The organism is Cohnella sp. WQ 127256 (assembly GCF_024519285.1).
Taxonomy (GTDB): domain Bacteria; phylum Bacillota; class Bacilli; order Paenibacillales; family Paenibacillaceae; genus Cohnella.
On record NZ_JAMZCY010000001.1, the window covers coordinates 1384113 to 1499455 of the forward strand.

The following is a 115343-nucleotide window of genomic DNA, read 5'->3' on the forward strand; positions in this document are numbered from 1 at the left end:
TCGCTGCTGCCTGCAGGGCAAGCACCGCTCCAGATGACAGTCCCCATACATTTGCCGAACCTCCAGCTTCGTCGATCATGGCCTGAAGGTCTTCAATCTCGCGTTCAATGGCATAGGGTTGCGTGTCTTCACTATCTCCTCGACCTCTGCGGTCGTAATTGTAGACTGTGAAGTGCTCAGACAACAAATTCGCCAATTGCACTTGTCCCGGAAATTTACGGTAGCTGAACGCACCTGCTACGAGTATAAGAGCTGGTCCTACTCCCATTTTATCATAAGCAATCTTCGTTCCGTCTCTAGAAGCTACTGAATTCATCGTGTTTCTCCTTTGAATTTATAACGTCGAAGCTGCTTGGCTCATGAGCGAAGATATCTGGTCGGCATCGAACGTTTGACCTTGTTTCAGCTTGATTGTTTTTCTCTCAGGAGGACCGTCGAACAAGCCTTCTGGGAACTCAAGTCCGGTTGCGTTAAAGATTGTGAAGCTTACGGCTTCCTTCGAAGTACTTATGACTGAGGCGTATTTACCATTTTTAAGAAAATGAGGTTTCTTGTATTGAATACGCTCCGTTATGTTCGGTACTGCTTCGTATACAACCTCGCGAAGTCCGTTACACAGTTCTCTCTGCCAAGGTTCTTTCACAGCAGCAATGAAATCCGTTACTTCCTGGTTCATATATCATTCTCCTCTATTGAACTGAATTCCGACAAAAGTACTGCCGCAATTTCGCATCTCATTAAACGACGAACGGGAAACCTTAAAATCGACAGATTTACAAATAATTATTGTCCATCCTGTTCTGATGTTGAAATTTCACATTCCGCAGCACGCTTGAGCAATAACTCGCGCTCACGCTCATTACGCGTCAGTAATGCAGCACTTTCGAACTCAGCACGTGCTTCTTCCGAACGGCCTAATTTCAATAGAAAATCACCTCGGACGCTCGGCAGTAAATGATACTCCTTCATCGACGAATCTGCAGTCAGCTCATCCACAATTTGGAGGCCGAAATCCGGACCGAAAGCCATCGCAATCGCAACCGCGCGATTCAACTCAACAATAGGAGATGGCGCCGCTCGCGACAGTGCTTCATAGAGAGCAGAAATTCTCACCCAATCGGTGTCCTCTGCTGATCTTGCCTGTGCATGACACGCAGTAATCGCAGCTTGTAGCGCATATGGACCAAGCGGACGACCAAGCTTACGGGCTCGCTCAATTGCGGTCAAACCTCGACGGATAAGCAATTGATCCCATAGCGCTCTATTTTGTTCCATCAATAGGATTGGCTCTCCTGCGGCATTGACTCGAGTTCTGAAGCGGGATGACTGAATTTCCATTAAAGCAACTAGACCATGCACCTCAGGCTCCAAGGGTGCACTCTCGGCAAGAATACGTCCCAATCGAAGAGCCTCCTGGCATAGCAATGGACGTAACCAACTCCCACCTGAGGTAGCCGAATATCCTTCATTAAACATCAGATAAATGACTTCAAGAACCGTAGACAGACGCACCTTTAATTCTTCTCCTGTAGGCACATCAAAAGCAACATGCGCAGAACTGAGAGTCCGCTTCGCCCGAACGATTCGTTGAGCTATGGTAGATTCAGCTACGAGGAACGCGTGCGCGATTTCATCGGTTGTTAATCCACCAAGCAGGCGCAAGGTCAAAGAGACGCGTGCATCCGAGGATAAGACAGGATGACAGGTCATGAAGATCAGCCGAAGGATATCGTCTCCAATCTCACCTTCCATCGCAATGTCCAAGTCATCCTCGGTGTAGGTATCAACGCTACGACCTAGATCATCTAACTTCCGATTGTACAATTGACTTCTTCGTTTTAGATCTATAGCGCGGCGTTTGGCGGTCGTCATCAACCAAGCTCCTGGATTGTCTGGAATGCCAGATAAGGGCCAACGCTCAAGCGCTATGACAAGCGCATCCTGCGCTAAGTCCTCAGCAAGCCCAATGTCACGTACCATTCTAGCAAGTCCGGCAATTAATTTGGTAGATTCAATCCGCCAAATCGCATCAATCGTTCTGTGGGTAGCTGACAAAGCCGTCACGCCTTCTTATTTCCCTCAAGCTGTTCACGCAGCGCATTTTCTTTCGCCTGCATGATCGGGTCCTGAATGATTTCAGGGATTTCGAATACCTGACGGAGCTCAATCTCTCCTTCACCGAAGCCATGGGGATCGGGCATGCGCATCGCCCACCCGATGGCTTCCTCCCGCGATTTGACTTCTATGAGTGTGTATCCGGCAATCATTTCTTTCGCTTCAGTGAAAGGACCATCGATAACCTTCGGCTTGCCTCCCGGCTCGGGATAAGAGATCCGAATCGCACCCTCGCTCGAATGTAAGCCATCCGCTGCAAGCAACACTCCGGCTTTGACGAGTTCCTCGTTGTACCTCATCATCGCTTCGACAAGCTCTGCATTTGGCATAACGCCTGCTTCAGAATCCTTAGTTGCTTTTACAATCATCATGAATCGCATGAATAGCTCTCCTCTTGGGTTCATATTAGCGACAGTTATTGTCCATCCGCTACCGCAATAGCCAACAAACCAGCCTCTATATAAAGACGACGAATACGAATGTTAAGAATCGACATGTTGCTTAATTTTTTTTGCGTTAGCGAAATTATAATATTTTTAGAGACAATAATCCATAAAAAGGTAAACAACCCAGCTAACAAATATCATTCTCTGAAAACACAAATAAAGCCCGCGATTAACGCGGACTTTATGCCGAATAAGCCTTCAACCCATTTCGTCCTGCTCGTACATAGATGCTTCCCGTTCACGGATAATCCCGCGTATTCTGCCCGCTGTCTCGCGGAAAATATCGCCTTTCTCGTACAACTCCTGTAACGCATTCCTTTCAGCTTGAACAGCCACCCAGTGAAGCTCCTTCTTCTGATCGTAGAAGCGACTGTCGGAATGATTCTCTACCTTCGGAGAACGAACCAGTCGGTCGAGCATGTGATTATAATGCGATATGACGTGAATGGTCTCTTGCTCATTTTCTCTGCAGCGTACCTTCTCCAGCTCACTAATCGCGGCCTCGCACGTACGGATTTTAGATTTTCTCAGGAGCTCCATATCTGAAGCCGACAGCTTTGTAAACGTGACTTCCTTTCTCTTCACGGTAATCTGTAGACGACCCCACAACACCTTGAATAGCATTTTCCAAAAGTGAAGCCGATTCGCCAAAATGAGTTCTACCTGATCGAGCATCTTCAAAAACTGACGAGCATTCTCCATGCTAATCTGCCCTTTCTCCAACATATCGAGCATACATTCACGTTCTTCTGCTAGCGCCATACGACGCAATTCGGTTTCTTTCTCATGAGAATGCGGACCGTTCCTCCGTCCCCTTCCATTCCTGCGGATTTCCTGAATCCATTGTTTATAGTCAGCGATTACGGCGGAAACTGCCGCCTCGTTCTCATCACCACTCTCCTGATGAACCGCACGGATAGCTGCCGTCATCACTTGAATCTGGACTTGTCGATCAAGCTGCTCCTGCTCCGCTGTATCAGCCGACTCCTTCTTCTTTGAGAGTAGCGGCAACAGCACGCTTGCGACGATAAGGGAAAGCAAAATGACTGCTGCTGCAAGAAATATCATCAAATCCCGTTGGGGAAACGGACTTCCGTCTTCCAGCACTAGCGGAATGGAAAATGCACCAGCTAGCGTAACCGCACCACGCACGCCGGAGAACGAAGTTAGCACAAGCATTTTGAATCCAGGCATGCTTTGCTCTTTATACTTCCCGAGTAGACGGCTTCCCCTTGTAAAAGTAAATGTCCAAGCAAAACGGAGTACGATAAGCATCGCGAAAATGATCACCGCGTAGCCGATCACCTCGAGATTGTCGAAAGCAGGGTCAGCGAATATGATGTTCGACACATGTGGGATTTGCAAACCCAATATGACAAACACGAGTCCATTCAAGAGAAATAACAGAACAGACCACGTGCTGTTAGAAACGACTTTCAGCTTCGCTATCGACGTTTCCACGCGGTCAACTTCGATGGCATGTACAACACCTCCGGCGACCGCTGCTAGTATACCGGACATCCCCAGCTCTTCCGCGATCATGTATAGAAGGAATGGAGTTAAAATTTGTATCAGCATATGCATCGTTACATCTTCCATCCCTGCCCGACGCAATATAGCCCGAAGCCCAATAATTAAGAAGGCAATGATCGCTCCTGTTAACAGACCGCCAAGGGAAATGATAAGGAAGCTGACTGTAGCCTGAGGCAGCGAGAACACGCCCGTCACCGCAGCAGCAATGGCAAACTTGAAAGCAACGAGTCCTGAAGCATCGTTCATGAGCGCTTCACCTTCGAGAAGTCGCATTAAGGTTTTGGGCATATGAATTCTTCCTGCTAATGCCCCTACTGCCACGGCATCCGTTGGTGATAATATGGCTGCAAGCCCGAATGCAGCTGGCAAAGGAATGGACGGGATCATCCAGTGAATCGCATTGCCGACTACGAAGACGGTAATGAATACGAGTCCTACCGCTAGCAGCAATATCGGGGCGCGCAGCTTCCACAACTCACTGCGGGGCGTATGTTTGCCATCGTTATACAATAACGGGGCAATGAACAGAACGAAGAAAAGCTCCGGTTCCAGTTCAATGTGTATCCCGGCCGGCAAGAGTGCGATGAGGATGCCTAAACCAATCTGAATGAGCGGTATCGGAATAAACGGAACGAAACGGCCGATGACATTAGAGACACCGATGAGCGAAATCATGATGAATACAGCGAGAAATAGTTCCATAGGAAGGTTCCCTTCGATTTGTTTCAATAATTTAGGATACCCAACCCTCTGAAAACATACATCAAATTTCCAGATTTCAACTTCTTACATCTAAGCCTTCTTGGGTTTGCGAATCATTAAGCTGAGCACGATTCCAGCAAGTGCAACTCCGAACGGAATATAGAATGCTTTGTGTCTAAATCCAATCCTTAACAATTTCAATATAATCGCGTTGTGTGAACTCAATGTGAACTAGATAGATATCTAACTGAATTGAGCTAAGTATCGTGACAGCACATTTTTGCATACAAAAAAAGTCGCGATGAATATCGCGACTTCTAATGATGCTACATCATTTATGATACTGGTTGAGAATGCTTGGCACGAGCGATTAGAGTTGCTTCGACCATGTTACGCAAGGATTCGACCGTTTCTTCTAATCCACGAGTTTTGAGTCCGCAGTCCGGATTGATCCAGAAAAGCTGTGGATCCAGCACGCGCAAGGCACGTTCGATCATGTTAGTCATTTCCTCAACTCGTGGGACGCGAGGACTATGAATATCATATACGCCTAAACCGATACCCAGCTTGTATGTGTTCAGCTCAAAGCTGTGAATCAACTCGCCATGGCTACGTGAAGTTTCAATCGAGATTACGTCCGCATCCATCGCTTCGATCGAGTCGATCATATCGTGGAACTCGCAATAACACATATGAGTGTGAATTTGCGTTGTGTCTTGAACCGTGCACGTGGTCATACGGAATGCTTTGACCGCCCATGCCAAGTAGCTCGCTTGCTCTTCTTCTTTAAGAGGCAGCCCTTCGCGAACCGCAGGCTCATCCACTTGAATCATTCCGATTCCAGCCTGCTCAAGCGCTTCTACCTCTTGTCTTAACGCATAAGCAAGCTGGTAAGCGATTTGTTCACGTGTGATGTCCTCGCGAACGAATGACCAGTTCATGATCGTGATCGGACCAGTTAGCATGCCTTTAACAGGATGATTGGTTTTCGATTGAGCATACTTTGTTTCCTCAACAGTCATCGCTTCTTCGAAGGCGACATCACCGAAGATAATTGGTGGTTTCACACAACGGGAGCCGTAAGACTGAACCCAACCGTATTGCGTGAATGCGAAGCCTGCAAGCTTCTCCCCGAAAAATTCGACCATATCCGTACGTTCGAATTCGCCATGCACGAGTACATCTAGCCCGATCTCTTCCTGCAGCTTTACCCAAATATCGATTTGATCACGAATGAAGCTGGCATATTGCTCATTGTTCCATTCGCCCTTGCGCCACAGTTGACGAGCCTTACGAACCTCGGCTGATTGTGGGAAGCTACCAATCGTCGTTGTTGGAAATAGCGGTAATTGCCATTTGTCCTGTTGCACAAGATGACGTTGGGAAAAAGGAAGATGACGTTCTGGCTGTTTCACGCTAATGGCAGCGACGGCTTGTTGAATGTCATTACGATTTCTTTCGCTGGATTGCTTGAGAGCTTGAAGAGCATTCTCGTATTCGTTCAACTCGTTTTCAATAGTAGTCTTGCCGGAATTGACAGCTTTCGTCAGAAGAGCGACCTCGTCCAGCTTCTCGACTGCAAAGGCAAGAGCACCCTTGAGCTCAGGTAAAAGCTTAGACTCGTTCTGCGAAGTGACTGGAACATGAAGCAAGCTGCATGACGATTGCACGATCAAACGGTCTGACGCTACGAATCCAGTTAACTCCTCTAGCAGTGCAAGCTTATCACGTAACGACGCCTTCCAGATGCCGCGGCCATCGATGATCCCAACGCCTAATACCTTGTCCGCTGGGAAACCGAGTTGTTTAATTGCAGCCAAGTTGCTGGATAATCCATGCACGAAATCAAGGCCGATCCCTTTAACCGGTAACGCGATAACTTCGCTATAGTTCTCTACCGATTCAAAATAGGTTTGCAGCATGATGTTCAACTCAGGTACTGCCGCCGAGATCGTCTCATAGATCGTCTTAAGACGCCGAACATCTTCCGCACTTATCTTCGTCACAACAATCGGTTCATCTATTTGTACCCATTGAACGCCTTCGAGAGCTAGCTCCCGGAGAATCTGGATGTAAAGTGGCAACAGACGTTCCAGCCAAACATCTGTCTCCGATGCGGAGTACCCTTTGGAAAGCTTCAAGAAGGTTAACGGTCCAATGATAACCGGCTTCCCTTCAATTCCGAGCTTTTCCTTTGCTTCTCGATAAGCAATAAGAGGTTTATTTTCGGTGATCACCGGTACGGCTCCATCGAGCTCAGGTACGATATAGTGATAATTGGTATTAAACCACTTGGTCATCTCACTTGCTGCTGCATCCTTCGTTCCACGAGCAATCCCATAATACACGGATAAGGGGACAACACCGCCCTCATAAGGAAAACGTTTCGGAATGATGCCGAACATAGCTGCCGTATCTAGAACATGATCATAATAGCTGAAATCATTGACCGGAATGAGGTCTATGCCCTTCTCCTGTTGCTTACGCAAGTGGTTCAACCGGATCTCCTGAAGCTGATCTTGAAACTGCGATTCTTCTAGCTTGCCGGACCAAAACGATTCAAGCGCCTTCTTCCATTCGCGATCAGCGCCAATGCGTGGATATCCCAAAACACTACTTTTTGCCATCTTGTAACACTCCTATACGTATTGTTACAAGAAAGATAACACGTAACCGTTGATATAGCGTAACTGGAATATGCTATATCCAGTTATAGCCAATAGCTATATCCACACAATTACCGGGCAACAGCCTGAGTTAGCGCTTCGATATATGCCGCTCCGAGCTTGGATAACGATGTGTTTTTATGAGAAATCCAACCGACATTGATCGTTTCCCCGACATCCAAGGGAACGGGAATAATTTCGTTACCATTCAGGTCGGCGCTTAGCACCCCTGTCGAGATCGTATAGCCATTCAAGCCAATTAATAAATTGAACAACGTTGCCCGGTCGTTTACACGAATGCTTTTTTTATGCGACATTGTACTGAGAATTTCTTCGGAGAAGTGAAACGAATTATAGTCACCTTGATCGAAAAATAAATAAGGATAATTCTGAAGCTGGTCAATGGTCACGATTTCTTGAACGGCCAACGGGTTTTTACTGCTGATGAATACATGCGGTTGAGCCCTAAACAAGCTGACAAATTGCAAATTCGCCGTTTTGAGTAGCTTATTAATGACTTTTCCATTGAATTCATTTAGATACAAAATCCCGATCTCACTGCGCATGCTTTTGACGTCTTCGATAATTTCATAGGTTTTGGTCTCACGCAAAGTTAATTCGTATTCCTCATGGCCATGCTCCTGAACGAGACTGACGAACGCATTTACCGCAAAAGCGTAATGCTGGGTAGAAACCGAGAAATGCTGCGGGGATGGCTTAGCGTTAAGATACCGGCTTTCCAGCAACTCTGCCTGCTCGACGACCTGTCGCGCATAACCCATAAATTCGACGCCTTCCTTAGAAAGCGAGATCCCTTTGTTGGATCTTTCAAAAATCGCGAACTGCATTTCATCTTCAAGGTCCTTTATCGCATTTGACAGACTGGGCTGAGAAATAAACAACCGCTTAGCGGCTTCGTTAATGGAGCCGCGATTCGCGACTTCAATTGCATACTTTAATTGTTGTAGAGTCAATGAAATACTCCCCTTTTAACTTCACTTAACCTTGACTGTATATAGGAATAAGCGTAACAAACTCTTATCTAAAAAGACATCTATTTCCGATATGAATTCTGAGATTGCAGCAAAAAAGCCAGCCCCTTGCGGAGCTGGCATTTCGATCGATCGTTAACGTCATACGCATGATTACTTCGCTTGAATGTAGCCTTCTGCTTTCAGTAGCTCGGCGATCAGGACGGCACCACCTGCAGCACCACGTAGCGTATTATGTGAGAGTCCTACGAATTTATAATCATATATAGAGTCCTCACGCAATCTCCCCGTCGATACTCCCATTCCGCGCTCGATATCACGATCTAGCTTAGTCTGAGGTCTGTTCTCTTCTTCAAAATACGTAATAAACTGGTTTGGCGCGCTTGGAAGACCAAGCTCCTGAGGACGACCTTTGAATTGACTCCAGCGTTGCAAAATTTCTTCCTTCGAAGGCTTGTTCTCGAACGATACGAACACTGTAGCCATGTGACCATCAAGAACAGGTACGCGAATACACTGTGTCGTAATTAATGGTGCGTTTGTTTTAACGATCTCATCGTTTACAATTGTCCCCCAGATTCGCAATGGCTCCTGCTCGCTCTTTTCTTCTTCACCACCGATATAAGGGATGACATTGTCCAGCATATCCGGCCAATCGGTAAAGTTCTTGCCAGCTCCAGAAATCGCCTGATACGTAGAAGCTACGACCACAGTCGGTTTGAAATCGTGCAGTGCATGGAGAGCAGGCACATAGCTTTGGATGGAGCAGTTAGGCTTAACAGCGATGAATCCAGTTGACGTTCCGAGTCGCTTTCTCTGAGCAGCAATTACATCTAGATGACCCGGATTAATTTCCGGAATAACCATGGGAACATCAGGTGTCCAACGGTGTGCAGAGTTATTGGATACGACTGGCGTGCCTGTTTTGGCGTATGCCTCTTCCAACGCTTTGATTTCATCCTTCTTCATGTCGACTGCACAAAAAATAAAATCAACTGTAGCGGCGACCTCTTCTACTTTAGAAGCATCTTGAACAACGATCTTCTTCACATTCTCAGGAATTGGGCTTGTCAATTTCCATCTACCTTGCACGGAATCTTCGTAAGTTTTTCCTGCGGAGCTTGCGCTCGCAGCGATTACCGTAACCTCAAACCAGGGATGCTCTTCCAGCAGCTGAACAAAACGTTGCCCAACCATTCCTGTTCCTCCAACAATGCCGACTTTCAATTTCTCTGACATATCCTATTCAAATCCCTTCAATATGAATTGATTAATAACATTAACTACTTAAGCCATCTGATCTGATGTATCGTATGAGATTGTGGAACTAAGTTGCCTCGACCACAACAAAAAAACCCCACCCCCAAGACGATTGTCTTAGGGACGAGATTGGAATACTCGCGGTACCACCCCAGCTTCGCTAATAGGTCGCCCTATTGGCCTCTTCAAGTACGACATAACAACAAAGTCATGCTTATACTCTAGCTCTGTAACAGGAGCTCCTGGCATACCATCCCCTTCTTATGAGGTTCCGATGTGCTGCTCAGAGTCTTTTTTCAATAAGGATTGCTTTACTCCATCTCAGCTACCGGAGCTCTCTTTGAAAGTATTCCCTTATTTACTCGTCTCTTCATTGCATTTGATATTGCGATTATATTATCAGAAAACTGCTCCGAGGTAAACCTTTCATTGAAAATAATCAGTCCGTGGCTTCCATCCATTGAAAATGAAAGCTACCCTTCCGATCCAAACGCTCGAACGTATGAGCCCCAAAGTAATCTCTTTGCGCTTGCAGCAAGTTTGCTGGAAGCCTCTCTGTGCGATAGCTGTCATAGTAAGCTAAAGCGGAAGAAAATGCTGGAACCGGAATTCCTCTGGAAACCGCAATCGAGATTACCTTTCTCCAAGCTTCCTGGTAGTTCTTAACGACGCCGCTAAAGTACTCGTCCAGAAGCAGGTTCTTCAGTTCCGGATCGCGGTCATAAGCATCCTTAATATTTTGCAGGAACCTTGCACGGATAATGCAGCCTCCGCGGAAAATCATCGCAATTCCACCATAGTTCAGGTTCCAATTGTATGCCTCGGATGCCGCTCTCATCTGTGCGAAGCCTTGGGCATAAGATGCGATCTTGCTGGCATACAGAGCTTTGCGAACTGCCTCGACGAACTCTTGAGAATCGCCTTCGTAATTCGATGCTTCTGGACCCTCCAGCTTCTTGCTTGCAGCTACGCGTTCTTCTTTCATCGCGGAGATAAAACGAGCAAACACGGATTCTGTAATAATAGACAAGGGTACTCCCAGATCTAATGCGCTCTGACTTGTCCATTTCCCAGTTCCTTTTTGTCCAGCAGAATCAAGAATGACATCTACCATTGGTTTGCCCGTATCCGGATCGATTTTCGAGAAAATATCAGCCGTAATTTCGATCAAGTAGCTATCCAACTCACCGTTGTTCCATTCGGTGAAAATCGTATGCAGCTCGTTCGTATTTAAGTGCAATACATCCTTCAACAAATGATACGCTTCGCCAATGAGCTGCATATCGCCGTATTCGATGCCGTTGTGCACCATTTTAACGTAGTGACCAGCACCGTCTTCTCCAATATAGGTCGAGCAAGCCTCACCGTTCACCTTAGCTGAAATCGCAGTTAAGATTGGCTCAACTAATTCATAAGCGTCCTTCTGCCCGCCCGGCATAATTGCAGGTCCCTTCAAAGCTCCCTCTTCGCCACCCGAAACACCAGCTCCGATAAAACGGAAGCCTTGAGCCTGAAGCTCCTTGTTTCTTCTCTGCGTGTCAGGGAAATACGCGTTGCCACCATCGATCAGTATATCTCCTTGATCGAGATATGGCACAAGCTGATTTATGGTATCATCCGTCGGTTGACCTGCTTTGACCATTATCAATATTTTGCGTGGTGTCTCAAGCGATTGGACGAACTGTTCGATGCTGAAAGCACCAACGAAGTTCTTTCCTTCCGCTTCTGCCAATAATTCATTCGTCTTCTCAGGCGAACGGTTATATACCGCTACGGAGAAACCTTTGCTTTCGATATTCATCGCGAGGTTCTTCCCCATGACGGCTAAGCCGACTACCCCGATTTGCTGTTTACTCATAGTAAGCTCCTCCATATCCTATCCGTCTTATCTCTTTATTGAACTGCTTTTTTCCAATCGGCTGCGAACTTCTCCATCCCTTGATCCGTCAGCGGGTGCTTGGAAATTTGTTCTATAACGGAGAACGGGATTGTCGCAATATGTGCGCCTGCCATCGCTACGCGAGTAACGTGATCCGGATGACGTACGGAAGCGGCAATAATTTGCGCATCAAGATTATGAATACGGAACAATTCAGCGACTTTAACGATCAATTGGACGCCATCTTCAGAAATATCGTCTAAACGGCCAAGAAACGGAGAAACATAAGTCGCACCCGCACGAGCGGCCAACAGTGCTTGGTTAACGGTGAAGATCAATGTTACGTTTGTTTTTACACCTTTTTTCGTCAGGTAACGGCATGCTTCCAAGCCCGCAAGTGTCATCGGAAGCTTGATCGTGATGTTTTTATCGCCATTGTTGATCTTGATCAATTCATTTGCTTGTGCGATCATTTCATCCGCTGTTACCGCATCTGGCGTGACTTCTGCAGATACAGATTCAACCTCGGGAACTTCACGTAAAATTTCCGCGATACGGTCTTCAAATTTGACGCCTTCCTTGGCAACCAATGACGGATTTGTCGTTACACCGGATAAGACTCCGATTTGATACGCTTTTTTGATATCTACCAGGTTAGCTGTGTCGATGAAAAATTTCATTTGAATAACCTCCAGTTAGTTAATGTCATAAATATTAGATTTCTTAATTGTATCTATTTGTTATTTCAGCAATTCCTTCGTCAAGCGAACCACATTGCTTACAGAGAAACCGAAGTATTCCATAACTTCATTCCCTGGTCCTGAAGCGCCAAACGTATCAATTGACAATACTTTACCCTTAGGTCCTGTATAACGTTCCCATCCTAATGAGATACCCGCTTCAATGGAAATCCGCTTCGATACGGAATCAGGAAGAATGCTTTGCTTGTAAGCCTCAGATTGACGATCAAACAGCTCTCTACTTGGCATAGCCACGACGCGAACCGAGACATTGTCCCGCTCAAGCTCCGCTTTAGCATTCACAGCTAGAGATACTTCTGAACCGGTACCGATTAGAATAACGTCTGGCTGATCGTTCGTTTCCGTTAAGATATAAGCTCCTTGGGCAACCTCATTCTTGTTGGCTTTCGTTGCTTCGTATATCGGCAGGTTTTGTCTGCTCAATATTAAGGCAACTGGACCTTCTTTTTGCTCCAAAGCGTAAGCCCAAGCGCTTGCTGTTTCATTAGCATCCGTAGGTCTAATAACAGTTAGCCCTGGAATCGTGCGTAACGCGGCTAATTGCTCTACCGGTTCGTGTGTTGGTCCATCTTCCCCGACTGCAATCGAGTCATGGGTGAACACATAAATAACGGGCAGCTTCTGTAGAGCAGCCAATCGGATCGAAGGGCGCAAGTAATCGCTAAAGACGAAGAAAGTACTGACGAAAGATTTGACGCCTCCGTGAAGCGCCATACCGTTACCGGCTGCTCCCATAGCATGCTCACGAACACCGAAATAGATGTTGCGGCCTGAGTAGGAATCGACAGCGAACATTTGCTCACCTTTCATATCCGTCATCGTCGAATGGGATAAATCTGCACTGCCGCCGAAGATAGATGGAACGGTTTTCAAGTAATGATTGATCGCTTCACCGCTGGCTACGCGGGTGGATATGGTTTTAGCAGCATCAAAAGTAAGTATGTTAGAGGCATCAATCGTAACAGATCCATCAATGACTTCTGATAGCTCCTTGCTTTGCGAAGGATATTTCGCTGAGTACGAAGCGAGAAGCTTATTCCACTCTTCTTCCTTGGCAGCTCCTTTGCTTTTCAACTGCTCGAAATGCGCTTTGACTTGTTCGGGTACGGTGAACTCTTCCTCATAATGCCAGCCATACGCTTCCTTAGTTGCCTTAGCTTCTTCTTTACCGAGCGGATTGCCATGCGCTTTGTTCGTTCCCGCGACTTTGCTACCGAAACCGATAATCGTACGAATTTCGATAAGCGTTGGCTTGGAATCGTCTTTCTTGGCAGCCGCGATAGCTTCGCCAATACTCGTGATGTCGTTGCCATCATCTACTCGCAAATACTGCCAATTCGCAGACTCTGCTCTCTTTTGCATATTTTCGCCGAAGGAAAGATTCAGGTCGCCGTCCAATGAGATGTCGTTGGAATCATACAACACGATCAATTTACCCAGCTTCATATGTCCCGCCATAGACATAGCTTCATAAGAGATTCCTTCCATCAAGCAACCATCACCGACAAGCGCATACGTATGATGATCGACAACAGGGAATCCTTCCTGATTGTATTTCGAAGCGAGATGAGCTTCAGCCATCGCCATTCCGACTGCCATAGCAACCCCTTGGCCCAAAGGTCCTGTCGTTGCATCTACGCCATCCGTATGTCCAAACTCAGGATGTCCAGGTGTAAGGCTGTTCAGCTTCCGAAACTGTTTCAAATCATCGATAGACACTCGATAGCCAGACAGATGGAGAAGGCTATACAGCAAAGCCGAGCCATGGCCTGCAGACAATACGAAGCGATCGCGGTTAAACCACTTAGAATTACCTGGGTTGTGATTCATTTGCCCAGACCATAGAGCATAAGCCATTGGCGCTGCTCCCATAGGAAGTCCCGGGTGACCGGAATTGGCACTGTTAATAGCATCAATAGACAAGGTGCGGATCGTATCAATTGCTAACTGATCAATAGTTTGTGTGGTATTCATAAAGTTCTCCTTCGTTGCTCTCATTATTTTGTTCTTGCTTGACGTCGAACCACCAATGATAGCCGTCCTTCGCGAGCAACGCGTCGGACTCGGCTGGACCATAAGTACCCGCTGCGTAGGGATGAAGAGGAACGAGGTTCTCTTCGAATGCGTTCAGGATAGGCTCCACCCAATTCCAAGATAGTTCCAATTCGTCCCAATGCGCGAAAAACGTAGAATCTCCATGCAGCGCATCGTAAATCAAATTCTCATAAGCCTCTGGAGAATCTTCTTCACTCTTGTGAAGATCAATGTGGACAGGCTTGAACGCTCCGTTATGTCCAATCTCCTTCGAATTTAGCTGAAGCGTAATTCTCTCATTCGGATTAATCTCGAATACGAGCAGATTAGGAGCGATCGGCTCTTCGTTCATGGCGGTGTCATGCTGAATAGGCTCTTTAAATTCGATCACGATTCTCGTCGATTTCTCCTTCAAGCGTTTGCCTGTTCGAATATAAAAGGGAACACCGCGCCAAGAGTTGCTATCAATCTGTAATTTGGCGGCAATAAACGTATCGTTCATGGAAGCTGGTGCGATACCCGGTTCGGAAGTATAACCGATAACCGGCTTTCCTTGAACGTTTCCTTCTGTGTATTGCCCACGGATCACGTGGATGCCGACATCCTCTTTTTGCAAGGGAACAAGGGCTTCCATTACCTTTTTCTTCTTAAATCGAACCTTATCCGAGGTGCTGTTATGTGGAAGATGTATGGCCGTCATCATTAGCAATTGCAGCATGTGATTCTGGAACATATCCCTTACTGCGCCAACGTGATCGTAATACCCCGCTCTCTCTTCAACGCCAACGGATTCGTTCGCCGTAATCTGCACGTTAGCAATGTAACGATTGGACCATAGAGCCTGAATGACCGGATTGCCTTGCTGCAAAGACTCTAGCTTCTGCACCATCGGCTTGCCAAGATAATGATCAATGCGGAAAATTTCTTGTTCTTCAAATGCTTTGCTCAGCTTCTGATTAAGTTCTCGAGCCGTTGTCAAATCATGGCCGAAAGGCTTCTCGATAATGAGTCGCTTCCAGCCGTTCACGGAACCTAATCCGCTATCCTGGATATTAGCAGCGATCGTATCGAAGTATTCAGGTCCAACAGATAAATAAAAGAGACGATTCGATGGGATGTGAAGCTCAGCTTCCCGTTGTTCTATGAGCTGCTTCAGCTTCTGATAATCGTCTTTATGACCGATATCCAGAACGCTGTAGCGGAATGCGCTCAAAAATCTTTTTATAGAGGCTACATCATTCGTTACGCGTCTGGAAAACTGGTATAGAGACTTCTCAACGTTGGCTTGAAACGATTCATCGGTCCATTCTCTTCTTCCAAGGCCGACCAAAGAGAAGGCTTGTGGAAGTTTTCCGTCTATGAATAAATTGTACAGGGCAGGGTATATTTTTCTTTTGGCTAAATCCCCCGTCGCCCCGAACAAAACAAAAGTATGAGGTTCCATATTCCTACTCCTCCCAGATGAGCTTGAATAAGCTCTGGTTTCTTTTACCTAGTTTCACTATAATACGAATAGGAGTCATACATGTAATTAATATATTTAACAGGAGCTATAGACCACATCTATGATCAATAATTATGAACTGTACAAAGTATTTTACTGGGCAGCGAAGACAGGAAGCTTAACTCAGGCTGCCAAGGCACTGTACCTCACTCAGCCGAGCGTCAGCCACGCCATCAAGCAGCTTGAAGAAAGCTTTGGCATCACCTTGTTTTATCGGAATTCTAAAGGTGTTGAGCTCACCCAAGAAGGCGCTATCCTGTATTCCTATATTGAGCAGTCACAAATATTAATCTCCATGGCTGAAGAAAAAATGGCTGCGCTCAAAAATTTGGACAGCGGAGAGCTGCGAATCGGCGGTAGCGATTCCCTGTTCAAGCATTACTTGCTTCCGTATTTGGAAGACTTTCATCAGAAGCATCGCGGCATTAAGCTACACTTGAGCCATGGAACGACACCGGAAGTGATCACTTTCTTGAAAGAAGGCAGAATCGATCTAGGCGTCGTTCGCATGCCGATCGTCGATTCCCAGCTTGAAGTAAAACAGAGCTTCCAGCTCCAGGATTGCTTCGTGGCGGGTGCGGGATATGCCGAGCTTAAGGACATGGTCCTGTCGATGGATATGCTGCTCCAGTATCCTATCATCCTGTTCTCTAGGAACAGCCGGGCCCGAATGACCATTACGGAAATCTTCCAAAGCTACGGCCATACAATCAAGCCGGAAATCGAGGTTGGAAGCGTGGATCTTCTTATCGAGTTTGCTCGGCGAGGTCTCGGGATTTCTTACGTAACTCGGGAATTCGTATCGAAAGAACTGGAGGAAGGCTCCCTTTTCGAAATTCAATTAGATGTGCCTCTGCCGCCCTCTCATGTAGGGATCATGACGATGCGTAACATGCCGCTAAGCGGTGCTGCTCGGAGTTTTATGGATCGGGTCCGTTAGTAATGTTGTACAAGCATGACAACCGCAAACTTCGAATAGCGTGACAAAGAGCGTATCGCCTTGGCGATACGCTCTTCTCTACTTCCAATGGTTATAATCATTAATTAACGTCATTAAGTACCGCAAAAGGTTCTGTACGGCATATTGGATTCTGCAGGCATCGCACAGAAATCAACCTGCTCTGGTGTGAGCTCATAAGGATTCGAAAGGACTTCGAGTAGCCTCTCCATCACACTGAAATCCCCTCGGTTCACCGCAGCTTCTAGCGCTTCCTCTACTCGATGATTACGAGGGATGACCGCGGGATTACTGCTACGCATCAACTCCTGCGATTCGCCTTTTGATTCCTGCTGCCTGCTTAGTCTAGTCTGCCAAAGTTCGTGCCACTGAGCAAATTCCGCGGCATCAAACATGACGGTATCCTCCAACTTATCGATCGTTAAAGCACGGAACGTATTCGTAAAATCCGCATGGTACTCCTTCATCAAGTTTAGGAGACTATCCACAAGTGACTTATCCTGCGGCTCTTCGTTAAATAAGCCCAGCTTTGCCCTCATTCCACTCAGCCAATTCCGCTCATACAGCTCGGTATAACTGGACAAAGCCTCCTCGGCAATTGTCACAGCTAACGTTTCGTCTTCATGCAGCAAAGGCAATAAGGATTCCGCAAATCTTGTCACATTCCATCCGCCAATATAGGGCTGGTTCCCGTAAGCATAACGACCTTGCGTGTCGATGGAGCTGAACACGGTCGCCGGATCGTAGGCATCCATGAAAGCACATGGACCGTAATCGATCGTTTCTCCACTAATAGACACGTTATCCGTGTTCATAACACCGTGAATAAAACCGACGAGCTGCCATTGAGCGATAAGCGCTGCCTGACGTTTAATTACTTCTTGAAGAAGCAGAAGATAACGATTCGTCTCCCCCACAACGTCTAAATCCGGATAGTGTCTTTGCAGCGTGTAATCAGCTAATGCCCGGAGCTCTTCCTCCGTACCCCATTGTGCGATGTATTGGAAGGTACCCACGCGTAGATGACTCGTGGCCACACGGGTGAGAATGGCGCCCGGAAGCTCGATTTCGCGAATGATAGACTCGCCGGTCGTCACCACCGCTAAGCTACGGGTCGTCGGAATGCCAAGTGCATACATCGCTTCACTAATGATATATTCGCGAAGCATTGGACCCAGCGCAGCTCGACCGTCACCTCTACGAGAGTAAGGTGTTGCTCCTGAACCTTTAAGCTGAATATCGAACCGTTCGCCTAAGGGAGTAATTTGTTCGCTAAGTAACAACGCCCGACCATCCCCTAAGCGATTGAAATGCCCGAATTGATGCCCTGCGTAGGCTTGCGCAAGTGGCTGTGCCCCTTCAGGAATCCGGTTTCCAGCAAACACCTCTACGCCTTCAATGGTTCGTAGAGCTTGGGAGTTCAACCCTAGAGACGTAGCCAATGGCTCATTGAGAATGATCAGCTTTGGTGAGTGCACAGGAGTGGGATTGAGCAGAGTGAAAAACGATTCCGGTAGACGAGCGTAACTATTATCGAAGTTCCATGCAGGTTGTTGTGTTGCTTTATTGTCCGTCATAAGCTCTCCCTTCAGTGGCCAGCATTAGCCCTATACAATTGTGTCCCATTAATTTCATTCATCATACAACAAAGGCTGATCATCAACAATGTGAGATCAGCCTTTGTTGTTATTCTCCACAACCTTGCTACGCATTCAGTTACAAACGATCGATTGCGCTCTCCAATCTTTGCAATGTTATCTGCACATCCTCCATGGAATGAGCCGCTGACACATACCACAAACCGCTTGGTCGAAGAAGAACACCTTCCATCAGTGCCGCTTCCGCAAATGCGGAATATTTTACCGCATCTCTAGCCATAAACTGCGAATAGTGCACGACCTCTTTAAGCTCAGTAAACATTAAATGGAATACTGAGCCTATCCGGTTAATCACATGTGGGATTTCCTTAGCTGCCAGCAGCACTCTGAGCCCTTCGACTAATGCTTCAGATACGCGTTCCAAGCGCTTAAACAATTCTCCATTATTGCGATTTATAATATTCAAGGTTGCAACTCCAGCAGACAAAGCTACCTTGTTTCCATTCAATGTCCCTAGATGCGCAACCCGTCCTTCTGAGATCAGATCCATGACCTCGCGACGTCCAGCCACGAGACTCAGAGAGTAACCCCCCGCTATCGCTTTGCCCATGGTTGTCAGGTCAGGCATTATGCCTAGCCATTCCTGTGCTCCACCTGAAGCCACTCTACAACCAGTAATCACTTCGTCCAAAATGAATAGGGATCCGTATTCGCTCGTCAACCGCCGGATACATTCCATATAGCCTTCCACCGGATAAATGCAACCTGCATTACACAGCACAGGTTCCGTAATGATCGCGGCAACTTCATGACCGTGCTCTACCATGACCGCCTCTAATTTCTTCGAATCATTCCAAGGCACGACGAGGATGTCCTTCAGCGCATTCTCGCTTTGACCTTGGGTTCCCGCGTATGCGCTCAAGTCTTCGTCTATTGTATCCGGGAACGAAGTGAATATCCCGTCATACCAGCCATGATAATGACCCTCGAAACGGATGATTTTCTGTTTCCCTGTGAATGCTCTAGCTAAGCGTACAGCAAGCATGACCGCCTCTGTTCCGGAACCGCTAAAGGCAACCTTCTCCGCACACGGGACTTGGTCTACAATCATACGCGACAGCTCAATCTCAGCCCAATGCTGCATGCCGAACTGTTGACCGTCCAACGTCGCCTTCTGCACTTCTTCCAGCAATTCCGGATCCGAATGACCTAGAATTAATGGACCGTAGCCCATGACATAATCCAGGTATTCGTTAAGATCAACGTCCCATACCCGAGAGCCTTTGGCCTTCTCCAAATAGAGCGGGACGGGCTTCATTACATTACGAAGCGTGCTCGACACCCCACCAGCTAACGTCTGTTGCGATAAACGGAATAATTGCTCTGATTTCTCCAAGCTTCTCATAAATTTTCCTCCTATCCTATATTCTCAACAAAACAACCGGCTTCACGGTCATTCAACTTTCCCCGTGAAGCCGGCCCTTCCTCGCAAACCACTTTACCGCTTACCCTAGATTATTTCGTGACATTCACAATAATCGTGTCACTGGAAGTCGTACCGGCAGCATTCACAAGCTCGCCTCGGTACTCGTAGGTTCCGATCGGCTTGCCGCTAATGGCTGTAGCAGCTGACTGCGCTTGGGGTGTTCCCGAGACGAGTGGCTGATCGGCGACGAGCACGCCGTTCTCATACAAGCGATACGTAGTTCCGTTCATGCCCCACCACATGTTCATCTGAATGTTGTAGTTGCCGTCACCATCCCAGTTGTTGCTTGATAAAATCGGCTTGGCCGGTGCTCCCTGCGAGACGGTAACCGTCCACTCCTCGCTTGTCGTCGTACCAAATGCATTGGTCAGTTCAGCATAGTAGCGGTAAGTGCCGTTCGGCTTGTCGTTTATGGAGGTAACGAGCGTTTGCGCTTGCGGCGCCTGATCAGGCACAATCTGAGTGTCGATCAGCACATCGTTCTCATATAGCTTGTAAATCCGGCCGTTATTACCCCACCACTGATTCATCTTAATGTTGTAACTGCCATCAAGCAGCCCCGTATCCTGTCCGTTGTCGTCTGACAAGACCGGTTTCCCTGGCACTCCGGTACTGTTTGCCATGATATTGTTCACGGTTGCCGTCGCCGTGCCAAGGTTGCCTGCGGCATCGACGAATTCAAAGGTGAAGCTGCCATTAAATAAGAAAGTATAGCTGTCCGATCCTCCATTGTTCGTAATCGTGACCTCTTCGTTTGGATCAATCGTCGCGATTACGCTGTCGTGGGTCGGCACCACGTTGCTGTATGCGACCGCAGCGGTAGGTGAGGTTCGGTCGATCGAAATGACCTTCTGCTTAACCTCTTCCGTATTACCCGTAGAGTTTACGCTCCGATATTCCAGCGTATGAACACCATCATTCGAGATTACGAATGGTACGCTATATGACGTCCATTCTCCATTGTTAAGACGATATTCCGTGTAGTCCACTTCTTCTGTCGTCTCCAAGCTAACCGTCACATCAGATGTATACCATCCACCCGAGCCGTTCGGCTCTGCTGGATTCAGGACAATCTCCGTTACTGGCGGCTGGTCGTCGTCTTCATCGAACAGCTTGCTCTTGATGTAGCTGGACCGTTTGTCTTCAACGTCTCGGGAAAGCTGGAACCAGCTCTCGATATGCGCATATAATCCATCAATTTCCGTTGCACTTATACTGTTTAAATTCGGTATTTGACTGCCAAGCGTTTGTCCTTCGACGATTAAGGGCTGTACTTGCGAAGCGAAGAAGCTCGTATCCTCAGCGTCTCCATTCAACCAAGTCGCTTCAAGCTGCACAATCTCTTCATTAAAAGCATCCCAAGCATCCTGGATCACTTTCTTCTGAATAGCAGTGCGCACAGTAGCAGACGGTGCCTGAAAATCAAGCGTATTGAATCGACCGACCTGATGTACCTTGCCTCCCCACGTTGGTGAGGTAGACGGTGACCAGCGGATCATGGAGAACTCCCAGTCCTCGCCGTTCAAAGGTACGAAGTTGTACGCGGTCTTCCACGGGATGAACAGCACAGAGCCCCAGCCAGTGGGCAACTCCTCGTTATCCAACGTAACATTACCCTTCAGGGGCAGATTATCACGATATTCTGTCTGCCATTCGTAATATTGAATATTGCTATCGTTCGTCTCGAAGATCATCTGATGATACGGAAGATCTCCTTGCCCGTACTTCACGAATAACTCAATTGAGCTGTTTTTCCACTTATTAGTGGCATCCTTTTCCTGTTCGTTGGATTGAAAAAAGATATAGAGTCCATCTTCGCGATAGGCCATATAGAAGCCCGTATCCCGAGGGCCTCCTGGGGCAATCGGCGTCTCCACCCAATATTGCACAAAACGGTTTTCTTTAAAGGCAGGATTATTCAAATAACCGCTGTTGTACCAAGCTGACGGTGTGGACAAATCTTCGGTAGCATAGGTGACTTCATACACCAACTTGCTATTGTTTCCCTCCGCGGATGCCTGTTGATAGGATGAGGTAGCGAGGAAAATCGTCAACAGCAGCATCGCGTATCGTTTCGCTTTTCTCAACATGGTCAATTCCTCCTCAATTCCCATTTTCCAAATCAAGCAGCTTCATGATGTGCGAAATCAGTCCTAGGCGAAGTAAATCCGAATTTACGACTCGTTCATTTGTGACTTCCAACCAGTTCAACGCTTTGTTCGCGGTTGCAACACGTAGAGCGTCTCCTGATGCCTGCGCATCTGCCGCGAGCTGTTTCAGCTTCGTCGCATAACGAATATCGTCAATACCCTCACGGAAGCCTTCCCATGCCAGCGTGTCGATGACATCCGTCTGCGTCGGGTACACGAAGCCGAATGCGCGATATGTCGCATCTACATAATCAGACCATGCGCTCACTTGGGGGCTTTCATAATACCAGATGTAATTGTAGACCGCGTCGTAATTGGCCTTATACATCCACATGCCGTGTCTTTGCCTCATTAAATCCGGATTCTCTGGACCGGTATGCGGGTTCGCGTAGTTGGTAATGATCTTGTCGTCACCCAGTGCGTGCCATGCAGCCGATTTCTCTCGTGTCGGATCTCCAACCCAGTTCAGAAAATCTTCTTTGATCTCAAGATTGAAATGGGTTTCGTGACCAGTTGCAAAAACTTTTGCACCGAGTTCTTCCTTAACAAATTTAAACATATCCTGCTGCCAGAGAAGCCGGTTCCATTCCGCCTCGTCCCATGCGTCGAAATACACGTTCGTGTGTCCGAGCGCTTGAGTAACGAGGTTAAAAGCTTGCTGAACGTATGCCTTTGTTGGGACTACTGTTTGCTGATAAGCGGCGTAGCGTTGCTCCATCAAAGCTTGATTGGCTGGAGTAGGATTTGTCTCAAAAGCCGCTTTAGCTTGCAAATAGAGCGTGAATTTCGAATAATCCTCGTTCGATGGGAACAAATGACTGGCGCCGAAGAGCGGATTCAAATCCATACCGGCTTGTTCCATCAATTCCAATTGACGAAGAAAGACTTGAGGCTGATTGAGATTAATGCTGGCATTCGTCGGCAAGTTAACGACGTTGTGTTCCACTAGGTTACGATATTGATTGAGCAGCCTAGTTTCGGCAAGCTGAACATTGTTGTTCGTTCCCGTCAGTGCATTTGCCAGACTGGAGCTGTGATACATCATCGTGTAAAAGTCCTTGTTGAGGTCGTAGTAGGTTTTCGGAGAAGGTAATTCGAAAGGGAGCACGCGGATTTTGAGTGTTATCTGACCCGTAGGTACTCCATCTGCCTTAATGGCAATTGTTCCAGTATAAATACCTTCTGGTGTACCCGTTGGAACTTTGGTTGTGATCCACATTTGCTTCGACTCGCCTTGCTTCAATTCGATCGGTAGCAATGTTGGGCTGTCCTCGAATGAATTTTTGAAAGTAGAGAATTGTGCAGGGGGGCTTCCTGAAACGTCTACATATTGCGGACCTCCAGGCTTATTGACACGAACAGAATTATGCTTAGTTGTGTGATCCGTGCGGACAAGGCTCTCATCATGAAGTAGCAGTTCTGGCGTCAGAACGTCCTTGGAATCATCAAAGAAGTAACTTTGCCAAGCCGTTCCACCTTGATACCACGTCTTCACGACACGAAGATCAATAGCGTCGGCTGGAATGCTACCCGCAGTTCCTTGCAGATCATACACCGCAAAGGTGACTGAGCTTAAATCGACAAGCGGGACCATGACGAACGATGAGGCTTCGTACTCTCCTTGCGCGGATACAACCTTCACCTGATCACTAATCGTACCGTCGGTCGGAAGCGTATTCGGCAATCGCTTCTCTGGACTAAGCGCTGGAGCATTGTATACAACAAATGGAGTTTCCGTCCATAGCCCTGGCGTATGCTCTGCGTCTTTCACCAACTTAAGAGCATATTCCAACGCTTCTTTAGTCCTCAATCCTGTTTCTTGCGATACAGTGGGTGAGGCGATCACCGCTGCGGCATCATCCCGGGCCTCTTCCATAAACGCTTTCAACTTCATCCGGCTCGTCGAGCTAATGGCGGTATCCAGCTTACCCTTGAGATCGATCAATTGCGACAAGGTCCAAGTCCCGGTCACCGACGAACCCACACCCGAGTTCGCTAGCGCGGACGGAGCCAACGACAGAATCAAACAAGCGATAATGATTGTGGACAAATAACGTTTGCGCATAATCTTAATCACTCCCCATCGAAAAATAAATTCACCTCGAATTCCATCGGATAGCAGATACAAAGAAGGAATGTAACCGCATACATGAATGCAAATTCTTTACTTGATTTCACCCCCCTTCTAGTGTTGGTAGCAAAAGGTGTAAACCTAGTAAAATTGCAATTTGTTTTCACATTATAACATATTATTCACATACGTAAATATTAATTTTCATATATGTGAATATAATTTTAAAATTAGCTTAGGAACACTTAAAGACGAAGCAAAAACCCTATCTTCGGAATAACGCCCCACTTGATAGTATTGAATACAGAAATACGCTATGAACGGTTTATAAAGCTAATTTCAGCATCAATCACAGCCTTATCTTTACAACAGAAAGAGACGGCTCTATCGACAAGTCGTCAGGAGTACGGTAATATGATTATATATTTCATGTTTATGAATTTCTTTCTGAGAAAGGTGTTATCTGAATGGGACAACAACCACCAAAGGTCAAATCAGCGGATCGGGTATTGGATATTTTCGAGTTGTTTACCGGGGATAAGGAATCCTACAATCTGACCGAAATTTCCAAAGGCTTAAACATGCCGCCAAGCAGTACTTATGTCATTTTGCAAAACATGCTACACCGAGGATATTTGGAAACGGATCGTTCAGGCAAGCAATTCCGTATCGGCTATAAGCTCTTCACGATTCGCTCCGGTTACATGCGTAGTTCCAGCTTAACTGGAGAGTTTAATTCCATCGCCGAGAAAATTATTGATGATTTGAATGAGACGACCAGCCTTGCTATTAAAGTTGGAAGCGACCTGCTCTATATTGGGGAAAAGGTGAGCACGCACGCCCTTCGCTTTAATCCCAACGTCGGAACGACTCTGCCCTTGCACTCCACGGCTTCCGGCAAAATCTTATTGGCTGATCTATCCATGGAGGAGCTTCGAGTGCTCTATCCAAACGACGAACTGGAGAAAGTAACTGATAAGACCATCTCCACATTCTCAGACCTAATCAAAGAGCTGAACAAAGTGCGCTCACAGGGATTCGGCTATAACATGGGCGAAACCGTCGATGGCGTGCACTGCGTAGGTGGAGCTATCGTGGATGCGGATGGTCGCACTGTTGCCTCAGTCAGCATCTCCATTCCAGTCGTCCGTATTACCGGAGAAGTATGGGGAAGAGTACATGATTGGATCAAGAGATCTTGCGAAGAGTTGAGCACCAAAGTATATGGGCAACAAAACTAGGATATCGGATTTTCATATTCCATCCTGAATGGCCAACCAGAATCGATTTGATCTGGTTGGCTTTTTTTAACCGATCAGAAAGTATAACATTCAGATTATGCTTCCCGATAAGCTCGCGGAGTCACTCCAATCTCGCGCGTGAATACCCGACTGAAATATAGCGGATCATGAAATCCAACCTCAAGCGCGACGACTGATACCGTCTTGTTACTTCCCCTTAACAATTGCATCGCCTTGTCGAGCCTCACCCTCGTTATATATTGTACGGGAGAGCACCCCACATACTTCTTGAACAACACGGAGAAATAGCTTCCTGATAGCGACACTTTGCGAGCAAGTAGCTCCCGTTCTAGAGACTCCTGGTAGTGATTATGAATATAATTCACGCAATCCCTAATCGACCGTTCAGCTGAATCGTCCTTCTGTCGTTCATACAACTGTTCACTAATTCGGAGGATAAGGTTGAAAAACAACAGCTTAACTTGACCGGAGAACCCTTCCTTTCTCTCAGACCAGATGCGATAAAGAAGCTGCATATCCGAGCGAAGCCCCCTATGATCCATGAGAGGTACGACTAAGTCAAAGGGCAAACACTTCTCTGGAGGTTCCTCACATTGCGTTAACTCGCCCTGCCAATTAATCATCTTGAAATCATATTCGATCATAAAATAACGCAGGGGATGCGGAGGCGCATTACGGATCAATAGTTTACGTCTAACGGGAATTTGCGCGATGATCCCTTCCGCAAGGATGTATGGCTTTCCATCAAGCTCCATGACGCCCTGACCCTCGTAAACGTAGAACAAGCAAAGCTTGCTAGTCGACTTCTTGTAGATCTGGGTTCCATGCGTCTCCCAATGCTCCAACTTACCGTGAAGGACATCGAGAATCTGTGGATAGAAACGGTCAAAAAAGGCATACATCGATTATCCCCCTAACCCATTTCACGAATATAAAATCATTTTTTAACTATTTATCCATGACAATCCACTTTTATTCCATATACCAGAACCTCGTTTTTCTGCAAAATTGAAGAAACGGCTATTCATTCTATATAGGCCTTTTATTTAGAACCTTAGGGAGGTTACAGGAATGATCAACAAGTCTCGCCTTTTCGCTTCTCTACTCATGTGTGTGGTACTGCTAACGGTGATCCTTTCCGCATGCGGCAACAACAATGAAGCAGCTCCTTCTTCCAGTGCGCCGGCATCTGAAAGCGCTTCTCCATCCCCCACACCGTCACCGACACCATCGCCGTCAGCCTCCGAAACCCCATCGCCCGAGCCTGAACCCGAGCCTAGCAAGATTGAAGTGAGTGTTTTTGGTTCCATTCCGGAGGAAGCTTTCGAGCCGCAGATTAATAGCTGGGTTAAAGCGAAATATCCGAATATCAATCTCACCTACAACTGCTCCTGCATACTGAATATTCCGGACCTGAAAGCGCAAAAAGGCATTACGCCTGATATTCACTACGGAGCAAGTGAAGCAGATTTGCGAGTATTATTAGCTGACAATCTCCAAACGGATATCACGAGCCTGGTCGATTCTGGAATCATTGACTTGAGCCGATTCGATCCTGCCTCCATTGAATCCGCTAAAAATTACTCCGGTGGAAAGCTCTACGGTTTGCCGGAAAGCTCCAATCCAATGGCATTGTTCTACAACAAAGATATATTCGATAAGTTCAATGTGCCTTACCCGACAGATGGTATGACCTGGGATCAGCTTTATGAGCTAGCTAAGAAAGTGACTGGGACTAAGGATAAGGTCAAGTATCGCGGCATTAGCATGTTCTATCGATTTGCTCTCTTAGGTAATGAGCTTTCCCTTCCGATTATCGATGCACAAAGCGGTAAAGCGACCGTAAATAACGAAGGCTGGAAGCGAATCTTCGATAATCTATCTCGTTTCTACAAGATTAAGGGCAATCTTGAAGGCTACGAGCCAGACTCTGGACTTGAGCTAAGCAAGTTCTACGAACAGAAAAATATCGCCATGGTTCTCTCCCTCTCTACTAGCTACAAACGACCTGGATTCGATCAACTGAATTGGGATATGGTTGCAGCTCCTACTTTCAGCGATAACAATGGAGTTGGCTATCAATCCCTTCCTACCATGATTTATATAACGGATACCGCAGCCAATAAAGAAGCCGCGCTCCAAGCAGTATCCACGCTATTATCCGATGAAGCGCAGCTAGCAGCAGCCAAAGAAGGCAGACCGACACACCTTCTTAATGAAGAAGTCCGTAAAGCATACGGTGCGGATGTCGCCTTGTTAAAGGGTAAAAATGCAACAGCCATCTATTATAATAAATTTGCTCCTTCACCTGCGATTCATCCCACTCTCACTTTGAACTACGCTTCGATTCTAACCGTTGAATTCGAGAAGGTTATCCGTGGTGAGCTTGATTCAGCGAAAGCCCTCCAATCTGCGGAGACGGAGCTGAACAAAGCGGTCGAAATGGAATTAGCCAACAAGAAGTAATCTGGTAAGGAAGGTTATAAACACTCGCTAGTAAACTAGAGTGGAATAAGATGACAATTAGGGGCTGTCTCAGAGGATCATTCCTGAGACAGCCTCTTCGTTCATGTTCCTAAGGATGAACCGGGTATGCCGCTATTCCACCAGTCCCGTGCGCTCTATCCCTTCCGTGAACCATCGTTGTGCAATCAGATAAATAACAAGAGGTGGAAAGATAATGAGGAATGCACCGGCCATCTTGGGACCTTCCGAGATGGGATCCTTACCTACTCCCGCGCTGAAGTCAATTGCTTTGTTACCTAGCAGTTCCATCTGCATGGAGCTTAGTCGTAATGAGAGTGGAGTGAAATCCTTGCTCAAAAATAAAGCAGCCTCGTAGCTCATGTTCCAATACCAGACGAAGGAGAACAAGAACACGACTAGACAAGCTCCAGTGGCCAACGGCATCATGATCCGGAAGAACAAGCGGAACACCGAAGCTCCATCAATTTTCGCCGCCTCCTCCAGCGCCTTCGGCTGAGTGTGGAAAAATTGCCGAAAGATAATGATGAACAGCGCCCCTCGTAAGCCTTGGCCAAATATGGCAGGAATCAGGAAGACAAATGGAGTGTTAATCCATCCAAGCTCGCTGTAGATCATATAGAGCGGAACAATCGTCAACTGCGGTGGGATCAGAAAAGCGATGAGAATAAGGAAGAAAAATAGGTTTTTCCCTGGAAATTTCAACCGTGCCAGAGCATATCCGGTCAGGGCGCAAGTAAATACCTGAAAGATGGATCCGAGTAAGGCTATCGTCATCGTATCCGCGAAGCCATCTAGATAATTAAGCCCCTTCCAAGCATCCTTATAATTGTCTAAATTCAACTCCCTCGGGATTAGACCGACAACGGGATCAATCATATCGGCTACACTTTTCAAGCTAGTGGAGATCATGTACAGTATGGGCTTCACATAGAGAAAGCCAATCACCGTCAACAATGCGATAATAATTAGTTTGGCGATTACCCCATCCTTCACATTTTGCCCGATGATCAGTCTCTTAAGCTTCTGTGTCTTACGATCCGCAAGTGTAGCCCTCACATCATCCCTGACCTGTTTATACACTCCTTCCAGCTTCATCGAACGTCTCCCCTTCCTTTAGTCGCGCGATAGGTCAGCCATAAAGTAATTCCGAGCAACACCATTATGATTGCGAAGTACAACCAAGCCATAGCACTTGCGTAGCCATATCCTGTTGTAGGTGAGAACATATTGTTTCTGACAATCTCCATAACTGGATTTAAGGGGAAAGTAAACAAGTCGACGATCGTATATACCGCATTTAGTCCAATGAACGGCAGCATTCCCGGGAAGGTAATCTTCCAGAAGCTTTCCCAGGGTGAGGCGCCATCCACCTTGACTGCTTCATATACCGTTTTGGGGATCGTTTGGAACCCCGCAATAAAGATTAAGATTTGAACACCGGAATACCAGAGGATGATTACAGCTTTACCGAGGATCCCTAACAGCATGTTGGCAGTGCTTTCATTGAAATATTCACGAAGGATGACATCTAATTTGTAGTCTTGAACGAATGGCAGCTGGCCTGCTCCCTGTCCGAACAGCTCCATGATGACTTGACCCGTAGCGAAAATAACGGGTAAGAAGAAGAGAGCGCGCATCCACGCTCGTCCCGGAAACCGTTCATTTAATAGCAAGGATACGAAGAAGGAGAAAATCAGGATAAGAGGGATAATCAACAGTACTTCCTGCATATACGTGAGTAAGATGATTGGATAAGCGTTGTTCTCTATGAGCATCCGCCGAAAATTGTTCAGTCCAACCCACGTATATTTGAATCCCTCGCTCGTTATGAACACTTGATTGAAGCTATTCCACAACGACCATCCCACTGGAAAAGCAACGAATGCGATAAATCCAATGAGCCACGGCAGCATGAACAGATAGCCGACTCCGTATTCTTTCCAACGAAATAGAAAGAGCTGTTTGCGTCGTGAGGTTTTTCCATTCATCCTGCTTTCCCTCCCTCGACGCTGAATTGCTTCGTTTTGTAGTTCACGGTAACCTTCGTTCCATCCTCATACGAGGTAACATAGATTCCATCTTCAAGCTTTTCATGATTTGAGATTTTCAAATGGTATACTGCTGCTAATTGGTCAAATTTCTTGTAATCTTCAACGATGCGGTCTTTCCAAATGTCGTATTGACTGCTATAGACGTCTTGGAAATCCGTTCTCTTCAGCACTCTACTCTCGGCGTAAGTTAACTTAAAGGAAGGAATAGCGCCATATTCGATCGCCTTCAGCATCTCATCCTCGTAAATATCGCGCATATTTCCGGGAACTGTCGAATAACCGACCGTACCGTGAACAGCGATCGGATAGACGGGGACAGTCTCGTCGATCATAATATCTTGACTGGACGAGTACGGCAGCCCTTCGATATAATCGACATGCTTCAACGCGTATTGTTCCCCTCGCGTGACTCCTGCTAAGGATAATTGCTCGCGAACATAATCTAGCAATGCTTGATAATAAAATACGGTATCGCTTCGCGTAAGCGGGTTTGACGAGCGATAATCACTGAAGGTCAAGCTCCCTGGTCCGTCGACATAATGAATACCGTCAACCCCGATATCCTTCAAAGCCTCAATCACTTGCTTCTGCTCGCGAACGGCTTTCACAGGATTTACAATAAAGCTGTCGCCCTGCCCCGAGAAGACGGTGGAATCGATACTGCGTATGCCATCCGTTTTCTTATAGAAGGAGCTATAATCCGCTACCTTCCATCCCATATAGTCATCAAATAGCACCTTGATCCCCATGTCATGCATGTTGCGCACGAATTGCTTAGCTCCTTGATTACCACCTAATTTGGAGACAACCGGAAAGCGCTCATCCGTATACGTATGGCCGCTGTTCTGCCAGCCTTGATAGATTACATTCATGCTAGCCACCCCAGCATCGCGTAAGCCATTCACGATAAGCTCGGCCTCGTTAAACGTGGTTGCTGGCTCATAGCTGTCACTCCCGTATTGTGGTTTTTTTCCTCCTCCGACAATCGAGAGCATTAACGGGATATGATTTGCCTGCTGCAGTTGTTGACCAAGCTGTCCATTCTCTTCCAAGTAGTCACGGTACGCATGGGCCATCCCCACGTAATCTGCTTCCTCACCGGATAACAACCGGAATTCCACGCGACGGTCCTCCATGCTCCGTTCCTGACGAATCGTATTCACCGTCTCCTTAGTTAATCCACTTACTTTGCGCCCATACTCATCCCGATAATTGAAGCTGACGCTAACCGAATGATATTTCGATTTATTGATTGGCGTTGCCGCTTTAATCTTGGCTGTATAGGGCCCCTCCTTCACAATTGCGGCGAACGCCTGATTACCGCGCTTCAAGCCATAAAGGGGAAAAGCGATTTGTTCACGGAGCACCATAGACTCCTCATTATAATTAAGCTTGGCTGGATCATCTCCATAGATCGGAAACTCGTAGCTGCTGCCGATTGTTGGCCTGATGCGATCATAGTAGATTAAACCGCCAGGTCCATCTGGCACGAACAGATAGCCCGTATCACTCCCAGCTGATACCGCGCCAAAATAAGGTAACAAATGAATCGAATAGATTAAGCTGGTACCTGCTTCCTGGATGCCATCACTCGGTATAATCGCCTCCATCCCATGACTAGTCAGTCTGTACTGGATGACGAATGAGAGCTTCTGTTTCTCAAATGAATACTTTACCTGAATGCCCGTGGTGTCGAGGACCGTATAGTCAATCTTCAATCCCTTGGACTGCGTATTTAACGAAGAGCGCCTTGTTTGGCCCGCAGCGACAATCTCCATAATAAACGGTGATTTCAAGTTTTCCAGCAAAGCGCCCTTAACGGTTTCACTTGCCAGTTGTTCTCGTGACGGATTGCTCCGCCATCTATAGTTACTGTCCTTATCGACAATGGAAATCTGACTCGTCTTAGGCTCAAGCAGCAGAGTATATTTCTTATTGTCCGCCACTTCAGCAAAACCTTCATCATCCTTTACTCCTTCTTTCCAAGCAGCTCCTTCCTTAACAGCGGTGAGTTGTACAATTGGAGCACTAATCCCCATCTTCTGAAGTGAAGGTAGCTTATCCCGTCTGCCGTATAGGATCACCGCTAGGATAAGAATGATAACGATCGAGAGAATCAGCATTAGTCGAGCCGTACGACTTACCGGCCACATTGTTCTATGCACGATAGGTCACCTCCCGATACGTCTGTTCGATGAAATCATAGAAGTTATAAGCCAGACCTGAAATAATCATCACGAACACCCAGATGACACCGATTGTAAAGATTGTAATGGCTGCATTCTTAACCGCTTCCGTGAAATCAAAATTATGAATGACCTGCGTCATGACGAAGAACAGAACGATGATCCAGATCCACATCCCACGAGTGATCAGATCGATAATGATCCATTCCTCCAGCACAACAAAGTTGGTCAATATCGTTGTCGGGATGGTGATGACGATGTAGGGAACGAGTGCAAATGTACTGGCCTGAAGAACTTCCCTAAACTTGCCCTCTCCACCCTTCACAGCGCTTACTAAGTAATTCGCAATGACCCAGGTCACCCAAGGAACCACCTTAAAGGCTAGAGATCGAGGAATATTATAATTTCCGAGCTCGAACGGATAAGAGATAAATCCCGACGCGAAAACGGACCAGATATGAATGCCTATGGCCAACAGCAACAAGAAGCAGATGACACCGTACGAAATATTGCGATCCTTCAACCGATAGAATCCCTGATATGGATGCACCATTACATACAGCGCGTCCCTCAATTCGCTCGAATATCGCTTTAGCCTAGCTGGCCAAATACGTTTACGAATGAACGCTGCCGCTCGACGTGCCAAGAACGATAATCCCCATATTGCGATCACTAGCACGACGACCGCGTACAAGAAATTCTGTTTTAACCATTCATATCGGATATACCAGAAAGCATTAGAATAACCTACGGAATCATTAGACTGTTTAAAGTAATCAAGTGCCGTACGATAATCCCGATCATGCAGCGCTATTTTGCCCAAACCGTTATAGGCAATGTTGAGCATACCGTTCTGACGAATGACTTCTTCCCAATACGAGCGACTTTGTTCATAATCTCCATCGAAGTACAAATGGGCTGCCATCATATACGTATCCCCGAAGCTTGTTCGCTTAAAGATATGAATTAAATTAGAGGCATTATCAACGACCCAAAGCTCATTGTTGCTGTTAATGTCGATACTGATGCCATAATCAGTGATGCCTAACTGACGAGCACTCTTCTCCGTCGATCCGAAATAGAACATGACCTCTCCAGTCGGATCGTAAACAGAAATACTGACGACATTATCCCGATTAAGTCCATACATGAAGCCATTCTGATCAATCGCCGTGTCCACGAGATGCGGCTCCCAGAATGCCTTGTTATGAAATGCGTCGAACCCACCGGCATTTAATTTCTTGATCTGCCCATCGCTAGAAAGTCCGGAGCTAGTCGTCAATAGGAAACCATCCGCTGCGAGTGACACGTTCTGTATCGGGTTCGGTTGCTTAGAAATTTCCTGAGCCATTTGCCGTTCGTTCAACAGGGATCGCTTCAATCGATCAAGCCAGGAGAGCTTCGCCTTGTTCGCACCGAAGAAACCCGTAAATTCACCGTCCGGGCTCATCCTTAGCAAGCCCAGGAATGTATCCTTTACCACGATATACATCACGCCGCGTCGATCTACGACCAGCTTGGTCGGGAGAAAGTGATAGTCGGCCGTGAGTACCTTCGATTCGGGTTTTTTAAACTCTCGATCAAAACGGCCATTTGCTGAATAACGAATGATCGATTGACCCCCAGTATTCGCCGCGTAGATCATTCCATCCGCCGATACGAATACGCCCTCCGGTTGATTTAGCTTGCCTGGCCCTGCTTCCATACCTACGCTGCGCAAGTATTCGCCGCCTTCATCCAACTCCACAATTCGATTGTTGCTCGTATCCGCAATGTACACATGATTATCCCCTGCAATGTATACATCACTTGGCGAGGCTAGCCCACCTTCCACTCGATTGCCATCGATTACTCGATCCGGCACATAGATCGGTTGTGTGGCGATCATTCCGGAATTCAGATCCCTGTACCAGGTATGGTATGGAAGCTGGGCCGATACGAACTCCGGGAAGAGCAAACCGAGCAAACAACAGGTTGCGAACGCTTTAATAAGCAGCCCATGCCTTGTGCGATCGAACATCTGCACCCCCCTCTCTTTCCCCGCGTTCATTTCACACCCGAATGCAGCATCGTCTGGATCATTTTCCGTTGGAACAGCAAGAAAATAATTAAGTTTGGTAGAAACATGAGGAGACCAATGGAAGAAGCAATGCTGATCTGTGCGACTCCTGGGATATTTAACGTCATCGCTTCCACGTAGTAGGCTAGTGTTTTCATTGTTTCTTTGGTCATATACAACGTCGACCCTTCAACGTCCATATACACGGTTTGAAAAGTAATAATGGCTGCTGTAGCGACCGCTGGTGAAGTTAACGGAATGATAATTCGGATGAAAATATACATGTCCGTTGCGCCGTCCAGCTTTGCTGCTTCAATCAGTGGGGTGGGGATTTGGTCGATAAATTGTTTCATAAGGAATACGGCGACTGGCGAGGCTAGAAATGGAAGTATGTGTGCCAAATACGAATTTTTGAGTCCTAGTCCGCTGACGATCAAATAACGAGGAATAGCTACTGTCTCTGGCGTAAACATAAGTGCGATTAAGATCGCCCCCATGATAAATGCCTTGAAGTGAAAACGGTGCTTGGATAAAACATAACCTGCCATCGTACTGACGATAAGAACGGAAAAAGTCGTGATCAATGCAATGAATACGCTATTAAACAAATAACGGGTAAACGGGACTACGCCAGCGGAAGTATGCAGAAACAGTTGCTCGAAATTATACATTGTTGGATGCTGCACGAAAATTCTCGGCGGAAATAGGAACAACTCATTCAAGGGCTTAAAGGCATTGTTAAATAGAAAAATAATTGGCAAAAGCATGAAGATTCCGATACCGGTTAGGAATACAACGAGAGATATTCGCGAGAAGGTAATTTGCTTACGGAAGGAGAGTAGCATTTATTCATCCTCCTTCGTACCGAACACCTTGTAGCATAGCTTCATTATCGTATAGCTTAGCAAGAGCAGCACGACCGATAGCGCCGAGGCATAACCCCATTCGTATCTTAGAAACGCGTAATCGTAAATATGGTTGTTGATGACATGTCCGGCATATTGCGGTGTAATCGTCATCCCGGTAAGCCCACTAGAAATAGAACCCGCCTTGATCGCACCAACGATCGCCATCACCGCGCTGAACAGCATCTGCGGTTTCATACTCGGAATCGTAATATAATACACTTCCTGCAGGTTGTTTTTGATCCCGTCGATTCTTCCCGCTTCGTACAGCTCGGTATTTACGGTTTGCAGTCCGCCGAGCATTGCCAGAAATCCGACACCCATACTGGTCCACATCGTGACAATGATCATAATTGTCATTAAATATTTCGGGTCTTGTAACCACAATTGTGGTGACTCAATGATGCCTAAGCTAAGCAATATTTGATTCAAATAGCCAATGCTGTCCCCGCTGAAGGTTGCGGTCCACACCATCGTCAGCGCCACTCCCGCTACCATTGATGGTGCATACAGAGCGAGTGAGAAATAATCACGAATGCTCTTCGGCAGTTGATGAATCAACCAGGCGAATATAAAGGAAAAGATGTATCCGCCTGGCCCAACAACAATGGCAAACTTCAGCGTATTCGGAATTGTATATTTCATGAACACGACATCCTGCGTGAACATGTAGATAAAGTTGCTAACTCCAATGAAGCGCGGAAAATCAAAGCCGTTGAAAGAGGTCAGACTGAGCAGAATGGCAATGATAACCGGAACGATGATAAAACAGATGAAGCATAGCAAGAAGGGCGCCAGAAACAAATACGACAAGCGATCCGACCAGCATTCGCGTGCAAACTGCCGAAGTCGAACTCCATAGCTTACGATTGGCGCGGACGGCTGACTGACAACAACCTCAGTAGGACTCACAGTTTTCACGGCGTACTCCTCTCATAAGGTTTGTTGTACGGTGTGATGTGGAGATCGTCCTCAGAAGTAATTCCGAACTCCTCCTGCTTACGCATCATCTCCCGCGCTAGAGACATCTCCGAACGCTCCAATGCTTCCCTGGGCGGCACTTTACCGATAACTGCATTATTCCAAGCAAATTCGATCTCTCTGGCCAAATAGTAATAACCGGGCACGTACGGCATATTTTTAACCCATCTATCTTGTTCATTTAGAGACGCCAGATCCTCCTCTGGCCAAGGTATTGTCTGCATAGCTGCCAGATTAGCAGTATTCCAGCGATAGGCGATGCCCGCGAATGACTCGATGTCGTTGCTGTATCGGCTTTGAACGTCCGCGGAAGTCCACCATTGTATGAATTGCCAAGCCTCATCCTTCCGTTCACTCTTGTTTAGCATCATGATGGACGAAGGCTCCTGTAGTCGGGTCATCGATTCATTATGCGACCATCGGGCAACCGTTCCATCGGGCTGCGCTATGCCGGGTATTGGGAGCATCCTCCACTTCCCATCAATCTCGGGCGCACCAACTGTTAATTGAATGTACATATCGAAGTCGGCAATACCAATCGGAATATCGCCATTGCGAAAATGATGGATGAAAACGGGAATATCTTTAGGCAGATTATATTTGCTATACCAATCCGTCCACGTTTTGAAGGCCGCTATTCCCTCTTCAGAGGTGAGATTCGGTAGTAGCCCGTTCGGTTGATAGAACTCTGCGCCACTCTGATAGAACGGAATGTGGAAATACTTCTTTGGTAAATTAAACGTTAGTCCGTTTTCTTGCAAGGTTGGCAATAGGCTGGTTACATCCTCCCACGTGTCCGGTGGTTGGAGTTTCAGTTCCTCGAAAATATCCGTTCGGTAGAACATCATATAGTAGTTTTGGGTTTCAGGCATACCGTAGTTCTTATCCTTGTATTGATAAGATCGCATCAACCCTGGGTTAAATTGGCTGAACACCTTATCGAACCCAGGATAGGTGCTTAAATCTTCCGCCGCACCTCGGATGGCAAAATCGACTGGTGTTTCAAGGGGGACACCTAGTGCTACATCGGGCTGATCTCCGGCCACGTTACCCAACAGCAGCACGTTAGTATTCGGTATCAAATTGATGTTTACCTTAATTCCCGTTTTAGGAGTGAAATCTTGTTCGACCATAAGCTCCAGCAAATCTACATAATCTTTGCCCCGCTGCACCCATACGGTCAGTGCATTCTCATCAGCCGACTCATTTGTATCATAGTTTTGAAAAAATGATCTGAAGAAATTTGTCGTGGAATAGCTAACCTTATTCCAGGTGCTCGGTACCTTCAAGCCGGTATCGGACTCAGGGGTACGAACGACCAGGTAATCCAGCTCGATCGGCTGTGCTTCTATCGTCTGAATCCAAGTATTGAGGCTCGTTCTAATCGTCGCGAACTCCGTCACACGATTAGGTATGTCATTCAAGCGGTTAAGCAGGCGTTGAATTCGATCCGCATTGACGCGAAGTGCCCTGACAGAGTCAGTTTCAGCCTGATTCAGTCCATCCAAATAGCCACAGATCATAAGTAGATCATCGATGATCGATTGTAGCTTCACATCAAGCTCTGGGTCATATTTGCGAAGATCCCAAGTACGAGCTTTATCAACATTCTGATCACCGTCATATCCGTAGTTTCCTGTAATCGAGCGAATGTCCCTTTCGATCATCGTCAGTCGTTCATTAATATTTTGCAGTAACTGACTGACCGGACGGATTCTGGAGGTGTCGACAGCCATCTCAAGTACATGCTTGCCCTCTGTAAGGTAGAACAAATAGGGGCTCCCCTCCCCGTTAGTGAGGGAGTTAATTTCAAACGATTTGTTAGGAGCGAAACGAAAACTTTGCATCTCCTGAAAAGGAACTTTTCCATCGAGTAGCACGGTACGGTAGGCGCTCGATTTGCCGTTAAAGCCCTGATAATATTTGACGTCAATCGCGTAATAACCCGACTTCGGAACTGAAACCTCCCACCCCACCGACTCTCCCGACTTCGTCCAATCCGCGCCTCCGATTGCATTGTATACAATTTTCCCCTTCGGGTCGGGAGAAATGTAAGGCTCGGATTCACTCTGCAGTTGAATGGTAACGGAGGATTTGTGCGCATAACGTTCCGCTTCAATGACTTCATACCAGGGCTGATCCGTATGGCTGCCAGACAATTGTTCATTTACGTATTCTTTGTAGGTAGGAACCCGCTCAGGCGATGTCAAAGTAATCGAATGTATAGACATGGGCTCACGCTTGCCTACAAGACGGATCGTATGCTTTCCAGCCGTTAACACCCAACGAAGCGGCTCGGAGCTAAGCGAATAATTTGAAACACTCTCGGAACGCCAATCCAGCAACTCTTCTTGGACCGGCCGAATCTCGTTGCCTATTCCATTGCGTTCATACGGATATACGCTATCCTTCCACTGCCGATTAAGGCTAACCCGCTCCGCTTCATCGAACGGATACACGCCGTCGATCTGAATTCCACGAACGATAGATGTGAAACCTCCCTTAAGAGGTGCGTAATCCATTTGCAATTCATAGATACCCGCCTGCGGTACTTCGATCTGCCACTCGATCCAGCCTTTGGCGTTATTCCAATCTATTACGTCCGTTTCTCGTGCTTGATCCGATCGACGTTTAACCTGCGCATCGGTAGCAGCTTCAGTAAAATCGACAGCCATTACTGTAATGGCATCACCTGTTGCGAGCTTGTAAGCGCCGTAGCCTTCGCTCCGAATCCAATGTGTATAAGACTGGGAGGCGTTATCCGATGAGCGAATAGCGGACAAGATCCCATCTGCCGTTAACACGGGATAATCTTGTTCTTTGCTAGGTCTCGCTCCGATTAAGAATGCTAATAGGATGGTGAACAAGACAATTCCGCATATCGCGATTATGGAACGGTTTCTCTTCCTCTTCACCATAATCACTCCCCTAAGCTTGTCAACGATAATCCGCTGTCTCGATCGAAGAAATGAGCTTTGTCCAAGCGAAGGGCAAACTTGACCGAATCGCCTGGCTCAATCAGTGTATGAGCTTCTGCTCGTGAAATGAGATTTTCTTCACCTAATTTCGCGTACAAGTACGTATTCGATCCCAGTGGCTCTCTCATATGGACGATGGCGGAAACGCTCCATTCCGGATAATTCTCAAGCGCCCAAGCCTCGCACGATACATATTCTGGACGAATGCCCATTACGACATTACGCAAAGCATTATGGGTTGAATTTATGAGGGGGATGTAGGCTTCTGGTATTCTTAATTCCAGTCGCTTGCTTCTAAAATAGTACTTATCGTCCTCGGATACGATCGTTCCATGAAGAAAGTTCATCTGGGGAGTTCCGATAAATCCGGCTACGAACAAATTCCGAGGCTCATCATACAATTTCTGAGGTGGAGCGACCTGCTGAATGCGGCCATCCTTCATGACGACGATACGCGTACCCATCGTCATTGCTTCCGTCTGATCATGAGTTACGTAGACCATCGTCGTCCGTAGCTCCTTGTGTAGCTTGCTGATTTCCAACCGAGTTTGAGTCCGCAGCTTGGCATCTAAGTTGGATAATGGCTCATCCATTAGAAATACTTGAGGCTCTCTGACTAGCGCGCGTCCTAGAGCCACGCGTTGCTTCTGTCCTCCAGATAATTGATTCGGCTTCTTCGTCAAGAAATGTGCAATTTCAAGCATCTTCGCCGTACGGTTCACGCGTAGTTCGATTTCACTTTTGGCCACCTTATGCAATTGAAGACCAAGCGCCATATTCTCGTATACCGTTAAATTCGGATAAAGCGCATAATTCTGGAACACCATGGCGATATCGCGATTTTTCGGGGAAACGTAGTTCATTAACTTCCCGTCAATATAGATATCTCCTTCAGACACTTCTTCGAGACCAGCCAACATGCGTAAGGTCGAGGACTTCCCGCAGCCTGATGGCCCTACCATAATCAGAAACTCTCCGTCAGCGATATCCAGGTGGAAATCGTTAACCGATGGATCTACTTCTCCTTTGTAATATTTGAATACGTGGTTAAATGCTACGTTCCCCATAACTTTTACCCCCACGAAACTGTTTTTTAAATTTGTTTCACGTATATGAAATCATGATAGCAAATATAATTGAACACGTAAACCCACAAAATAAACTCAATAACTCATGATTATTAAGCAAATTTAATGTTGTTTTGAAAATCCTATTCTTTGTGACTAAGCTCAATCCACACCTATTTCCGCCTAATTTGTTAGTATGTGAATACATTTTCTTGACATGAAATATACTCGTGTTACAATTCAAGTATGATAACCCTTTCAATACATTGCAGCATGAGCCTGTCAGCATAATTAACTATCCTATTCGGGGAGTGTACGCCTATGAATGAAGGAAAGCTAAGGGCTAAGAGTTATTACCTAGTAAGCCTCATTATTATTCTCGCTTTATTGCCTGTTCTAGCATCTTGTTCGAACAACAATGCTGTAAGCTCCGCAACGTCCTCATCCTCAAGTTCAACGAAACCTATCCCATCGGAGTCCTCAAGCGGACTGCCAGAAACCACTCAGGAACCAGTCACCTTAACCGCCCTAACCTGGTTTGTAGGACCCAATCAAGCTCTGTACGATAAGTTCCACGAGATGTATCCCTGGATTACAATAGAAGCAAATACAAAAATCGATAAAGCAATCGTCAACAATGTCATTGCCGGAGAGAACGCCGATCTCGTCTTCCTTGACGCAGGCCTATCCCAATGGTTGTCTGGCGATCTTCTCGAAGACTTAGGCCCTTATATAGAGAAGGACACTCGAATTCAAGGTGCCTCGATGGCAGATGGATTCATTGAAGCATTCCAAACCGGAGGCAAGCAATGGGTCGTCCCCTACTCCGATATTCCGATGTGGATCGTCGTAAATACGGAAATGCTTCATAAATACGGTATGGAGATGCCAGGTAACGATTGGACCTATGACGACTTACTGGAGATGGCTAAGCAAGCAACCGATCCTGCGACCAACGATTGGGGCATCAGCGGTTTAGTCGACGAATTCACAAGCATTATGACAATGGCTAACGGAAGCGCGGACAATTACCGCTATATGAATGGAGATAACAGCTCAAGCTTGGTTAATACACCTGCGCTATTGGAAGATCTTAAGTGGTCGCAAGAGCTCACTACTAAGTGGCATGTACGGCCAAGTGATATCGAAAGAGAGAAGCTAGGGATGCAAGGTGATTCCATGGAAGTATTTCTACAAGGTAACTCTTTATTTACTCTCGGCGCCGACTGGGTGTTAGAATCGCTTGATAAAGCAACCTTTGAATGGGATGTACTCCCCCTACCGGTAGGTAAAGCCCAACAAGCAACCGTCCACCAAGCTGGGGCAATCGGAATTCCGAAATCGTCCAAACACAAGGATGAAGCATTCTTATATATCAGCTTTCTCTTCGATCTCGAAGCGCAGAAGACGATGATTGAGAATGGAAGTGGCGCTTGGGTTCAAGATCAGGTGTTGTATGACTATTATGCAGAGGTGCCTAGGTGGCAAGGGAAAAACGTGGATGCCATTCGTATGAATACCGAGATGTGTTGCTTCTCTCGTGACCCAGCCATTGCTGATCTTGTCACCTTAGTAGACACTGTAAACGGACCAATCGCCGCCATGATCACCAAAGGCGGTGACTTTAGCTCTCGTATTCCTGCGGTTGAGGCTTATAATTTGAAGGCTGCAGAAACAAGAAAGGCACTAGGCTGGTAAGCAGCGGGGAGGAACAATACTGTTGAATATGAATACCAAATATGGAATGGATGAGCTTCCCTTCTCCTCTGCCACCCCGTCCGATTCGCATCTGTTTGTTTCCGGTCAGGGAGGCACTGATCCGCTCACCGGGGAAGTGACAGACGATGATCTTGAAGGTCAGACTCTATTAACGATTCAGAATATCGAGAATATTCTAGCTCAATCCGGATTGAAGCTAGAGGACGTTGTTAAAGTAAACGTCTACCTAAAAAGCAAAAGCGACTACGAATTATTCAATCGCATTTATGCTCGCGTCTTTCCACGCCCCTATCCTGCACGTACTCTGGTCTATTGCGAGCTCAACTTTAATCTCCTTGTAGAGATTGATGTTATTGCTAATCTTCGCAAGTAGCAGTTGTTTATCGTAAAATAACAACGCCCGTAGGACATATTCCATCGGGCGTTGTCCATTACTACAATACAACCGCAACGCTACGCACTATTTATTAAGAGCCAGCTCTGCAATCTCTTGCTCCGTGAGTTCTTTCTTAAACACAGCTAGCCCCCCAATCTGCCCTGCGTAGAAATTCCCAATCTCGCCTGAACGGTCTACTGCCCCAACGGTGAAATCAGCACCATCTGCCCCTCCGTCGAACAGACCACCTTTATACGAATATGGATTATATCGATCTCTCGCATCTAACTTGCCATTCAAGTAAGAGCGGACATATTCACCGTCATAGGTAAACGCTATGAATTGCCACTGATCAAAAGGTACGCTTGATTGTCCGATGGAAGCATCCATACAATACATATAACCAGGAGTCGGACCGCCAATCGAAGATACATGACCACACACTTGATCTCCGCTATCCCAGATTGCCAAATTCAAGAATAACCCGTATTGACGCTTCTCCTTCGTCTCGTTCCATATTCCGGCAATAAATTCACAATGACTCCGCGTTGTCGCATTTCTCTTCACCCATGCAGCGACAGTCACTTCTGCATGATGACCGTAAATGTTCAATGAAGTCGCTTCTTCACGAGAAACTCTAAACCAATCGCCTTCGCGCAGTAAAGCGCTATAGGTACCGAATTGCCCATCCTCCACCCGTTCGATCCTACCAGACATCTCCTGCAGTTTATAACCATTAGGGCCTTTGGATACCCTCCTCTCACCAGCAGCCTCTTGGAAATCCCAAAAGGCTACAAGTGAAGGATGATTCTGAATGAATGTTGAAGTTAATGTTCTCATTTATCCCTATTCATGCTCCTTTCCCCGCTGTCCATTGAATCGTATACATTGATAAGCCAAGCTGTTACAGAATGATTAATCGCTTCTAAATACCTTTCCCCCCGCTCTTTCGTTGCCATATGTGGCGCATCGGTGTAGCCACCCGAGCCGGTCAACTCCAAATGTCTGCCTATGAAAGTCCCTGGAGGACCGGAGTTTATCCAAGCCCGCTCTGAATGCTCTGCAACAATGAGATCGGTAGCGACTAGATCTTCCCGCAGGGCCATAATTACCGAAGTCTCAAATCCACCAGCATGTCCCGGTACCATACCAACTTCATCGGCATTTACTCTGTGCAATTGTTCTCTGGATATACTCCAATAGGATGCCGATGCGGTCCAAACTGGATGTTTCACAGCCAGGTCATTGGCCGTCTGGTGCATGATTGGCTCGTTTCCGCCATGGCCGTTCAAGAACACGATCCTGCGAAAGCCACAAGACACTAGACTTTCACCTATATCCCTTAGCATCTGCATATAGGTAGAGGAGGAGAAGGATAACGTCCCCCCGAACTGCTTGTGATGATCCGAGCATCCGATCGATATTAACGGACATAGCAGAATCGGCACGGTTTTTGCCGCTTGCTCGACTGCTTCGGTCGCCACGAATTGTCCGATTAGGCTATCCGTATATACGGGTAAATGGGGCCCATGCTGCTCGGTCGCAGCCAGCGCAACAACAACCATGTATCCTTCCGCAGCCTTCTGATTTAATTGCTCCCTTGTGTGCTCGTGAAATAGAAACGATTTCATCGTAACATCCCCTCCCCCGTTTATTTCCACATTCCCCAACAGCGACCCGGATGCTCTACGACAAATACCTGAACATTGCCGACATCCGACACAGTCACATAACAGTGTTTGCCTTCCGGCCCGCCAAACGTCAGATTGGTGCAATCCGTTCCTTCTAGCCTGATTTCCCGAAGCAGGTCGCCATGCGGAGAAATGACCGCTATGACACCTTTACCGAAGCGGGTTACATACAAATTTCCCTTCATGTCACAACGCATCCCATCTAGCAGATGATCGGTGAAAGCAATGAGCAATCGCTTATTGCTGATTTCCCCTCTCTCATTCAGATCATACGCCCAAATCTTGCGCTGCAACGTTTCGTTAACATAGAGTATAGTATCGTCTGGATTGACCTCGATACCGTTCGTTGTCCCCATATTGGCTTCTAATAGAGCTACTGTACCGTCTGGATCTATACGCCATAAATTCCCTGTGCCATCGTCCCAATTCGGATCACTAGCATAGATAACTCCCTTCCTTGTAATCGCAATATCGTTTGGTTGATGCATCCGAGGCTCATGGGCATGTATGGTCAGATTCCGCGTGGACATGTCTACCTTCATAATGTTGTGATGGACGAAATCTGCGATGAACATCTCTCCATCTCGATTAAAGCGAATTCCGTTCCCTATACTCCCATTAGGCAATTCAACGAAAATGCTCTCTTCTCCCTGAGGAGTTACCTGTCCGATAGTACCCGGCTTTGAATAATTAACGGCATAGATATTGCCGGCTCCATCACAGGCTGGTCCTTCTATCCCGCTAGTGAAGCTCCTTGGTAACGTTAGCGCAGCGCTGACATAATCCAATGATCTCATCTCCTTCACTCATCTTCTACAGATCCCATGGCTTCAACTTGTGGTTAATGAAAGCCTCCGTCAACCTGATAGCGAGAACCGGTGACATAAGACGAAGCATCGGATAACAGGAATGCAGCAACCTCGTTCACTTCATCTGCACTCCCACTTCGCCCCATCCATGAATTTTGCTTAATCGTAGCTATCTGCTGATCGGTTTGGCGCTCGATCAATTCCTTCGCATCGAAATCTCCTGGCACGAGCACGTTCGCCCGAATGCCAACCTCGGCATAATCGGCAGCTACTACACGCGTCATCTGATCTACCCCAGCCTTTGCCGCCCCGTAAGCTAGACAGCCCTTAGAAACAATCTGACCTAGAATCGAAGAGGTGTTCACGATAGAGCCTCCACCAGACCGAATAAGTAAAGGGATTGCATATTTATTTAATAGAAAGGTACTCGTCAGCGTCCCTCGAATGGAGCTATCCCACTCTTCCAGCGACATCTCCACGACCGGCTTCCAGCCGTTTGTGTAAACATTGTGATATGTCCCATCTAATCTACCGAAGCTGCGATCGACGTCTGAGATGACCGCTTTGACCTCGTCCTCCACACACATGTCCGCCTGTCTATACTTCATTCGAAGCTCCCCATATTGCTCCTGTAGAAGCTCGATATCTGGATATTTGTCCAAAGGAACGCGATCACATCCATATATCGTTGCCCCACGTTCTAGAAACATCTCGATTGCCGAGCGACCAAGCGAGCCTAAGCATCCCGTTATCAAAATAACCTTGTCCTGCAGCATGTTCATTCTGATCACCTTCCCTACAGAAGTTGAGGATCAAGCGGCTTAACCTCGACGACCTGACCACCACTACGAATCGATTCTGTTGCAGCAACTCCCGCCGCTACGCTCATTCTTCCTGCTACTGGCGTAGCTAGCGGAGCTTTGCCATCCACGATCATTCGAATGAAATCCTCGAATATCCCAGGATCGGCGCCTGAATGTCCTCCCTCGGCATGCTTGATCTCGTATGTCCGGTCGGCTAGCTCTCGGTAACTATTCGAACGCCTTGTCTGGACATAAACCTTATTATCCGGCTGAGAATTTTCTATTCTTCCTTCCGTACCAATAAACGTATAATTGCGATGGTAATCCGGAGTAAAATGACACTGCAAATAGGAGGCCTTAATGCCTCCTTCAAGCTCCATGATCATCATACTGTTATCTTCAACGTCAATCTCTTGACGGAAAGCGCACTGCGTTCGTGTCTCAAACTGCGCCTCGGTGCATATTTGCCGCTGATCACAGGTCGGACATGTCAAATCGTTTGGTTTGTTGCCGCCAAAAAAATCAAGACTTCCAAATGCCGCTACCTTCTTTGTATATTGACCCGTAATCCAATGAATGATATCAATATCATGTGAGCCTTTCTGTAAGAGCATCGAGGTTGTATTGCGAGAATTTGCATGCCAGTCGTGGTAATAATAGTCCCCCCCATGACCAACGAAATGCCTCACCCACACAGCCTTTATCTCTCCGATCGCACCGGAATCGACAATTTCCTTCATCGTCCGAAACATATTCATGTAACGCATATTAAATCCGACCATTAACTGTTTGCCTGACTCCTTATGAGCTTGCAGGATCCGGTCGCACCCTTCAACCGTAATCGCTAGAGGTTTCTCGCAAAACACATGCTTTCCCGCTTGTAATGCCGCTATTGCATGTTCTTCATGGCAATAATCAGGTGATGTGACCGCGATCGCATCAATATCCTGACGTTCCAGTAGCTCTCGATAATCCGTTGTAATGAAGGCTTCCGGGTTGATATCCTTCTTGAAATCCTGGAGATGCCGTTCGTTAATATCGGCACCTCCGACGATCATGGATCTACCACTTGGCTCGTGCCATAGCTCTGCAATACGTCCTCTGCCGGACACTCCAATCATGCCGATTCTGACCTGTTTCATCATTCCTCATCCTTCCCTGAACGCTTAGGTTTGGGTAACGGATAGCAGCGGATTTCATAGATCGCGGCAGACGGGTCGCCATTCGTGGCATGAATGACAACGCGCAACCGATTGGTAATTATGGCTGTTTCCAATGTAATGACCCGTCTGCGCTGATAATTACCACGCAACGTTGCAAGCTCAACCCATTGCCCATCTGCGATAGCTTCAAGCGTAATATCCTTCGGGCATTGTGGGTCCTTGTACAGCGCAGGGTACTGCATATATCCACGTATCAAGTGACCAGGAAAAGTCAGCTCAATCACACCAACCTCGACTTGCTCCTCCCACGAAAGCTCCAGCCATTGGGGTAAATTCTGAGACGGATCAGATCGCCAGAGGTTCGTATACCGATAGGGTCTCGTGACACCGCTAAGCACATTACCTGCTTCGTAGCAGGCTTGTGGAGGCTGGACCTTAAGGCTCATCATGACTCCATGACCGAGCTTGCGCATTTTCTCTTCTCCGATTTCATAGGCGCTCACATGACCTGGTTCGATTGAAGATGCCGAAACCCAGCTAACATGCGGATTCGCAAGTAAATCCAGCCGTACGTAAGAGCCACGAATCGCCACAACAGAAAGGTTAATGCGCCACTCCACCCATTGCTCCACCCCAACAGGTATTGTGAGTAATGTTGCTGCCAACGGCTCATCGGGATGAAGCCGATAATCCCAAAGATGGTCCACAGCATAAACCCGCGCTTCAACAAACTGCACCGTACCGGAATCGTTATTCATGCATACCGCTAACGAATCCAGGCGATCCGCTCCTACAGCAATCCATTGTCCACGTGTAGCGGTCAATGCATCATTCTGCGCATTTGATAGATTTCCCCTCGGAGCTGGTCCGACTGGGGCAAGCGTCGCTTCGCTGCTCGCTCGTACCGTTGCCTTGCGAGCTAAATCATCAGGGTCTCCATTCCCCCTGTTAGGCAGGAAGCAGCCATCGCGCAGTAGCGCCTGCTGTACTTCATGAATACTGCTACTATCTGGGACCTCGCGAACTTGGATGCCTCTCTTTAAGGCAATTGCTGCGGCAGTACCCGCAGCCTGCCCCATTACCGCGGTCGTGCCCATCACCCGTACAGTACCCAGTGCCGCGTGTGTAACACTTACATTACGTCCCGCCATCATCAGATTGTTCATATCTTTGGCGATGAGAATTCTCAGCGGGATGCCGAACGGACCCACATAGCTTTTTGCCATATAGGTTTGATTGTTGTCCTCTTCAACAGCGGTTTTCTCGCTGTACTCCGCCAGTAACCCTCCGGGTTCATGCAAATCGATAAACCATCCTCCATACGCGACTTCATCGGGAAACACAGTCTTCCCTAGAGGATCATGCTCCGTCATCAAGTATTCACCGATAATTCTACGACTCTCCCGTTTACCAGGAACTTGCCCAATCCAGTCCAGTGCGTAATTCTGTGCTTCTTCCTGGAGAACCGGATCGCGGTTCTTAATATAATCCCACACCCCAAGGACATGTCGAGTTAATTCATGCCGCAACGTCTCATTATCATGGATCGTATGCCAAGGCATGGACAATTCCATCCACCAGAAGCCACTGTAAGGATTGACGCCACGTCCGCGCTTCCAGAAAAAATCGGGATCATCGTAACGAACCGCCCATTCCGGAGCTGTGAATGGTATTGGATGACCCACGTTCTTGGCTTTGATATGAATCGAACTGCCCATCACCGCATCGCTAGCTTTCTCTGGAGCATGTGGTTCACCGAACTCGTCCCGACCTTCTGTTCCGTACCGCCACTTGCAACCAGCGAGTGCCGCTACGATTCCATCACCCGTGCAATCGATGAAGGTGATCCCACTCAAATGAAGCTCGGTTTCCGCATGGCTGACGCGAGCAATAACAGCCTCGACCGTCCGCTCGTCGCTCAGTACGACATCCGTAACGGTAGAATTCAACCGGAAGGTAAGGCCCGGCGTCGCCATGGCCATTTCGTACATCACCATATCCCACACGCTGTTTATATAACCATTATCGAATATAGGGCTTTCGTGATTACGCGCCCGCTCCTCAATGAGCAGCTCGGAAATGATTCCAGTCTCGCGCGCGTAAGCATGAAAGCTGGCTGCCCCTTGAGGAGGCACGCGGATTTCAGACGAGCTGTTGCCACCGAACACGGGGCGATCCTGTACCAGACATACCTGCGCCCCGTGCCTTGCCGCTGCGACCGCTGCGGAAAATCCTGCCAGTCCTCCTCCGCAAACGACAATATCGTACGATTCCTCTACGACTCTCATCCCGATCGTTACGCGTTCCGTTCCACCCATATCCGATCCCCCCACTTTAAGGAAATGCGATACCACGATATCGAATGACGCAGCCGTATAATTCGGCTGATGCCACGTGCAAGCAATCGTCCTCTTTCCCGTATGCCAATCGGGAGATGTGATGGATATTTCCGAATTCTGATGCAAGAGCGTTAAGCTCCCCATTATCTTTAATCATGCGCGGTCTGCCTAGATCGACGAAGCCATGCTTGCACGAATAATGAAATACATGTCCCGCTTCCTTATCCCCGCCATAAATTCCGAGCACCTCTTCATGACCTTTGCGAATAAAGTCGCGAAGCTGGCCGTTGGAATAAAGCCTCCCATATACACTTCTATTCTGTAGATCGGGTGTGAGACGAAATAGCAGACCATCCAGCGTACCCAACACAACGGTACCGTCCAACAAGACAGCACCTCCTGTAATCGTCGCTTTAAACATTCGACCTCTAATGGATGCTGCTTTTACTGGCAATTGCTCGGATCGTTCTTCTTTCATGGAATAGGTTATGATATCGTCATTCCGGCCACTTAGCAGCAATCTGTCATTGTCCAGCTTGACGATAAAGCCGTCACGGGGCTCGACTTCGAGCTGTTCGAGTTTTCTAAAGTCGCTACCTTCGCTCACGTATACGAAGCCTGCGCTATCGCTACCAAGCAGCCTTCCATCATCGAGTACGGCTTGAAGCTTAACCAAGATTAGCTCTTGTGGAAGAACCGTCACCTCACAGCTCGCATGAATCAAGTCGATCCGTACAATGCGATGATCTGTCGTTAGCACTGCTACTATACTTTCACTCATCGACATACAGCTGACTGGGGCGCCCCCTTCATAAACGGGTTTAATGTGCAGAGGGCTGTTCGTAGAAAACTCCGATTCGGTTAGGATAACGCTTTGCTTACCGCTGAGAGTATACATTTTGCCGTTAATCGCGCTCATATGACTGACTGCTGTATCCTTCCAGTCCATAACCTGGTGCAGGGGCAGCGTGCTAACCTCCTTAGCCTCGATGTGCATGAAGGCTGCAGTGCCAACGCCGTTGTAATTGGGTTCGACATAAGGACTAATGACCGCGTTCGGCACATCTTCTTCTACCGGCTGCAGCTTACTCACATCTACAGCCAATATGTAAGGAGAAAACTCACCGCATACATCTACCATATGGAGCAACCCATTATCGTCGAAAATCATTTCACAAATATATTGAGAATCCTTCCCACCCCATGTGATCAATCCTAGATTTTCGGGCTTGCCTCCGTTCAGAAGATCCCAGCGAACTAATCGGATCGGACAATATTCATCATAAGTTTTCAAACCGTAGTAGATGACGAAGTTCTCATCTGCCGCAAAACCGCCAATTCCATACGCGTTACTAGATGGGATATAGGAGGGCAGAATTGAGCCATGGCGGGTAACCTCTAACGTCTCAGGGTGTAGCTCGATAATTTCCCCATCTAGATTGCCGACCATGAGCAACGTATCCTGTGGAGTATGGAGAGCGAAAATAAATTGTCTGCGATGCTTAGTCCCGCTAGGTGGAAGAAATCTGATTTTCAAATCCTCGATCTCGTCTTTCTCGGGATCGTACCTCCAGAAGCTTCCTGAATAAGAACTACCGTAGAAACGACCATTCGAATCCTTCACAAGTCGACAAGAGGAGAACTCGGACACCTTGCCGTAGTCCTTCACTTCATTTGTCTCCAGATCCACTCGATAGAAGTGGCCTCTCATATAACCGAGAAAATAATAGAATCTGGAATCGTCGCCGAGCATTCCTCCATATATGCTTTCCCTCGGTACGGGAATCCCCTTCACTTGTACCTCGTTGGTGTCGGGATTCACGAGCATAAGGATCGAACCGGGGTACCCTTCCCAGGGATGCTCGTAATGCTGCTCGAACATCCATTGCTTATGCCCCGGTGCCGGAGCTGTATTGTGTGTCGCCATAATCAGCCGACCGTCCGGCATAAAGTCGATGCTCGTATGTATTTTACTAGGAGGCATCTGCTCCGGACCGACAATCCATATTTTCGCAACGTCTAAGATCAGTCGTAAATAACCGGTATTCGGATCATATTCATAGAGCAATGCCGTGAGCGGCTTCTCATTTTCCCCACACACACTGACATAGAATCGGCCGTCCGGAGATCGAACGAAGTCCCAAACTGCATTATGTCCCTCTTCATTAGGCAATTGTGTAAAACGTGCGTGTTGCTCGGGTATTCCAGCTAGCAAGTTTGGTTTCAACGCCTATTCCTCCCCTATGCAGACTTGTCGTCGTTATTAGTAGGTCATGTCAAGCTTGGGCGTATCCAGCTTCTTCCCTTCATACAAGGAATCCATTGCGTAGCAGATCATCCCGGTCGTAAGCAGCGTTCGATCGGCTGGGAACGGTTCTTGACCATCCATCATGAAAGCTTCAATCATTCGGGTCAATCGTTCAAAATGGGCAAACGGCCGATCCAAGTCACTGTCGCAGAGCGCAGCAGTGACTTGCTGTTGATGGCGAAATGCGAAGCTCCACTGCTCCACCAGCCTCTTAAATTGAATAATATAACCCTTCGTGCCGTCTCGATATTCGATAATGAACAAAGCCGGATCGGGTTCTACCTCTCTTGGACGCACGGCGGGCAAATTCGGTATCGCCTTTAATGCTTGTAATAATAGATCCTCCGGCCACTCTCCCCGATCCATCGCGGCCCAGGCTTCTCCGTCGGTACCTCTAAGTAAATGGATCGATCGGACGCCGGTTTCTCCGCCCTCTCGCTGTTCAGTAAGCGATTGCAGAACCTCCAACGCGTGAATCCCGTAACCTTCGAGCCCCCCCGAGCTAACGACGACGACTTCTTGCAAGGTTTTGAGATGGCGTTGATCAAACGTTGGAACATGTTCGCAATGTGGAATAGATGAGCCTCCCATAAACGGTATCCCTCTAGCCCTCATTTGTTCATACATCCAAATCGCATCATCAAATTCGTAGGCGAGGTGCTTATCGGAGAAGATTGGAACCATGAGATCGAGTTCATCCAGCGCAGCGATTGTTTCCTCTAAGAAGCGTCTACGCGGATACATCATCTGCTCTTTTTCATTTAAGGGATAGTCCCCATGCTCACCAATTAGGATGACGCCATCAATTGGCTCTGTGCAATGACTGGATCGAATGGTCTCCCTAATCGTCAAGTAAATGGGTATCCCACAACGTAATGCTTCTCCCCTGCTCATATCATTCTCCGGTACTTGGTCCGTATATAAAGATACGACCTCAATGAGGGGATTATAGCTTAGACCGCCGAGAAGCCGGCCAACTATGACCTCAGCGTGGGAATTATAGCGATATTCCGTTACGATTGCCGCTACTTTAACCTTACCGCTTGCTCGATATCCGCCCATTGGATCTCCCTCCAACAACCGATTACAATCACCGCCTGCTAATAAGTAAATTTTATCTTCGTGCCCATATATAGTCAATAACTTTTCATAAATGTATAATAATTTTCCTTATATAATTAAGATGTGTTACTTCTTGTACTTTTTTATAATCATACTCGATAGATGATGTTAAAGACTGTCGAATCTTGACCATTAATAGCCACAAAAAAACACCCAAAGAATTTCATTGGATTAACCATGAGTTACATCCAATGTTTATCCTTAAGGGTGTATTCGTAATGTCTTAGCTCGGAAAGTGATCACTCATGAAGGGATAGGACCTTAATCCACTCCTACCCGCCTACGGACTCCGATATCCGCTCTCGCCATTAGCTTTCATTGTCAGGAGTAATAACTGGTAGATCAAAAACATACCGAGGTAAGCACCCGATACAAGAAAGAACGGATTGAGTAAGACGGCATGGATTGTCGTCATAAATACGACATGGTCCCTAATGATTTGGTATACCGATACTGCAGCGATATTCCCAAAAATAAGCGCCGCGACGATTGACGCAACATGAAATGCGTATTGGAAGTGGACCCATCTCCCCTGCACATACGCCATCATTAGCGGAATCACAATACTTGATAGAATGATTATGATCGACATAGGCTTCACCTCGCCCCTAGTCTTTACTTCTTTCTGCGGAACATACATTCCGCCCATCCATGTGAAGGCTAAAGTGACTTGATCATATGGTCATATAGACTCTCAGACTGAAACACTTGATATCCTTGCATGGAGACCTGCTAATTGTATTCTAAATGCACAATCAATCGCTTAGCTGTATGAATATTTTAATTATGATCCAGATTGTCCTTAACTAACCTTTAAGAGGGCGTGGTTATCATAAACAAAGTCGTTCTGCATTCAAAATTGTATTATCATGACCCGAAATACGGATTTACGGTAAAGCTTCCCTGTTGGTGGCGAAAATACATTGTCGTTAGGACAAAATCACGGCTGAGTGATGGGGAATACGGAGTATTTTTCCTTTTCAAGTACAAAGGAAAGATATATGAAGAGGTATTAACCTTGCTTGTCTTCCGGATGACACGTAAACAGTGGCTTAAACAATATGAAGACTCGCCGATCATCTTCATTGCTGAGCGCAAAGGACGTATTTTTGCTTATGTGACACCCGAAGAGCTGCCTAGTGAATTTCTAAATAAATCGAAGCAAGACTATGATTACAAAAAATACGGCAAACCGATTCGCTTGCTAAAACGTATGGTCAATATTAATATCCCTGCAATTGTGAAAAAGTTTCACTTTCGCTAACATCAACGAGTCGGCAAAGATTGCGCAAGCCGGAATCCAAGATCATCGATGCAAAATGATGGGTGACTACGACGACGGCAAGTGGCCCCACAACCCCTTTCCACTTCAGCCCAGCTGCCTCCACGAAAAATACGATAGGGGCCATAAACCTTCTCATCATATAAATCCCAGCACCACTCCCAAACATTGCCTAACATATCGTTCAGACCCCATGCATTAGGTACCTTTTTTCCCACTTCATGGACATGCCCGCCTGAATTTTCATTGTACCAGGCAATTGAATCAAGCTCTCCGTATCGATATCCTGTCGTTCCCGCTTTACATGCGTACTGCCACTCTGCTTCTGATGGAAGGCGATAGCCGTCAGCCTCCCAATCACAGATCACTTCTTCCCCCTCGTTGATTATCGAATAACACTCCTTCAATCCAGCCTTCAGGGAAAGTAGATTGCAGAAATAAATCGCTTCGTTCCATGAAATATTCACAACTGGCTTCTGAGCTTCTTCCGAAGAAATCGAAGATTTATTAGTAGTCGCGCAATAGAGCTCCATCGTCACAGGATATTGGGCAAGAAGGAATGGTTTAATTTCAGAACTCCATACCCTTTTGGTTCGATCATCTCTTAACTCTATTTCTCCGCGTGGTATATGTAGCATTGAAACTTGGCTCTGAATCCCATCTGACACTTCACTTACCTCCTTCTCATCAGAGTTAACCTCTCTCATCACGCTCCTCCAATTACCTTTTTGACATAGTCCTCACATATATATCGATTATCCTCACCATTCATCGGTTGGATATTGGCTACTCTAAAGAAGCTTAGCCCGACAACCATCGCAAGCATGCCGTATGCAGCACTTTGCGTATCATTTACCTTCATTTGCCCTGCCCGGTTACCGTAGTCAAAAATTTTCTCTATGCCTTTAAGGTCTTCCTTATAACCCGCGGCAACGACTTCTTGTAGCTTAGGATCCAATACCGCTTTAGAGAAGAAATGAAGAAATAGCTTTGCTTGATCTTCATGTGGAATATACATTCTTTCATTTCCTTCAAGGTCTGACACATTAATTAATCCTTGCTCAGCATCGCTATAAGGTGGTAGGATGTGCTGCAACGTAACTCCTATCATATCTTTTGGGGTCATTGTATGCTGAATTTGCGAATTGATCTTCAAACCATAGTAGGCTAAAAATGCCTTAAAAGCCTCTATAATCAAGTTATCTTTATTCTTAAAGTAATAGGTGACGACCCCCTTCGAGCATTCCGCGTACTTCGCGACCTTATCCAGAGTCATGCCATCAATCCCGTGTCTACTTATACAGGTAAGTGTGGCGTTTATGACTTCTGCTCGACGCTTTGGCTCTATTCCTACTTTAGGCATTTTTTCACTTCCTCGTTTCATGAATAGCTGACGTTCCGTTTATTTATACTGAACAGTCAGAATAAATAAAGCATATCGAATTCTCCACGCACTGTCAAGCAAGTAGACTTCACCCACCTTCTTACCCTATGTGCAAAAAAGCCCTCATCCAGTAAGAAGATGAGGGCTAAAAGCTTAGAAATCTTTAACGAGACTCGAAATTATCTAAATTGCTGGTGCCGGAACACCGTACTCAGCCCACTGCTCTTTCGTCGGGCCGTACAGATCTGGTACTCGAAGACCAGCCTGACGCATCAACACTGTCATTTGACCACGATGATGAATCTCATGCTTGATAAGAACTTCCAGAACCAAGCCGTTCGGCCACTGATCACCGTACATGTCGCTCATGACAAGCAGATTCTCATTATTCCAGCTAGACTGCACGGTATTTAGCAGCGCTTGCGAGGTCCGATTATAGGCTGCTACAATTTCCGCTGCCGAAGTGGGTACCGGCTCGTCCTCACCAGGTCCTTCGAAAGACAATCCAGTACGCGACGGCATTTCGTGCAAGGTTAGAACAATGTGCCAAGCGAGGCGACCTAGCGTGCGATGATCATTCGTAATTTGTTGACCTAGCGACTCGTCGGTTAGTAGCTCCAACGTACGTAATGTTGCTGCTGTTTCATAGCTCCAAGCGGTGACAAAATCTTCGATTTGTTTGTACATTTCAGAAATCCCCCTTTAGAAGTGGTCATCATCATTATAACAGAATACGCACATTTGTTCTCGTTTTTCTGCATTAATTTTCTAAAATTTGATCGACTCGTTCTTTTGCATTTTTCCAACCTGTCATAAGTGGAAAATCGTATTGCTCACGAGCCTTTAGATTCCAAGGATGCGGAATGCAAAGTACTTTTTTCCCGGCTTCTAGGGCAGGCACTAAATTATGAGGACCATCATCGATCAAGAGATCGTAGTCGATCAGGTATTTACGCTTGCAAGCAATGAAATTCTCGACAGAAATGAACGGCATATGCTTCTGGAGCCAGTTCCACTTCTCGATGACCGATTTAGGCTCGCTAGCCGTAACGATAATGACATCGTAAGCATTGTGGAGTTTTTCCATCTCCTCTATGACATGCTCGTCGAACAGATCAAGCTCCTCGAATAGCCCAGGACGACCGAAGAATACATCTTGCGTGCACTCCGGATGACGCAAGTGATCCGTATTCCAATCGAACATTTCCTCATATTGAAGCGGGTGAGTCGGGAAATCGTTGTTATTATGGTATATCGCGCGTTTGACGAGATGGCATATCGTATCGTCCATATCGACAGCGATAATAGATTTTCTCATTCACTTTCCTCCACTTTGCCTTTTGACATTAACTTAGACCTACTTTACCTTATGCATCCTTTGTTGTCGAAAGATTGTTCACTAGTGAATCATACTGCAAGATTAGCTCCTTCGATGGACGAATACCGAGCTCCCTACTTAGAAGCTTAACATAATCGGTATATTGTGCGGTTAATGCCTTTTTGTTCCCGTCCAGTCCGTGTATCTTCATTAGCATTCTCAAGATCGATTCATCGAGTGGGTTACGCGAGTATAGCTTATATAACAGCTTTAAGGCAATGGTTGTGCTTCGATGGGTAATTAGCTCCTCAGAAACCCGTTTCACGAAAGAAGCATACATGACCGCAAATCGCTCAGCTTCATAAATCGCCCAAACATAAGATTTATTGCCGAATAAGTCACCCGTATAAAGTCTCTCAACTTGAAGCACATCTTCAACATCAGAGGAGTCGATCCTCTCCAGCTTCCCAGCCTTCTGTTCAAATTCCTCAAAATCGATAACTGTATGTGATAATTCCAAAACGTAACCATCATTTTCAGAGCGAACAACCTCGCGCAAACCAAGCGGTTCTAGGGACTTGCGCAGCTGATAGACGGTCGTATTCAAGTATTTTTCCGCGCTATCTCTGGACATGCCTCCGAAGATATCCGTAACGAGCCGGGAACGAGCAATCCGTTTACCGCGATTTAGTAATAAGTACGCAAATAATTCAGCACTTTTGCTAGATATCCATTTGACCCGGCCCTCCTCGTTCTGTACGGAGAAATCACCTAATGTCGTAATAAGAATTTCACGATTCCCCTTGGCATCCGCAGGCTTCAATAAATGTGCTCGAGTGGATTCTCTAACCGCTAACGCACGATTTATCGTTCGTTCCAATCGTTCCTGTGATACTGGCTTAACCAAATAATCCGTAACTGACAGATCATATGCCTCTAAAGCAAATTCTTTATGAGAAGTGACAAAGACGATTTGTAAGCTGCGACTCACCTCATCCATCCTAGCAGCAAACGACATCCCACTTTCGCCCGCCATAGAGATGTCCACGAATGCTAGCCCTATGTCGACATTTGCACTCAGAAACGTCTCTGCAGTCAGCGTATCCGTGAATGCTCCGACGACCTGTACCTCAGGGTACTTAGCCAGCATTTTACGCATGATCAAATGCATCACAGGTTCATCATCAACCAGTATGATTTTCATACGCTTTCACCGCCATTCCATTGCTTTTCATCGTTCCAGCTCCGCTAACAGTGCCGGGTAAACTGAACCTAAAGGTCGTTCCTTCACCAGGTACACTATCGAATTGGAGATTGCCCCCATGGATGCGAAGAAATTCGCGAGTAAGTACGAGGCCAAATCTCATCTCATTTCTCTCATTCGAATAACCTGGCTCCTTAAAGAACATCTCTTCTTGCCGCAGTAGCTTGGACGTCTCTTCGTCGATCCCCATTCCATTGTCGCTCACAGAAACAACCACTTGATCGCCTTCCCTAAAGGCGCCAATCGCAATTGTTCCGCCTATGCCCGTAAACTTGATCGCATTCGATAATAAATTTCGGAAAATGAGGTCGAGCATCTCTTTGTCGGCACTCACCGTCAACGTCTCGTTAATACGCTCTATCATTTGAATATTCTTCATCCCAGCCCTAGCTCCAACAAGTGACAAAGCTTGATTTACAACCTGTCGTAAGTTCCAGGACTGCGGACGAAATACGATTTCCCCTTTCTGGCTACGATACCAATCAAGCAAATGATCGACAAGCTGGAACGTACCACGCACTTGCTCTTTAATTTCCCGGAACAATTCAGCATGCACGATCTCCTCATCCGTCTGCTCCTCGCCCAACAGCTCTGTCAAGCTGACAAGAAGCGCAATGGGATCGCGGATATCGTGAGCCACAACGGTGAATAGCTTGTCCTTAAATGCATTCAAGTGAGACAGCTGTTTCGCATTTTCACGCAATCTCTCCTCATTCTCAATCAGCTCCGTAATATTGTTGAACATGAGCATTTTCCCGATCGGGATTTGACCCATATCGTATATGAAAGTTAAGGTGCAATTATAATGCTTGCGCTGATTATTCTGATATTGCTGAAATGAGAACCGTTCATCCCCACTTTCAACAGCTTGAATCCGTTCTAATAGTTCAGGATAAGCAGTCCATAGAGCCTTACCGGACGCGGGATACTTATTCATTGTACCCAACATGGGAAATACCTCTTCAGCCGCGCGATTGCAGTTGACGATTTGATTTTCATTATCGAGCAATACAACCCCATCCCGAATTGTATCGAACACTTTGGCTAACGCAAGGGGTGTCAATCGAAGCAGATTGAACCGGAAAATACCCCATACATATACAAGGCCAGATATGGCAAACCCAAATGGCGTTAAATCGACGAGGATACCGAAGAAGAAAGCGATATTGCAGAGCATGGGGGCTGTCGCGCCTAATATGAGGACTACAATCTGTTTTCGCACGACCGGTAGGGACTTCAAATACATGGGGATGAAAAGTAACATTCCGAATGCAAGTATGAAATAACTGTATAGGGCATGTATATGATATCCAATTCCCTTAACTGTTGTGTATAGAGGGAGTTCCGAGTTTGTATTCAGCACGTATTCCTTATAGATGAGATGATGCCAATCATTAGTCAAATGGAGGAAAAAAATCGCCACAGGGATGACAAGAAGACCTATGACGAGACGTCGTCGATAACGAGCCGCCACTCCCGTAAATTGAATGACCAGAATGAGCCAAAATATCGTGACGAAGGGAATACCGAAATATTCAATCTGGAGAGATAGCTTCACTTCTTGCAAGCTTGAGCTTAATATCTCTAACGCATAGCCTAATGCATAAATTGACGCCGCCAGCATCATAAAAACCATTGTTCTTGCAACCTGCAAATGGCGTTTACGATACGACAAGAAAGAGACGAACAGCATTAGCGCCGTCGCGAGAAAAAGCAATATCGACATCAATTGACCTGTATCCACGACTATGACCCCCAAACAAACCTAAATATCCATAAAGCATCCGTTCATGTGACCTTAACGCTAGCTATTATACCATTTGGAGAAGCAACCAGTAAAAATATCCACTTTATAATCCGACAAAATGAAAAATATTTCGACACCCCTCACTATCGTTTAGGCCTGATCCTACGCGGATTTGGTCCATTTCATGCTGATTTCTTTCATTATTCATTTATTGGTCATTCCTATACTTAGTTTAGGTACATACAGTCCAGTGATGGAACTGAAAAAATCTATTTAATATGAAGGGGTAGAATCATGGATCTGTATTTAAAGTCAAAGAAGTTAGGGATACTGACGCTGATTTTATGCTTGATCGGATCGATTTTCACGAATACGGCAGAAGCATCTGGAACGAGAACTGGTTACAGTCAACCTCCATGGAAGGAAGTGACTCCGTCGCCCTCCCCAGGACCAAGCGCAAGATTTGCATCGGCCATGGCTTACGATGAAGAAACTGGCAATACCGTGCTTTTCGGCGGAGCTGACTTTAACTATGATGTTCTGAATGATACTTGGGTGTGGGACGGGGACAAATGGACGGACGTGACACCTGCCGACCCGAACGATTCTCCGGAACCGAATGAGTATGGTGAAATGGCTTATGGGGGTCCTGAGAATGGAATGCTATTCTTCGGTGGTGAGAACGTCAACTATTATAACAAAACGTGGCTATGGGACGGAGCCAAATGGAACGATGTCACGCCGGCAGATACAAGCGTGAACTATCCTCCCGCGCGACAACAATTCAGTATGGTTTATATCGGGGATGGCGAGGTCCTTCTCTATGGTGGATTCGGTGAGTATGGCTACTTGTACGACACGTGGATATGGAACAAGATGGGTTGGCGAGAAGTGACGCCTGTCGATCCGAACGACTCTCCCACATACATTCATCGAACGAGCATCGCTTACGACAAGAAAAATGACGAAGTCGTTTTATTCGGTGGGTATACGAGTAATACCCCTCCCCTCTCGAATAAGACCTGGATCTGGGACGGTCATGTATGGAATCTTCGAACACCCGCCACCTCGCCTCCACCACGCGTATTTGCTAGTATGGTCTATGATTCGAGCATCGAGAAAGTCATTCTCGTTGGCGGAGAGGCAACCTACGTTCCTAAAGATGACGTATGGTTCTGGGATGGTGATACTTGGACTGAGCAGGTTGAAGCGAATTTGCCTACGCTAAGCTTATCCAATATGGTCTTCGATAGTCGGAAAGGTCAAACGGTTCTCTTTAGCGGTTATAATGATGACTACCTTTTCGAAACCACTTGGACGCACCGAATTTCAGAAGTATCCGAAGTGAAAATGACTCCTTCATCTAATGTGGAGAATACAGTTACGGATTGGTCGGTTGAATTTACAACTGGACATTATGGATCTTTGATAGGTGGAACGGATACCCTTACTGTTCAGGCACCTGTGGGCACAACTCTCCCCTCTTCAAACCTCAATTATACAATTGAAGGCGTGCCTGCTCTATCCGTAACGCAAACGGCTTCCAATGAGGCAACACTAACGCTTTCGCAAAATATAGCTGCAAACACAAGTGTGAGTATCTTGATCAGCAGCGTCACCAACCCTTCTTCAGGCAGTTATACTTCAACAGATTTTGTCTTAGCAACAAGTCAGGACATCGTTTGGACAACAGCATCAGAGGGAATGGTTTTCATTGTTCCCGATCATATCGAGCTTATCGCGACTCCTTCCATGGTTACCGTTGGTGGCAGCATTTCTGTTGCCGGTATTGTTTATGACAGCAATGAAATACCTGCTACTGGCGTCGTTGTTAGCTTAACAGTCACATCAGGTAGCCTCGGCTCATCTAAAGTTACCACAGATGCAAAGGGTCAGTTCAGTACCATTTTTACGGCCTCTTCTGTCCCTGAAACCGTAACGATTACTGCCGTGGACATTGCAAATCAATCTGTTCAGGGCACTGCTTCCGTCCAGGTAAATAGAGCCGTACCTGTTCCCGATCATATTCAACTTGTAGTTACACCTTCTACAATAACGATCGGAGGAAATGTCTCAATTACTGGCGTTGTAAATGACAGTCAAGCTATGCCGATTTCGGGTGCTATAGTCGTGTTAACGGCCACATCAGGAAGATTAGGTTCATCTCGCATGACAACGGATGTTAGTGGTCAGTTCAGTACGACATTCACGGCACCTTCAGTACCCGGAACCGTGACGATTACTGCCGTTGACAATACAAATCCATCCGTTACGGGGAATGCAACCGTACAAGTTAACAATCGTTCAAACGGTGGAAACACGGGTGGTTCAGTTGGAGGAGGTCAACCAAGCTCCCCACTCTCCTCAACCAATGGTAAATTAACAGTACCTCCTGGTAAACAAGGTACAGTCAGTCTAGGTGATGAGGTAACTGTCTCAATTCCAGCTAACAGTACGCCTAAAGAGCTGCAAATCACTATTGAAAAGGTATTGAATCCGAAGGATATTCCAGTTAATGCAAACAACCAGATCACTTCCATCTATGCGATCTCTAAGAACATTCCGGATGACTTCACGAAGCCGGCAACGTTAACCATCTCGTTCGATCCTACGAAATTGAATTCTGACGAATATCCTGTTGTATTCTACTTTGATGAGATGAAGAAGAATTGGGTGCAAGTCAGTGGCTCACAGGTAACCGGAAAACAAATTTCTGTAGATATCACTCATTTAGGTACGTTTGCCGTATTCGGCGTTCCAAACAAGGGGAATAGCCCAACGCCTGAAATGACCTTTAGCGACATTGCCGGACATTGGGCTGAAGCCAGTATCAAACAAGCAGTGAGAAGTGGAATTGTCAAAGGCTACCCAGACGGTTCGTTTAAACCTAATCGTACCGTGACACGCGCAGAATTCGCAGTGATGCTAATGAACGCGTTACAATCTCAAGATGAAGGTGCGGCATTGTCATTCATGGATTCGTCTAAGATCGGTCAATGGGCACGTATAGCAGTCGCTCAGGCTGTGCAAGCAGGTCTTATCAAAGGCTTTGAAGATGGTAGCTTCCGTCCAGATGTAGACATCACTCGATCAGAGATGGCAGTGATGATCGCGAGAGCTTTGCGTTTGGCATCCGAAGAAAAGCTAACGAGCTTCACAGATGACAGTCACATACCCGCTTGGGCAAAAAGTGCAGTGGATCTTATTAGCAATAGGGGTATTATGCAAGGCAAAGGCAGCAATACCTTCTTCCCTAATGACAAAACAACTAGAGCTGAAGCGGTAACAGTCCTAATCAATTTGTTGGCTCACATTCCTCCAAGAGGATAAGGTTAAATCGTTCAAAAGGCAGGTTACCGATGATATGGTAACCTGCCTTTAATCTTCAACATATTGATTTTGCTTCACTCAGGAAAAATAGATGCTATTTCAAATAGGGAGCGGGATTAACCTGTACTAATTTTTTACGAACTTCAAAGTGGAGATGATTACCGGTAGATATGCCTGTTGAACCTACCAGACCGATTTTTTCACCTCTTTTGACAGTCTTGTCTGTTTTCACAAGAATCGCACTTAAATGTCCGTATAAGGTTACTAAGTCTCCACCGTGATCAATGGCGATTGTGTTTCCGTAGCCACTTGTGCTTTGCGCGATGGTGACGACGCCAGACTCTGCTGCATATACAGGCGTACCTTTAGGTGCAGCCATATCCAATCCCCCATGAAGCTTTCTCTTACCGGTAACAGGATGATCGCGATACCCAAATTCGGATGAAACCCGATAATCTCCCTTCAAGGGCACGCCAAGCTTGCCACCTTTGTAATAGTTCTTGATTCGGTTTTTCTTCGCCGCCAGAGCGGAAGCTTCCTTCATGAGTTGCGTAAGCTGCTGCTCTGCTTCTTCACTGATCTCTTCCATGTAAGTAATTTGCTTATCTAAGTTCGCTAGTAAGACTTCCTTATCCAATTCCTCTTGGTGTAGCTTCGCCTTTTGGGCTTCCAATTGAACATAGAGCTCCTTAACATCCTTCAATTCATTTTCTCTTTGAATTTTCTTCTCCGCGACTTCTTCTGAGTATTTCTCCTTCTCATTCGCGATGTTGCGGTCCTGAGTAGTGATCGATTCAACTACGTCGAGCCGAACAAGAAAATCTGAGAAGCTTGCCGCGCTAAATAGAACGTCTAAATACGATACAGGTCCAGCCACGTAAGCCATACGTACCCTCGAGTCCATCAGTTCTTTACGGTTATTCAGCTGTTTAATCGCTTCATCTAGCTCTTTGCCTGTTGTTACTAGCTTCTCTTCTGAAGCCGCAATTTCAACTAATGTTTCATCTAGCTTTTGCTGAATCTGACCTATTCGTCCAAGTACGGCTTCTAAATCTTCTTTCGTTGCTACTTTCTTTCCCGTTAACTCTTTGACGCTTTTCGTGGCATATCGCTGTTTTTGCTGGGCTTTATTCATCTCTTCTTGGTTTTTTTTCAGATCTTGATTAACTTTCTCAAGTTCGGACAACGCTTGTCCTCTGTATGGGTTTGTAATGAGTCCTGCTATTAGAAGCATCGTTATTAACAGTAGTAGTTTCCTTCTCACAACCATTCTCCTTCTACGATGAGGTTTACATGAAATGTTAATTCTACAGATTTATTCGAGTACTCATTTCGACATGATGTATTATTATTCCTTTTTTGAGATCATCTTTTTAAGTAAATGTGTCGAAACATAAAAATGGACCAAGGCAATTTCACCCTGGTCCATTGACTGATTTGAAGTGTCTACATTAATGCGAAGCCGAATACTCTTTCATTTCGGCAGCGGGATCAAATTTCTCTTTACTCATGAACAGCGCTGCAAGAAGAGCAATAACAGCGGGGATAATCGCCCAAGCAAACGTATGAACAATGGATGAGGAAAGTGCCTCTGTAATCTTATCCAGAACCGGAGTCGGAATTTGATCCCGGGTTTCCGGCGTTAGAATTTTACGAGGATCGCTTAGATCGACACCTTCCGGCATTTGAGCGCCACCGCTGAACATGGCAGCTAATTTATTCATAAACACATGGCTTTGAATTATTCCGAATACCGTAATCCCCAGCGTCATTCCTAGTGACCGCATGAAGTTAAGCGTCGAACTTGCAGAGCCGCGTTGTCTTGCAGAGAAGCCATGAATCGCCGCATTACTTAATACAGAGAACGAGGCTCCGATACCTAAACCGACCAAAATCATGAAGATCGTAACGATAAAGCGCGTAGATCCAGTCGTTAACGTAGTAAGCAGAGCAATTCCCACAACAAGCAACGCTAAAGTCGGAATCATAATGGAGCGATACTTAAACTTAGTAAGCATGGCGCCTCCACCCGCTGCAGTAACGACGGAGCCAAGCATCATCGGAAGCAGGACAAGACCTGAATTCGTTGCCGATCCACCGAGAACACCTTGGATGAAGATCGGAATGTAGATCGAAGCCGTAATAAACGCTGCCCCAGCAAACATAGCCATAATATTACTTGTTGAATAGAGACGGTTCTTAAACATACCGAAGGTGATGATCGGCTCTTGAGCACGACGTTCGATCATAATAAATGCAATGATAAGCAGCGCAAAAGCTGCGAATAATCCTATAATCATGCTGGAATCCCAAGCATACTGCTTACCACCAAACTCAAGCGCAAACATAAGGCACAGGATTGCAGCGACAAGCGTAAAAGCGCCAAGGTAGTCGATTTTTTGTTTGGAATGCTCGACGGATTCTTTGTAGAAGAAAGCAATCATCACGAAAGCAATAAGGCCTAGTGGTAAGTTGATGTAGAAAATCCACTGCCAATTGATATAATCCGTAATATAAGCCCCCAGAAGCGGACCAAAAATACTGGAGATTCCAAATACAGCACCGAACAAACCGCCCATTTTCCCACGTTTATCGGCAGGAACCACATCGAACATGATCGTAAATGCGATGGGCATTAGAGCTCCGCCACCAATACCTTGAATTGCACGGTATATACTTAGCTCTACGATCGTGTCTGCCGTACCACATAAGGCAGAGCCGATCATGAAGACAATGATCCCGAATATAAAGAAGCGTTTACGACCATACATATCTGATAATTTACCGAAAATCGGCATACCAGCCATCTCTGCCACAAGATAAGCTGAAGTTACCCACATTAATTTGTCAAAGCCGCCAAGCTCTCCGACAATCGTACCGATTGCAGTTGCTACTATGGTGTTATCCATAGATGCCATAAGAATGGCCAGCAGTAAACCTCCAAGGATAACGCCCATGTTATTTTTCTTTACCATCGAATCTTGTTCCCTCCACATTGTTCATATACCCAACCATCATGATCAAAGCCCTTCGGCCAAAATCCGTTTCAAAAACAAACCCGTATAAGAGGTCTGGCTTGTAGCTACCTGTTCTGACGTGCCTTCGGCAACAAGCTTCCCTCCAGCTGCGCCCCCTTCTGGGCCAATATCAATAACCCAGTCGGATTCGCGGATCAATTCCAGACTGTGCTCGACAACGACAACAGTATTACCTGAATCCACCAGCTTACTCAATAAAATATGAAGCTGCTTAATATCAGACGGATGCAAACCAGTCGTCGGTTCGTCCAATAAATAAAGAGTATGGTTTTTGGATGGCTTACTCAACTCCTTAGCTAGCCTTATCCGTTGCCCCTCTCCGCCCGATAAGGTTTTGACGGATTGACCCCACTTCAGGTAGCCTAGCCCAACCTCGCACAGCATTTCGATTAAACCTGCGATTTTAGCTTCCGACTTAAGGATAGGTAGGCTCTCCTGCACCGACATATTTAACAGATCAGAGATAGAGTAGCCTTCATACTGAACCTGCAATACCTCATCCGTAAACCTTCTCCCCCTGCAGTCATGACACTTAACCTCCAAATCCGGAAGGAAGTTCATATCCAAGCTAAGTACGCCTAGTCCCTGACAGGTTTCGCATCTTCCACCTGGTGTATTGAAGGAGAAATGCTTCGTTGTCAGCTTTCTCTTCTTGGCTTCTGGCAGCCCGGCAAATAGGGAGCGAAGATGCGTAAATACATCGGTATAGGTCGCGACATTCGAACGCTGCATTCTCCCCATCGGGGATTGATCGAAGATCACGATATTTCCGATATGCTCAATTCCCGTTATTTCCTTACATCCCTTCTGCTCAGGCTCTTTCTGATTTCCTTGTGCGAGAATATCGAATACAAGGGTAGATTTACCAGAGCCCGAAACTCCCGTCACAGCGACGAGACAGCCTAGTGGGAAGGATACAGCCGGGATATCGATATTGCGAGCGAGTGCCTGCCGAATCGTAATGTGCTGTCCGTTACCCTTCCTGCGGACTCGTGCTGGAGCTGGAAGTCTCTCTGCTCTCAAATAGGCGCCTGTAACCGAAAGCTCGCTTTCCATCAAATCCTCTATGCTACCCTCTCCTACAATGGTTCCACCGTTCAAACCAGCGCCTGGTCCGATATCAATAATATGATCAGCTGCACGCATCATCTCAATATCATGCTCAATGACGAGTACGGTATTACCCAGATCACGCAGCTGCTGGAGCACTCGAATGAGACCAACCGTATCTCTTGGATGAAGGCCAGTCGTTGGTTCATCCAGAATATAGAGCACTCCGGTTAGTCCTGAACCAAGCAGCGATGCAAGCCTCAAGCGCTGAGCTTCACCACCGGACAGCGTTACCGTCTGCCGGTTCATGGACAAATAGCCAAGCCCTACATCCAAGATCCGCTTCAGACGCGTAGGCATATCAACGAGGATCGGCTCCAGCAGATGAAGGCCTTCAGGCGGGAGTGCCGCCTCCAAGCCTTTGGTCCATTCAAATACTTCGCCTAATGACCAGTCGGATACATCGTTAATAGAGGAATTGGCTACCCGAACAAGACGAACTTCTTTTTTCAGGCGAGCTCCAAGGCATTCGGGGCAAAGCTGAGCTTGAAAGAAGCCACCCTCTTTTTCTTGAGAACCGGCCTCCTCTTCCTTCTCCTTGTAACGCCGCCACAAGCCGGGGATTACACCTTCGAATTTCGTACCTTGGACTGGCTTCACATTCGGATAATGTCGCTTGAATGCTTCGCTCTCGACTCCGTAATATAACAAATCGCGCTGAACTTCACCGTAATCTCTTAAGGGCTGATCCGGGTCTAATTCAAACCCGTAATGCTTAGCAGCCGCCATAATTATACGGATCTGGATATCGCGATGGACCCCATTCAAGGAGGCAACTCCACCCTCTTTCAAGCTGAGTGCTGGATGGAAGACCGCGGCTTCATTGATGCTAGCCACGTGACCAAGTCCACTGCATGATTCGCAAGCTCCCTCTGGTTTGTTGAAGGAAAAGTGCGACATTCCCAGTTTCTCAAGTTCTGTCCCACAATGAGGGCAACCTAACCTTTGACGCTCCATATCCTCGTCTTCATCTGCCAACAGTCCTGCTGGTTCAAAAGTAGGCGGAATACTCCCGTTACAGGAAGGACATATCCGCACCCCCAGTCTCGCAAAGAGGAAACGGACAAACGTATAGAGGTCTGTCACGGTACCGACTGTCGAGCGGGGATTCCGATTCGTGACATGCTGTCCAACACTAATGGATGGGGACAACCCAGCAATGGACTCAACCTTAGGCTTGCCAATCGTATCCGCAGCCATCCTCATGGAATCCATGTACTGACGCTGACATTCCCGCTGAAGAGTGTCCATGGCCAGAGTAGATTTTCCCGATCCTGACGGTCCAGTAAGTACAACTAGCTTATATTTAGGAATAGAAAGAGAAATATTTTTTAGGTTGTTTTCACGGGCACCCTTGATCACAATGGTATCTTTCACAATAATCCTCCTCATTCCTAGCTGAAAATCTTCCCTTGGGTAAAGACCTTTGCAAATAAACAGTGAATTCGATACAATAAACCTAATTAATAACTTGATTGTCGAATATCTTGATCATCGAGATAATTTTATCTTAAAAGGAGGTTTTCCTTTTGTCAAGCCATCAGCAAGATCAAGCTAAGGATCCTCAGGAGCAATTCGTCTCAAATATGCGTTCACTAGGAAACAGAACGGTATTATATCAGCAAAATGTAGCTACCTCGCTTGGGTTATACAATAATGACTATATATCCATTGATATTCTCCGTGAAAAAGGACCGATCACCGCCGGTGAGCTCGCCAAATTAACTGGACTTGCTACGGGAAGTATAACCGCTTTAGTAGACCGACTTGAAAAGGTTGGCTACGTTCGGAGGCAAAATGATCCTAATGATCGTCGCAGAGTTATTATTGTCCCCCAGTATGAACAAAGAGAAGATGTCAGCAATACGTACCACCCCCTTCACACCGCTATGATCAAATTAGCTTCTTCCTATACGGCTGAAGAGCTTGAGCTGATTACTCAGTTTTTAGGCAAAGCAAGTACAGTGCTAGATGAGCAAATGCAACATCTTAATGCGTCAAAACAAAGCAAATCTTCTTCTTAAACCTTATTTAAAACTGAAAAGGACGATATCACTACAGTCATAAGACTCAGGATATCGTCCTTTTCTTAGGGTTACGCTCCAGCATCCACTAACAACCGCTCGATGGCTGTAAAGTGATTTGATCTAGCATGCTGCAATGGCGTAACCCCATTCTTATCGGGAATTGTTACATCAGCCCCATGTTCAATAAGCAGCTTGATAACTTGTTGCTGTTTTTCTCCGCCATTATTTAATACGATGGCTTCCATCAACGCTGTCCACCCTAGATTATTAATGTGATTAACATTAACCTTCGATCGAGTAAGCAACTCTTCAACGACTTCTACATAACCATGCTCCGAAGCGGGGATGAGTGCTGTTCCTCCATAGCGATTCGTAATCGTTGGATCTGCGCCGGCATCGTTCATTAGCTTTAGGATTTCAAGCAATCCTTCCGCTCCAGCGTATAAGAAAGGATTATCTAGCTTGTTATCCTGAAGATTGATGTCTGCTCCAGCTTCGATCAACGCTTTTACCACATCCACTTTATTGGCATGAGTAGCAGCTATAATAGCAGTTCGTCCTAGTGCATCTCTCGTATTAATATCTACTCCATTTTTGATCTCTTGTAGCACTTCATCGGTATCTCCACGTTCTGCTGCCTGAAAAAATGCTGTATTCATTGATGAAATGTCCTCCTCCGCTAAGTTTATCTGTTGCTGACACCCTGTTAAAAACCATATAACGATGCAAATCATGATGTACCGCATAAACGGACCTCTTTCTTCTGATTACGCTTCTATTTCAAGCTCCTTTTAGCTCGCGTTACGATCCGCTTGGTTTCCTTTGTATCCGAAGACTTCAGCCACTCATCACAAACTTGCAAAACCCACTCAGGGTTCGTTTTACTAGCATCATTCAACCAATTACTAACTGAATCCTGAACATACTTTACTGGATCAGATTTAACAACTTCTAAAAGCGGAAGCGCAATCGCCGGATTTTCTTTTAATGCCACAATATGCTTTGCCCACACGCCTTGTGGGCGAGTTGATTCGATAGCAAACCTTCTAATATTCGCATCTTCATCAAGAACCCAAACACTTAAATCATCTATTGAATCTATTAACTGTTTACTGATTGGCTCCCTTAAGGCCATCCAAGCAATCTCACGCACACCAAAATGGGAATCAGCAGCAAATGGGCGAATACTTCTGAGTTTCTCCTCAATGCTCAAGTGCTGATTCTGACCTACAATATACGCCGCCCAGCAGCGGACACTGTCTGAACAATGCTGAGATAATGCTACGAAGATTCGTGAACTTTCCACATCGGATATGCTATCCATAAGCACTTGCCACTCACGTGCAACTGCAGGTATTATCTTCATGATTTTTTTTCGGACAAAGCTTCCAACCTATGCATTATAGGCTTGGACTCTATTTCTAGTCCTAGCTCACACATCGTATTTTGCAGAAGTACAACATGATCCACAGCAAGCCATTCCGTCAAATTGACAGATTGTATCCTCCCCTTCTGCAGCAGTTCTACGACTTCACTTGGAATATCACTTATTTTCCGAGCTCCTTTTCTATGTAATAAATCGTTGGAGAGCAATTGTGCAACCTCAGTACACATTTAAATCTTCCTTTCTACATAATATACTTTTATATTTAGTTTACATAATTATTGTTATGTTATTTTGGCTTCCATTTCTTCACATAATGAAATAAGCTTATTTATCGTTTTCCAATTCCGTGTCGTTGCTAGAACGCCCAACTTCTCCACTTGGATGGCAAGCTTTGAATTCCGAGCACTCTTTCCATACAAGAGGAACACGTCTCTCCCCACGATTTGAAATTGATCATCCTTGGAGTCAAATTCCTTCAGCTTGTCGATACGCTCCGCTTGGGGCTCGTCCGCTAGTATTGTGACGTATAGGCACTCCCCCTCCGAAGTGGCTTCTGCATCAGCAATTTGCTTCTCTGTGAAGGGACAGCTTGCACCAATCCTCTTCAATTCCGTTGACGTTCTTAGAACAGACTTGATAGAGAGACCGAACACCTTCTCAATTTGCTGTTCGATCCGTTGACGTAGGTGAGCCTCATCTTCCTCCGACTCGAACAATATGTTGCCGCTTTGAATATAAGTCTGGACCCGGGCTAAACCTATCGCACCAAGCGCTTCCCTTAAATCTGCCATCTTCATTTTATTGTGCCCGCCTACGTTGATCCCTCGCAGTAAAGCAATGTATACGCTCATTTATTCACCGCTTTCTTAGTAGTCGATCTTACCAAACTTAAACAATTACTATTATACACAATTAAGAAAAGGTTCCTAAATCCTTGAATTGAAAAGGTCTCATCCTATTCTCTTCAACGTCTCACAACGACGATGAAGGGAATAGGATGAGACCATCAAACAGCTATATACACTTGGAATAATTATGTCATTGTTAGAGGGGAATCATTATTAAGTCCGTCGCATATATGCACGTACCGTGATAGGTGCGAAGATCGCCACAATAACACCAGCTCCAATGAGGGAAATGCCGAGATCCCATCCTATGGTTCCTGTATTAGCTAAATCTCGGACAGCTGTGACAAGGTGTGAGATCGGATTAATGTTAACAAACCACTGGAGCCAGTTGGGCATGGTATCGACCGGAACGAACGCATTAGATAGGAAGGTGAGCGGAAACAGCACGATCATCGATATCCCCTGTACGCTTGAAGCAGTACGAGCTATTACACCAAAGAAGGCGAATATCCAACTGATTGCCCAAGCACAAACGATGACAAGTACCGCGGCGATAGCCACGTTACCCAGTCCGCCATCAGGCCGATAGCCCATAATAAAACCCATAGTAAAGGTGAGTACCGTCGCAATGGTATACCGGACGGTGTCTGCCAACAGAGCTCCCGCCAATGGTGCAATGCGCGCGATAGGTAGTGATTTGAATCTGTCAAATACGCCTTTGTCCATATCCTCACGTAATTGGACGCCAGTCACGATTGAAGTCGTGATCACGGTTTGCACGAGGATGCCGGGAATGATGACAGGCAAATAGCTCGCTATATCACCAGAAATAGCCCCGCCAAAGATGTAAGTAAACATCAGGGTGAAGATGATGGGTTGAAGCGTTACATCGAACAATTGCTCCGGTGTACGCCGAATTTTTAGCAAGCCTCGATAGGCCATTGTCAACGAGTTGCGTATCGTCTGGCCGAAGCTCGTATAGTTTTTCAATTTGCGCTCAGCGCCTGGTCTAATGGTAGTCGTTCTCATACTCTTACCTCCTCCGCTTTGTTCGATTCATTGGAAGCCTGTGAGGCGTCTTCCTTCACTCCATGGCCAGTAAGGGTTAGAAATACCTCGTCAAGGCTCGGTTTCTGTACACTCATCTCCGCCAAGTGAATCCCCTCTGCTCGAAGCGCGATAAGCAGGTCAGTTACCAGGTCGGCGTTGGCCATCGGTGCAGTAATCTTTCCGGCTTCTGACGATACGATAGACTGAACCTTGAGCACCTGTTCAATCGTTCGACGGGCATTCTCGATATCCAGCGAATTTTGAACTCTTAATTGCAACGACGAGGTGCCAACTGACGCTTTCAGTTCATCCACGGTGCCTTCAGCAACAACTCGGCCATGATCGATAACCGCGATACGGTCAGCCAATTGATCAGCCTCATCCAGGTACTGCGTCGTTAGCAGAACGGTTGACCCCGTCTTCACCAAGCGGCGAATCGTATCCCACATCTGTGCACGCGTGCGCGGGTCCAATCCAGTAGTCGGTTCATCTAAGAAGATGAGCGGTGGCTGAGCAATAAGACTCGCAGCCAAATCCAGTCGGCGACGCATACCACCGGAGAAATTTTTGAGCGGTCGTCTTGCGGCCTCCGTCAAACCGAATTCCTCAAGCAGCTCATCTGCCTTGCGCTTAGCCTCTGCACGCCCTAGGCCGAGCAGCCGGGAGAAGATAATCAAATTCTCAGTAGCACTGAGTGACTCGTCGACCGATGCGTACTGACCGGTTACTCCAATTAATTGACGGACAATCTGTGACTCCTTCACCACATCGTGTCCGAAGATACGTGCTGAGCCCGCGTCCGGTCGAAGTAGGGTCGCTAGCATTCTGATTGCAGTGGTCTTGCCTGCCCCATTCGGACCAAGCACGCCATAGATTGAACCTGTACGAACATTTAAATCTACGCCATCCACTGCTCGATTACTGCCAAACGCTTTAACGAGTCCACGTGCCTCGACTGCCCATTCTCCATGGTTGTTATCTAATTGCTTTCTGTATAAATGATCCATTACCATTCCTCCCAATTAACTGATTACTTAGGAATGATAAATCACTTTTATGAACTGAATGTGAACGGTAAAAAACCACGTCATAGCGACGTGGTCTTGTTCGTGTTCTCATTAATTATCCTTTAACTACTCTTACTTTCTTGAAATATTGATTTAGCTTTTCTGTACATAAGAGCATTGCAATAGCGAAAATAAAAATAAGCGTCGGAAAAATACCCATCGTTGTATAAGAGGCTATCAAGCCAATCATAGGTGGGACGAACGTACTCCCCGCATAAGCAGTTGCCATCTGAAAGCCCATAATGGACTGAGCATGCTTTTTCCCGAATCGTACAGGGGTTTCATGCAGCATACATGGAAAAATGGGCGCTAAACCCAAGCCTATAATAATATAACCTATAAGCGATACAATAGTTGGAAATGGTAATACTAACAGTATTGCACCAACTAACGCAATAAACTGACCATACCTAATCAGCTTTCGATTGCTCATTTTAAAAGTGATGAAGCCCGTAACCAATCGACCAAATGTAACCCCTAGAAAAAACAAGGATACCCATTTCGCTCCAGTTGAAGCCGGTAAATCTTTAATGTTTACAAGAAAGCTACTTCCCCACAATCCTATACTAGCTTCGATCCCACAATAAAATAAGAACGTTAACATGGCTAGCTTAACTCCTCGTAGTTGCCATGGCTTAGTGTTCTCTGAAGCTTGCTCTAACTCCTGATAGTGTATCTCGTTTTGACTTTCATCATTCAACACATTATTGCTTTTAGCAACTTTATCCCACAAAGGAAGAGATGCGAACAGAATGATAACTAAAATAAATTGAATAATTGCTACAGTTAGATAACCTTGTCTCCATAAATTTTCCCCAGAAATGTAGGATGCCATAATAATAGGACCAAGTGTCGCCCCTACTCCCCAAAAGCAATGTAACCAGCTCATATGATGAGCTTTATAGTGTGCAGCGACATAACTATTTAATCCCGCATCTACAGAACCCGCACCTAAACCTAGTGGAATCGCAAATAGAATTAACCACAGGAGTGAAGGTGACCATGCAAATCCAAGTAAAGCGACAGCAGTCATCATAACGCTTATAAGTGTTACTTTCCCCGTGCCAAAACGTTTAAGTACAGTGCCACTCATTAAACTCGACACTATCGTACAGCCTGCAATAACCATGGAAACAATGCCTGCGGTTCCTATGGAAGCATTCAGATCCATTCTCATGACTGGCCATGCCGATCCAAGCAAGGAGTCTGGTAATCCTAAACTAATAAAAGCTAAATAAATAATCATGATAAAGAAAGTCGCCATTGTGATTTGTACTCCTTAAGGTTGGTTATCTGCTTGTTGAGAAATTAATAAATGGAGTCCAAGACTTTGTAATCCTTTAAGATAATCTTGCTTTAAGTCACTTACATTTAACTCAGGAAGATGTTCCTGCGGAACGTATGCGGCACTTCGCTCAGCAATTTGATTAAGCACTACCGTATCTATCTCATCCCCATTAAAAATAATAAAATGAGGATTCAAAATAGCTGTGATAGATGCCACCAATCGACTAATCGCATCAATTTTATTCTCCATCTGTAAAGTAGCTGTTAATTCACCATTTTCGTTGGATAAGGCTTCTATAAAATTTCTATCGTTATACTGCGGGACAAATGAAACCTCTCCTGAAAAAAACGTTTTTCCACGAACAATTTCACCATTGATTACCATTCCTGCACCAGGACCATTTTGCCCTAAATAGACATACATTAAGGAAATGTCTTGCTTCAGCTTAAGTTGTGTCATATAGCCGATTACAGCAGCATTCATGTCATTTTCAACGACTGTGGGAATGGACAGTTTGTCCTCTATATGCTTTTTCAGATCTATATCTTTATATTGTTCATACCCTGGGATAAGAAAGATAGTTCCGTTATTAACGGCACCTGGTACACCTATAGCTACGGAGTTAATCTGAGGATAATCCAGTTTTTCACTTTCAATAAGCTTGACCAATTCATCTACATCTTCGGCCAGAATACTAGGCATATTCCCTAGCTTAATGACTTCACCGATACAGTTGTAGATCGTAAATGTTGTTTCGTTTTTTTCTAAAAATATAGCCAATCCCAACATGAAATTGGGATTGTAGGCATATCTGATCGCTCTTCTTCCACCGCTAGACTCATCAAGCCCAATAATAGCTACTTCTCCTGTATCCACCATCTGCATTAAAAACTTACTTATCGTTGGAAAGCTGTAAGTCAGCTTATGACTCAATTCGACTTTTGTTGCCCTTCCTAATTCCAATAATGCTGATCGAATGCTTCGAATAATTTCTGATTTCAATTGTTGCGAAGATAGATTGATCTCACTCACCTTACTTTCCCACCTATTATCACCAAGACTTATTAAACGCATTTAATAAGTTGTCATCATAATAGCAGGAATAGGATGTGACGACAAGATGAAATCCATTTTTTTGTCTATTTTATACGCTGAAGCAAATGTTAGAATAGAATACACAGTTCAATAACCGTTAGGAGCATTAAAATTGCAGGCACATCCAATTCGTATTTTACGTTTAACAGGTCTTTTAGATGGTCTTTCCTTACTTGTATTACTAAGTATCGCTATGCCTTTGAAATATATTTGGGGGATAGATAAAGCCGTAACCATAATGGGAAGTATTCACGGAGGCATTTTCTGTTTATATGCATTAGCCATCTTTTATGCTGCAATTCGGGTAAAGTGGAGCCTACTTTGGTCTGCAGCAGCAATAATCGCAGCATTTATCCCTTTGGGCAACTTTTTGCTGGACTGGAAGCTGAAGAAGGCTCAATCCAAATATATTGTGAAGCCTTTCAACTATGCCCTTCTCGTTTACAGTATCGTGTTTTTTTCTTTTATTGATTTATTCTCACAGCTGCCTGTCATGAGTACATTTGCGACTTCCGTCGGTGCTAGCACGTTTATTGTAGGTTTTGTCGTTGGCCTATATTCGTTGACCAATACGCTTGGCAATATTTTATCTGGAATTATGACGGATAAGATCGGAGCTTTCAAAGTATTAATGGTCGGATTGGTTTTGACAAGCAGTGCTCTACTGCTTTATCAATTCGTCGATTCACCCCAAATATTGATAATCGTACGAATCCTACATGGTTTTGTTGCGGGGTTAATCGTTCCGGCTGCATTTACCTTCTCTGCGAATACTACGTTAAATGATCAACAAGGGAAAAAAGTCGCCTTCACGGGTACATTTGTGGGACTAGCTGCCATTATCGGCCCAGCTTTCAGCGGAATTATGGCAAGTAAAACCTCCGTCCCCTTCGTCTTTATGTGCGTATCGATCATGGGATTTGTAATAGCTATCCTGTCCGCTATATTTCTCAATAAATATAAGCCAGCCAAGAAATCAGACAAGACTGTCTTACAATCATCAGGCTCGCTCTTCAATGCAGATGTAGTAAAGGCTTATTGCGGTGCTTTTATTTTAATGTTCTCACAAGGTGTGATCGCTTATTTATTACCCTTGCATGTTCAAGCACTTGGATATGATTCGAAATTAAGTGGTACATTAATGAGCACTTTTGGAATCATTGCCGTATTGATATTTGTACTTCCTACTAATCGTATTTTTGATCGTGTTCCTCCAACAAGAACAATGGCTTTGGGAATTGCTTTAATTGGATTAAGTCAGCTCCTTATTAGCCAATCAACGACGACTTTAGCACTTTACTTGGTGTTAGGCCTTTATGGAGTCGGTTTTGCATTCTTCTTCCCATCCATGAATACGATGCTCATTAAAGCTACGCCAGCAGAGCTACGTGGGAAAGCATATGGTTACTTCTACGCCTTCTTCTCGCTGGGTGTTGTTGCCGGCTCTTCCGTGTTAGGCTGGTTGTCACTCACCATAATCGAGGGCTTTATTTTCACAGGAATCCTTCTTCTGCTGTTTGCTGCTTTCGTCGTTTTTAGCAAGCAAAAAGAACGCGAGTTGAACGTTCTTTCAAAGCGATAGTTAAATCAAAAGACGCCATTAATGGAATATTCCATTGATGGCGTCTTCTTCATATCCTACTTATGAATCTCAATCGTTCCTTCCTTCATGATAAAGTATCCACTTCTAACAAAGGATAATATGCGACTTACACTTATTCCCGTTTGGTTCGAAAGATCTAGAACGATTGTATCCGGGTACACTTCAACAATGCTACGTAATTTGAGATAGACCTTTTCGCAATTCTCGCACATTTGATTAGTTCTTTTCGCGTATAAATTTCCACAAAAGTCACAGATCCGATAGTTCACCATGATGTCTCCTTAGGTATATATCTCTATGTACCCTATTAATATGACTTAAGAACTATTATAACTGTAGTTGGTTTTACTTACTAATAAATTAATTCAAGAATCGTCCCTATCCCCTATCTCCCATTCAGGATTCCAAACCACGTGATGAGCTTGGCGATGCCAATGGAACCTTTGCCTCATGAACAAGATCGTGACGATTCCAGATGGCGAGCTTCAATTCTGCTTGCATGTCAAAAATGCGACCGCCCCATGTTCGAACTCCCTCCCAATTATTCCTTGGGTCGGGAAACCCAATCCATCCCGATAGAAAGTCAATGATCTTTCCAAATCCTCTACTCCAAGTGTGAGTACTGTAATGCGTGGTTTCATATGATTTATCCCCCTTAGAATACAAGCTGACTCCAGGTTTTATTCAACCATTCAGCAAACAACTCTTCCTCTTCGAACTGCGGATAATGAGCAGACTTTTCGAAAATAACAAATTCCTTATTCGGTGCTTCTAGCACATCAAAGTATTCTCTTGCCGCATTTACAGATGTCATATAATCAAATTGTCCCATGACAAAATACACGGGTACCTCAAGTCTATCGACTATGGTAGTAATATTATTTTTCGATTCTTCATCCAACAAGATTTCTTGCGACAATGAAACCCCTTTTAAATAACGAATGATATCTAGTAAGTTATACTCCCGATTAAAGAGAAACCCTGTGTAATAATCTTTATTATCATCAATTAGTCTTGCTGCTCCACCATATTTTCGAATCATGTCTCTGGGAGTAAGTTGATCCCCTTGTTCTATTGGACCTCGAAGTTGTTCTAATCGTTCCACATCCTTTAAATTGCCGGCTAGCTTTGCCTGCTCTATGGAATAATTCAAACCGTCCAATTCGCTTTTCACTTGATCGGCAACCTGTCCGATACCCATATAAGCAACAAATTTGTCAGGTCCTTTAGCTGCAGCTTTCATCCCAATGTATGTACCAAAAGAATGACCTATCAGCAACACTTTCTCCTGTCCCAATTCCTTTTCAATATAATCTGTTAATGCCAACAAATCATCTACGAGCAAGTCTGTTGATAGATTGGAGTAGTCCTCATAAAAATGATACGATTTGCCGCTTCCTCGTTGATCATAATGTACGATTGTAAAATTTTTCTCAAGCAAATCTTGATACTTCCGTACATAAGGAATTTCAGAGCAGCCTGGACCGCCATGCACAAATATCACTACCGGATTGCGCCGGTCCACTCCCCTAATCATGACTTCATGCTTCGAGCCATTGATTTCGATCTGTTCTAATGAGCTTATGCTGTTATCGCCTGCAATTCGAGGTGTCCATGTCGGGAAAAACAATCCGATTGTAACAAGCAAAGCAATAATTAAAATCGTTATCTTAACTATCTTTATGCTTTTTCTTTTCAATTGACGCCTCCTTGATCGCTTTAACATTCAAGCCCTAATTACAATTGCTGGCTTACTAAATAATAATAGAGCCCCTTCACACGAAGCAACTCTCCTCTGAATCATTCTTTCTGATTCGGTGTCGAGAGCGCTCGTAGCTTCATCGAATACAAGTAGTGGAGGATTACCAAGAAGTGCTCTTGCAATCACTATTCTTTGACTTTGCCCGCCACCGCTATTTGTAATAGACCATTTCCCCTCTTTGTCTCGCCTTATTTTGTAAAACAGAAAATGCTTGATTGTTCTTAGCATAACGTAATACTTCATTTAGGTTAATAGGCTGACCATCTATTGTAATCGCGATAATCTCGTTTAGAAACATATCCACAACCTCATTTATTTTCCTATTATTGAAGCAAAAATCACCCCGAAACAGCATAGGTATCGACTGCCCATACATTTGTATAAAAAAATGAATTTTGATAATATTACAGACTGACGTTAAGATATTTTACAGCTACGATTGTACAGAGAGAGGTATTGCTTGATGAAAAAACCATTGAAAGAACAAAAAACAGTTTTACTCATTCTATTAAGTAATATATTCATTGTTTTTCTAGGAGTCGGACTTATCGTCCCTGTTATGCCATCCTTTATGAATATGATGCATTTATCAGGCCAATCGATGGGTTATCTTATGGCGGCCTTTGCGTTTGCACAATTACTCATGTCTCCCCTTGCAGGACGATGGATTGACACTTTTGGCAGAAAGAAAATGATCGTAATCGGCTTATTCCTCTTCAGTATATCAGAGGTGATCTTTGGATTAGGCACACACATATCCGTGCTTTATTTATCTAGAATTCTTGGTGGTATTAGTGGTGCATTTATTATGCCAGGTGTAACTGCTTTTGTTGCAGATATTACCTCAATAGAGGAAAGGCCCAAAGCGATGGGTTATATTTCTGCTGCTATTAGTATCGGTTTTATTATTGGCCCAGGTATCGGAGGTTTTATTGCTGAGCTGGGTGTGCGTGCCCCATTCTACTTTGCTGCTGGCTTCGCATTAATAACATGTATTTCATCTCTATTTATTTTAAGAGAGCCACTAACCAAACAGGAGCTTCTGGAAATCACTCAGCTCAAAAAAGGTACCAGCTTTGTAACTGATCTGAAACGATCCATTCATCCACAATACTTTATTGCCTTTATTATTGTGTTTGTACTGGCCTTTGGTTTATCAGCATACGAAACCGTATTTAGTCTGTTTTCAGATCATAAATTTGGTTTCACTCCACGAGATATCGCTACCATTATTACAATAAGCGCAATCTTTGGGGTTGTCGTTCAGGTCTTTATGTTTGGTAAAATGGTTGATCTATTAGGTGAAAAGAAACTCATCCAAATATGCTTAATTGCTGGCGTATTTTTTGCGGTAGTCTCCACCATGATCTCCAGCTATTTAGCCATTTTGCTAGTAACTTGCTTCATCTTTCTCGCATTTGACTTGCTGCGACCCGCATTAACGACCTATTTATCAAAAACGGCTGAAAAAGAACAAGGATTTGTTGCTGGAATGAACTCCACATATACAAGCTTGGGTAATATTGTCGGGCCCGCATTAGGCGGTATACTATTTGATGTAAACATCAACTATCCGTATCTCTTTGCCGCTGTCATCATGTTTATTGGTCTTCTCATTACAATAATGTGGAAAGAAAAACAATTAGCTAGCAGCTTGGTAAAATAAAATGTGGAACGACCTACTTTAAAATAAAACAAGGGTTACTCTCAAGCAGTGGGTTCAACTGCCTTTAGAGTAACCCTTCGTTTATTATGGCTCCAGAATTTCCTTCAGTCTAGAATTTTCCCTGCACTCGTTAAATCAATAAAATTCATGTTTCAGAGCTTCTGTATTCAACAACCGAATGATCATGACAACCATGTCTTCTCTCGTAATCGTCGCATCCGGGTTTAATGTGCCAGCATCATATCCCTTCACTATTCCATGCTGCGCTAATGTTTCTATGGCATCCTTTGCCCAGTGTTGATGTATATCCGCAAATCCAGACTCCAGAAACCTGATTGATGAGAAATATCAAATTTTTGATTGAGAATGGCTTCCCGTTATGAAGTAAATATGGATTGCTCGATATGCGTGTTTATGGATCTACGGGTGGGGTGTTCAATTCATTCACGATATACACACATCAACTCATTAAGGCTCAACCGATTCGGCTACCTTCATTGCCTCATCACCCGAAATCGGACCGGACAAGCTATACTGAATGCCGTCAACCACCCAGAACAGCTCCGTGAACTCGGCTTGCTCGAAAATAAAGCCGTCCGCTCCGCCCACTTTGGTCTGTGTGAACAGGTCCGTCGGGAACACCGCCGGCATGCGGCTCGCGCTGAACGTCACCGTCTTATCACCCGAGCTGTATGTGAAGTTCAAATCTCTGAGCGGTTGGTCCTTCATTCCCACGCCGAAGATCTCAGCCAGCTTGAAGCCTTCCGGGGCTACTTGAGGAACATGTACACCGGAACCGAAAGCTGTTTTTGTTGCTTCCGCCGTTCCGAATGGAGTTGTAATCAATTGGGACAACTCCGAACCTGTGGCTCCTCCGATTCCGGGCAGCACGGTTCCCGACGAATTATCCGTTGGCGTCGGTACTGCGGCGGGCTCTCGCATCATCGGAAATCCCGTCACTATGACGACTGCCGCGACCAGCGCTGCCGCTCCTGCAAGCCAGGCTTTCGGAAGAACGAATCGGCGGCGGCTTCTCTGTTCCCCGGCGGCTTGCTCCCTGATCTTCTGTTTAACGCTATCGCTCAATTCCATTTTAGAAAACAACATATCATCCGACTCCTTTTGCAAATGTTGACGTAAATTACGCTCCATGTCCGTCATCGGTTATCTCCTCCTTACGCATTTCCCGAGCCAACGCCTCGCGCGCCCGGTGCAGTCTGTTTCTCACGGTACCCTCGGGCGACGACGTCGCTTTCGCAATTTCCCGTGTGTCCAAGTCCAGATAATAATATAAATACAAAGCCTCCTGATACGGCAGAGGCAGACGCAGCATATGCCGCAAAATCTCGCTTTTCTGCAATCTTTTAAGCGCTTCTTCTTCCACGTTGAATGTCCGTTCCCGCTCCATCCTGCTGGGATCGGTCGGCTGTTCCGTAAACATCCGCACGCCCATCTTGTCCCGGCAAACGTTGATGGCGATCGTCGTCAACCAGGTTTTAACCGCGCTATCTCCACGAAACGAGTTCCAGTTGCGATAAGCGCGAAGGAATACCTCCTGACTGATATCCTCGGCAAAATGCCGATCGCCAGTATAAAAATAAGCGGTGCGCATGACCGTCGAGCCATAGCTTTCCATCAGCTGCTCTAAAGCTTGAGATGGATCTTTCGGGAAATTTTCCTTGTTATTCGAGCCGGCCGGCTTCACTGAATTATCACCTCCACCTTATTAGACGGCTTGAGCACATTTTTCGCTGCACTGCGCTTTAAATCTGACAGTCCATTAAAGTTTTTGCGAATTTGAGCTTAAGTCCCCATACTCCTTCTAGCTTGAATTTCATACGATGAAAAGCCACATGAACAGTATGCCTGTTAGATGCGGCTTTTCGACTTCATCTTCGGTTTAAAAAATCCCCAATATCCGTTTATACTAACACTATTTTCTCTACATGACCTCTTCGCTGCCAGCGAAGCGCTCTACCACCTAGGGGTATTACACTACCATATTTATAAAACAAGTCATTGATTCCTTATTGTAGACCACCGAGACATGCTAGCCGCCGATGGGGAACCTGTTGTATATTCACCAGAAGTTGCTGAGAAAGCAGTTGAGTTTCAGCAGAAACTCTTAAGGTCAACAAAGAAAGTCGCCGTCCTATGCAACTCTGAGTTTATGGTTCATAACCTTCGGCATGTAACAAAAGAGAGCGGTATACATGATCATTCCAATCAGCTGTTTGGGAAAGACAAAGACATGGTACAGCAAGCCTATGAACTTCTCGGCATTAACGGAAATGATCTAATTAAAGAAAAGAAGCACTAGAGCCGCCAAAGATTAGCTGGCGGCTCCATTCGGTATTTGAGTCAATTCTTGACGTTGATGTTGTTCAGAAGATGCTTCCAGATGGAAAGTCCATCTTCGACCCCAGCATAATACGTAGATTCTTTTTCTATTGTGTGCCGATAGTTAAGGACTTCTTCCCATTAAAGGATGAGTTGATATAACTGTGGAACTAATTGGGCTTTCAACTGCTTCTCCAACTCGATTTGCCGTAGCCGTAATGGTTCGATCTCTGGCGATTTCCCAGCTATTCTAGCCCGTTCAATAAAGCGCAAATCAAATGCTGGTTTGAACCATTCTGGTAATGAGTGTAGTTCCAAAACAAAATCCCCTCCCAAGGTAAAAGTTCGTTGATCTTACCGTAGGAGGGGATTGTTTTCAATATGCAGTTTTGGTGCGTCTTCATGGTCTCGATTTAAGCTAAACAATTTACTGTTTTCGCCATTCGGCGATTAGATCATCGCGTATGGATCGGAAGCTCTTAATTTCTGCCATGAGCTCTAGACGCCGCCCCTGAGTCGTACTCGCTTGGCTATGCTCAAGGGCGAGCTTGCAATGCTTTCGGGTAATGGATAGGAGCATCTGAGTCTGTGTATCGTCCAGTTCAATGCCGACTAGAGAACTGCTATTAGATTCAAGATCATTGCTACAAATATGAGAAACTGCGGTCATTTGGAACCCTCCCAAGGAACAAGTTTGTTGCATGTTACCTTGGTTGGGAGGGATTCCACAAGCTCTTTTTCAATTCTTTTTGAGCAATACTGTCACATCTCATCTATTCCTTGCGAACCATCAATATTACACATTCGACATGTGTCTAGTGTTTAAAAATAGTTAAAACAAAAACAGCATTTGTTGCTAGTTGCACTGCCCCTACCTTGGTCAAGGAAATCTACCAAAAATTGATAATAATGATCTCTTCATATATAATTAAAAAATCAACTTTACCAACAATTCAATATTGGGGTTTAGTAAAGTCCTGAAAACTACGAATTTTCAACAAGAGTAGTCGCTCTTTAGCTGCTATGATTTCTAGACAAGGAGAAGCATTACTATGAGAATAACTCCCCACTTAAGTTTTGATGGGAAGTGTGAAGAAGCCTTTCTTGAATATCAACGAATCTTGGGCGGAAAGATAGCCACGATGTTGAAGTATGGGGATTCCCCTATGGCAAAAGAGGTAGCTCCAGATTCGCATAATCGAATTATACACGCTACTCTTCAAATTAATGATTTTACGCTTGCTGGAGCGGATACATTACACGGAGAATATAAGAAGCCTCAAGGTGTTTTTGTTATATTAAATTTCCCTGAGCAACTAGTAGCGAAAAAGATTTTCGATTCATTATCGGTTGGGGGAGAAGTGTATTTACCCTTTGAAGAAACGTTTTGGTCCGCAGGTTATGGTATATTAGTCGATCGATTTGGCGTTCCTTGGAAAATAAATTGTGACTAATCACCAATTCCCTTCTGCAGCCACATATCAAATTCCTTGAGCCAACCTGCCACATCACATCTATTCTTTCAGCACTATCAATATTAGACACTCCACATGTGTAGGGTGCTATGACCTACATACCTACTGTCACTTTTAGCATTGCTGCTTCTACTATTAACTCAACTCTCTGCTGTACCAGTATGCGCGACACACATCACCGTATTACTCCAACGGCGAATAATTTTAGGGCACTCTTGACGGGTGCCCTAGGCTGTGTAACGAATTTTATTTGCTCTTCAACATGAATCCTCTTATAGCTTCCTTCTGGCAATTCTCAACAGTCGAGCGTACCAAGTGCATTCACTTCTAAAATCACCAGTCTGCAACTCCCTGTTATACTTCTTCACTTGAGAAACTTCAAAATGGCCTTCCCTCTGCCAAAGAGATTCACAGCCATAAAGACGATGATTATAGCTAGAGCAGTTCTCCACAAGTTTCTGATGAAGGTTCCTACATCACCGCTAATATCTGTACTCGAAATTGCTTCTGAAATGGCCGAGTTGTTAATAAGTGTCGTGTCCTGAACCATGATAAGCAAGAGTACAATAACAGCGATAGACAGCAACGATTCAGCAACGACTGTAAATAGGGTATACCTTTTGCCGATAAGGACATAAAGACTTATAACCATAACAAGCATTATCTCAATGTTCCAAAAAATCATGTAGTCCGCCAATCTGTCTAGAGAAAGGATTTGCAAAAAACCTGAATCTTGGTCTCCTGCTCGATTATAATAAATCCCTATTTTTTCAGCAAAAAAATTGAAGACAACAAGCGTCAATACGGAAATAATGATTGTAGTTATCAATCCTGAATATTTGATTTGTACATGGGATTTCGGAATGGCTTCCAGTTTGGATGGATGCCAGGCTGAATTCATTTTCTTTTTCAAGAAATCTTTTCCTCGTGCGTTGCCAAACCATTGTATAAGAAAAAAACTAATTGTCACCAAACCAAAGACATGAATCCCTTGATTAACTATCTCCACCAAGAGGCGGAAAATAAACCCGAAATAATTATAACTCTCTGATAGCTCTGGAGTTTTATTTGTTATCAATGAAAATATCCCTATAGCCGCGAGGATTAAACATATTTTCAAGACAAGCTTATACGTATCAAACAAGCCTGGACCTATCAGATAGTTTGCATCTTTACGGTACTTGCACGCAAATTCTCGAGGCTCACCAAGCTCAAGTAAGATCTCGTCTATTTGTTGTTCTGTTGGCGTTTCTCCATCTGCTCGCTCTTCAATTATGTCCTCTATCGTCGATCGAATTTCCTTCTTGATATCTTCTCTATGTGACTTTGGTAAGTGTTTGCCTACTGCGTAAACGTACCTATCCACTTTCACCATTAAACATCACCTTCCTTTGGATTTATAAATCCATTCATGACAACCACCATTTCATTCCATTCCTTGGTTAAAATCTCCAACGCTTGAAAACCGTCGGCACTAAGCCTGTAATATCTTCTTGGTCTGGAGCCATCGACGCCCCAGTGGCTTTCAAGCAAATTTTGACTCTCAAGCCGCCTAAGCAGAGGATACAACGTGTTTTGTTCAAGTCGAAGCCCATTCGCATTCAAAGATTGAACAAGAGAATACCCATATTGCATTTCTTTCAGCTGACTCAATACACTAATAACGATCGTACCTCTTCTTAACTCCTGGTTTAGTTTATCAATGGTATTCTCTAACTCCGTCATACACTCACTTCCATTCAAAATCATCATACTGTGTGTTGCACACTAATGTCAAATTTATAATACTTTAAATGAGTAAGTCGTTAACTCAGAATCGCTTAAGTCACATCCAAGAACCCTTCTTTATCGAACATGCTCGATAAAGAAGAGGAATTGAAGGAATTATATCCAATTATTAATGAAATGGAGATATACGAACAATTGCCGTCCCATGTAAAAGCTGCTGATATTAGGCTTCTTGATTAGATCATATCGGTAGTATCTCTGAAATTGCCTTGAAGAAAATGGGCAAAAAACAAATGACCAGACTAGTTAAATAGCTTGTCTGGTCATTTGCATTATTCAACTGGAAATAAGTTTCCAGTATTTTAAATTGACGAAAACTTCCAATCTGCGCTTTACCACTATTTGTGATATGGTTCACCGCGTTTTCTGTAACGGCAAATTTTGAAGAAAGACCATGATCATATCATTATATTTCAATGCATTTGAGCAATACAGTCACGTCTCATCTATTCATTCAGCACTATCACTATTAAACAATCCAAATGACCTGTCTGCCTGTCTTTCTTCTTTCTCAAGCGAATCTGTCACTTCTCATTCTTTTATTTTCGTTCCATCAATATTGAGCACTCCACATGTCTGGTGTGCTACAACACAATCAAAACAATACAAAAAAAAACGGCACTTCTGCCGTTTTTGATTTAAAGTATGGTGGAGCTAGGCGGAATCGAACCGCCGACTGATCGCTGCCAGCGACCTATTTTCCCCCTAAACTATAGCCCCTTATTTAGTTGTGACCCAGATCCCAGACTGAGCTAATTCTCCGTGATAATTCTGATCCCCTGGTATTCAATTCTTTGGGGTTATGAAACTAACCACTCCGTGCTCCCAGCTGAGCTAAGCCCCCACGATAAATCAACTTGCAATTTCTATGGTAGTGTAACCAACCAGAGGTGTGCTAACAACTGAGCTAAATCCCCATCAACTCCAGAACTTAACACTAATGCTCACTCAAGGAAATCCATCTCCCGCATATCCGCTTAATTAAGTGCTGATCATGGCTAATCACAAGAAGTCCAAGCTTCCGGGCTCGTGCAATCTCAAGCACAGACTGCCAGATTTGCGCCTGCGTAATCGCATCCAGCATCGTGGTCATCTCATCGGCAATTAGGAAACGGGTCTCGTTCCCTAATGCTCTCGCAATACATATTCGCTGTAGCTCTCCACCGGATAGCTCATGGGGTGATCGTTTCAGCCACTCCTTCTGAATGCCCAATGCGCTTAGTAAATCGGAATCCGGCTTCCCTCCCTCTTCAAGAACACGCTGGATCCGCCAGCGTGGATTGACCGCCCGCTCCGGATGCTGGAAGACCAATTGAACGGGATGATAGCCTTTGAGTGGCAACGCTTGACCGTCAATTGTTACTTGGCCCTCTTGCGGCATTTGATGTCCGGCCAATATTTGACCTAGTGTTGTTTTTCCGTAACCACTTGGACCCCTAAGCCCGACTACCTCACCAGATTCGATTGAAATATTCAAATTCTGAAAGAGCCAGGAATTTCGTTCATAGCGAAAGCCGATATTTTCCCCCTCAAGAAGCATGAATACACCTCACCGATCCCGCTCTTAAATCGCGCATCTCCGGGCGTGACTCCTTACAGGCTTGAGTAGATGAAGCACAACGAGGCGCAAACAAGCAGCCTGTTGGCAGATTGTTCGGTTGCGGTTGAACCCCCAAATTAGGTTTGAATTCGTTCTGAGGTAACGCTTGCCATAGCGCCTTCGTATAGGGATGTCTTAATCGCTCACCATTACCCATGAAGTCCTCAGCGGCTGCAATTTCAAAAGTTGTTCCCGCATATAACACAACGACCCGGTCAGCGATTCGCAGGGCTGCCTCGATATCGTGCGTAATGAATAATACCGCTGAGCCGTTATCCGCCATTTCTTTGAAGGTATGTAGCGCTTCTGCTACATCGTCCGAATGCATACCCGGCGTCGGTTCATCCGCGATGATGAGCCGAGCATCACTGACTGCAGCAGTAGCAACCAATACTCGACGCGCCATCCCTCCAGATAATTGAAACGGATATAGATTGTCCACATGATCCTTAAGTCGGTATCGCTTAAAAATGCTACGTTGCACGGCTACCGGATCTGATCCGACTGCAGTCGATCTGACTTGTGCGCCTACCTTCATGAGTGGGTCCAGATAATTCACCGATTGCGGGACAAGCGCAATTTCCTTCCCCCTCAGAGCGAGTAATCTATATGCATCCAATAGATTTCCATCATAATGAATGGTCCCTGACATCCGCGCATTTTCCGGAAGAATACCTAAAATGGCATGAGCCAGTAAGCTCTTCCCTGATCCACTTGAACCAAATACGGCAACGATCTCACCTGCATGTATCGATAGACTAAGATCTCTAATCGTCTGCACCTCATGCTGGCGCAAACCGCTCGTATATTGAATAAAAGAAACGGACAGCTTGTTCACCTCTAACAATGCCACTTCGCGCCCGCCTCACTTTCCTGTAAGTTTAAGGTCTAATCGTTTGCGCGTCTCGGATCTAGTAATGTTCGCAGATGGTCGCCAATTCGATCGAATGATCTCACAACAACTAGGAGACATAAGCCTGGAAATACAGCAAGCCACCACATCCCCGTAGATAAATAGCGCATCGCTTCCGACAAAATGATGCCGATAGCCGGTTGATGGGGAGATAAGCCCAAACCAAGAAACGTAATTGCGGCTTCATGCAATATCGCATGTGGGAACAGGAGCAACAGTCCGATAAGAAGTTGAGGTAATAAATGCGGCAGCAGATGTCGTGTCGCGATCCACCAGCTCGACTTTCCTAAACGCTTAGACACCTTGATGTATTCAGATGATCTTAGCTGAAGCACTTCAGCACGAATAATACGTGAAAGACTGGGCCAATGGGTCAAAGAAATGCCTATAATAACCCCTTTAATTCCCCCACCACAAACAAAAGCAATGAGAATTAGCGTTACGAGATGAGGAACACTTAGAAACAGATCGATGACCCAAGAAAGGAATCGGTCAGCGGTCTTACCAAGTGTTGCTGCAGCTATTCCGATAGTCGTTGCGATGACTGCACTGCAAGTTGCTGCGATCATACCAACGCTTATACTGAGAGTAAGTCCTTTAACCGTGCGGGTAAACATATCTCTGCCGAGCCAATCTGTCCCAAATAGATGGGATAACGAAGGCGGTACATTACGGTTGCCCAGGTTCGTAGCAAGCTGGCTGTCACCCATTAGCATGCCTCCTACGCCAATCAAGAGCATGAAAGCCGTTATTAATATTGCTGTAATTAATGCACGTTTCCTTCGATTAATCCGCAAGGGAAGTCTCGAACTAACGTTAGGTTTAACCAAACGGTTCATTCCTTCACCTGACTTTCCCGGACACGCGGATCGACAACTCTATATAAGAGATCTGCGATCGTATTGCCTGTAAAGACGAATATTGTACTGAACAGCACAAGCCCCATAAGTAGCGGCACGTCCCCTCTTAATCCCGCTTCCACCGTTGCTTGACCAAGACCAGGATACGAGAACACCTGCTCAGCCAGAACTGCACCACCGAATAGCTCACTAAAGGAAGCGAATTGCAACGTAATCGCCGGCAAGGCAACATTGCGCAAGCCATGTCTTCGCACCAGTCCGAAGCCCCTCTCTCCTCTAGCTTTGGCGAACAACACATATTCGCTCGCTAGCACTTCAAGTAGCTTCTGACGGGTGTGCAGAGCAATCGGTGCAATCCCCACCATACTAAGTGTCATTGCAGGAAGAATAAGATGCTGAATCCGATCAATGAGCGTAACCTGTTCCGCTAGCACACCCGCAGGTACACCGAGACCGACTGGAAACCAGCCCAACCCTACAGCAAATAGCATAAGTAGAAGCAGTCCCAACCAGAAAGTAGGTGTTGAGGCTAGCGTATAACAATACCACTGGATTAATCTATCGATCCAAGAATTTTTCTTCATTGCTGCAACAACACCAGCCGCTAACCCAACGACGCCCGATATAAGCCAAGCGACAGCCATTAATGCTATAGAGTTCATGAATCGTTCGCTTATCACTTGCGCTACAGGCTCACGGTATATCATCGAGGTTCCCAAGTCACCGCGTATGAGTGCATAAATCCAGCGGGTATACTGCTCAAGGGGAGATTTGTCTAGCCCCCAAAATTCCGAGATAAGCAAGCGCTGTTCCGGTCCCACACGTAGCATATCGGAACCTATATAAGCTTGTACCGGATCGATTGGTGATAAGCTAACTAACGTGAACGAAACAATACTTACGGCAGCTAGCAGCGTGATTAGACGTATGATTTTGAATCCGAGAAAAATGCCCAAAGTACGCATCATAATCTAACCTCATCCCACTAGTTGTTCCATTTCCATGTCTCAATATTATCTGTAACCGGCCAGCCATGTCCGTGTGGTTGAATACGCTGCTTACCGATATCTAGCTTCTCTTTCACGAGATACAGATGATCGATATTCACAAGCCATGCCCAAGGCGCATCCCCTAGTGCACTAAGTCCCGTCGTACCGTCCCACTGGGCTTTCTTCCAATACACCAGCGCTTCCTCTTCGTTCTTGGCGAGAAGTGCCTTGTTCAACCATTCGTCTACAATCGGATTGCTATAGTATCCTGCATTATAGTATTCCACCCCTTGATAGGAGCTGCTATAGAGATTGAACATCTCCAGCGGATCGTGGCTTCCCCAACCGAACATTAAAGCATCGGCATGCATTCTCTTCTCGATTTCATCCCAGCTTTTCCCTTCCACATTCATACGAATGCCCGCAGGAAGAACCATGTCCGCTGTAGCTAGAGCGAGTGATTGCCGCACCAAGTCACCGGAGGGATAGAGTAAGGAGAATTCAGCCTTAAGTGAGCCTTTCTCCATTACCCCATCGCTATCCGTATCTTTCCAGCCTGCATCATTCAGAATTTTACGGGCTCCATCTACATCTGCATCCTTCACAACTGTCTGATCATTCCACCAAGGGAGTCCATCATTAGCCGAATGGGCAGGAGATCCATAACCATCTAGCAACCCTTCTACTAGCTTCTCCCGGTCGATAGCCGCGTTAACGGCTTTACGTATCGCAATATCGGAGGTAACATCATTTCCGATCGGATTACCTTCCTTCGTTACGCTTCCTGACGGTACATAAGGAAACAAGATGCCGCGATTATCTACGGTCTTAACGTCCTCAAGGCGCATGCCAGCTACAGCCTGCTTGCTGTAAGCAGATGGAATGTAGGAAACATCCGTCTTGCCAGCTTTGGCAGCTGCAAAAGCCGCATCCTCGTTAAGAAACAGGAACGTTAGTTTCTTGAAGTAAGGCTTTACCCCATAATAATCAGGATTCGCTTCCACGATGACCTGCTGGCCTTTATCCCATTGCACAAATTTGTAAGGTCCTGATCCAATTGGATGCTCTGCATATTGATCCCCATAGGCGATCTTCGGTACAATTCCCAATGTAACCAAATGGAAAATGAACGTGGATTGCGGCTCCTTCAGCTTAAATAGGACCGTGTCCTCCCCGCTCGCCTCGACACTTTCTAGATTAGTCAAATCAATCGCAGAGCCATTGCTGGCAGCTGTATCAAAAGTGAATTTGACATCAGCAGCCGTAAGGACACTACCATCGGAAAATTTCACATTAGGCCTTATTTGGACTGTCCAAAGCGTTCCGTCATCGCTCACCTTATAGTCAGTTGCTAAGTCGTTCACGATCTTCAGATCGTCGTCTCTCTTCAGTAGCGTGCTCTGGAATAATGGTGATCCGTATAATCCCCATCCCATTGTCGGATCGAATCCTGACTCTGGTTCGGAGCTAATCGACAATATCAATTCCTCTTTGTTCTCTTGCCCGCTATCCTTGGTGACAGAACTACACCCCGTAAATAAGAGCCCTATAATCATGATCATCATAATCGTCCGATTTCGAGTAAGCTTCCTCATGCTCATCTACTCCATTCTTAGCCGCATAATTATTTCCATATTAGTAACACAAATTAAACAAATAGTAACACACCACCCCAATAGAATCATCCTTTATTTTCCTGCGAGAGCTTTTTAAACCACAAAAAAAAGCGATCAACCCTATATAAGGTCAATCGCTTCTTTGCTAGATTAACTATGTGTATGAGGCTCTGCCCCGTGCTCATCCGCATGCGTTACTGATAGCTCCGCATAGTACACGCCTTTCTGAACTTGAATCTGCTGATGAAGCGTTCGAAGTCTGAAAAGCTTACCTCGAACGACGATAACTTCCAGACATTGTGCATGATTAAGATGAACGTGCATAGTAGAGATGATGTCATGATGAAATTGATGCTGAATTTCCATTAAGAGCAGTGGAAGCTCCTGAATGTGATGATCGTACACCATCACGATCGTACCCGCGACAACCGCCTCCGATTGAAGCTGGCTGGGCTGTAACATCGCTTTCCTAGCCATATCTCGAATGGCCTCAGATCGATTCGTGTACCCTTGACCTGCGATATAACGATCAAACTGACCGATCAGCACTTCAGGAAAGGAAACACCGAAACGGATCAGCTCTTCTTTATCCGGCATACTCTCACCCTGTCATTTTTTTACCTAAATTGTAACATAGACGCCGATGACTTATAAACCCAGCTTGTGACCCTTTTCTAGATGTTACGTCCGTGAAAGCCTGTTTCAACGTATCTACAGATATGCTCGTTTCTAGAGATTGCTTATGAATCGCCGCGCCTTGATCCTTTAGCATTTTGGAGGTGCCACTGATGAGACTGTCAGTTGTTTGATTGAGTAGCTCGATCTTTTTCAGAACAATCCGTTGATTGTATAGCGCACTAGCTACTGTAACCGAGATTTTCAGAGCTGATACCGTAACATTTCTAGCTCTGTCTACCCCTCTGATCAGCTCTTTGTTATTTCGGATGACGACTTCGATCGCCATGATCCCTTGTTGATTCACGACCATCATCTGTTGCAAGTCCATCACTCGCTGGCGTAGAGGAAACAACACTTCTTCCGTGATGAACCGAATTTTATCTTCGATTTCATTACGTGCTTTGGCTGCCTCAATCTGTGTCTCAATTTCTTCATCCATCAGCATCCCAAGCTGGATTTCTTTCTGAAGTCTCTTCGTTAACTCCCTTAGAGCTTGTTGTTCAAACTCTAACGTTGTATTATCGTTCTTTAAGTCCAGCTTTCCTTTATCCAAAGATGTAATGATGTCCGAAATCATCGCATCCGCTTTCTGATACTTGGCAAAGTAGCTCCGCAAGGGGTTAAAGAACTTCCCAAGAAAACCGCTCTTGGTAAATCTACAACACTCGGGTCTCACTCAGCTTTTTTTAGGCCTAAGTCCTCTGCCTGTAGACGTTGGTCTTCAAGCGGCGTGAGCTCACTTCTCCAGCCTTGCAGCGTACGCTGACTAATCCCTATCTCGCCCCCTGGGTTAGGATAGTTGTCATAGGCCTCTAGCAAAAGTATAGTTAGTTGGTTTAATATCAAACTTTAACTATTACTCTGGATGATCAATAAAAATACTTTTCAATTTAGTTCGTATACGATATGGAAATAACTTATAAAATGCTCTAAGGAAGGTTTTAAGAAATCCCTCCAATTCCAATTGTGCTAGTCTTTTGGACGTTATTTGATAATTTGTATGCAACTCACTATAATGACTTCTTAGCTGATCTATGTTAACTACATTTTCGTTATTGATATTGGATAACTCAATGTAACGAGTTTCTAATTGTTGTGAAAATAATAATCCTTCATTATATCGTTTTTCCATTTCAATTGACTGGAATTCCAAACGGTAATTGTTTTGTTCACATTCAAGTAGTTTCCGTTGCAATTCAAACTGAATTTGGATTTGATATTCAATTGTTTGCTCATAATCATTGCTCAATTGTATGTGGGAATACTGAATTTCAGTGTCTAAGAAAAGCCTTTTGTCCTTAAGTTCGTCTGCCAATTGGGTATTCACAACTACGCGGTAGATCACATCAGCATTTTTGTATTTCACAATTAAATCTTTCAGCTTTTCCGGATCATTAAACAATTCAACCAATTCTAGTTCCGAATTCAAAACAAGTCCATTATTAAAGTGCTTTGTCTGATCAGCAATGTTACCGCTGTCTTTGTAGGTGATAACAAAACAGTTTGCTGCCAAACTTTCGTAATACGTGTAGTTATATGTGCCAAACCAATTTGACCATAGAAGAACTACGTCGATTTCATGCTCAATCAGCCTAGTAGTTGTATCCCGTTTAGAACCATGGTGAAAACTTGTGTCTACAAAAATCGTCTCAGGCAACGTATGATCTACTTCGGAAAATTGAAAAAATTCATAATCTAATTTATTTGGAATCCCATTCAACTTTACCCATGCATCCCAGCCTTTGTGTTTGGAGGAATAGCCAGGATATGCGACTCTAATTTTACGATCCTCAATTGAATAGCCTGTAGGAATATTTCCCGATGATATCATATTTTGATGGGAAACAACGCGAACATTTTGCTCGAAATGCGGAAATGAACGTAAAAAAATTCGTTTCCCATTTTCTGAAGGTGCAACGATGGCTACTTTATGTTTGATAAAAAGTTCATTGATACTGTCATAATGAGCTTCACGGCCCTCTCCATGACGACAGGTTACACAACGAGGTGAAGCGACGGGTGCTGGACCGCAAAATTCCTCATCATTATAAAACAAAAAAACATTACGACAAATGGAGTAATAATCATGCAAGATATGAACGAGTTCAACGTCACTTCTCTCTCTGATTCTACTGACAATCTCATCAATCATAGCAATATTCATTCCGAATAAAGTATTCAGAAAAATTCGTAATACATTGATTTTATTAGTTGAGATAAGCTCACCAAAACAATAGCCTACTTGCCATGCGGTTAAAAAGCACGTTGTTTCACCATCGATGACTACTTCAATTATTAAATGATTAGGATGTATATTATGCACATTTGGATTACTAACTGTAAACAATGCAACATAAGAAATATTGCGATCTTCCATCATTTTTTGTAGGTCTAAAATGTATTTTTGTGCACCACCAGTAACCTTTCGATAGTCGTCATGACAAAATGAAATCACGCAATCCTTATATTTTAAATGATTATATATCTTTTCAGCATCCACACTAAGCATCAATCCTCAAGCACCCTCTCTTGGAATCGTCTGTGAACAGTATTAGCTTTGAGAACATCTCACAGGAGTGAAATTTACTCGTGAGATTCGCTCGATCTTCATCATTAAAAGAAGGATAGGAGCTATTTCCCAATTCTTTCAAAATACACTCCAATTGATTTATCTGTTCGAAAGAAAAACCTTGTCTTTCCAAACCGACTTTGTTTACTTTTTTTATGCGTGCAGGGTTGCCATCTACAAGGAAATAAGGAGGAACATCTCTAATCACCTTGGCCATTGCACCAATCATTACATATTTACCCACCTTAGAAAACTGATGTGTAAATGCAGACATACCTATATGTGCAAAATCATCTACCTCTGTGTGCCCGGAAATCCGCACATGGGCTGATAATGTAGTTAAATTTCCAATTATTGCATCGTGGCCTAGATATGCACCGTGACCAATATGGTTACTATTTCCTATGATTGTGTTGCTACCAGGATCTTTGGATCTTGCAATGACGGTATGATCGTTGATCATATTGTTGGAACCTATAAGTAGACCGGATTCAATAGAGTGATCAAAACCCTTGAGATTGGGGAGGGAACCTATTGAACAAAAGCTTCCTATGTAACTCCCACTTCCTATGAAAGTGTTTGAATGAATCTTTGTATGGCTGCAAATGGTAACTCCATCGCCAATGCTCACATTTTCACCAATGACTGAAAATTCACCGATGCTGACATCGTGCCCTATCCTTGTATTTTGACCAATATACGCGCTTTCATGAATCAACATTAGCCATCTCCATTTTCATAATTCTAGTACTCATCTTTAGAACTTGTTAATTGCCGTAACAATTTGCTCGATTTCATCTTGTATGAGTCCTGGATGAACAGGAATGGAAACCACTTCACGTTTAATTCTGTTCGTAACTTCAAGTCTTTTATCATATTCTAGTTCTAACAAGTCAGATGATTGATAGCATGCTTGCTCCGGAATTGAATAGGGATAATAAATGGAAGTGCCTATCCCTTTCTGTTCCAAATACGCAATAAATGTATCTCGTTTGCCATTTAGAATACGGAGTGTATATTGATTATACACATGCTTTGTCCCAGCAACTTCCAATGGCTTGATGATGTTGTGATGGTCAATATACTTATCATAGAAAGCTGCATTTTCTCTTCTAAGAGCATTGAACTGATCTAGCTTTTTTAGTTGACATAAACCAATTGCCGCAGAAATTTCAGACAATCGGTAATTATATCCAATGAATTCAAATTGGTTTTTGGCTTTAACACCATGTTGAATAAGTTGGCTTGCGAATCCGGCTGTCATTTCATCCTTTAATATAACCATACCGCCTTCAGAAGTCGTCATATTCTTAGTTGGATAAAAACTAAAGGCTGCAGCCTCTCCAAAGGTTCCCACTTTTCGTCCGTTCCATTCGGCCCCGTGCGCTTGGGCACAATCCTCTATGAGCAGCAAACGGTACTTACTTGCTATTCCTTTGATTTTATCCATATCGCAGCTTTGACCGAACAAATGAACGATGACAATAGCTTTCACATCTGTGTGTACTTGAAGAATCTGTTCGATACTCTCAGTTGAGATGTTCATGCTCGTTTCATCAATATCTGCAAAAAGCGGAATTCCCCCTGCATGTACGATGACATTGGCTGTCGCGATAAACGAGAATGATGTCGTAATGATTTTATCTCCCTGATTGATTCCAAGTGAACGGAGAGCTATTTCTAAAGCTGTAGTACCAGAGGAAGCCGCGATGCAACTTCTGTAGTTCAAATATTGTGAAAAAGCCTCTTGAAAACGTTTAACATTTTCTCCACTTGCCAGTTGACCGCTTACAAGCACTGAATTAACTGCATCGATCTCCTCTTGGCCAATCTGAGGTTGTGCAATTTTAATCATTTTTCCCGTCCCTTTATTCTAAGTATGTTAGCCATTTCAACGGAATCTGCCACTTCACAACCTAATGATTGAATCATCTTTGTCGCCCGAATTACAAATTCCATATTATGGTTTACCGGTATTCCTTTTAAGAAGTAACGATTGTCTTCCATTCCCGTGCGAATCACATCACAGCCATTTAAAACACTAATAAAATTAACAGGTAACTGCATTCCTGCAATACCTGCTGCAGACCAAGTAAAACCTTGTGGAACCGAGTCGAGCATCCATTGAATGTTTTTATAGTCCTGCTTCATTCCGCCGATTGAACCAATAACAAATTGGATATATGCATTGTCTTCAATTAAACCAAGCTCAACCAAACGTAATAACTCTTTTAACATATTTTTATTAAAAATCTCAAACTCTGGTTTAACTTCATACTGCTTCATAGCTTGGAGGATATCGACGACAAATTTCTTAGTGTTCTTAATCCCACCGTCAGGTCGTTTGAGAGAAGTCACTTCTAATGATGCTAAATCTGGTTTTAATTCCATTAATTTGATCCGCTCTTTATCCGACACATCAACAAGGTGATTTGAAGTGGAAATGCATACCAGGATGTCGCATTTTTCACGGATTCCGGTCAACACTTCCTTGTACAGAGTAGGATCCAACGATGGTCTTTCATTTTTGTCCCTTACATGAATATGAACCATCGCTGCTCCTGCAACTGAACATTCATACGCACAATTGATAATTTCTTCAACAGTAACAGGAAGACCGGGCATAGTATCTTTTCTGGTCATTGAACCGGTAATCGCTGCACATATGCCAATTTTCCTCATAGATCTCCTTATGGTGTTGCTATGGAATAATATCCGTACAAACTTAATAATAACTTAATTAATTGTTGAATAAAATAAGTTATTTGAGCGCACTGACTTATAAACCCAGCTTGTGACCCTTTTCTAGACGTTGAATTTGTTGTTCTCCGTTATCAGCTAATTCTCTGAACTGATTAATCGTTTCGCGCATCTTAGGAAGGGCTTCCTGCTTATAAGTGCTAATGGAATCTAAAGCCGATAATACGTCCGTGAAAGCCTGTTTCAACGTATCTACAGATATGCTCGTTTCTAGAGATTGCTTATGAATCGCCGCGCCCTGATCCTTTAGCATTTTGGAGGTGCCACTGATGAGACTGTCAGTTGTTTGATTGAGAAGTTCGATCTTTTTCAGAACAATCCGTTGATTGTAGAGCGCACTAGCTACTGTAACCGAGATTTTCAGAGCTGATACCGTAACATTTCTAGCTCTGTCTACCCCTCTGATCAGCTCTTTGTTATTTCGGATGACGACTTCGATCGCCATGATCCCCTGTTGATTCACGACCATCATCTGTTGCAAGTCCATCACTCGCTGGCGTAGAGGAAACAACACTTCTTCCGTGATGAACCGAATTTTATCTTCGATTTCATTACGTGCTTTGGCTGCCTCAATCTGCGTCTCAATTTCTTCATCCATCAGCATCCCAAGCTGGATTTCTTTCTGAAGTCTCTTCGTTAACTCCCTTAGAGCTTGTTGTTCAAACTCTAGCGTTGTATTGTCATTCTTTAACACGAGCTTTCCTTTATCCAAAGAAGTAATGATGTCCGAAATCATCGCATCCGCTTTCTGATACTTGGCAAAGTAGCTCCGCAAGGGGTTAAAGAACTTCCCAAGAAAACCGCTCTTGGCAAAATCTACAACACTTGGGTCTAAATCCTTCAACTGGAGATGCAGGGCGGTTAATCCTTTAGCCACTTGCCCTCCTTCATCCCCAGTCTTGGATAAATTGCCTACAGAAACCTGCAAGAGTGAATTTTTCTCCGAGGATGATCTCATCGAGCCCATACCGAAGCTATCAATAGACTGCAATACCTCTTTCCGCTTCTCTACGGACTCCAAATCTAATTCCAAGATCGACGAGACATTACTCGCAGCCAACTCCTTGAGCTGCTGTACTTCTTCGGGTACGGGTTTAACCTGCTCTTCGATCGCCGACTTAATCTTCTCTGGACTTACGACTTCCATTGTAAATGAAATGATAACCCCTCCTCATTTGATAAAAAATTTACATTTGCACGTTGAGCAGATTGCCAATTTTATACACAACATCATCTGTATCCGCGTTGATACTAGATGCCTCATTAATACTTGATATGCTTTGAAGCGCCTTAATATTTGCATTGTAACCAATCGTATATAGAGGAATCTTAAGCGTCTCGATCAGACCTCTAATGTCCTTGAGTGAATGTCCTTCATTCGTTTCCCCATCACTTAACACAAAGATCAAAGGCTTAACATCAGGATTACGAGCGATCTCCTCTTGCAGCATTTTCATAGCAACCACAATTCCATCGAATGTAGCTGTACCTCCACTGGCTTGAAGACTATTAATAGCTCCAACAAACATCGATTGTTGATTCGTATCGTACTTCCCAATAGGAAGGTTAATGGAAACGTTGCTGGAGTAAGAAACCAATCCAATACTATTGTCACGACCCAAGTATTTTTGACCGGTCAATAAGGATTCCTTCAATCGCTGCAGAGGCTCCCCGTTCATACTCCCTGATACATCAGCTACAAATACGGCAGCGATCGGTTTATTGCCGTTTTTCTTCTCCTTCCATAGTTTCTGTGCTGGGGATAAAAGCGTACCGTCAACGACACCGAGCTCCGATTTGTAATCCTCAAGTCCATTAAAGCCCTTGTCTTTGGCCAGGCTCTGATATTTATCCTGTGCGACGAACTCTGCAAACTTATGAATAATATCCAGCTTCTCTTGAGGTATATCACCTAATGCATACAGTGGGCTATCATGTCTTACGCCAAAAGGAGTGAATACATAGTCCCCCTTCAGATCCGCTGCATTGACATAAGTTTGGTACTCCAAGACAAAAGCATCAAGCATCCCTGTCTTAGCTGCATCCCGCATTTGTAATGTGGTAGATGCAATGAAGGGTACATTCGCTTGGAACTTCTCAAACCCTTGAACGGCTTTCTCTCCAAGTAAATTGGAGCTATCAAAGGTAGCAAGAGCTGTCACCAGAAAGTTCAAGCCCGTTGAGCTAGCGAATGGATCCGTGTACCCCATTGCTAATTCGTTATCCGCTATCGCGTCTGTAATCGTCTTAACGTTTAATGAGCCGTACTTCGCGACGAGCTCGTCAAATTTTTTCTTAGTCGCAACAACACCAGCAACATTACCGACAAGACGCTTGGATACAAGCTGGATTGGGATACCTTGCGCTTTCACCATCTCTCCCCACAATTCATTCGATGGCGTGAACGCGTCTGGCATATACTTTCCAGACCTTATGTAATCCGTAGCTGTCCCCGATGCAATATTCCGTATCTTGACCGAAACAGGCTTCCCATTTACTTCTATATTCGCTTTGTTGAATTCTGTTGCTACCTCATTTAACCACCCATCATTACCCGTCCCTGATTTTTCTGTGGAAGAGAATATCTCAACGAAGCTATCCGTTGTATTCGCTACCGATATTGCAAACTTAGAGATATCCGGTAATGAGTCGCCGATAGCTACAGGATCTAGATCGATCTGACCTTTAATTTGATCCATCGTAGTTACGGATATATCTTTGTAAATCTTGTTCAGTTGTTTATCTGCATTTTCCGAAGTGACCTCTGTCTTTGATTTACCTAAATTGGATGTTAAGCTGATTCCTGCATACACAAGGACAAAAACAACAATGGCAATTACCCCCAACACAATAAATGCCTTCCCTTTACTAGCCATACTCATCACCCTCTCATTGCTGATAAAATTTGGTCTGCTTGATTAAGGAATCTATTTCCTTCATGCAGGGCATTTCCTCGACATTCTCATAATCCGTAGAGCCTAATTGAGAGATTTCCATTAATAACATATCTAGCTTCAGCAGAATTTCTTCATTTGCGCTTACATAACCCGTTACGTAGGCTAAGTACTCCATGTAAAGATCCGTTTTTTGTTGTAGCAGTTTATTCGAAAGCTGAGTCGATCTTTGCGGACTAGCGAATGCAGAGAACTCTGAGGCGTCAAATACACTAAGCTTATTGAGGATTCCTCTAATATTCAGATAAAACAGCTTTTCGACTTCATTAATGACATTAATAAACTTCTTAAAGCTTAGCTCCGTGCGATCAAACCTCTGGCTTAGCAGCTCTAACACAGTAACCAGCTTCTTTTCCATTCGATCAATCTGCTCTAAGACTAGGGATATATCTTTATTTAACACTTTTAGTTTTTTGTAATGCTGAAGCGCGGCTATGTAATCCTCATTCGTTTTGAGGTCTTTTACAGGTAACGCAACAGGTGGCTTCAACAGTAATACATAACTCCCGTATAAAAGCACAAGTAAGCTACTCATTAATAAGGTTACGCCAGAAGCTGTTTCAAGAGCACTATCCCCCCCGATTTCAACCCCCAACAATCCGGGTGACAAAATGATAATGTCCAGCAGCACAACCCCTGCGCTTAATCCCAACATCTTCATGAATCTCGAGCCTATCATCCCTCACACCTCCACCACGGGTTACTTCCTATCTATATGTGATTTCTGGTGATCGCATGTTAAACAGGCTACCGATATCGGTAGCCTGTTTAATCTTTAATGTTCATGGTCGGATAACTGGGAAATCACTAACAGAAAAATCAAGCTTCGTATTCTGGAGCAAATTCAATCTTGACCAAAGGCTTCTTCGCTGGACCCTCGATGACTTCCCCGGTATACGAAAATCTGGAGCCGTGGCAAGGACAATCCCATGTTCGATCTCCATCATTCCAGTTCGTCTCACAGCCCATATGTGTACAAGTTGTATCCACCAAGTGCAATTGATCATCAGGATCTCGATATGCTCCAGCCCTTTTACCGTTGATAAGGACCAATGCGCCTTCTCCCACAGCCACACTGTTAGGACTGCGGTATACCGTTTCGAGTTTTCCGGAAATTAGCTCTTTAGCAACATTCAGGTTTTCCGAGACAAAGCTTTTGATATCAGGATCAGCGTGAAGACGTGATGGATCAAATAAGTCCTGATAACGATCTTTAATACCCAGAACCCTATTTTTCAGAAGATGTGCAGCTACTGTTCCGTTTGTCATGCCCCATTTTCTATAACCCGTTGCCACGAAAATATTGTCTGTTCGAGCATTGATTTGTCCCACGTAAGGTAATTTGTCTAACGTAACTAAATCCTGTGTTGACCAACGATAAGCAATTTCCTTCACATCAAACACTGAAGTAGCAAACGATTGTAACGTCTCGTAATGTTTGATAGTGCAGTTACTTTGGCCGGCTTTGTGACCTTCTCCTCCGACTAGAATCAATGGCTCCTTCCCCTCACGAACGACCCGGATAGACCGCTTCGGCTGGTCGGCACTAAGATACATTCCTCCGTTATATTCCTGACCTATCCGGATTCCGAGAACGTAGGAGCGCTCAGCATGCATTCGGGCAAAGTAAAAGCCTTTCCAATCGAGAAAAGGAAAATGAGAAGCGGAGATCACATGCTGGCAAGTAATGCGATTCCCCGATTCCGTAACAACGACGGGACAATCCCCTTCCTCCACCTTCACAGCGGTTGTATTCTCAAAAACTTGGGAGTTAGAGCGAATGATCCGATCAGTTAATGCCATTAAATAAAGAACCGGATTGAATTGAGCTTGATTATTCATGACGAGCGCCGATTGGATAGCTATGGGCAAGTCAATATGGTCCGTAAGCTTACCGGCGATACCAAGCTTCTCATAGGCTCTTCGTTCTTTCTCAAGCTTTGCTATTGTGTCCTCCGATTGGGTGTAAATATAAGCGTCCTCATCCGCTAAATCGCAGATTATCCCTTCCACCTCTACCGTTTTTCGAATAAATAGCAATGCTTCACGATTTGCCTCATAATACAATCGGGCTTTATCTTCACCAAAGTGGTGAATGAGCTCATCATAGATCAAATCGTGCTGGGCGGTGATTTTAGCGGTTGTGTGACCGGTTGTGCCGTGAAGGATACGGCCAGCCTCTAGAATGACCACTTTTTTTCCCTCTTTGGAGAGCAAATAACCGGCGGTAATTCCGGTAATCCCTGCTCCGACGATAACAACATCTGCATCCATGTCTGATGTAAGTTTTGGAAACTCCGGTTGTTCAACCGATGTTGTCCAATACGATTGTGGGAACTGGGGAAGCTGAATCATGAGATGTGCTCCTTCTCTGTCAAGGCATGCTTTGGTAGCAGTGTTAGTTTTTCACAAAAGGCATCCACCAATTCCACTTGCCCAAACATTTCATTAACGAAGGCACCAAAACCATTCGAACAATAGTCGCATCTAGAAATAAAGCAACTGCAATCCCCATTCCAAGCTGCTTCACCCCCGAAACGTCAGCAACTGCAAATGGAGCAGTTACGGCAATCATGATCGCTGCGGCGGAAGTAATGATTTTCCCCGAGCCCGTCATTCCTTCTCGGATCGCATGGTCGTTATCCCCCGTATTCCTGTAGCTCTCTTGAATTCTGGACAGCAGAAATATGCCGTAATCCATACTAATCCCAAAGGTCAAACCAAAGATAAACACGGGAATCATAATTGCAATATCGGTGGGCTCCATCCCAAATCGTCCCTCTTGAAATAACCATGTTAAAATTCCAAAGGATGCTCCAATACTGACAAGATTCATAAGAATAGCTTTCAACGGGATGAAGAGAGAACGGAAAGCTACGCATAAGACAATGAAGTTGGAGAGGAGGACAAATACGAGGACAAATTTCATTCGAGTGAACACTTCATCATGCACTTCTTGGTGATATTTCGGTTCTCCTCCTATTTGAACATCCAATGCTCCATACTTATCTGCACGTTCGCGAACCCATTCCATCACTTCCTTCGAAGTTTCGTTCCCTTTAAGCCACACTGATATGAGATGAAGCCCCTTTCTTCCAGATGACTTCTCAATCTCCATGTCAATGACTATCGGATCCTGTCCAAGCTCTCGCCGGATTTGATCTACGATTTGCTGGCTCGGGATTCCCACCCCGTCCCCATCTACCTTATCCTTCACAATCATCAATGCCTGTGAGACAAAGCGAGGTTGAAATCGTTCAATTACGATTTCAGAAGCCATGCGTGACTCCTTATCTTTCGGAAGTGATTCGGGGCCCGGAATGCTAACTTGCATCGCACGGATCGGATACAAACAAATGAATAGTACACCAATCGCTAACCCTGCCGAAACCAAAGGCCGCTTCATTACAACAGCTATAAATAAATACCAAGGACTTCTTCCTCTATGTACATTTCCATTCCTAACATTTGATGAGATTCGTTTGCGAAGCTTATATAGAAGAGCCGGTACAAAGGTTAGGTTAACCAATAAGGAGACAGCGAGGACAACAAGTGCCCCCAAAGAAACCGAATTGAAAATCGGCATACGGATATAAAAGGTTCCGATTAGAGCTAGCGAGACACAAGCTACAGAAACGACAATGGCTTTTCCTGAGGTAGCCATTGTTTGCAGAAGGGCTTCGTTAACCGACAGATGAACGCGTTCCTCCCTGAACCTGCTTACCATCAGCAAGGCAAAGTCTATACATACGGCCATCCCCACCATAGGGATCACATTATAAACAAAGACGGACAAGGGCATACCGCCGTAAACACCGATCCCGTACATAATTCCCATCGCGATGATCACGGTCATGGCGCCAGCAATAATGGGAATGCTCGCGGGCACAAGTCCTCCCAATGTAAATACCAAAAAAACAAAAGCCACCGGAATACCGATTCTTTCGGCTGCTTTCAAATCATGCTTACTTGAACGGTTCACATCTTCTTGGATGACCGGTTTACCGGTTATGGTTACCCTATAATTCTGATCCCCTGAAGCTGCTTCACGAATTTGCTCCATTGTCCTTAGTTTATCTGGAGTGGAGCCTGGAAGAACGGATAAGAGCGCATACGCATAATTCCCCTTCTCCAGCTCTTGTCGGTTAAGTGGGGATGCTGCAACATTCACCCCGCTAATTCTCTCAACCGTATTCAACGTTCGTAATATATAGGAATGAAAGGCACGCTTAGACATTCCCTTGTCGTTATTAAACAAAACAATGACAGGCTCGTCCGGTATATGAAATTGTCTGGACAATACTTTTTGAACTTGAGCATATTGTCCATTGGTCACGAGTCCGTGATCACCTAGCACGGAAGGTAGCTGTACAGCGAAAGAACCAAGGATACCCGTCAGAACAAACCAGAAGCCGATAACCCAAGACGAATATCGGATTGAAAAAGAAGTTATTTTACGGAGCATCATATAAACAATCACTTCGAGGGATCAAATGTTGATTTTTACCGAAAATCAATACGGCATTATGGCCGCCAAATGCAAACGTATTGGACATAACTGTTTCTAGTTTTCTCCGCTTGAATGAGTTAGGTGTGTAATCAAGATCCATCTCCTCATCCCTCTCGACATAATTGATCGTTGGTGGAACGATATCATTCCTCAGTGCAAGAATGGACAAGACCGCTTCCACTGCGCCGGAGGCTCCTAAGAGATGGCCCGTCATAGATTTGGTAGAGCTAATACTGACATTGTAAGCATGAGAACCGAAAACTGCTTTTATGGCTCTTGTTTCCGTCAAATCATTAAGGATGGTGCTAGTGCCATGTGCATTTATATACTGGATCTTCTCCGGGTCAATGGTGGCATCCTCCAAAGCTAAGTTCATAGCCCTTGTCCAATCGCTCCCATCTGAACGAGGAGCAGAAATGTGAAAGCCCTCACCGCATGACCCATATCCGAGTAATTCTGCATAGATTTCAGCTCCACGAGCTTGGGCATGATCCAAGGATTCTAGAACGAGTATGCCTGCGCCTTCTCCTATCACGAAACCGTCTCGATTTTTGTCAAATGGACGGCTCCCTTGCCATGGATCTGTTTGTACCGACAGTGCCCTCATTGCGGCAAAAGAAGCCAATCCAATTTTACAAATGGGGGCTTCAGTGCCTCCGGCAATCATGACATCTGCTTCGCCTCTTTGGACAGCTCTAAAGGCTCCACCAATGGACTGTGAGCCCGAAGCACATGCGGTTACTGTACAACCCGTCAGTCCTCTGGCTCCCAAGCGAATCGAGATACGACTTGCCGCCATATTGGGAAGGAACATAGATAGTGCAAAAGGTGAAACCCGCCCAAAGCCCTTCTGAAGAACGTCAAGCATTCCCGATTCAAAGGTCATGATTCCCCCAACTCCACTGCCAATCCACACTCCCGTACGCATCGGGTCTACGTTATGGCCGACAATTAACCCACTGTCCCTCAAAGCTTCATCTGCTGCTGCAATGGCAAGCTGTATGAATCGGTCTGTTCTTCTGGCTTCTTTAACATCCATCTCTTGCAAAGGATCAAATCCAGTAATTTCCGCAGCCAGCTTTACCGGTAAATCCTCCATCCACTCGTTCGAAACTTGCCGGATGCCTGAGACTCCTTTTATCGCATTGTGCCAGGTGGATTCCTTGTCCAAACCGATAGGGGTGACACAGCCCATCCCCGTAATCACAACCCGTTTCTTCATCTCCATCCCCCTCTTTAATCAGCCTCGCAGTCTGGTCGCCCTTACCAGCTTCTCTGCCGTCCCCGGCATAAACGAACCCAATTGGAGCAACCACGAAGAAAGAATGGGATTTGTAAGTATGCGTTCAAGCAAGCTCCCCCATCTGAGTGCGCCTGATAATTGTTGTTTGATTTGCATCGTATATGCATTTTTCCACTCTGAATAAGAACACTGACCTAGTAGATAGGAGTTAGCTCTTGGCGCGCAAAGCTCTACGGACCGCAACGCCATCGCCATACCGTCCCCACAGAAAGGAGGAATAACGGCAACGGCATCCCCGATGCATGGAATTCCGTTCCATCCGTTCGGCTCTGGGCGAATGATGACCGGGAATGTAGCCGCTTGGGTTCCTGGCACAGCAATCGCATGCTCCAATCTTTTCTTCAGAACAGGAATCCGATTGACTGCGCTCTTCAGAATATTAGGGATGGCGTCGGAACCACCGTGCTTAATTAATGCTGGATTTGTGATCAGTGCAGCAACGTTCAAGTGTCCCCCCTCAATCGGAGAAATACCGATATATCCACCTTGAAAAAAATAAAGATCGACTACAGGGTCTGAGTCAGATCTTGTATAATGCGATTTAATTCCCACATAAGTCCTATTGTTCGATTTGTGTTTTTGTCCAGTCGTTTGAAAGCCGTTTAATGGTCGCCGACCCCAAGCTGCAATCACGGTGCGACAAGTGAGCTGAGATCTTCCTTCTTTCGAGGCGAGCTCCACAACGTGTCCATTGACTGTCTCTTTCAGTTCCGACACTGATCTTCCAGTGTACACACTGGCCCCATTGTCCAACGCAGATCGCTGTAAACTCGCATCCAAAGCTTGGCGACTTAATCCCATGGCTGTACCGGTAAGGGGAATTGTGAGGGATACGCCACGTTCCGTATGTAGCCGAACTAATGTGATGGGTGATGGCTGAAGGGAAGCTACAATACCATCCAATTCTAGAGTCTTCAGTGTTCCTAAGGACTCTGGGGATATAAACTCTCCGCACGCCTTATGACGAGGGAACGTATCCTTATCGACAAGAGCTACCTGCCAACCCTGCTTGGCCAAACAATAAGCCATACTGCTCCCCGCAATACCTGCCCCGATCACGACAGCATCAAATTCCGTTTTCATTCGTCTTGGCCTCCCGTTCTTTAGGAACAATAACGGCATAACGAAATAGAGGCCTCCAACTGTAAATGATACTGACTCCCCTAAGTCTCTTAGCGAGATAACGGAAATCTGATCTGCGAAATCCTTTGGCCACAGACAGAGGACCGTCATGTCGGATATAGTTATTCCGTGAGATGAAGTGGGTTACGAGCCAAACGGCTGCCCAAGGAATCCAATGCCTATGTATATCATTAATGACAACACCTATTCTTGAAACCGCCAGCATCTTCTCTACTATCGATGGAAGTTCCTCTGTTGGGAAATGATGTACGAATTGGGATGCTGTCACGATATCAGCCTGCTGGACCGCCAGGTTAAATAAATCTTGTTGTATGAATTGGACCCGAGAATCATTGCGGAACAGATGCTCAGCCTCCACTCGAGCTTCATCGGTTACATCAGCCAAGATCACCTTCATCTTTATTCCTTGCTTGTCAGCCCATTTCAATATCCGTTGATTAATATCCCCGGAACCGGAACCGACGTCAAGAATGGTTAATCTGGTAGGCTTTCCAGAGCTTTTCCACAAACGTTTAATGCCATAAAGTACCGGAGCCTTAGCTCCGAAAATCAAGTTAAGCCTTCGCAAATGACGCAAAGCTTCTTGAAGCTGGGCTCCACCTTGTGTAAAGTCATCCATCAATTCTGGCTTTGGCGAGCGATGACGAAACCCACCTCCCCCTATCATGGATGATACGAAAAGCGAATCATTTCGGCTGTCATTCCAGGTCCGAAGGCTAAAGCGATTCCATCATGATATCCTTCATTCGTCTTGAGCTGATCTTCTCTTAATTGTGCCAATACGAACAAAATAGTTGCGGATGACATATTCCCATATTGGCGCAGAACAGACCGACTGGGCGCTGTTTGCATATCAGTGAGGTTGAATGCTTTTTGTAAGGAATCAATGATCCCCCTGCCACCAGGGTGAATCGCCCATAATGTCGGCAAAGCCTCATCGCCCCAGAAAGCTTGGAATGCCTCAGGAACTTCTTTGGCAATCAGCTGAGGAATCTCAGGTGAAAGATGTAATTGGAAGCCGTGATTCCCGACGGTCCATTTCATTTTATCTGCGGTATGTGGGAACAGGATCGCTTCTGCCTTATGAATGGCAAACCCTCGAAGGCGCTCAGGATCCTTCATTCCAACTACACAAGCCGATGCGCCATCACCGAATAATGCAGCGGTAAAGAGGTGAGCTTTGTCAAAGGAAGGTTGAATGTGAAGGCTGCACAATTCAACGGTTACCATGAGTACTTTGGCGTTTGGTTCTCTTCGCACGATCTCTTCAGATAGACGAAGTGCAGTTAACCCTGCGGCACAACCCATAAAAGTTAACGGGGTTCTATGTACATCACCTCGAAGATCGAGGTGCCCTATCAGCTCAGCGTCTAACCCTGGAAGAAATAAACCGGTACAGCTCACCGTAATCAGATGAGTAATATCACTAGGCCGTTTCCTACTGTCGGTAAGCGCCTTTTGGGCTGCTTCCACCGCCAATAATATGGATTCCTTATGATAGATGGACATTCGTTCTTCAGTCGTGGGGATATTCATTTCGGGAGTCGAGGGAATATACCGGCAACGCTCAACTGGCTCTAACAGGTTAGGCTCGCATGTGTATCGTGTATCTACACCACAATGAGCAAATATACGATGCACCCACCGTGCATCTTCTGGGCGCTCTTTCATTGCTTCCTTCAATCGGCGTACGGAGTCTTCTTGTTCTAGGCAATAAGCAGGAACGGCTGTACCTATGCCCATAATGGTTATACTCTCCAAAGGATAGGCGCCTCCTAACAGGATTTCGTAATAGGGTATGCAAACAATGATTAGGACAAGAAGTTATAATTTCAATATATGAATTGCTCATGTTTCACATACCTATTTTTTCACTAATCCATTTGTAAGATTCAAAGTAATCAAATAGTTATATTTACTTGCGTGTTTCATTTCGTCTAAAATAATTCCGAATACTGTATCACGATATATTCCAACAGGTAGTCCAAACCCTATTTTACGATACTTCTCAACTGCCGACAGCTCCCCCAATAAAGCCTGCTGTAAGCCTGCGACATACGACTCGACTGGCTTATGAAGCTCATTGCTAATACCTGTGATTTCCTGACCCGTAAGCTCTCTATACATACCTCGGAACATATGATTATGACCACGTTCGTCTTCTCGTATTGATGCAATAATTGCTGCTTGTTCAGAGTTTGGGGCAAGCTTAATTAGCTCATCATAGAACAACTCGTCATTTCGTTCTCCTTGAACGGCTTCCTTTATTAAATCTAATGCCTGTGAAAAAGTTATGGACCAAACAGGTACAAATGTGGATCTCATCCAATAAGGGTGTACACCATACATATAATAATCCTCCCAATCATTCAATAATGGTCAGAACCAGCCTATGTACAAATACCCTTTTACGTTACATGTGTTACAGAATATGACTTTATTAACCACCAAACAGGCTACCGATGTCGGTAGCCTGTTTGGTGATCGTATGTGATTAAGCTAGCTTAGCGTATCCATTACCTTTTCAGGTTTACTCGAAGAGTTTAATAAGACGACGCCTCCGACGATTAACACTATGCCTAATACAGTAACCGTGCTGAATGGGTCATCCCATACCCATATCCCAATGAGCGCGGTTATTACCGTACCTACACCTGACCATATCGCATACGCTAAACTTAATGGGATTGTTTTAAGACTTAATGATAGGCAATAAAATGAGATAGCAAAACCAAAAATAACGCCAATGGTAGGGAATATATGAATAAATCCTTCTGACAATTTCAGCATTGTTGTACCAATTATCTCGCTAGCGATGGCTATTCCTAATGCCAAGTAACCTTTCACAACTATACCCCCCATTGTCTATAAGTTAATGTGAGCCACCCGCTGAGAGCTTCATAATGACCACTCCACCAATGATTAAAGCTAAACCTAACCCCTTTTTGACATTAAAGTTCTCTTTATAAATAAGTACCCCCACTAATGCGGTCAAAGCAGTACCAACACCGGACCATATCGCATAAGTCGTTCCTAGTGGAATAGTCTTCATAGCCAAAGACAGGCAATAAAATGCTGAGCCCATTCCAATAACTACACCTATCGAAGGGTACAGCTTCTTAAACCCATTTGATAATTTAAGCATTGAACTCCCAAAAACCTCACTAAAGATGGCTATGGCCAACAATACAAATGAATTCAATAAAACAACCCCTTACTTGATCATATTCGTCAATTTCTGGATGACTTGTTCACGTAACTCTGCATCCAACTTCCCTAATCCGAACATTTCTGAGAACCATAAGCCATCCGTTGCTAGTCTGACTACCGTAGAAATGACCGGATCAATCCCGTCTGTTTCCATATTCCTTTGCCATATTGAATATTGGCTTTGAAGTTGGCTTAGTAACTCCGGATTTGCAAAGAGCGCAGCAATCAGTGCAGTACTAATCCCATTCCCATCCGTGATATCAGCAGAAGTTGAATCAATGTATGCTCGAGTCCACTTCCCATCCTCCATGGTTGAGTTAGTCGCTCTATTCTGGACATCAGAAACAAAATCGTTAGTTAACTGTTCCACCATACCTTTAATTAATGCTTCCTTATTCGGAAAATGGTGCAGTAATCCACCTTTACTAATTCCTGCTTCCTTAGCAACGGCTTCAAGCGTAAGCTTCTCGACTCCGAGATTTTTCACAATAAATGTAGCAGCCACTAGGATATCATTACGTTTAGAATTGCGATTCACATTCCTCACCCCTACATTTAGTATACCGTCTGGACGGTTTTCAAGTCAATTGAAGAAAACTGAAAAAAGCAACCAGGCGCGAAAAAGCTGCCGTTCACGCCGGCAGCCTTCTAAGGTTTATGTCTACGCACATGTATCTACAAGGCATGGATCTATCAGACGAATAACATCTTCCGCAAGTTCAAGCTGCTTGGTTGCAAACTCCAAATCTCCGTGGCCTGCAAGGGCGAAATCCAAATTCCCTATTGTAGACATGAGTATACGAGCTATGATCGCAAATCCAAAAGCCTCTTGATCGGCCATATTGTTAATTTGAGTTAAAATATATCGAAATGTTGGCTCCTGAACTCCATTGAATAAAGCAAGATTTCCAACAAATGAAGCCAAATCCCAGAATGGAGGCATCAGTGATATATCTTCAAAATCCGCCCAGATCCATCCCTCTGGACTTGGTAATAAGTTTCTTGCATGGGCGTCTCCATGACTCGGTATTAACAAGCTTGTATTGAGACGCATCTGTGTATTAACCTTTACGAACACATTTAACAGTGTTTGTATGCGTTGATCGGGAACCTTCATCAATTTTACAGCCGATTGACATGTCCGCTCCCATACACCAAGTATAGGAATCTCATCCACGAAGTCTTTCATGGCTAATGAAAGTCTGTTTACTAATTCAACGGCTTCACTTGGTGAAGGAGGCTGCAATTGTGTAGGAGGAACATACTTCCACAATGTCATCCATGTGCCACCCATATCGTGTGGTCCTGCATCAAGAAGGTCTGTTGGTGCTAATACGGGGACGCCCTTAGATTGGAGATGGCGTGCTACCCTTAACTCGCGATCAAGTATTTGGTAGGCGTAATCAGCATCTTCATTTGATAAAACAGTGGCTATTCGTGCCACAATGGGATGCGGTGCCAAGTGAATGATCAGGTTTCCGCCATTACTAAGCTCAATAGGTGTAATTTCATTCCATCCAGCATTCTCTGCTAGTATTAATATTTCTGAAATAAGTTTACCATTAACCGACACTGCAACAGCTCCTGCTTATTCCTGATAGGTACAACTTCTTTAATCACTATTCGGTTACAGATTCTAACTCTCGCCATTCCATGCCTCAGAGAGCAGCTCGCTGTTAATGCCCATTGCAGCCATCGAGCCCATTGAGGCGGCAGTTATGGCTTGATACAGCTCAGTCGCTGCATCTCCTGCACTATAGACACCCGGTACATTCGTCTTGCCAAAGTCGTCGGCGATAACACTACCTGCTTCCGAGAGCCGGCAGCCAATCGCTCGCGGTAATTCAGACCCCTCAGCAAGCTTAGGTGCAAAGAATATTCCTGTACATGGGATTACGGTACCGTCCTCCAGTACAACCTGCTCAACGATACCCACATTAGATTCGATACGTTGGATCGGTGAATGATATATAGGAACCTTATGTAGTAGAAGTTGCTTGTGCTGTTCATATGACCAATCATCAGACCCATTTGTACAAATTGTAAATTGCTTCGACCATCCGGATATCATCATAGCCATATGCGCCGCCCTCGCACCATTAATAATAATGACAAGTGGCTGATCCCTTAACTCCCATCCATCGCAATAAGGGCACACAAATGCGCTTTTCCCATACACCTCTGACAGTCCGTTAATGTCCAGAGGAAGGTCTCTTTTCCCAACTGCAAAGAGAAGCTTTTTACACGAATAGGTTGTTCCGGAAGCTGTTGTCATTTGAAAATGACCATCGGATCCCCCAACAGATACAGCAGAATCTTTCACAAATTGTACTGAGGGATAAGCTTTTATTTGATCCATTGCCACTTGCCGAAAGTCGCCGGGACTGATTCCATCTCTAGTAAGAAAGCCATGTGTCTCATGTGTAACCCGATTACGCGGGCGCCCTTCATCGATCACAACTACGCTTTTTCTCGCCCTGCCTAACACGAGAGCTGCATTCAAGCCCGCTGGACCTCCACCAATAATTCCTACGTCGATAAGCTGCATCATGCTACCATTCCTTCCCCTCAAGAATATGCTTTTTTATCATCTGGATTCTGTTCTCGAAAAAATAATTTCAATAACGGCGGAGTAACTAATGTTGTAATAATAACCATGATTACCACGGATGTAAAATACTCCTGCTGCAGTAACCCCGCCTGTAAGCCTGTTGCACCAATGATTAATGCAACCTCTCCCCGACTTATCATACCAGATCCGATAATCAGTGAGGATCTTGAATTAAAGCCTGTTACTCGCGCCCCAATCCACCCTCCGAATAGCTTAGTTAGACATGCCACTATTGTAATGAGAATTAAAAACACCCACTGATCGCCAATTCCTTCGAAGGAAACATTAAGACCGATGCTAACAAAGAATACAGGCACAAAAATGGAGAAAGCGATCGGCTCGACCTTTTCCTCCACGATATGCTTATAATTGGTTTGAGATACGGAAATCCCCGCTGCAAAGGCACCAATGATTCCAGCCATCTGCAGCCACTCCGCAAAATAGGCAAAGGCGAAACAAATGAATAAAGCCGCTGTAATGACTGCCTCTGTGACTCTTAATGGGGCCATCCACTTCATAACCATTGGAACGACGTACCATCCCACAAGGAATATAACTAAGAAAAATGCTACTTTTTTACCTATGAGCATGCCAATTGAAATGTCATTTCCAGTTCCGATCACACTCATCATAACCGCAAGCAGGATAACAACGAGCACATCGTCGATTACAGCTGCTCCCAGAATGGTCGTCCCCTCGCGAGAATTCAATTTGTTCATTTCCTTTAGCACTTGCACGGATATACTTACAGAGGTTGCACAAAAAATAACGCCGAAGAACAAGGCATAATTCTGACTAAAGCCAAAAGCAGAAGCTATACCAAAGCCCCCAACGAAGGGAAGAATAATTCCACCAATCGCAACAGCAAAGGCTGATTTCCAATTTTGCTTCAGCTGCTCCAGGTCGGTTTCTAGTCCTGCAATAAACATAAGGAGAAGTACACCAATTTCCGATAGCTCATGGATAAAGCTCCCTTGCTCAATCCACCCAAGCACTGCAGGCCCTAATACTATCCCGACAATCAACTTCCCTAGAACTGCTGGTTGACCAATACGTACTGATAAATCTCCTACAACCTTCGTAAAAAACAGAATTAAAACCAAATATAGAATGAACTCCATAAACCTGCCTCCAGATGTTTTTGTATTAATGTGTCCTGAAATAAAAAGAAGGAACCCATTTTTACAGGCCCCTTCATTCCTCAAACAACCGTGGTAAATTATCTTTACCCTCAAAGCATTCGCCAGAATGGATAGTTTACCAGTTCCTCAATAAGTACAAAATTGAAGGTACTATT

General features: G+C 45.2%; 94 protein-coding genes, 1 tRNA gene, 4 pseudogenes and 1 other annotated feature (1 of these 100 only partly in view). Of the genes and pseudogenes, 11 read left to right on the top strand and 88 right to left on the bottom strand.

Annotation, left to right across the window (positions count from 1 at the left end; all coding sequences use genetic code 11):
• The 12 genes from M1K58_RS06140 to zwf all read right to left on the bottom strand — a co-directional run.
• Positions 1–316: the beginning of an alpha/beta fold hydrolase gene (locus tag M1K58_RS06140; RefSeq protein WP_256757772.1), read on the bottom strand. The gene continues 497 nt to the left of window position 1, outside the view; the window shows 316 of its 813 coding nt (coding positions 1–316); it begins with the start codon at positions 314–316; the stop codon falls past the left edge of the window.
• 18 nt (positions 317–334) lie between these two features.
• Positions 335–676: a DUF1801 domain-containing protein gene (locus M1K58_RS06145; RefSeq protein WP_256757774.1), complete on the bottom strand. Its 342-nt coding sequence runs from the start codon at positions 674–676 to the stop codon at positions 335–337.
• A gap of 107 nt (positions 677–783) precedes the next feature.
• Positions 784–2064 (bottom strand): RNA polymerase sigma factor, encoded by a 1281-nt coding sequence (locus M1K58_RS06150; protein WP_256757775.1) that lies wholly within the window; start codon positions 2062–2064, stop codon positions 784–786.
• The gene (locus tag M1K58_RS06155) at positions 2061–2495 is read right to left on the bottom strand and encodes a YciI family protein (protein WP_256757776.1); all 435 of its coding nucleotides are present in this window, start codon (positions 2493–2495) and stop codon (positions 2061–2063) included. The genes M1K58_RS06150 and M1K58_RS06155 overlap by 4 nt, the downstream gene beginning before the upstream one ends.
• Before the next feature lie 264 nt (positions 2496–2759).
• Positions 2760–4796, bottom strand: coding sequence for a Na+/H+ antiporter (locus tag M1K58_RS06160; RefSeq protein WP_256757777.1), 2037 nt, complete (start codon positions 4794–4796; stop codon positions 2760–2762).
• A gap of 335 nt (positions 4797–5131) precedes the next feature.
• Positions 5132–7423 carry a 5-methyltetrahydropteroyltriglutamate--homocysteine S-methyltransferase gene (gene metE, locus M1K58_RS06165; protein WP_256757778.1) on the bottom strand — a complete coding sequence of 764 codons (2292 nt, stop codon included), beginning with the start codon at positions 7421–7423 and terminating at the stop codon, positions 5132–5134.
• A gap of 110 nt (positions 7424–7533) precedes the next feature.
• On the bottom strand, positions 7534–8436 hold the full coding sequence (locus M1K58_RS06170; RefSeq protein ID WP_256757779.1) for a LysR family transcriptional regulator: 903 nt from the start codon (positions 8434–8436) through the stop codon (positions 7534–7536).
• 171 nt (positions 8437–8607) lie between these two features.
• Positions 8608–9693, bottom strand: coding sequence for an aspartate-semialdehyde dehydrogenase (gene asd, locus M1K58_RS06175; RefSeq protein ID WP_256757780.1), 1086 nt, complete (start codon positions 9691–9693; stop codon positions 8608–8610).
• Positions 9694–9830: 137 nt separating this feature from the next.
• Positions 9831–10097 (bottom strand) — a binding site (T-box leader).
• A 56-nt stretch (positions 10098–10153) separates the two neighbouring features.
• Entirely contained in the window at positions 10154–11572 is a 1419-nt protein-coding gene (gene gndA, locus M1K58_RS06180) for an NADP-dependent phosphogluconate dehydrogenase (protein WP_256757781.1), read from the bottom strand.
• A gap of 35 nt (positions 11573–11607) precedes the next feature.
• Entirely contained in the window at positions 11608–12273 is a 666-nt protein-coding gene (gene fsa, locus M1K58_RS06185; protein WP_256757782.1) for a fructose-6-phosphate aldolase, read from the bottom strand.
• A 60-nt stretch (positions 12274–12333) separates the two neighbouring features.
• On the bottom strand, positions 12334–14328 hold the full coding sequence (gene tkt / locus M1K58_RS06190) for a transketolase (protein ID WP_256757783.1): 1995 nt from the start codon (positions 14326–14328) through the stop codon (positions 12334–12336).
• Positions 14306–15832, bottom strand: a complete 1527-nt coding sequence (gene zwf / locus M1K58_RS06195; RefSeq protein ID WP_256757784.1) for a glucose-6-phosphate dehydrogenase — start codon at positions 15830–15832, stop codon at positions 14306–14308. Before zwf ends, tkt begins: the two co-directional genes overlap by 23 nt.
• 121 nt (positions 15833–15953) lie before the next feature.
• Between zwf and M1K58_RS06200 the strand changes: the two genes are divergently transcribed.
• Positions 15954–16832: a LysR family transcriptional regulator gene (locus M1K58_RS06200; protein WP_256757785.1), complete on the top strand. Its 879-nt coding sequence runs from the start codon at positions 15954–15956 to the stop codon at positions 16830–16832.
• A 113-nt stretch (positions 16833–16945) separates the two neighbouring features.
• Here M1K58_RS06200 and M1K58_RS06205 read toward each other — a convergent pair whose 3' ends face one another.
• The 4 genes from M1K58_RS06205 to M1K58_RS06220 form a co-directional block, all read right to left on the bottom strand.
• Positions 16946–18427 carry a protein adenylyltransferase SelO gene (locus M1K58_RS06205; RefSeq protein ID WP_256757786.1) on the bottom strand — a complete coding sequence of 494 codons (1482 nt, stop codon included), beginning with the start codon at positions 18425–18427 and terminating at the stop codon, positions 16946–16948.
• Positions 18428–18566: 139 nt separating this feature from the next.
• On the bottom strand, positions 18567–19853 hold the full coding sequence (locus tag M1K58_RS06210) for an aspartate aminotransferase family protein (protein WP_256757787.1): 1287 nt from the start codon (positions 19851–19853) through the stop codon (positions 18567–18569).
• 110 nt (positions 19854–19963) lie between these two features.
• A complete protein-coding gene (locus tag M1K58_RS06215) occupies positions 19964–22024 on the bottom strand; it encodes an OmpL47-type beta-barrel domain-containing protein (protein WP_256757788.1) in 2061 nt (686 codons plus the stop codon).
• Positions 22025–22037: 13 nt separating this feature from the next.
• A complete protein-coding gene (locus M1K58_RS06220; RefSeq protein WP_256757789.1) occupies positions 22038–24149 on the bottom strand; it encodes a hypothetical protein in 2112 nt (703 codons plus the stop codon).
• 473 nt (positions 24150–24622) lie between these two features.
• Here M1K58_RS06220 and M1K58_RS06225 point away from each other — a divergent pair, with 473 nt between their 5' ends.
• Positions 24623–25396, top strand: a complete 774-nt coding sequence (locus M1K58_RS06225; RefSeq protein ID WP_256757790.1) for an IclR family transcriptional regulator — start codon at positions 24623–24625, stop codon at positions 25394–25396.
• A gap of 95 nt (positions 25397–25491) precedes the next feature.
• Here M1K58_RS06225 and M1K58_RS06230 read toward each other — a convergent pair whose 3' ends face one another.
• The gene (locus M1K58_RS06230) at positions 25492–26319 is read right to left on the bottom strand and encodes an AraC family transcriptional regulator (protein ID WP_256757791.1); all 828 of its coding nucleotides are present in this window, start codon (positions 26317–26319) and stop codon (positions 25492–25494) included.
• A 169-nt stretch (positions 26320–26488) separates the two neighbouring features.
• Between M1K58_RS06230 and M1K58_RS06235 the strand changes: the two genes are divergently transcribed.
• Positions 26489–27883 carry an ABC transporter substrate-binding protein gene (locus tag M1K58_RS06235; RefSeq protein ID WP_256757792.1) on the top strand — a complete coding sequence of 465 codons (1395 nt, stop codon included), beginning with the start codon at positions 26489–26491 and terminating at the stop codon, positions 27881–27883.
• A gap of 132 nt (positions 27884–28015) precedes the next feature.
• Here M1K58_RS06235 and M1K58_RS06240 read toward each other — a convergent pair whose 3' ends face one another.
• From M1K58_RS06240 to M1K58_RS06275, 8 genes are read right to left on the bottom strand one after another with little or no spacing between them, the layout of a single operon-like run.
• Entirely contained in the window at positions 28016–28999 is a 984-nt protein-coding gene (locus M1K58_RS06240) for a carbohydrate ABC transporter permease (protein WP_256757793.1), read from the bottom strand.
• Positions 28996–29892, bottom strand: coding sequence for a carbohydrate ABC transporter permease (locus M1K58_RS06245; RefSeq protein ID WP_256757794.1), 897 nt, complete (start codon positions 29890–29892; stop codon positions 28996–28998). The genes M1K58_RS06240 and M1K58_RS06245 overlap by 4 nt, the downstream gene beginning before the upstream one ends.
• A complete protein-coding gene (locus tag M1K58_RS06250) occupies positions 29889–32120 on the bottom strand; it encodes a DUF5696 domain-containing protein (RefSeq protein ID WP_256757795.1) in 2232 nt (743 codons plus the stop codon). The genes M1K58_RS06245 and M1K58_RS06250 overlap by 4 nt, the downstream gene beginning before the upstream one ends.
• Entirely contained in the window at positions 32113–34161 is a 2049-nt protein-coding gene (locus M1K58_RS06255) for a YIP1 family protein (RefSeq protein ID WP_256757796.1), read from the bottom strand. Before M1K58_RS06255 ends, M1K58_RS06250 begins: the two co-directional genes overlap by 8 nt.
• Before the next feature lie 26 nt (positions 34162–34187).
• Positions 34188–35045, bottom strand: coding sequence for a carbohydrate ABC transporter permease (locus M1K58_RS06260; RefSeq protein WP_256757797.1), 858 nt, complete (start codon positions 35043–35045; stop codon positions 34188–34190).
• Positions 35046–36026 (bottom strand): carbohydrate ABC transporter permease, encoded by a 981-nt coding sequence (locus M1K58_RS06265; protein WP_372339109.1) that lies wholly within the window; start codon positions 36024–36026, stop codon positions 35046–35048.
• Complete coding sequence (locus M1K58_RS06270; RefSeq protein ID WP_256757798.1) at positions 36023–39004, bottom strand: extracellular solute-binding protein; 2982 nt, start codon at positions 39002–39004, stop codon at positions 36023–36025. Before M1K58_RS06270 ends, M1K58_RS06265 begins: the two co-directional genes overlap by 4 nt.
• 2 nt (positions 39005–39006) lie before the next feature.
• Positions 39007–40131, bottom strand: coding sequence for an ABC transporter ATP-binding protein (locus tag M1K58_RS06275; protein ID WP_256757799.1), 1125 nt, complete (start codon positions 40129–40131; stop codon positions 39007–39009).
• A 321-nt stretch (positions 40132–40452) separates the two neighbouring features.
• On the opposite strand from M1K58_RS06275, the gene M1K58_RS06280 reads away from it, so the two are divergent.
• On the top strand, positions 40453–41829 hold the full coding sequence (locus M1K58_RS06280) for an extracellular solute-binding protein (RefSeq protein ID WP_256757800.1): 1377 nt from the start codon (positions 40453–40455) through the stop codon (positions 41827–41829).
• A 28-nt stretch (positions 41830–41857) separates the two neighbouring features.
• The gene (locus M1K58_RS06285; protein ID WP_256758264.1) at positions 41858–42223 is read left to right on the top strand and encodes a RidA family protein; all 366 of its coding nucleotides are present in this window, start codon (positions 41858–41860) and stop codon (positions 42221–42223) included.
• Positions 42224–42310: 87 nt separating this feature from the next.
• Here M1K58_RS06285 and M1K58_RS06290 read toward each other — a convergent pair whose 3' ends face one another.
• The 9 genes from M1K58_RS06290 to M1K58_RS06330 form a co-directional block, all read right to left on the bottom strand.
• Positions 42311–43066 carry a LamG domain-containing protein gene (locus tag M1K58_RS06290; protein WP_256757801.1) on the bottom strand — a complete coding sequence of 252 codons (756 nt, stop codon included), beginning with the start codon at positions 43064–43066 and terminating at the stop codon, positions 42311–42313.
• Entirely contained in the window at positions 43063–43857 is a 795-nt protein-coding gene (locus M1K58_RS06295) for a creatininase family protein (RefSeq protein WP_256757802.1), read from the bottom strand. Before M1K58_RS06295 ends, M1K58_RS06290 begins: the two co-directional genes overlap by 4 nt.
• 20 nt (positions 43858–43877) lie before the next feature.
• Positions 43878–44714: an SMP-30/gluconolactonase/LRE family protein gene (locus M1K58_RS06300; protein ID WP_372339111.1), complete on the bottom strand. Its 837-nt coding sequence runs from the start codon at positions 44712–44714 to the stop codon at positions 43878–43880.
• Between the two features lie 44 nt (positions 44715–44758).
• Complete coding sequence (locus M1K58_RS06305) at positions 44759–45508, bottom strand: SDR family NAD(P)-dependent oxidoreductase (protein ID WP_256757804.1); 750 nt, start codon at positions 45506–45508, stop codon at positions 44759–44761.
• A gap of 14 nt (positions 45509–45522) precedes the next feature.
• A complete protein-coding gene (locus M1K58_RS06310; RefSeq protein ID WP_256758265.1) occupies positions 45523–46671 on the bottom strand; it encodes a Gfo/Idh/MocA family protein in 1149 nt (382 codons plus the stop codon).
• Entirely contained in the window at positions 46671–49010 is a 2340-nt protein-coding gene (locus M1K58_RS06315) for an FAD-dependent oxidoreductase (RefSeq protein ID WP_256758266.1), read from the bottom strand. Before M1K58_RS06315 ends, M1K58_RS06310 begins: the two co-directional genes overlap by 1 nt.
• 16 nt (positions 49011–49026) lie before the next feature.
• The gene (locus tag M1K58_RS06320) at positions 49027–51258 is read right to left on the bottom strand and encodes an NHL repeat-containing protein (RefSeq protein ID WP_256757805.1); all 2232 of its coding nucleotides are present in this window, start codon (positions 51256–51258) and stop codon (positions 49027–49029) included.
• A gap of 36 nt (positions 51259–51294) precedes the next feature.
• On the bottom strand, positions 51295–52401 hold the full coding sequence (locus M1K58_RS06325) for a hypothetical protein (RefSeq protein ID WP_256757806.1): 1107 nt from the start codon (positions 52399–52401) through the stop codon (positions 51295–51297).
• Between the two features lie 340 nt (positions 52402–52741).
• Positions 52742–53053, bottom strand: coding sequence for a transposase (locus M1K58_RS06330; protein WP_256757807.1), 312 nt, complete (start codon positions 53051–53053; stop codon positions 52742–52744).
• A gap of 426 nt (positions 53054–53479) precedes the next feature.
• On the opposite strand from M1K58_RS06330, the gene M1K58_RS06335 reads away from it, so the two are divergent.
• Positions 53480–53725, top strand: coding sequence for a hypothetical protein (locus tag M1K58_RS06335; RefSeq protein ID WP_256757808.1), 246 nt, complete (start codon positions 53480–53482; stop codon positions 53723–53725).
• 2 nt (positions 53726–53727) lie between these two features.
• Here the strand turns inward: M1K58_RS06335 and M1K58_RS06340 are convergent, their stop codons facing one another.
• From M1K58_RS06340 to M1K58_RS06365, 6 genes are all read right to left on the bottom strand, one after another.
• On the bottom strand, positions 53728–54381 hold the full coding sequence (locus M1K58_RS06340) for a formylglycine-generating enzyme family protein (RefSeq protein WP_256758267.1): 654 nt from the start codon (positions 54379–54381) through the stop codon (positions 53728–53730).
• Positions 54382–54449: 68 nt separating this feature from the next.
• Positions 54450–55106: a TetR/AcrR family transcriptional regulator gene (locus M1K58_RS06345; protein ID WP_256757809.1), complete on the bottom strand. Its 657-nt coding sequence runs from the start codon at positions 55104–55106 to the stop codon at positions 54450–54452.
• Positions 55107–55310: 204 nt separating this feature from the next.
• Entirely contained in the window at positions 55311–55814 is a 504-nt protein-coding gene (locus M1K58_RS06350; RefSeq protein WP_256757810.1) for a DinB family protein, read from the bottom strand.
• 73 nt (positions 55815–55887) lie between these two features.
• Complete coding sequence (locus M1K58_RS06355) at positions 55888–56445, bottom strand: 5' nucleotidase, NT5C type (RefSeq protein ID WP_256757811.1); 558 nt, start codon at positions 56443–56445, stop codon at positions 55888–55890.
• A 49-nt stretch (positions 56446–56494) separates the two neighbouring features.
• A complete protein-coding gene (locus M1K58_RS06360; protein WP_256757812.1) occupies positions 56495–57649 on the bottom strand; it encodes a response regulator in 1155 nt (384 codons plus the stop codon).
• Positions 57630–59453: a sensor histidine kinase gene (locus tag M1K58_RS06365; protein ID WP_256757813.1), complete on the bottom strand. Its 1824-nt coding sequence runs from the start codon at positions 59451–59453 to the stop codon at positions 57630–57632. The genes M1K58_RS06360 and M1K58_RS06365 overlap by 20 nt, the downstream gene beginning before the upstream one ends.
• Before the next feature lie 297 nt (positions 59454–59750).
• Between M1K58_RS06365 and M1K58_RS06370 the strand changes: the two genes are divergently transcribed.
• Entirely contained in the window at positions 59751–62786 is a 3036-nt protein-coding gene (locus M1K58_RS06370) for an S-layer homology domain-containing protein (RefSeq protein WP_256757814.1), read from the top strand.
• Between the two features lie 94 nt (positions 62787–62880).
• On the opposite strand, the gene M1K58_RS06375 is transcribed toward M1K58_RS06370, so the two are convergent.
• The 3 genes from M1K58_RS06375 to uvrA all read right to left on the bottom strand — a co-directional run bounded on the left by M1K58_RS06375 (position 62881) and on the right by uvrA (position 68311).
• Entirely contained in the window at positions 62881–64050 is a 1170-nt protein-coding gene (locus M1K58_RS06375) for a murein hydrolase activator EnvC family protein (protein ID WP_256757815.1), read from the bottom strand.
• 187 nt (positions 64051–64237) lie between these two features.
• On the bottom strand, positions 64238–65761 hold the full coding sequence (locus M1K58_RS06380; RefSeq protein ID WP_256757816.1) for an MDR family MFS transporter: 1524 nt from the start codon (positions 65759–65761) through the stop codon (positions 64238–64240).
• A gap of 45 nt (positions 65762–65806) precedes the next feature.
• Entirely contained in the window at positions 65807–68311 is a 2505-nt protein-coding gene (uvrA, locus tag M1K58_RS06385) for an excinuclease ABC subunit UvrA (RefSeq protein WP_256757817.1), read from the bottom strand.
• A 209-nt stretch (positions 68312–68520) separates the two neighbouring features.
• Here uvrA and M1K58_RS06390 point away from each other — a divergent pair, with 209 nt between their 5' ends.
• On the top strand, positions 68521–68958 hold the full coding sequence (locus tag M1K58_RS06390) for a MarR family winged helix-turn-helix transcriptional regulator (protein ID WP_256758268.1): 438 nt from the start codon (positions 68521–68523) through the stop codon (positions 68956–68958).
• 71 nt (positions 68959–69029) lie between these two features.
• Here the strand turns inward: M1K58_RS06390 and M1K58_RS06395 are convergent, their stop codons facing one another.
• The 7 genes and pseudogenes from M1K58_RS06395 to M1K58_RS06425 form a co-directional block, all read right to left on the bottom strand.
• On the bottom strand, positions 69030–69707 hold the full coding sequence (locus tag M1K58_RS06395; RefSeq protein ID WP_483862588.1) for an ankyrin repeat domain-containing protein: 678 nt from the start codon (positions 69705–69707) through the stop codon (positions 69030–69032).
• A 29-nt stretch (positions 69708–69736) separates the two neighbouring features.
• A pseudogene (locus M1K58_RS06400) lies at positions 69737–70575 on the bottom strand (DNA alkylation repair protein).
• Positions 70576–70629: 54 nt separating this feature from the next.
• Positions 70630–71199 (bottom strand): DUF1697 domain-containing protein, encoded by a 570-nt coding sequence (locus M1K58_RS06405; protein ID WP_256757818.1) that lies wholly within the window; start codon positions 71197–71199, stop codon positions 70630–70632.
• Between the two features lie 210 nt (positions 71200–71409).
• Positions 71410–72225, bottom strand: coding sequence for an ABC transporter permease (locus M1K58_RS06410; RefSeq protein WP_256757819.1), 816 nt, complete (start codon positions 72223–72225; stop codon positions 71410–71412).
• Complete coding sequence (locus M1K58_RS06415) at positions 72222–73253, bottom strand: ATP-binding cassette domain-containing protein (RefSeq protein ID WP_256757820.1); 1032 nt, start codon at positions 73251–73253, stop codon at positions 72222–72224. The genes M1K58_RS06410 and M1K58_RS06415 overlap by 4 nt, the downstream gene beginning before the upstream one ends.
• A 115-nt stretch (positions 73254–73368) precedes the next feature.
• Positions 73369–74577, bottom strand: coding sequence for an MFS transporter (locus tag M1K58_RS06420; RefSeq protein ID WP_256757821.1), 1209 nt, complete (start codon positions 74575–74577; stop codon positions 73369–73371).
• 15 nt (positions 74578–74592) lie between these two features.
• Entirely contained in the window at positions 74593–75633 is a 1041-nt protein-coding gene (locus M1K58_RS06425) for an ROK family protein (RefSeq protein ID WP_256757822.1), read from the bottom strand.
• A 175-nt stretch (positions 75634–75808) separates the two neighbouring features.
• On the opposite strand from M1K58_RS06425, the gene M1K58_RS06430 reads away from it, so the two are divergent.
• Entirely contained in the window at positions 75809–77278 is a 1470-nt protein-coding gene (locus M1K58_RS06430) for an MFS transporter (protein ID WP_256757823.1), read from the top strand.
• Positions 77279–77713: 435 nt separating this feature from the next.
• Here M1K58_RS06430 and M1K58_RS06435 read toward each other — a convergent pair.
• From M1K58_RS06435 to M1K58_RS06445, 3 genes and pseudogenes are all read right to left on the bottom strand, one after another.
• Positions 77714–77940 (bottom strand): annotated as a pseudogene (locus tag M1K58_RS06435) (VOC family protein); the annotation flags it as partial.
• A 14-nt stretch (positions 77941–77954) separates the two neighbouring features.
• A complete protein-coding gene (locus M1K58_RS06440; protein ID WP_256757824.1) occupies positions 77955–79025 on the bottom strand; it encodes an alpha/beta fold hydrolase in 1071 nt (356 codons plus the stop codon).
• A 66-nt stretch (positions 79026–79091) separates the two neighbouring features.
• Positions 79092–79208 (bottom strand): annotated as a pseudogene (locus tag M1K58_RS06445) (ATP-binding cassette domain-containing protein); the annotation flags it as partial.
• Between the two features lie 316 nt (positions 79209–79524).
• On the opposite strand from M1K58_RS06445, the gene M1K58_RS06450 reads away from it, so the two are divergent.
• Positions 79525–80727 carry an MFS transporter gene (locus tag M1K58_RS06450; RefSeq protein ID WP_256757825.1) on the top strand — a complete coding sequence of 401 codons (1203 nt, stop codon included), beginning with the start codon at positions 79525–79527 and terminating at the stop codon, positions 80725–80727.
• 135 nt (positions 80728–80862) lie between these two features.
• Here the strand turns inward: M1K58_RS06450 and M1K58_RS29630 are convergent, their stop codons facing one another.
• The 5 genes from M1K58_RS29630 to M1K58_RS06470 all read right to left on the bottom strand — a co-directional run bounded on the left by M1K58_RS29630 (position 80863) and on the right by M1K58_RS06470 (position 83737).
• Positions 80863–81063 (bottom strand): S-layer homology domain-containing protein, encoded by a 201-nt coding sequence (locus tag M1K58_RS29630; RefSeq protein WP_372339132.1) that lies wholly within the window; start codon positions 81061–81063, stop codon positions 80863–80865.
• 132 nt (positions 81064–81195) lie between these two features.
• Positions 81196–81888: a DUF4367 domain-containing protein gene (locus M1K58_RS06455; protein WP_256757826.1), complete on the bottom strand. Its 693-nt coding sequence runs from the start codon at positions 81886–81888 to the stop codon at positions 81196–81198.
• Positions 81869–82432, bottom strand: a complete 564-nt coding sequence (locus M1K58_RS06460) for an RNA polymerase sigma factor (RefSeq protein WP_256757827.1) — start codon at positions 82430–82432, stop codon at positions 81869–81871. Before M1K58_RS06460 ends, M1K58_RS06455 begins: the two co-directional genes overlap by 20 nt.
• Positions 82433–83208: 776 nt before the next feature.
• A complete protein-coding gene (locus tag M1K58_RS06465) occupies positions 83209–83385 on the bottom strand; it encodes a hypothetical protein (RefSeq protein ID WP_256757828.1) in 177 nt (58 codons plus the stop codon).
• A gap of 109 nt (positions 83386–83494) precedes the next feature.
• Positions 83495–83737 carry a hypothetical protein gene (locus M1K58_RS06470; protein ID WP_256757830.1) on the bottom strand — a complete coding sequence of 81 codons (243 nt, stop codon included), beginning with the start codon at positions 83735–83737 and terminating at the stop codon, positions 83495–83497.
• A gap of 382 nt (positions 83738–84119) precedes the next feature.
• On the opposite strand from M1K58_RS06470, the gene M1K58_RS06475 reads away from it, so the two are divergent.
• Positions 84120–84521: a VOC family protein gene (locus tag M1K58_RS06475; protein WP_256757831.1), complete on the top strand. Its 402-nt coding sequence runs from the start codon at positions 84120–84122 to the stop codon at positions 84519–84521.
• Between the two features lie 385 nt (positions 84522–84906).
• On the opposite strand, the gene M1K58_RS06480 is transcribed toward M1K58_RS06475, so the two are convergent.
• From M1K58_RS06480 to M1K58_RS06625, 30 genes and pseudogenes are all read right to left on the bottom strand, one after another.
• A complete protein-coding gene (locus tag M1K58_RS06480; protein WP_256757832.1) occupies positions 84907–85917 on the bottom strand; it encodes an HAAS signaling domain-containing protein in 1011 nt (336 codons plus the stop codon).
• Positions 85917–86267: a PadR family transcriptional regulator gene (locus M1K58_RS06485; RefSeq protein WP_256757833.1), complete on the bottom strand. Its 351-nt coding sequence runs from the start codon at positions 86265–86267 to the stop codon at positions 85917–85919. The genes M1K58_RS06480 and M1K58_RS06485 overlap by 1 nt, the downstream gene beginning before the upstream one ends.
• A gap of 709 nt (positions 86268–86976) precedes the next feature.
• Positions 86977–87050: transfer RNA gene (locus M1K58_RS06490), tRNA-Ala, on the bottom strand.
• A 217-nt stretch (positions 87051–87267) separates the two neighbouring features.
• Positions 87268–87870 (bottom strand): ABC transporter ATP-binding protein, encoded by a 603-nt coding sequence (locus M1K58_RS06495; protein ID WP_256757834.1) that lies wholly within the window; start codon positions 87868–87870, stop codon positions 87268–87270.
• On the bottom strand, positions 87860–88783 hold the full coding sequence (locus tag M1K58_RS06500) for an ABC transporter ATP-binding protein (RefSeq protein ID WP_256757835.1): 924 nt from the start codon (positions 88781–88783) through the stop codon (positions 87860–87862). The genes M1K58_RS06495 and M1K58_RS06500 overlap by 11 nt, the downstream gene beginning before the upstream one ends.
• Before the next feature lie 35 nt (positions 88784–88818).
• Positions 88819–89682 (bottom strand): ABC transporter permease, encoded by an 864-nt coding sequence (locus tag M1K58_RS06505; protein ID WP_256757836.1) that lies wholly within the window; start codon positions 89680–89682, stop codon positions 88819–88821.
• Positions 89679–90671, bottom strand: a complete 993-nt coding sequence (locus M1K58_RS06510; RefSeq protein WP_256757837.1) for an ABC transporter permease — start codon at positions 90669–90671, stop codon at positions 89679–89681. The genes M1K58_RS06505 and M1K58_RS06510 overlap by 4 nt, the downstream gene beginning before the upstream one ends.
• A gap of 17 nt (positions 90672–90688) precedes the next feature.
• Entirely contained in the window at positions 90689–92287 is a 1599-nt protein-coding gene (locus M1K58_RS06515) for an ABC transporter substrate-binding protein (RefSeq protein ID WP_256757838.1), read from the bottom strand.
• A 171-nt stretch (positions 92288–92458) separates the two neighbouring features.
• Positions 92459–92905 carry a nickel-responsive transcriptional regulator NikR gene (nikR, locus tag M1K58_RS06520; RefSeq protein ID WP_256757839.1) on the bottom strand — a complete coding sequence of 149 codons (447 nt, stop codon included), beginning with the start codon at positions 92903–92905 and terminating at the stop codon, positions 92459–92461.
• Between the two features lie 79 nt (positions 92906–92984).
• Positions 92985–93641, bottom strand: a pseudogene (locus M1K58_RS06525) (toxic anion resistance protein); the annotation flags it as partial.
• A gap of 201 nt (positions 93642–93842) precedes the next feature.
• Complete coding sequence (locus tag M1K58_RS06530) at positions 93843–95498, bottom strand: hypothetical protein (protein WP_256757841.1); 1656 nt, start codon at positions 95496–95498, stop codon at positions 93843–93845.
• A complete protein-coding gene (locus M1K58_RS06535) occupies positions 95488–96276 on the bottom strand; it encodes an acyl-ACP--UDP-N-acetylglucosamine O-acyltransferase family protein (protein ID WP_256757842.1) in 789 nt (262 codons plus the stop codon). The genes M1K58_RS06530 and M1K58_RS06535 overlap by 11 nt, the downstream gene beginning before the upstream one ends.
• 36 nt (positions 96277–96312) lie before the next feature.
• On the bottom strand, positions 96313–97410 hold the full coding sequence (locus M1K58_RS06540) for a DegT/DnrJ/EryC1/StrS family aminotransferase (protein WP_256757843.1): 1098 nt from the start codon (positions 97408–97410) through the stop codon (positions 96313–96315).
• Positions 97407–98237, bottom strand: coding sequence for a beta-keto acid cleavage family enzyme (locus M1K58_RS06545; protein ID WP_256757844.1), 831 nt, complete (start codon positions 98235–98237; stop codon positions 97407–97409). Before M1K58_RS06545 ends, M1K58_RS06540 begins: the two co-directional genes overlap by 4 nt.
• A gap of 97 nt (positions 98238–98334) precedes the next feature.
• Positions 98335–99474, bottom strand: coding sequence for a toxic anion resistance protein (locus M1K58_RS06550; RefSeq protein WP_256758270.1), 1140 nt, complete (start codon positions 99472–99474; stop codon positions 98335–98337).
• Between the two features lie 28 nt (positions 99475–99502).
• A complete protein-coding gene (locus M1K58_RS06555) occupies positions 99503–101191 on the bottom strand; it encodes a VWA domain-containing protein (RefSeq protein ID WP_256757845.1) in 1689 nt (562 codons plus the stop codon).
• A gap of 13 nt (positions 101192–101204) precedes the next feature.
• The gene (locus M1K58_RS06560; protein ID WP_256757846.1) at positions 101205–101948 is read right to left on the bottom strand and encodes a hypothetical protein; all 744 of its coding nucleotides are present in this window, start codon (positions 101946–101948) and stop codon (positions 101205–101207) included.
• Between the two features lie 140 nt (positions 101949–102088).
• Positions 102089–103624: an FAD-dependent oxidoreductase gene (locus tag M1K58_RS06565; RefSeq protein WP_256757847.1), complete on the bottom strand. Its 1536-nt coding sequence runs from the start codon at positions 103622–103624 to the stop codon at positions 102089–102091.
• 43 nt (positions 103625–103667) lie between these two features.
• Positions 103668–105737 carry an MMPL family transporter gene (locus M1K58_RS06570; protein ID WP_256757848.1) on the bottom strand — a complete coding sequence of 690 codons (2070 nt, stop codon included), beginning with the start codon at positions 105735–105737 and terminating at the stop codon, positions 103668–103670.
• Positions 105724–107001 carry a beta-ketoacyl-ACP synthase II gene (fabF, locus tag M1K58_RS06575; protein WP_372339112.1) on the bottom strand — a complete coding sequence of 426 codons (1278 nt, stop codon included), beginning with the start codon at positions 106999–107001 and terminating at the stop codon, positions 105724–105726. The genes M1K58_RS06570 and fabF overlap by 14 nt, the downstream gene beginning before the upstream one ends.
• 18 nt (positions 107002–107019) lie before the next feature.
• Positions 107020–108165 carry an NAD(P)/FAD-dependent oxidoreductase gene (locus M1K58_RS06580; protein ID WP_256757850.1) on the bottom strand — a complete coding sequence of 382 codons (1146 nt, stop codon included), beginning with the start codon at positions 108163–108165 and terminating at the stop codon, positions 107020–107022.
• The gene (locus tag M1K58_RS06585; RefSeq protein ID WP_256757851.1) at positions 108149–108844 is read right to left on the bottom strand and encodes a methyltransferase domain-containing protein; all 696 of its coding nucleotides are present in this window, start codon (positions 108842–108844) and stop codon (positions 108149–108151) included. Before M1K58_RS06585 ends, M1K58_RS06580 begins: the two co-directional genes overlap by 17 nt.
• Positions 108845–108888: 44 nt before the next feature.
• Positions 108889–109986 (bottom strand): type III polyketide synthase, encoded by a 1098-nt coding sequence (locus M1K58_RS06590; protein WP_256757852.1) that lies wholly within the window; start codon positions 109984–109986, stop codon positions 108889–108891.
• Between the two features lie 102 nt (positions 109987–110088).
• Entirely contained in the window at positions 110089–110574 is a 486-nt protein-coding gene (locus M1K58_RS06595) for a ferritin-like domain-containing protein (protein ID WP_256757853.1), read from the bottom strand.
• A gap of 150 nt (positions 110575–110724) precedes the next feature.
• On the bottom strand, positions 110725–111072 hold the full coding sequence (locus tag M1K58_RS06600) for a DMT family transporter (RefSeq protein WP_372339113.1): 348 nt from the start codon (positions 111070–111072) through the stop codon (positions 110725–110727).
• 25 nt (positions 111073–111097) lie between these two features.
• Positions 111098–111427: a DMT family transporter gene (locus M1K58_RS06605; RefSeq protein ID WP_256757855.1), complete on the bottom strand. Its 330-nt coding sequence runs from the start codon at positions 111425–111427 to the stop codon at positions 111098–111100.
• Between the two features lie 12 nt (positions 111428–111439).
• Positions 111440–111973 (bottom strand): TetR/AcrR family transcriptional regulator, encoded by a 534-nt coding sequence (locus tag M1K58_RS06610; RefSeq protein ID WP_256757856.1) that lies wholly within the window; start codon positions 111971–111973, stop codon positions 111440–111442.
• A 123-nt stretch (positions 111974–112096) separates the two neighbouring features.
• Complete coding sequence (locus tag M1K58_RS06615) at positions 112097–113008, bottom strand: aminoglycoside phosphotransferase family protein (RefSeq protein WP_256757857.1); 912 nt, start codon at positions 113006–113008, stop codon at positions 112097–112099.
• Positions 113009–113071: 63 nt separating this feature from the next.
• Positions 113072–113986 carry an NAD(P)/FAD-dependent oxidoreductase gene (locus tag M1K58_RS06620; RefSeq protein WP_256757858.1) on the bottom strand — a complete coding sequence of 305 codons (915 nt, stop codon included), beginning with the start codon at positions 113984–113986 and terminating at the stop codon, positions 113072–113074.
• A 17-nt stretch (positions 113987–114003) separates the two neighbouring features.
• Positions 114004–115167: a cation:proton antiporter gene (locus tag M1K58_RS06625; protein WP_256757859.1), complete on the bottom strand. Its 1164-nt coding sequence runs from the start codon at positions 115165–115167 to the stop codon at positions 114004–114006.
• Positions 115168–115343: the final 176 nt, after the last annotated feature.

Excerpts from the sequence above, each read along its gene's own strand:
- M1K58_RS06145 (WP_256757774.1), bottom strand. The coding sequence starts at position 676 with ATGAACCAGGAAGTAACGGATTTCATTGCTGCTGTGAAAGAACCTTGG.
- M1K58_RS06155 (WP_256757776.1), bottom strand. The coding sequence starts at position 2,495 with ATGCGATTCATGATGATTGTAAAAGCAACTAAGGATTCTGAAGCAGGC.
- M1K58_RS06160 (WP_256757777.1), bottom strand. The coding sequence starts at position 4,796 with ATGGAACTATTTCTCGCTGTATTCATCATGATTTCGCTCATCGGTGTC.
- metE (WP_256757778.1), bottom strand. The coding sequence starts at position 7,423 with ATGGCAAAAAGTAGTGTTTTGGGATATCCACGCATTGGCGCTGATCGC.
- asd (WP_256757780.1), bottom strand. The coding sequence starts at position 9,693 with ATGTCAGAGAAATTGAAAGTCGGCATTGTTGGAGGAACAGGAATGGTT.
- gndA (WP_256757781.1), bottom strand. The coding sequence starts at position 11,572 with ATGAGTAAACAGCAAATCGGGGTAGTCGGCTTAGCCGTCATGGGGAAG.
- fsa (WP_256757782.1), bottom strand. The coding sequence starts at position 12,273 with ATGAAATTTTTCATCGACACAGCTAACCTGGTAGATATCAAAAAAGCG.
- tkt (WP_256757783.1), bottom strand. The coding sequence starts at position 14,328 with ATGAATACCACACAAACTATTGATCAGTTAGCAATTGATACGATCCGC.
- zwf (WP_256757784.1), bottom strand. The coding sequence starts at position 15,832 with ATGGAACCTCATACTTTTGTTTTGTTCGGGGCGACGGGGGATTTAGCC.
- M1K58_RS06200 (WP_256757785.1), top strand. The coding sequence starts at position 15,954 with ATGATCAATAATTATGAACTGTACAAAGTATTTTACTGGGCAGCGAAG.
- M1K58_RS06205 (WP_256757786.1), bottom strand. The coding sequence starts at position 18,427 with ATGACGGACAATAAAGCAACACAACAACCTGCATGGAACTTCGATAAT.
- M1K58_RS06210 (WP_256757787.1), bottom strand. The coding sequence starts at position 19,853 with ATGAGAAGCTTGGAGAAATCAGAGCAATTATTCCGTTTATCGCAACAG.
- M1K58_RS06215 (WP_256757788.1), bottom strand. The coding sequence starts at position 22,024 with ATGTTGAGAAAAGCGAAACGATACGCGATGCTGCTGTTGACGATTTTC.
- M1K58_RS06220 (WP_256757789.1), bottom strand. The coding sequence starts at position 24,149 with ATGCGCAAACGTTATTTGTCCACAATCATTATCGCTTGTTTGATTCTG.
- M1K58_RS06225 (WP_256757790.1), top strand. The coding sequence starts at position 24,623 with ATGGGACAACAACCACCAAAGGTCAAATCAGCGGATCGGGTATTGGAT.
- M1K58_RS06230 (WP_256757791.1), bottom strand. The coding sequence starts at position 26,319 with ATGTATGCCTTTTTTGACCGTTTCTATCCACAGATTCTCGATGTCCTT.
- M1K58_RS06235 (WP_256757792.1), top strand. The coding sequence starts at position 26,489 with ATGATCAACAAGTCTCGCCTTTTCGCTTCTCTACTCATGTGTGTGGTA.
- M1K58_RS06240 (WP_256757793.1), bottom strand. The coding sequence starts at position 28,999 with ATGAAGCTGGAAGGAGTGTATAAACAGGTCAGGGATGATGTGAGGGCT.
- M1K58_RS06245 (WP_256757794.1), bottom strand. The coding sequence starts at position 29,892 with ATGAATGGAAAAACCTCACGACGCAAACAGCTCTTTCTATTTCGTTGG.
- M1K58_RS06255 (WP_256757796.1), bottom strand. The coding sequence starts at position 34,161 with ATGTTCGATCGCACAAGGCATGGGCTGCTTATTAAAGCGTTCGCAACC.
- M1K58_RS06260 (WP_256757797.1), bottom strand. The coding sequence starts at position 35,045 with ATGCTACTCTCCTTCCGTAAGCAAATTACCTTCTCGCGAATATCTCTC.
- M1K58_RS06270 (WP_256757798.1), bottom strand. The coding sequence starts at position 39,004 with ATGGTGAAGAGGAAGAGAAACCGTTCCATAATCGCGATATGCGGAATT.
- M1K58_RS06275 (WP_256757799.1), bottom strand. The coding sequence starts at position 40,131 with ATGGGGAACGTAGCATTTAACCACGTATTCAAATATTACAAAGGAGAA.
- M1K58_RS06280 (WP_256757800.1), top strand. The coding sequence starts at position 40,453 with ATGAATGAAGGAAAGCTAAGGGCTAAGAGTTATTACCTAGTAAGCCTC.
- M1K58_RS06285 (WP_256758264.1), top strand. The coding sequence starts at position 41,858 with ATGAATACCAAATATGGAATGGATGAGCTTCCCTTCTCCTCTGCCACC.
- M1K58_RS06290 (WP_256757801.1), bottom strand. The coding sequence starts at position 43,066 with ATGAGAACATTAACTTCAACATTCATTCAGAATCATCCTTCACTTGTA.
- M1K58_RS06295 (WP_256757802.1), bottom strand. The coding sequence starts at position 43,857 with ATGAAATCGTTTCTATTTCACGAGCACACAAGGGAGCAATTAAATCAG.
- M1K58_RS06300 (WP_372339111.1), bottom strand. The coding sequence starts at position 44,714 with ATGAGATCATTGGATTATGTCAGCGCTGCGCTAACGTTACCAAGGAGC.
- M1K58_RS06305 (WP_256757804.1), bottom strand. The coding sequence starts at position 45,508 with ATGAACATGCTGCAGGACAAGGTTATTTTGATAACGGGATGCTTAGGC.
- M1K58_RS06310 (WP_256758265.1), bottom strand. The coding sequence starts at position 46,671 with ATGAAACAGGTCAGAATCGGCATGATTGGAGTGTCCGGCAGAGGACGT.
- M1K58_RS06315 (WP_256758266.1), bottom strand. The coding sequence starts at position 49,010 with ATGGGTGGAACGGAACGCGTAACGATCGGGATGAGAGTCGTAGAGGAA.
- M1K58_RS06325 (WP_256757806.1), bottom strand. The coding sequence starts at position 52,401 with ATGGGCGGATATCGAGCAAGCGGTAAGGTTAAAGTAGCGGCAATCGTA.
- M1K58_RS06330 (WP_256757807.1), bottom strand. The coding sequence starts at position 53,053 with ATGTCGATCATAATCATTCTATCAAGTATTGTGATTCCGCTAATGATG.
- M1K58_RS06340 (WP_256758267.1), bottom strand. The coding sequence starts at position 54,381 with ATGCTACATATACCACGCGGAGAAATAGAGTTAAGAGATGATCGAACC.
- M1K58_RS06345 (WP_256757809.1), bottom strand. The coding sequence starts at position 55,106 with ATGCCTAAAGTAGGAATAGAGCCAAAGCGTCGAGCAGAAGTCATAAAC.
- M1K58_RS06350 (WP_256757810.1), bottom strand. The coding sequence starts at position 55,814 with ATGTACAAACAAATCGAAGATTTTGTCACCGCTTGGAGCTATGAAACA.
- M1K58_RS06355 (WP_256757811.1), bottom strand. The coding sequence starts at position 56,445 with ATGAGAAAATCTATTATCGCTGTCGATATGGACGATACGATATGCCAT.
- M1K58_RS06360 (WP_256757812.1), bottom strand. The coding sequence starts at position 57,649 with ATGAAAATCATACTGGTTGATGATGAACCTGTGATGCATTTGATCATG.
- M1K58_RS06370 (WP_256757814.1), top strand. The coding sequence starts at position 59,751 with ATGGATCTGTATTTAAAGTCAAAGAAGTTAGGGATACTGACGCTGATT.
- M1K58_RS06380 (WP_256757816.1), bottom strand. The coding sequence starts at position 65,761 with ATGGTAAAGAAAAATAACATGGGCGTTATCCTTGGAGGTTTACTGCTG.
- M1K58_RS06390 (WP_256758268.1), top strand. The coding sequence starts at position 68,521 with ATGCGTTCACTAGGAAACAGAACGGTATTATATCAGCAAAATGTAGCT.
- M1K58_RS06395 (WP_483862588.1), bottom strand. The coding sequence starts at position 69,707 with ATGCGGTACATCATGATTTGCATCGTTATATGGTTTTTAACAGGGTGT.
- M1K58_RS06405 (WP_256757818.1), bottom strand. The coding sequence starts at position 71,199 with ATGAGCGTATACATTGCTTTACTGCGAGGGATCAACGTAGGCGGGCAC.
- M1K58_RS06410 (WP_256757819.1), bottom strand. The coding sequence starts at position 72,225 with ATGAGAACGACTACCATTAGACCAGGCGCTGAGCGCAAATTGAAAAAC.
- M1K58_RS06415 (WP_256757820.1), bottom strand. The coding sequence starts at position 73,253 with ATGGATCATTTATACAGAAAGCAATTAGATAACAACCATGGAGAATGG.
- M1K58_RS06420 (WP_256757821.1), bottom strand. The coding sequence starts at position 74,577 with ATGGCGACTTTCTTTATCATGATTATTTATTTAGCTTTTATTAGTTTA.
- M1K58_RS06440 (WP_256757824.1), bottom strand. The coding sequence starts at position 79,025 with ATGTTAAAGCGATCAAGGAGGCGTCAATTGAAAAGAAAAAGCATAAAG.
- M1K58_RS06450 (WP_256757825.1), top strand. The coding sequence starts at position 79,525 with ATGAAAAAACCATTGAAAGAACAAAAAACAGTTTTACTCATTCTATTA.
- M1K58_RS06455 (WP_256757826.1), bottom strand. The coding sequence starts at position 81,888 with ATGACGGACATGGAGCGTAATTTACGTCAACATTTGCAAAAGGAGTCG.
- M1K58_RS06470 (WP_256757830.1), bottom strand. The coding sequence starts at position 83,737 with ATGACCGCAGTTTCTCATATTTGTAGCAATGATCTTGAATCTAATAGC.
- M1K58_RS06475 (WP_256757831.1), top strand. The coding sequence starts at position 84,120 with ATGAGAATAACTCCCCACTTAAGTTTTGATGGGAAGTGTGAAGAAGCC.
- M1K58_RS06480 (WP_256757832.1), bottom strand. The coding sequence starts at position 85,917 with ATGGTGAAAGTGGATAGGTACGTTTACGCAGTAGGCAAACACTTACCA.
- M1K58_RS06485 (WP_256757833.1), bottom strand. The coding sequence starts at position 86,267 with ATGACGGAGTTAGAGAATACCATTGATAAACTAAACCAGGAGTTAAGA.
- M1K58_RS06495 (WP_256757834.1), bottom strand. The coding sequence starts at position 87,870 with ATGCTTCTTGAGGGGGAAAATATCGGCTTTCGCTATGAACGAAATTCC.
- M1K58_RS06505 (WP_256757836.1), bottom strand. The coding sequence starts at position 89,682 with ATGAACCGTTTGGTTAAACCTAACGTTAGTTCGAGACTTCCCTTGCGG.
- M1K58_RS06510 (WP_256757837.1), bottom strand. The coding sequence starts at position 90,671 with ATGATGCGTACTTTGGGCATTTTTCTCGGATTCAAAATCATACGTCTA.
- M1K58_RS06515 (WP_256757838.1), bottom strand. The coding sequence starts at position 92,287 with ATGAGGAAGCTTACTCGAAATCGGACGATTATGATGATCATGATTATA.
- nikR (WP_256757839.1), bottom strand. The coding sequence starts at position 92,905 with ATGCCGGATAAAGAAGAGCTGATCCGTTTCGGTGTTTCCTTTCCTGAA.
- M1K58_RS06535 (WP_256757842.1), bottom strand. The coding sequence starts at position 96,276 with ATGTTGATTCATGAAAGCGCGTATATTGGTCAAAATACAAGGATAGGG.
- M1K58_RS06540 (WP_256757843.1), bottom strand. The coding sequence starts at position 97,410 with ATGATTAAAATTGCACAACCTCAGATTGGCCAAGAGGAGATCGATGCA.
- M1K58_RS06545 (WP_256757844.1), bottom strand. The coding sequence starts at position 98,237 with ATGAGGAAAATTGGCATATGTGCAGCGATTACCGGTTCAATGACCAGA.
- M1K58_RS06555 (WP_256757845.1), bottom strand. The coding sequence starts at position 101,191 with ATGGCTAGTAAAGGGAAGGCATTTATTGTGTTGGGGGTAATTGCCATT.
- M1K58_RS06560 (WP_256757846.1), bottom strand. The coding sequence starts at position 101,948 with ATGATAGGCTCGAGATTCATGAAGATGTTGGGATTAAGCGCAGGGGTT.
- M1K58_RS06565 (WP_256757847.1), bottom strand. The coding sequence starts at position 103,624 with ATGATTCAGCTTCCCCAGTTCCCACAATCGTATTGGACAACATCGGTT.
- M1K58_RS06570 (WP_256757848.1), bottom strand. The coding sequence starts at position 105,737 with ATGATGCTCCGTAAAATAACTTCTTTTTCAATCCGATATTCGTCTTGG.
- fabF (WP_372339112.1), bottom strand. The coding sequence starts at position 107,001 with ATGAAGAAACGGGTTGTGATTACGGGGATGGGCTGTGTCACCCCTATC.
- M1K58_RS06580 (WP_256757850.1), bottom strand. The coding sequence starts at position 108,165 with ATGAAAACGGAATTTGATGCTGTCGTGATCGGGGCAGGTATTGCGGGG.
- M1K58_RS06585 (WP_256757851.1), bottom strand. The coding sequence starts at position 108,844 with ATGGATGACTTTACACAAGGTGGAGCCCAGCTTCAAGAAGCTTTGCGT.
- M1K58_RS06595 (WP_256757853.1), bottom strand. The coding sequence starts at position 110,574 with ATGTATGGTGTACACCCTTATTGGATGAGATCCACATTTGTACCTGTT.
- M1K58_RS06620 (WP_256757858.1), bottom strand. The coding sequence starts at position 113,986 with ATGATGCAGCTTATCGACGTAGGAATTATTGGTGGAGGTCCAGCGGGC.
- M1K58_RS06625 (WP_256757859.1), bottom strand. The coding sequence starts at position 115,167 with ATGGAGTTCATTCTATATTTGGTTTTAATTCTGTTTTTTACGAAGGTT.